The 115343-nt window shown below is 72.7% G+C and carries 99 protein-coding genes, 4 pseudogenes and 1 riboswitch (1 of these 104 running past the window's edge); of the genes and pseudogenes, 51 read left to right on the top strand and 52 right to left on the bottom strand.

Annotated features, from left to right (window positions below):
• From ACWDAK_RS14155 to ACWDAK_RS14145, 3 genes are all read right to left on the bottom strand, one after another.
• Positions 1-612: the 5' portion of a glycosyl hydrolase family 18 protein gene (locus ACWDAK_RS14155; protein WP_427393421.1), read on the bottom strand. Its footprint begins 309 nt before the window's first position; the window shows 612 of its 921 coding nt (coding positions 1-612); its start codon is at positions 610-612; its stop codon lies off the left edge, out of view.
• Between the two features lie 696 nt (positions 613-1308).
• A complete protein-coding gene (locus tag ACWDAK_RS14150; protein WP_344637619.1) occupies positions 1309-2205 on the bottom strand; it encodes a diacylglycerol kinase in 897 nt (298 codons plus the stop codon).
• A 102-nt stretch (positions 2206-2307) separates the two neighbouring features.
• Positions 2308-3936, bottom strand: coding sequence for an FAD-binding oxidoreductase (locus ACWDAK_RS14145; RefSeq protein WP_427393404.1), 1629 nt, complete (start codon positions 3934-3936; stop codon positions 2308-2310).
• 20 nt (positions 3937-3956) lie between these two features.
• On the opposite strand from ACWDAK_RS14145, the gene ACWDAK_RS14140 reads away from it, so the two are divergent.
• The 6 genes from ACWDAK_RS14140 to ACWDAK_RS14115 all read left to right on the top strand — a co-directional run bounded on the left by ACWDAK_RS14140 (position 3957) and on the right by ACWDAK_RS14115 (position 11733).
• Positions 3957-4535, top strand: a complete 579-nt coding sequence (locus ACWDAK_RS14140; protein WP_344637620.1) for a TetR/AcrR family transcriptional regulator — start codon at positions 3957-3959, stop codon at positions 4533-4535.
• Entirely contained in the window at positions 4532-6070 is a 1539-nt protein-coding gene (locus ACWDAK_RS14135; RefSeq protein WP_427393403.1) for a glycerol-3-phosphate dehydrogenase/oxidase, read from the top strand. The genes ACWDAK_RS14140 and ACWDAK_RS14135 overlap by 4 nt, the downstream gene beginning before the upstream one ends.
• A 704-nt stretch (positions 6071-6774) precedes the next feature.
• Positions 6775-7821, top strand: coding sequence for a substrate-binding domain-containing protein (locus ACWDAK_RS14130; protein ID WP_427393402.1), 1047 nt, complete (start codon positions 6775-6777; stop codon positions 7819-7821).
• Positions 7822-7918: 97 nt separating this feature from the next.
• Positions 7919-9499, top strand: coding sequence for a sugar ABC transporter ATP-binding protein (locus tag ACWDAK_RS14125; protein ID WP_427393401.1), 1581 nt, complete (start codon positions 7919-7921; stop codon positions 9497-9499).
• Positions 9496-10536, top strand: coding sequence for an ABC transporter permease (locus ACWDAK_RS14120; RefSeq protein ID WP_427393400.1), 1041 nt, complete (start codon positions 9496-9498; stop codon positions 10534-10536). Before ACWDAK_RS14125 ends, ACWDAK_RS14120 begins: the two co-directional genes overlap by 4 nt.
• A gap of 402 nt (positions 10537-10938) precedes the next feature.
• Positions 10939-11733 (top strand): DeoR/GlpR family DNA-binding transcription regulator, encoded by a 795-nt coding sequence (locus tag ACWDAK_RS14115; protein WP_344637722.1) that lies wholly within the window; start codon positions 10939-10941, stop codon positions 11731-11733.
• Positions 11734-11748: 15 nt separating this feature from the next.
• Here ACWDAK_RS14115 and galK read toward each other — a convergent pair whose 3' ends face one another.
• A complete protein-coding gene (galK, locus tag ACWDAK_RS14110) occupies positions 11749-12894 on the bottom strand; it encodes a galactokinase (RefSeq protein WP_344637625.1) in 1146 nt (381 codons plus the stop codon).
• Positions 12895-13427: 533 nt separating this feature from the next.
• Between galK and ACWDAK_RS14105 the strand changes: the two genes are divergently transcribed.
• On the top strand, positions 13428-13856 hold the full coding sequence (locus tag ACWDAK_RS14105) for an HIT family protein (RefSeq protein ID WP_427393399.1): 429 nt from the start codon (positions 13428-13430) through the stop codon (positions 13854-13856).
• Between the two features lie 192 nt (positions 13857-14048).
• Here the strand turns inward: ACWDAK_RS14105 and ACWDAK_RS14100 are convergent, their stop codons facing one another.
• A complete protein-coding gene (locus ACWDAK_RS14100) occupies positions 14049-14942 on the bottom strand; it encodes a DMT family transporter (RefSeq protein ID WP_344637627.1) in 894 nt (297 codons plus the stop codon).
• A 33-nt stretch (positions 14943-14975) separates the two neighbouring features.
• Between ACWDAK_RS14100 and ACWDAK_RS14095 the strand changes: the two genes are divergently transcribed.
• Positions 14976-16400 carry an aminotransferase-like domain-containing protein gene (locus ACWDAK_RS14095; protein ID WP_344637628.1) on the top strand — a complete coding sequence of 475 codons (1425 nt, stop codon included), beginning with the start codon at positions 14976-14978 and terminating at the stop codon, positions 16398-16400.
• Between the two features lie 251 nt (positions 16401-16651).
• Positions 16652-16816: pseudogene (locus ACWDAK_RS14090) on the top strand (chromate transporter); the annotation flags it as partial.
• Between the two features lie 46 nt (positions 16817-16862).
• On the opposite strand, the gene ACWDAK_RS14085 reads toward ACWDAK_RS14090, so the two are convergent.
• Positions 16863-19271: a ricin-type beta-trefoil lectin domain protein gene (locus tag ACWDAK_RS14085; protein ID WP_427393398.1), complete on the bottom strand. Its 2409-nt coding sequence runs from the start codon at positions 19269-19271 to the stop codon at positions 16863-16865.
• 707 nt (positions 19272-19978) lie between these two features.
• On the opposite strand from ACWDAK_RS14085, the gene ACWDAK_RS14080 reads away from it, so the two are divergent.
• Positions 19979-22072: an NEW3 domain-containing protein gene (locus ACWDAK_RS14080; protein WP_449806464.1), complete on the top strand. Its 2094-nt coding sequence runs from the start codon at positions 19979-19981 to the stop codon at positions 22070-22072.
• 62 nt (positions 22073-22134) lie between these two features.
• Entirely contained in the window at positions 22135-23826 is a 1692-nt protein-coding gene (locus ACWDAK_RS14075) for a glycoside hydrolase family 27 protein (RefSeq protein ID WP_427393397.1), read from the top strand.
• 158 nt (positions 23827-23984) lie between these two features.
• Here the strand turns inward: ACWDAK_RS14075 and cobF are convergent, their stop codons facing one another.
• Positions 23985-24746, bottom strand: a complete 762-nt coding sequence (cobF, locus tag ACWDAK_RS14070; RefSeq protein WP_344637633.1) for a precorrin-6A synthase (deacetylating) — start codon at positions 24744-24746, stop codon at positions 23985-23987.
• A gap of 167 nt (positions 24747-24913) precedes the next feature.
• On the opposite strand from cobF, the gene ACWDAK_RS14065 reads away from it, so the two are divergent.
• The 3 genes from ACWDAK_RS14065 to ACWDAK_RS14055 all read left to right on the top strand — a co-directional run bounded on the left by ACWDAK_RS14065 (position 24914) and on the right by ACWDAK_RS14055 (position 27637).
• A complete protein-coding gene (locus ACWDAK_RS14065; protein ID WP_427393396.1) occupies positions 24914-25396 on the top strand; it encodes a GntR family transcriptional regulator in 483 nt (160 codons plus the stop codon).
• A complete protein-coding gene (locus tag ACWDAK_RS14060; RefSeq protein ID WP_427393395.1) occupies positions 25393-26502 on the top strand; it encodes a DUF1648 domain-containing protein in 1110 nt (369 codons plus the stop codon). The genes ACWDAK_RS14065 and ACWDAK_RS14060 overlap by 4 nt, the downstream gene beginning before the upstream one ends.
• Positions 26503-26563: 61 nt before the next feature.
• The gene (locus ACWDAK_RS14055; protein ID WP_427393394.1) at positions 26564-27637 is read left to right on the top strand and encodes an alpha/beta hydrolase family protein; all 1074 of its coding nucleotides are present in this window, start codon (positions 26564-26566) and stop codon (positions 27635-27637) included.
• Between the two features lie 149 nt (positions 27638-27786).
• On the opposite strand, the gene ACWDAK_RS14050 is transcribed toward ACWDAK_RS14055, so the two are convergent.
• A complete protein-coding gene (locus ACWDAK_RS14050; protein WP_344637637.1) occupies positions 27787-28614 on the bottom strand; it encodes a class I SAM-dependent methyltransferase in 828 nt (275 codons plus the stop codon).
• Positions 28615-28686: 72 nt separating this feature from the next.
• On the opposite strand from ACWDAK_RS14050, the gene ACWDAK_RS14045 reads away from it, so the two are divergent.
• The 5 genes and pseudogenes from ACWDAK_RS14045 to ACWDAK_RS14025 all read left to right on the top strand — a co-directional run.
• Entirely contained in the window at positions 28687-29295 is a 609-nt protein-coding gene (locus ACWDAK_RS14045) for a TetR/AcrR family transcriptional regulator (RefSeq protein WP_344637638.1), read from the top strand.
• Between the two features lie 199 nt (positions 29296-29494).
• Positions 29495-30393, top strand: a pseudogene (locus ACWDAK_RS14040) (aminoglycoside phosphotransferase family protein).
• Positions 30390-30719, top strand: coding sequence for a hypothetical protein (locus tag ACWDAK_RS14035; protein ID WP_344637639.1), 330 nt, complete (start codon positions 30390-30392; stop codon positions 30717-30719). Before ACWDAK_RS14040 ends, ACWDAK_RS14035 begins: the two are co-directional and overlap by 4 nt.
• A gap of 21 nt (positions 30720-30740) precedes the next feature.
• Positions 30741-31208: a thioredoxin gene (gene trxA / locus ACWDAK_RS14030; RefSeq protein WP_344637640.1), complete on the top strand. Its 468-nt coding sequence runs from the start codon at positions 30741-30743 to the stop codon at positions 31206-31208.
• A gap of 19 nt (positions 31209-31227) precedes the next feature.
• Positions 31228-31488 (top strand): annotated as a pseudogene (locus ACWDAK_RS14025) (UBP-type zinc finger domain-containing protein); the annotation flags it as partial.
• Positions 31489-31525: 37 nt separating this feature from the next.
• Here ACWDAK_RS14025 and ACWDAK_RS14020 read toward each other — a convergent pair.
• From ACWDAK_RS14020 to ACWDAK_RS14010, 3 genes are all read right to left on the bottom strand, one after another.
• A complete protein-coding gene (locus tag ACWDAK_RS14020) occupies positions 31526-32575 on the bottom strand; it encodes a TIGR03617 family F420-dependent LLM class oxidoreductase (protein ID WP_427393393.1) in 1050 nt (349 codons plus the stop codon).
• A gap of 248 nt (positions 32576-32823) precedes the next feature.
• On the bottom strand, positions 32824-34929 hold the full coding sequence (locus ACWDAK_RS14015; RefSeq protein WP_427393392.1) for a SpoIIE family protein phosphatase: 2106 nt from the start codon (positions 34927-34929) through the stop codon (positions 32824-32826).
• Positions 34930-35456: 527 nt separating this feature from the next.
• The gene (locus ACWDAK_RS14010) at positions 35457-36098 is read right to left on the bottom strand and encodes a DedA family protein (RefSeq protein WP_344637644.1); all 642 of its coding nucleotides are present in this window, start codon (positions 36096-36098) and stop codon (positions 35457-35459) included.
• 182 nt (positions 36099-36280) lie between these two features.
• Between ACWDAK_RS14010 and ACWDAK_RS14005 the strand changes: the two genes are divergently transcribed.
• The 3 genes from ACWDAK_RS14005 to ACWDAK_RS13995 all read left to right on the top strand — a co-directional run bounded on the left by ACWDAK_RS14005 (position 36281) and on the right by ACWDAK_RS13995 (position 39009).
• Positions 36281-37438, top strand: a complete 1158-nt coding sequence (locus ACWDAK_RS14005) for an SUKH-4 family immunity protein (protein WP_427393391.1) — start codon at positions 36281-36283, stop codon at positions 37436-37438.
• A gap of 367 nt (positions 37439-37805) precedes the next feature.
• The gene (locus tag ACWDAK_RS14000; protein ID WP_427393390.1) at positions 37806-38360 is read left to right on the top strand and encodes a hypothetical protein; all 555 of its coding nucleotides are present in this window, start codon (positions 37806-37808) and stop codon (positions 38358-38360) included.
• A gap of 121 nt (positions 38361-38481) precedes the next feature.
• Positions 38482-39009 (top strand): hypothetical protein, encoded by a 528-nt coding sequence (locus ACWDAK_RS13995; RefSeq protein ID WP_427393389.1) that lies wholly within the window; start codon positions 38482-38484, stop codon positions 39007-39009.
• Between the two features lie 112 nt (positions 39010-39121).
• Here the strand turns inward: ACWDAK_RS13995 and ACWDAK_RS13990 are convergent, their stop codons facing one another.
• The gene (locus tag ACWDAK_RS13990) at positions 39122-39514 is read right to left on the bottom strand and encodes an RNA-binding S4 domain-containing protein (RefSeq protein ID WP_344637648.1); all 393 of its coding nucleotides are present in this window, start codon (positions 39512-39514) and stop codon (positions 39122-39124) included.
• A gap of 197 nt (positions 39515-39711) precedes the next feature.
• Here ACWDAK_RS13990 and ACWDAK_RS13985 point away from each other — a divergent pair.
• Positions 39712-39873 (top strand): annotated as a pseudogene (locus ACWDAK_RS13985) (alpha/beta fold hydrolase); the annotation flags it as partial.
• Between the two features lie 355 nt (positions 39874-40228).
• A complete protein-coding gene (locus ACWDAK_RS13980; protein WP_449806463.1) occupies positions 40229-40603 on the top strand; it encodes a hypothetical protein in 375 nt (124 codons plus the stop codon).
• A gap of 22 nt (positions 40604-40625) precedes the next feature.
• On the opposite strand, the gene ACWDAK_RS13975 is transcribed toward ACWDAK_RS13980, so the two are convergent.
• A complete protein-coding gene (locus tag ACWDAK_RS13975) occupies positions 40626-41429 on the bottom strand; it encodes a TetR/AcrR family transcriptional regulator (protein ID WP_427393388.1) in 804 nt (267 codons plus the stop codon).
• Positions 41430-41589: 160 nt separating this feature from the next.
• On the opposite strand from ACWDAK_RS13975, the gene ACWDAK_RS13970 reads away from it, so the two are divergent.
• The 11 genes from ACWDAK_RS13970 (at position 41590) to ACWDAK_RS13920 (ending at position 51821) form a co-directional block, all read left to right on the top strand.
• Entirely contained in the window at positions 41590-41874 is a 285-nt protein-coding gene (locus ACWDAK_RS13970; RefSeq protein WP_449806462.1) for a hypothetical protein, read from the top strand.
• Between the two features lie 242 nt (positions 41875-42116).
• Positions 42117-43073: an alpha/beta fold hydrolase gene (locus ACWDAK_RS13965; protein ID WP_344637652.1), complete on the top strand. Its 957-nt coding sequence runs from the start codon at positions 42117-42119 to the stop codon at positions 43071-43073.
• An 87-nt stretch (positions 43074-43160) separates the two neighbouring features.
• On the top strand, positions 43161-44423 hold the full coding sequence (locus ACWDAK_RS13960) for a glycosyltransferase (RefSeq protein ID WP_344637653.1): 1263 nt from the start codon (positions 43161-43163) through the stop codon (positions 44421-44423).
• Between the two features lie 115 nt (positions 44424-44538).
• On the top strand, positions 44539-45804 hold the full coding sequence (locus tag ACWDAK_RS13955) for a wax ester/triacylglycerol synthase domain-containing protein (protein WP_427393386.1): 1266 nt from the start codon (positions 44539-44541) through the stop codon (positions 45802-45804).
• A 493-nt stretch (positions 45805-46297) separates the two neighbouring features.
• Entirely contained in the window at positions 46298-46507 is a 210-nt protein-coding gene (locus ACWDAK_RS13950; RefSeq protein ID WP_344637655.1) for a hypothetical protein, read from the top strand.
• A 44-nt stretch (positions 46508-46551) separates the two neighbouring features.
• Positions 46552-47199 (top strand): restriction endonuclease, encoded by a 648-nt coding sequence (locus ACWDAK_RS13945; RefSeq protein WP_344637656.1) that lies wholly within the window; start codon positions 46552-46554, stop codon positions 47197-47199.
• A gap of 213 nt (positions 47200-47412) precedes the next feature.
• A complete protein-coding gene (locus tag ACWDAK_RS13940) occupies positions 47413-47538 on the top strand; it encodes a hypothetical protein (protein ID WP_344637657.1) in 126 nt (41 codons plus the stop codon).
• A 155-nt stretch (positions 47539-47693) separates the two neighbouring features.
• Positions 47694-48329 carry a TetR/AcrR family transcriptional regulator gene (locus ACWDAK_RS13935; RefSeq protein ID WP_344637658.1) on the top strand — a complete coding sequence of 212 codons (636 nt, stop codon included), beginning with the start codon at positions 47694-47696 and terminating at the stop codon, positions 48327-48329.
• Positions 48330-48387: 58 nt separating this feature from the next.
• A complete protein-coding gene (locus ACWDAK_RS13930) occupies positions 48388-49053 on the top strand; it encodes a VC0807 family protein (protein WP_344637659.1) in 666 nt (221 codons plus the stop codon).
• A 40-nt stretch (positions 49054-49093) separates the two neighbouring features.
• The gene (locus ACWDAK_RS13925; RefSeq protein ID WP_427393385.1) at positions 49094-50533 is read left to right on the top strand and encodes an FAD-dependent monooxygenase; all 1440 of its coding nucleotides are present in this window, start codon (positions 49094-49096) and stop codon (positions 50531-50533) included.
• A 283-nt stretch (positions 50534-50816) separates the two neighbouring features.
• On the top strand, positions 50817-51821 hold the full coding sequence (locus ACWDAK_RS13920) for a hypothetical protein (RefSeq protein ID WP_344637661.1): 1005 nt from the start codon (positions 50817-50819) through the stop codon (positions 51819-51821).
• A gap of 383 nt (positions 51822-52204) precedes the next feature.
• Here the strand turns inward: ACWDAK_RS13920 and ACWDAK_RS13915 are convergent, their stop codons facing one another.
• Complete coding sequence (locus ACWDAK_RS13915; RefSeq protein ID WP_427393384.1) at positions 52205-53419, bottom strand: cytochrome P450; 1215 nt, start codon at positions 53417-53419, stop codon at positions 52205-52207.
• Positions 53420-53624: 205 nt separating this feature from the next.
• The gene (locus ACWDAK_RS13910; protein ID WP_344637663.1) at positions 53625-53828 is read right to left on the bottom strand and encodes a ferredoxin; all 204 of its coding nucleotides are present in this window, start codon (positions 53826-53828) and stop codon (positions 53625-53627) included.
• 427 nt (positions 53829-54255) lie between these two features.
• On the opposite strand from ACWDAK_RS13910, the gene ACWDAK_RS13905 reads away from it, so the two are divergent.
• Positions 54256-54693 carry an OsmC family protein gene (locus ACWDAK_RS13905; protein ID WP_344637664.1) on the top strand — a complete coding sequence of 146 codons (438 nt, stop codon included), beginning with the start codon at positions 54256-54258 and terminating at the stop codon, positions 54691-54693.
• Between the two features lie 75 nt (positions 54694-54768).
• On the top strand, positions 54769-55395 hold the full coding sequence (locus ACWDAK_RS13900) for a DUF3592 domain-containing protein (RefSeq protein WP_344637665.1): 627 nt from the start codon (positions 54769-54771) through the stop codon (positions 55393-55395).
• Positions 55396-55619: 224 nt separating this feature from the next.
• Here ACWDAK_RS13900 and ACWDAK_RS13895 read toward each other — a convergent pair whose 3' ends face one another.
• Positions 55620-56135, bottom strand: a complete 516-nt coding sequence (locus ACWDAK_RS13895; protein WP_344637666.1) for a GNAT family N-acetyltransferase — start codon at positions 56133-56135, stop codon at positions 55620-55622.
• Positions 56136-56332: 197 nt separating this feature from the next.
• Between ACWDAK_RS13895 and ACWDAK_RS13890 the strand changes: the two genes are divergently transcribed.
• On the top strand, positions 56333-57346 hold the full coding sequence (locus ACWDAK_RS13890; RefSeq protein ID WP_344637667.1) for a diacylglycerol kinase catalytic domain-containing protein: 1014 nt from the start codon (positions 56333-56335) through the stop codon (positions 57344-57346).
• Positions 57347-57534: 188 nt separating this feature from the next.
• Here ACWDAK_RS13890 and ACWDAK_RS13885 read toward each other — a convergent pair whose 3' ends face one another.
• Positions 57535-58278, bottom strand: coding sequence for an SDR family NAD(P)-dependent oxidoreductase (locus tag ACWDAK_RS13885; RefSeq protein WP_427393383.1), 744 nt, complete (start codon positions 58276-58278; stop codon positions 57535-57537).
• A gap of 265 nt (positions 58279-58543) precedes the next feature.
• Between ACWDAK_RS13885 and ACWDAK_RS13880 the strand changes: the two genes are divergently transcribed.
• Complete coding sequence (locus tag ACWDAK_RS13880) at positions 58544-58741, top strand: DUF4253 domain-containing protein (RefSeq protein WP_344637669.1); 198 nt, start codon at positions 58544-58546, stop codon at positions 58739-58741.
• Positions 58742-59114: 373 nt separating this feature from the next.
• Here ACWDAK_RS13880 and ACWDAK_RS13875 read toward each other — a convergent pair whose 3' ends face one another.
• Complete coding sequence (locus ACWDAK_RS13875) at positions 59115-60242, bottom strand: transglycosylase family protein (RefSeq protein ID WP_344637670.1); 1128 nt, start codon at positions 60240-60242, stop codon at positions 59115-59117.
• A 4-nt stretch (positions 60243-60246) separates the two neighbouring features.
• Positions 60247-60391, bottom strand: a riboswitch (cyclic di-AMP (ydaO/yuaA leader).
• Between the two features lie 505 nt (positions 60392-60896).
• Positions 60897-62024, bottom strand: a complete 1128-nt coding sequence (locus ACWDAK_RS13870; protein ID WP_344637671.1) for a nucleotide disphospho-sugar-binding domain-containing protein — start codon at positions 62022-62024, stop codon at positions 60897-60899.
• Between the two features lie 287 nt (positions 62025-62311).
• Between ACWDAK_RS13870 and ACWDAK_RS13865 the strand changes: the two genes are divergently transcribed.
• A complete protein-coding gene (locus ACWDAK_RS13865) occupies positions 62312-62926 on the top strand; it encodes a TetR/AcrR family transcriptional regulator (RefSeq protein WP_344637672.1) in 615 nt (204 codons plus the stop codon).
• A 49-nt stretch (positions 62927-62975) separates the two neighbouring features.
• Here ACWDAK_RS13865 and hypE read toward each other — a convergent pair whose 3' ends face one another.
• The 20 genes from hypE to ACWDAK_RS13765 form a co-directional block, all read right to left on the bottom strand.
• Entirely contained in the window at positions 62976-63965 is a 990-nt protein-coding gene (gene hypE / locus ACWDAK_RS13860) for a hydrogenase expression/formation protein HypE (RefSeq protein WP_344637724.1), read from the bottom strand.
• Between the two features lie 82 nt (positions 63966-64047).
• On the bottom strand, positions 64048-65241 hold the full coding sequence (gene hypD / locus ACWDAK_RS13855) for a hydrogenase formation protein HypD (protein WP_344637673.1): 1194 nt from the start codon (positions 65239-65241) through the stop codon (positions 64048-64050).
• On the bottom strand, positions 65238-65513 hold the full coding sequence (locus ACWDAK_RS13850; RefSeq protein WP_344637674.1) for a HypC/HybG/HupF family hydrogenase formation chaperone: 276 nt from the start codon (positions 65511-65513) through the stop codon (positions 65238-65240). Before ACWDAK_RS13850 ends, hypD begins: the two co-directional genes overlap by 4 nt.
• Positions 65514-65555: 42 nt before the next feature.
• Positions 65556-67895: a carbamoyltransferase HypF gene (gene hypF, locus ACWDAK_RS13845; RefSeq protein ID WP_344637675.1), complete on the bottom strand. Its 2340-nt coding sequence runs from the start codon at positions 67893-67895 to the stop codon at positions 65556-65558.
• Entirely contained in the window at positions 67892-68659 is a 768-nt protein-coding gene (gene hypB, locus ACWDAK_RS13840; RefSeq protein WP_427393382.1) for a hydrogenase nickel incorporation protein HypB, read from the bottom strand. Before hypB ends, hypF begins: the two co-directional genes overlap by 4 nt.
• Positions 68660-68663: 4 nt before the next feature.
• Positions 68664-69044, bottom strand: coding sequence for a hydrogenase maturation nickel metallochaperone HypA (gene hypA, locus ACWDAK_RS13835; RefSeq protein ID WP_344637677.1), 381 nt, complete (start codon positions 69042-69044; stop codon positions 68664-68666).
• Between the two features lie 339 nt (positions 69045-69383).
• Positions 69384-69494, bottom strand: coding sequence for a DUF6893 family small protein (locus ACWDAK_RS13830; RefSeq protein ID WP_425557667.1), 111 nt, complete (start codon positions 69492-69494; stop codon positions 69384-69386).
• Complete coding sequence (locus ACWDAK_RS13825; RefSeq protein WP_344637725.1) at positions 69494-70036, bottom strand: hydrogenase maturation protease; 543 nt, start codon at positions 70034-70036, stop codon at positions 69494-69496. The genes ACWDAK_RS13830 and ACWDAK_RS13825 overlap by 1 nt, the downstream gene beginning before the upstream one ends.
• An 89-nt stretch (positions 70037-70125) precedes the next feature.
• Entirely contained in the window at positions 70126-71529 is a 1404-nt protein-coding gene (locus tag ACWDAK_RS13820) for a hypothetical protein (protein WP_427393381.1), read from the bottom strand.
• Complete coding sequence (locus ACWDAK_RS13815) at positions 71526-72179, bottom strand: DUF6084 family protein (protein WP_344637679.1); 654 nt, start codon at positions 72177-72179, stop codon at positions 71526-71528. The genes ACWDAK_RS13820 and ACWDAK_RS13815 overlap by 4 nt, the downstream gene beginning before the upstream one ends.
• Positions 72176-72823 (bottom strand): DUF5947 family protein, encoded by a 648-nt coding sequence (locus ACWDAK_RS13810; RefSeq protein ID WP_427393380.1) that lies wholly within the window; start codon positions 72821-72823, stop codon positions 72176-72178. The genes ACWDAK_RS13815 and ACWDAK_RS13810 overlap by 4 nt, the downstream gene beginning before the upstream one ends.
• The gene (locus tag ACWDAK_RS13805; RefSeq protein ID WP_344637681.1) at positions 72820-73290 is read right to left on the bottom strand and encodes a thioredoxin; all 471 of its coding nucleotides are present in this window, start codon (positions 73288-73290) and stop codon (positions 72820-72822) included. The genes ACWDAK_RS13810 and ACWDAK_RS13805 overlap by 4 nt, the downstream gene beginning before the upstream one ends.
• Positions 73287-75071, bottom strand: a complete 1785-nt coding sequence (locus tag ACWDAK_RS13800) for a nickel-dependent hydrogenase large subunit (RefSeq protein WP_427393379.1) — start codon at positions 75069-75071, stop codon at positions 73287-73289. Before ACWDAK_RS13800 ends, ACWDAK_RS13805 begins: the two co-directional genes overlap by 4 nt.
• Before the next feature lie 82 nt (positions 75072-75153).
• A complete protein-coding gene (locus tag ACWDAK_RS13795) occupies positions 75154-76212 on the bottom strand; it encodes an NADH-quinone oxidoreductase subunit B family protein (protein ID WP_344637683.1) in 1059 nt (352 codons plus the stop codon).
• A gap of 140 nt (positions 76213-76352) precedes the next feature.
• Positions 76353-78041 carry a hydrogenase maturation protein gene (locus tag ACWDAK_RS13790; RefSeq protein ID WP_427393378.1) on the bottom strand — a complete coding sequence of 563 codons (1689 nt, stop codon included), beginning with the start codon at positions 78039-78041 and terminating at the stop codon, positions 76353-76355.
• 240 nt (positions 78042-78281) lie between these two features.
• Positions 78282-78647 (bottom strand): hypothetical protein, encoded by a 366-nt coding sequence (locus tag ACWDAK_RS13785; RefSeq protein ID WP_344637685.1) that lies wholly within the window; start codon positions 78645-78647, stop codon positions 78282-78284.
• 283 nt (positions 78648-78930) lie between these two features.
• Entirely contained in the window at positions 78931-80463 is a 1533-nt protein-coding gene (locus ACWDAK_RS13780) for an SDR family oxidoreductase (protein ID WP_344637686.1), read from the bottom strand.
• A gap of 112 nt (positions 80464-80575) precedes the next feature.
• Positions 80576-81541, bottom strand: coding sequence for a ribokinase (locus tag ACWDAK_RS13775; RefSeq protein ID WP_427393377.1), 966 nt, complete (start codon positions 81539-81541; stop codon positions 80576-80578).
• 80 nt (positions 81542-81621) lie between these two features.
• On the bottom strand, positions 81622-82413 hold the full coding sequence (locus ACWDAK_RS13770) for a crotonase/enoyl-CoA hydratase family protein (protein ID WP_427393376.1): 792 nt from the start codon (positions 82411-82413) through the stop codon (positions 81622-81624).
• Between the two features lie 114 nt (positions 82414-82527).
• Positions 82528-82665 carry a hypothetical protein gene (locus ACWDAK_RS13765; RefSeq protein WP_449806461.1) on the bottom strand — a complete coding sequence of 46 codons (138 nt, stop codon included), beginning with the start codon at positions 82663-82665 and terminating at the stop codon, positions 82528-82530.
• An 85-nt stretch (positions 82666-82750) separates the two neighbouring features.
• Here ACWDAK_RS13765 and ACWDAK_RS13760 point away from each other — a divergent pair, with 85 nt between their 5' ends.
• The 3 genes from ACWDAK_RS13760 to ACWDAK_RS13750 all read left to right on the top strand — a co-directional run bounded on the left by ACWDAK_RS13760 (position 82751) and on the right by ACWDAK_RS13750 (position 84880).
• Complete coding sequence (locus ACWDAK_RS13760; RefSeq protein ID WP_427393375.1) at positions 82751-82939, top strand: cupin domain-containing protein; 189 nt, start codon at positions 82751-82753, stop codon at positions 82937-82939.
• A 191-nt stretch (positions 82940-83130) separates the two neighbouring features.
• Positions 83131-83943: a class I SAM-dependent methyltransferase gene (locus ACWDAK_RS13755; RefSeq protein WP_427393374.1), complete on the top strand. Its 813-nt coding sequence runs from the start codon at positions 83131-83133 to the stop codon at positions 83941-83943.
• 172 nt (positions 83944-84115) lie between these two features.
• Positions 84116-84880, top strand: coding sequence for an SDR family NAD(P)-dependent oxidoreductase (locus ACWDAK_RS13750; protein WP_427393373.1), 765 nt, complete (start codon positions 84116-84118; stop codon positions 84878-84880).
• A 212-nt stretch (positions 84881-85092) separates the two neighbouring features.
• Here ACWDAK_RS13750 and ACWDAK_RS13745 read toward each other — a convergent pair whose 3' ends face one another.
• Positions 85093-86643: a S53 family peptidase gene (locus ACWDAK_RS13745; RefSeq protein ID WP_344637691.1), complete on the bottom strand. Its 1551-nt coding sequence runs from the start codon at positions 86641-86643 to the stop codon at positions 85093-85095.
• 466 nt (positions 86644-87109) lie between these two features.
• On the opposite strand from ACWDAK_RS13745, the gene ACWDAK_RS13740 reads away from it, so the two are divergent.
• Positions 87110-87559, top strand: a complete 450-nt coding sequence (locus tag ACWDAK_RS13740) for a hypothetical protein (RefSeq protein ID WP_344637692.1) — start codon at positions 87110-87112, stop codon at positions 87557-87559.
• A 356-nt stretch (positions 87560-87915) separates the two neighbouring features.
• On the top strand, positions 87916-88752 hold the full coding sequence (locus ACWDAK_RS13735; RefSeq protein ID WP_427393372.1) for a polysaccharide lyase family 7 protein: 837 nt from the start codon (positions 87916-87918) through the stop codon (positions 88750-88752).
• A gap of 133 nt (positions 88753-88885) precedes the next feature.
• Here the strand turns inward: ACWDAK_RS13735 and ACWDAK_RS13730 are convergent, their stop codons facing one another.
• From ACWDAK_RS13730 to ACWDAK_RS13685, 10 genes are all read right to left on the bottom strand, one after another.
• Positions 88886-91726 carry a condensation domain-containing protein gene (locus tag ACWDAK_RS13730; protein ID WP_344637694.1) on the bottom strand — a complete coding sequence of 947 codons (2841 nt, stop codon included), beginning with the start codon at positions 91724-91726 and terminating at the stop codon, positions 88886-88888.
• Positions 91723-93522 (bottom strand): amino acid adenylation domain-containing protein, encoded by a 1800-nt coding sequence (locus tag ACWDAK_RS13725; protein ID WP_427393371.1) that lies wholly within the window; start codon positions 93520-93522, stop codon positions 91723-91725. The genes ACWDAK_RS13730 and ACWDAK_RS13725 overlap by 4 nt, the downstream gene beginning before the upstream one ends.
• A gap of 59 nt (positions 93523-93581) precedes the next feature.
• Positions 93582-95420, bottom strand: a complete 1839-nt coding sequence (locus tag ACWDAK_RS13720; protein WP_427393370.1) for a non-ribosomal peptide synthetase — start codon at positions 95418-95420, stop codon at positions 93582-93584.
• A 58-nt stretch (positions 95421-95478) separates the two neighbouring features.
• On the bottom strand, positions 95479-96651 hold the full coding sequence (locus ACWDAK_RS13715; RefSeq protein ID WP_427393369.1) for an acyl-CoA dehydrogenase family protein: 1173 nt from the start codon (positions 96649-96651) through the stop codon (positions 95479-95481).
• Between the two features lie 55 nt (positions 96652-96706).
• Positions 96707-99826: a non-ribosomal peptide synthetase gene (locus ACWDAK_RS13710; RefSeq protein WP_427393368.1), complete on the bottom strand. Its 3120-nt coding sequence runs from the start codon at positions 99824-99826 to the stop codon at positions 96707-96709.
• 330 nt (positions 99827-100156) lie between these two features.
• Positions 100157-101428, bottom strand: a complete 1272-nt coding sequence (locus ACWDAK_RS13705) for a condensation domain-containing protein (protein ID WP_344637699.1) — start codon at positions 101426-101428, stop codon at positions 100157-100159.
• Between the two features lie 157 nt (positions 101429-101585).
• Entirely contained in the window at positions 101586-103073 is a 1488-nt protein-coding gene (locus tag ACWDAK_RS13700; protein ID WP_427393367.1) for an MFS transporter, read from the bottom strand.
• 343 nt (positions 103074-103416) lie between these two features.
• Positions 103417-105648 (bottom strand): ArnT family glycosyltransferase, encoded by a 2232-nt coding sequence (locus ACWDAK_RS13695; protein WP_427393366.1) that lies wholly within the window; start codon positions 105646-105648, stop codon positions 103417-103419.
• A gap of 311 nt (positions 105649-105959) precedes the next feature.
• Positions 105960-106319, bottom strand: a complete 360-nt coding sequence (locus ACWDAK_RS13690; RefSeq protein WP_344637702.1) for a peptidase inhibitor family I36 protein — start codon at positions 106317-106319, stop codon at positions 105960-105962.
• A gap of 85 nt (positions 106320-106404) precedes the next feature.
• On the bottom strand, positions 106405-106800 hold the full coding sequence (locus ACWDAK_RS13685) for a hypothetical protein (protein WP_344637703.1): 396 nt from the start codon (positions 106798-106800) through the stop codon (positions 106405-106407).
• Positions 106801-107167: 367 nt separating this feature from the next.
• Between ACWDAK_RS13685 and ACWDAK_RS13680 the strand changes: the two genes are divergently transcribed.
• The 3 genes from ACWDAK_RS13680 (at position 107168) to ACWDAK_RS13670 (ending at position 110025) form a co-directional block, all read left to right on the top strand.
• Complete coding sequence (locus ACWDAK_RS13680) at positions 107168-107377, top strand: ferredoxin (protein WP_344637704.1); 210 nt, start codon at positions 107168-107170, stop codon at positions 107375-107377.
• Positions 107367-108731, top strand: a complete 1365-nt coding sequence (locus ACWDAK_RS13675; RefSeq protein WP_427393365.1) for an NAD(P)/FAD-dependent oxidoreductase — start codon at positions 107367-107369, stop codon at positions 108729-108731. The genes ACWDAK_RS13680 and ACWDAK_RS13675 overlap by 11 nt, the downstream gene beginning before the upstream one ends.
• A gap of 67 nt (positions 108732-108798) precedes the next feature.
• Positions 108799-110025 carry a cytochrome P450 gene (locus ACWDAK_RS13670; RefSeq protein WP_427393364.1) on the top strand — a complete coding sequence of 409 codons (1227 nt, stop codon included), beginning with the start codon at positions 108799-108801 and terminating at the stop codon, positions 110023-110025.
• 105 nt (positions 110026-110130) lie between these two features.
• Here ACWDAK_RS13670 and ACWDAK_RS13665 read toward each other — a convergent pair whose 3' ends face one another.
• Both ACWDAK_RS13665 and ACWDAK_RS13660 read right to left on the bottom strand, forming a co-directional pair.
• Positions 110131-110790: an ATP-binding protein gene (locus ACWDAK_RS13665; protein WP_344637707.1), complete on the bottom strand. Its 660-nt coding sequence runs from the start codon at positions 110788-110790 to the stop codon at positions 110131-110133.
• Between the two features lie 257 nt (positions 110791-111047).
• The gene (locus tag ACWDAK_RS13660; protein ID WP_344637708.1) at positions 111048-112241 is read right to left on the bottom strand and encodes an FAD-dependent monooxygenase; all 1194 of its coding nucleotides are present in this window, start codon (positions 112239-112241) and stop codon (positions 111048-111050) included.
• Between the two features lie 169 nt (positions 112242-112410).
• Between ACWDAK_RS13660 and ACWDAK_RS13655 the strand changes: the two genes are divergently transcribed.
• From ACWDAK_RS13655 to ACWDAK_RS13645, 3 genes are all read left to right on the top strand, one after another.
• The gene (locus ACWDAK_RS13655) at positions 112411-113403 is read left to right on the top strand and encodes a TetR/AcrR family transcriptional regulator C-terminal domain-containing protein (RefSeq protein ID WP_344637709.1); all 993 of its coding nucleotides are present in this window, start codon (positions 112411-112413) and stop codon (positions 113401-113403) included.
• Between the two features lie 96 nt (positions 113404-113499).
• Positions 113500-113709, top strand: a complete 210-nt coding sequence (locus tag ACWDAK_RS13650) for a hypothetical protein (protein WP_344637710.1) — start codon at positions 113500-113502, stop codon at positions 113707-113709.
• 318 nt (positions 113710-114027) lie between these two features.
• On the top strand, positions 114028-115125 hold the full coding sequence (locus tag ACWDAK_RS13645) for an ADP-ribosylglycohydrolase family protein (protein ID WP_344637711.1): 1098 nt from the start codon (positions 114028-114030) through the stop codon (positions 115123-115125).
• Positions 115126-115343 lie beyond the last annotated feature (218 nt).

The raw sequence follows: 115343 nt of genomic DNA, 5'->3' as shown, positions 1-115343 counted from the left end.
GCTGGGCTTGCCGTAGACGTAGTCCGTTCTCCACTCGGGAGCGGTGCAGGCGTCCTTCAACGGCGGCGGGGTCGGCGGCTGCCGGCCGTCGAGCGCGGCGCGGATGTGCTCGGAGAGGATGGCGGTGCTCTTGTCGTCACCCTCCAGCGAGTAGGACATCGCGCCGGCGCGACCTTGCTCCTTGGCGAACTCGGCCTTCCGGTAGGCCGCCATCGGGTCGTCGAAGGTCCAGAAGATCCTCTTGTCCGGGTTGAACAGCCACGCCACGCCGTTGGCGTCGTCCCGGTGGACCTGGTACCCCTGCTGAGCAAGGGGGGCGAGGGTGCGGTAGTCGTTGACGCCCACCGCGTACTTGGCGCCGTTGGCCTTGGACACCGCTCCGCTCGCCTGCTGGAACAGCCCGTTCTTCGCGGTGCTCTGCACGCCCTCCCAGCCGCGGCCGTAGAACGGCACGCCCACGAGGAGCTTCTTCTTCGGTGCGCCCGCGTCGGTCCAGGCCTTGACGGCCGCCTCCACGGAGAGCCTCCGCGGGCTCGGGTCCTCGGGGACGCTGTGCAGGGCCGACTGATGGTTGGTCACGCAGGCGCCGGGGCAGTCGGAGGGGCCGTGCAGGTCGTATCCTCAGCTGGTTGAAGTTGCCCTTGAGGTGCTTCTCGTCGTTCCACCCGGGGTCGGCCACCCCGTCCACGGACTCGGCGGCGCTGAACGGCCTGATCCAGTCGGCGTCAGCGTCCCCGACATCGATGGAGCCGTCGGCGTGGTCGGGGTTGGTGTTCGGCACGGTCGCCGCGAAGCACCTGTAGCCGCGATACCGTTCGGTGTCCGACGAGATGTTCGCGAAGGCGTAGTTGAGGATCGTCAACTTCTTCGCCGTACCGTTGACGTCCAGGTCCTTGAGGAAGAACCTCCGGTCGTAGATCGACCACTGCGGGAAGTAACCGGCGTATTCGAGTCCGGCCAACGTGAAGCCTCCAGCTTCCAGGCACGCCGCATTCATACGGGTACGTAGGAAGTCGAGCGCGGAGGGTGCTGGGCTCGCAACTTATGGTCACTGTGCGTGACATGCGGCGCTGCTTGAGCCGCTGCGGGCTTCCGCCAGGGATGGATGTCGATCGGCATGCGGACCGCAGTGCGGCGCGATCGGGCTCCGGGAGCCACCAGGGAGCCACCGGCAGGCGTCAGACGGGCACCTGCAGCCGTCAGGGCCACGCAAGCGGTACGTGTGTCGGCAAGGTCCAGCAAGGGAAGGGCCGGCGGAGCCGCGTGCGAGCCCTGACGGCTGCCGGCCGGTCGAGCGCGTGCTCGGGCTCAGGCCGGGACGATGACCCCGAGCGCGCGCGGGGCGATGCTCACCTCGACGGGCAGGCGGGCGATGAACTCCCCGTCGGCGTACGCACTGATCCCGGGGCACTCGATCCGCAGCGTGGCACTCCGAACGGTGTGCACCTCCCCGTGCTCGACGTGGGTGCCCTTGAACACGGTCGGGAAGAACCGCACCAGTTTCAGCCGCGGCATCGCGCCCACCATGGTGACGTCGAACAGGCCGTCGGTGTGGTCCGCGCCCGGGCAGATCAGCATTCCGCCGCCGTAGCTGCGGGTGTTGCCGACCGCGGCGAGGGTGAGCGGACGCTCGATCACCGTGCCGTCGTCCAGCGTGATCCGGAACGGTAGTGGCCGCAGGTTCGCCAACTCGGCGACCATGGCGAGGTTGTAGCGGCTCCGGCCGCGCGGCCACGCCATCCGGTTGGCCCGGTCGGTGACCAGCGAGTCGAAGCCGGCGGCGAGCACCGAGCCGAAGTAGCGGCTGGTGCCGTCCTCGGCGTCGATCCGGCCGAGGTCGACGGTGGCGACGTGCCCCGCGGCTATCACGTCGGCCGCCGACTCCGGGTCGCCGATCGGCACGCCGTACTCGCGGGCCTGGTCGTTGCCCGTGCCAGCCGGGAGCATGCCGAGCGGTACGCCGCTGCCGGCCAGTGCCTGCAGGGCCAGGTGGATCATGCCGTCGCCGCCGACCGCCACCAACGCGTCCACGCCGCGGGCGACCGTCTCGCGGGCGAGGCGGAGCGCGTCCGCCGGGGAGGCGCCGGCGATGTTCAGCACCTCGATGCCGTGCTCCCGGAGCCGGGCGGCGGCCCGTGCCGCCGCCCGCTCGGCATGGCCACCGCCGGCGGCCGGGTTGGACAGCAGTACCACCTGGCGGTTCATGCCCCCGCCCCTCGCTTCGCTCGGCGGTGGCTTCGCCACGCGTCCCTGCCTCTGATTCGCTCGCTCATGCGCACCCCCAAGTCGCGGGCCGACAGCCCGGGTTCACGGAATCAGCTTGCCAGGGTTGAGGATCCCGGCCGGGTCGACGGCGTCCTTGACGGCCCGCAGGATGCGCACACCCACCTCGCCGATCTCCTGGTCCAGCCACGGGCGGTGGTCGGCGCCGACCGCGTGGTGGTGGGTGATGGTGCCGCCGTTCGCCATGATCGCGTCGCAGGCGGCCCGCTTGACGCCGGTCCACTGGGCGATCGCGTCGCCCCGCTGGGCGGCGACCACGGTGAAGTACAGCGAGGCGCCGGTCGGGTAGACGTGCGAGATGTGGCACATCACCATCGACTCGGTGCCGCTCGCCCGCAGCGAGCTCTGCAGGGACTCGGTCACCGCGGACTTGAGCCGGCCGAGGTTGGCCCAGTTGGTCGCAGTCTCCAGCGTCTCGCACAGCGCACCGGCGGCGAGCAGCGAGTCGCGCAGGTACGGTGCGTCGAACCGGCCGTGCTCCCAAGCCTCGGCGGGCTCGGCGCCGAGCGAGGTGCCGCCGGCGGCGAGCAGCGCGGTACGGGTCGCCTCGTGCCGGGCGGCGACCTGCTCGGCGGTGCCCTCGAAGACCGTGACCGCCAGGCAACCGCCGGTGACCTGGCTGCCGCCGATCTTGTCCGTCATGGCCAGGTTGACGAAGGTCTCGGACTCGTCCGAGAGCCGGATCACGGTCGGTCCGGTGCCCTGCTGCTCGACGGCGCGCAGCGCGGCCGCGCCGGTGGCGAAGTCCGGGAAGCTCCAGGCCTCGTGGGCCTTGGCGGCGGGCAACGGGTGGACACGCAGACGGACGGCGGTGATCACGCCGAAGGCGCCCTCGGAGCCGAGGAACAGCTCGCGCAGGTCCGGCCCGGCCGCGGACGCGGGTGCGCGGCCGAGGTCCACGGTGCCGGCCGGGGTGATCGCGCGCAGGCCGCGGACCATCTCGTCGAAGCGGCCGTGACCGGCGGAGTCCTGGCCGGAGGATCGGGTGGCGGCGAAGCCTCCGATGGTCGCGTAGCGGAAGCTCTGCGGGTAGTGGCCGAGTTCGAAGCCGCGGGTGGCGAGCAGCTCCTCGGCCTGCGGGCCGGTCAGGCCGGCGCCGAGCACGGCCTCACCGGAGACCTCGTCCAGTTCGTGCAGTCGGTCGAAGCGGCGCAGGTCGAGCGAGATGACGGCGGTGAAACCGCTGCGGTCCGGGTCGACGCCGCCCACCACGCTGGTGCCGCCGCCGAACGGGACGACCGCGATCCGGCGCTCGGTGCACAGCGCCAGGACGGCCGCGATCTCCTCCTCGCTGCCGGGCAGGACCACGGCGTCCGGCGCGTCCTGCGGCTCACGGCTCTTGCGGCGCAGCAGGTCCAGGGTGGACTTGCCGCCGGAGCGCGGCAGCCGGTCGGCGTCCGCCGTGCTCAGCCACGACTCCCCGACTATCGCGGACAGGGCCCTCTGGTCATCTTCGGCCAACTCCGATGACCGGAGCGCAGTCTGATCCAGCGTCAGCTCATCGGCGCCCTCTCCGGAGACGCCGAGTGCGGCGGCCAGCAGCCCCTTGACGTCGTCCGGCAGCGGCTTGGCGCGGGCCGGGTCACCCCAGGCATCCCACTTCATCGGGGGGAGCGGCAGGGCCGCGGGATTCGACTGCGTTTCAGGTGCCATGCGTTACAGTATTACGCATAATGTCAAGTCGTAACGATGAGCCCCGCAGCACCGACGACGCGATCCTGGACGCCGCCGCCGACCTGATCGTCCAACTCGGTGTCCAGCGCACCCAGCTCGCCGAGATCGCCCGCCGCGCCGGAGTCAGCCGTCCCACCGTGTACCGGCGCTGGGCCGACGTACGTGCGGTGATCGCTGCACTGCTGACCCGCGAGATCGCCGCCACCTACCGCCAGGTCGTGCCCGCCGGGGACGACCGGGAGTCCTTCGTGGCCGGGGTGGTCGAGGTCGCCGTCCGGCTGCGCGACCACCCGGTGCTCGGCGCGCTGCTGCACTCCGACTCGGACACGCTGTTCGAGTACGTCTTCGACCGCCTCGGCACCAGCCAGTACCGGCTGCTCGACGCCCTGCGCACCGGGATCGAGGCCGGTCAGCGGCACGGCTCGATCCGGGCCGGCGAGCCGACCGAACTGGCCGCGATGGTGCTGCTCATCGCCCAGTCCACCGTCCAGTCCCACCGCATGGTTGCGCAGCTGCTCCCCGAGCACGCCTGGCGCCGTGAACTGGCCACCGCCCTGAACGGATACCTCGCACCATGACCGCACCCAGCACCATCCTCGACCCGCGGCGCCGTGCCGCGGACCTGGCCGCGCTCGCCGACGGCGCAGACATCGACGTACTCGTCATCGGCGGCGGCGTCACCGGCGCGGGCGTCGCGCTCGACGCCGCCTCCCGGGGCCTGAAGACCGTCCTGGTCGAGGCACAGGACCTCGCCTTCGGCACCAGCCGCTGGAGCTCCAAGCTGGTGCACGGCGGCCTGCGCTACCTGGCCTCCGGTCGGGTCGGGGTGGCCCGGGAGAGTGCCGTCGAGCGCGGCATCCTGATGACCCGGACGGCACCCCACCTGATCCGGGCGCTGCCCCAACTGGTGCCGCTGTTGCCCTCGGTGAGCCGGGCCCAGGCCGCACTGGTGCACGTCGGGTTCCTGGCCGGCGACGCACTGCGCCTCAGCGCCGGCACGCCCTCGCGGCTGCTGCCGCGGGTACGCCGGATCGGCGCGGCCGAAACCGCCCGGCTGGTGCCCTCGGTTCGCACCGACGGCCTCGGCGGCGCGCTGGTCGCACACGACGGACAGCTGATCGACGACGCCCGCCTGGTGCTCGCCATCGCCCGCACGGCCGCCCAGTACGGCGCCCGGGTGCTCACCCGGGTACGTGCCGAGGACGTCACCGGGACGTCGGCCCGGCTCACCGAGACGCTCGGCGGCGAGTCCTTCACCGTCTCCGCCCGCGCGGTGGTCAACGCCACCGGCGTCTGGGCCGGCGAGGTGGACTCCTCGATCCGGCTGCGGCCCAGCCGCGGCACTCACCTGGTCTTCGACGCCGCGGCGTTCGGCCACCCGACCGCCGCGCTGACCGTCCCGGTGCCCGGCTCCACCAGCCGGTTCGTCTTCGCGCTGCCGCAGCAGCTGGGCCGGGTGGTGCTCGGACTGACCGATGAGGACGCGCCCGGTCCGATCCCGGACGAGCCCCGCCCGACCGAGGGCGAGATCGACTTCCTGCTGCGGACCGTCAACACGGCCCTGAACACCGAGCTGACCCGGGCCGACGTCCGCGGCGCCTTCGCCGGGCTGCGACCGCTGATCGACACCGGTGGCGGCAACACCGCCGACATCTCCCGCCAGCACGCCGTCCTGGAGGCGCCGTCCGGGGTGATCACCGTGGTCGGCGGCAAGCTCACCACCTACCGGCGGATGGCCCAGGACACCATGGACAAGGCGGTGCGCATCCGCGGCCTGGCCGCCGGTCCGTGCCGCACCGACCGGCTGCCGCTGGTCGGAGCCCCCGCGCACCGGGAGAGCCAGCCGACCAACGGTCTGCCCGCCTCCCTGGTGGCCCGGCACGGTGGCGCGGCCCGGGTCGTCGTCGACTCCGCGAGCGTCGACCGCCCGATGGAGCCGATCGCCGAGGGCATCGACGTCACCCGCGCGGAGATCGAGTACGCCATCACCCACGAGGGAGCGCTCGACCTGGCGGACGTCCTCGACCGCCGCACCCGCATCGGCCTCGTCCCGGCGGACGCGGGCCGCGCACGTGAGGCCGTCGAGGAGATCCTCATGGCGCAGGAGCTCTGAGCGGACGTCCGTCGATCGCGCTGTCGTTCCATCGGACGCGGTCGGTGGGACGCGGGAGGTGCCCCGGGGTTGCCGTCAACCCCGGGGCAGTTCTTTTTCACGGCTTCCCGGTGGTGTCCGAGGCGGCCGGCCGGGTGGGGGAGGGGAGCAACCGGAGCGCCGGCGGCCGAAGCGCGCCGACGCCTTCGGCACAGACTGCCGGCCGGATGGGGGAAGTGGCCGGCGATTGCTCGGCTGACTCCGCAGCCCTCCAGGCGCCGGGCGGGAGCGTAGGCCCGACTTCCAACACTAATCAACAGCCTGGCATCAAAACCAACGTCATCGGCCACTGGCGTTGCGGCCTCGGTGCCAGGCATCTCGCAGCGGGTGTCGAGCGCAGGGTCGTGGTGTGGCCGCCGCTGGGCGTGGCGCCAACTCGCCGCATCCCCGGGGTGCCTCCCAGTGCTGTCCCCGGTCCCCAGGGGTTCCGCGCAGGCTCCGCATGAGCGTGTGGACACCAGTTCTATCAACTCCCCTGCCCGCGGAGGATGCTGAGTGGGCGTAACGAGACGGTTTCGAAACCACCCAGTTGGGTTCGAAGGCTTGACTCGGGTCTGAACTGGGCGTTTCCTTTTGCTTCATCGCGTTTGATCGCGATGCTTTCTGATCGGTTGTGTTGCTTCTAGTTCTAGCCGATCGGTCCAACACCCTCAGGAGCCCCCAGCATGCACCCCTCCCTCCGTAGCCGCCTCGCCCCGACTGCCGCGTTGAGCCTGGCCACCGTCCTCGGTCTGACCGCGTGCTCCACCGGACAGACGTCGTCCGGCGCCGATGCGTCGGTGGCGCCGGTGTCCGGCAAGATCTCGATCACCTATCTGCAGAAGCAGGGGGACCAGCAGTACTTCGTGGACGAGGCCGCAGGGGCGAAGGCCAAGGCCGCTGAGCTGGGTGCCGACCTGAAGGTCGTGAACCTCGGTAATGACGCGAACAAGACGGTCAGTGAGGTGCAGTCGGCGATCGCGCAGAAGAGCAACGGTCTGATCATCGTGGTGCCGGACCCGGCGGTCGGCCCGCAGGTGGTCCAGACGGCCCGGGACGCGAAGGCCGCGCTGCTCACCTCCGACGACCAGGTCTGCGCGAGCGGGCCGTCCCCGGCGCAGTGCGCCGCGTCCGACCTGGTGCCCCGGATCGGCTTCTCCGGCCAGCAGATGGGCCAGCAGGTCGGCCAACGCGCTGCGGAGGAGTTCAAGAAGGCCGGCTGGAACCCGGCGGACACCCGGATCATCTCCGGATGGAAGCAGGACGTCACCGTCTGCGGTGACCGGGTGAAGGCCGCGAAGGACGCCTTCGACCAGGCCGTGCCGGGCGTGCAGAACATCGACGTCGCGACCGACAACACCCCGACCGGCGCGCAGGACAAGGTCGCCGCCACCATCACCGCCAACCCGGGCGTCAAGCACTGGGTGGCATGGGGCTGCAACGACGAGAACGTCCAGGGTGCCGTGACCGCCCTGCAGAACGCCGGGGTGAGCCCCAACGACATCGACGGCGTCGGCCTGGGTGCCTACCTGGCGTGCAAGGACTGGGCGTCCGGCAAGCCGTCGGGCATGAAGGCCGCCCTGTTCATCAACGGCAAGGACGTCGGCGCCCTGGCGGTGCAGACCATGTACGACAAGCTCAAGAACGGCAAGGACTTCCCCAAGGAGGCCTTCGCCCCGACCAAGATGGTCGACGCCACCACCTGGCAGTCCGCGGGCGTGTCCTGCAGCTGATGCCGCGTCGAGCCGTCGGTGCGGCGGGCGGGAACCGGCCTGCCGTACCGGCTCGGCTCCCGAAGACCGTACGTGCCGCACCGCCAAAGAGGCCCCGATGACCGCACCTGAACCCTCGCCCGCCCCGCCACCCGGCAGCTCGCCCGGCCTGAGCGCCGAGGGCGTGTCCAAGCGCTTCGGCACCGTCCAGGCACTGAAGGACGTCACCCTCACCTTCCCACCCGGTCAGGTCACCGCCCTGATGGGTGAGAACGGCGCAGGCAAGTCCACCCTGCTGCGCATCCTCACCGGTGACCACCGTCCCACCGAGGGCCGGGTCCTGCTGGACGGCCAGGCCCTCGACCTGAACTCCCCGCAGGACGCCCGCCGCGCCGGGATCCGGATCATCCCGCAGGAACCCGAGATCATCCCCCATGTCTCGGTCGCCGAGAACGTCTACACCGGCTCGCTGCCCCGCACCGGGCTGCGCCGCCTCGACCGCGCCGAACTGCGCCGCCGCATCACCGCCGACCTGAAGCACCTCGGGTTCGACAAGGTCCTCGACCCCGACCTGCTCGGCTCCGAACTCACCGCCGCCCAGCGCCAGCTGGTCGAGATCCTGCGGGCGATGACCGGCCAGGTCCCGCCACGGGCGATCGCCTTCGACGAGCCGACCTCCTCGCTCTCCGAGCACGAGGTCGAGGCCCTGTTCGCGCTGATCGGGCGACTGCGCGCCGAGGGCATCGCCGTCATCTACGTCTCCCACCGGATGAAGGAGATCTTCCAACTCGCCGACGGCATCGCGGTTCTGCGGGACGGCCAGGTCGCGGGGGTCGTCCGGGCCGCGGCCACGGACGAGAGCGCACTCGTGCGGCTCATGGTCGGCCGGGACCTGTCCTCCCTCTTCGTCCGCCAGCAGGTCGCCACCGACCGCGTCGTCCTGGACGTGAAGAACCTCACCACGGACGACGTGAGCGACATCAGCCTGCGGGTCAACGCCGGCGAGGTAGTCGCCCTCGCCGGCCTGATCGGCGCCGGACGCTCCGAACTCGCGCTCGCCCTGGCAGGCGACGCCCCCATCCGCTCCGGCACCGTGGAACTGGGCGGCAAGGCCCTGCGCCTGAGGGACCCCCGCGCCGCCATCACCGCCGGCATCGGCCTGGCCCCCGAGGAACGCAAGGCCCAGGCGCTGTTCCTGCAGCGCACGATCCGCGACAACACCTCCCTCGTCAGCCTGGGCCGGCTACGCCGCTGGCGATTCGTCAGACACCGTCAGGAGAAGGCCCTCGCCCAGGAGTTCGCCGATCGGCTGCGGGTGCGTGCCCCCTCCATCGAAGCAGAGGTCCGCACCCTGTCCGGCGGCAACCAGCAGAAGGTCGTCCTCGCCCGCTGGCTCGCCCGCAAACCCGACCTGCTGATCCTCGACGAGCCGACCCGCGGCGTGGACATCGGCGCCAAGGCCGAGATCTACCAGATCATCGCCGACCTCGCCCGCGAGGGCACCGCCATCCTGGTCATCTCCTCCGAACTGCCCGAAGTCCTGGGCCTCGCCGACCGGATCGTCGTGATGCAGAACGGCCGCACCACCGGCGAACTCACCCGCGACCAGGCGACGGAAGAGGCGATCCTCGCGCTCGCCATGGCTGACGACCTCGCCACCGGCACCACCGCCCACGCCCCGACCGGAGACACCCGATGACCACCACCACCTCCCCGAGCGCCCAGCTGCCGAAGGACCAGCCCCGGCCCGGCCGGCCCGGTGGCCCACGCGGCCTGCTCGCCGCGATCGGCGGGCAGAACCTCAGCCTCGTCGGCGCCCTCATCGCCGTAGTCGCCCTCTTCGGCACGCTCAACCCCAACTTCGTCAGTTGGGACAACATCCAGGTCATCGCCGAAGCCGTCACCATCTCCGGCCTGCTGGCCGTCGTCCAGACCGTCGTCATCATCTGCGGCGGCCTCGACATCTCGGTCGGCTCCCAGGCCGGGCTCGCCTCCGTCACCAGCGCCATGGTGTTCACCTCCACCGGCGCCGACCCCTACCTCGGCATCGGTGCCGCCCTCGCCATCGGTGCCGCCATCGGCCTGTTCAACGGGATCGTCATCATCTACGGCCGGGTCAACCCGACCATCGCCACCCTCGCCGGACTGGCCGCCTACAAGGGCGTCGCCCAACTCGTCTCCGACGGTCGGGCCCAGGGCTACGTGCTGGGCGACCCGGTCTTCGTGTTCCTCAGCCGGGGCAAGATCGCCGGCCTGCCCACCATGGTCTGGCTGCTCATCCTCACCGCCGCCGCCGTCCACGCCCTGCTCACCTACACCGACATCGGCCGCAACATCTACGCCATCGGCGGCAACGACACCGCCGCCCGCCTCGCAGGCATCAACCTGAACAAGTACCTCATCTCCGCCTACGCGCTCTCCGGTACCGTCGCCGCCCTCGCCGGCGTCCTCCTCACCGCTCGCACCGGCAGCGGCCAGCCCGTCTCCGGCAGCGAAGGCCTGGAACTCCAGTCGATCACCGCCGCGGCCCTCGGCGGCTGCGCCCTCAAGGGCGGCAAGGGAAGCATCGGCGGCACGCTGCTCGCCGTCGCGCTGCTCGGCGCCCTGCAGAACGGCCTCACCGTCCAGGGAATCAACGCCTTCTGGCAGAACGTCGCGCAGGGCGCTCTGCTGGTCGCCGCCGTCATCATCCAGCAGCGCCGCAACCGCGAACGCGCGGTCGGACTCCCGGCCTGACCGCAGGCCGCGAGGCCGAGCACACCAGCCTCCCGGCCTCGCGGGATCCGTTCCTTGCGGCACATGCTGCGGGAGGCCGGCCTTCGTATCCCACCTGCGGAACCGCCGACCGCCCCGGACAGGGCGTTCCGGTGGTGCAACACCTCATCGACGTCCGCCCGGTCGGGGCGTGACCGGACCGCCGCAACCTGCGGTGGCTCGGGACTCGACCGAAGACGGAACGGGCGGGCGGCCGCCGAGGGTCGGCCGGACCGCCATCGGACTGCCGGTGCCGCACACCCCGTGGCACCGGCAGTTCCGTTCTCTTTTTCCGGCGGTACTCCAACTTCCCTTCCAGCCAGGACAGTTGCACCTTCGCTGGCCGCCACCCGTTCGATCGAGAGGGCCTTCGTGGCTGATCAGATGTTGCTCGCTCCACAGCGCCAGGCGCTGATCCTGGAGGCGATTCGCCGGGCCGGCGCGGTTCGCGTCGCCGAACTGGTCGAACAGTTCGGTGTGTCGGACATGACCATCCGCCGTGACCTGGATGCGCTGGTGCGCCAGGGCGCCGTGCAGAAGGTGCACGGCGGAGCGATGGCGGCGGGGGCCGCGAGCACGTACGAGCCCGGGTTCGACGCCAAGTCCGGGCTGGAGGAGGCCACCAAGGCAGCACTGGCCGACGCGGCCGCGAAACGGGTGGAACCGGGCAGCGTGGTGGCCCTCTCCGCCGGTACCACGACCTACGCGGTCGCCTCCCGGCTGCTGGAGATCCCGGAACTGACGGTCGTGACCAACTCCCTGCCGATCGCGGACCTGTTGTGGGCGGCGGGCCGCGACGGGGGAGAGGCCGTTCCGTCGCTGCTTCTGACCGGAGGGGCGCCCACCAGGTCGGCGGCTCTGGTGGGCGCTCTGGCCGATCAGACGATCCGCTCGCTCCACGTGGACCTGCTGATCCTGGGCGTGCACGGCGTATGCGAGCAGGCCGGCCTCACCACACCCAACCTGGCCGAGGCGCAGACCAATCGGGCGCTGATCGCATCCGCGCGCCGCACGGTCGTGGTCGCGGACCACACCAAGTGGGGGGTCATCGGGCTGAGCAGCTTCGCGACCCTGGCGGAGATCGACTGTTTCGTCACCGACGACGCTCTGCCGGCGACGGTCCGCAATGTGCTCGCCGACGCGGTCGGCGAGCTCGTCGTCGTCCCGGCCGCCGGCTGAGCGTGCGGTTACGGGTCAGGCCATCCGCCGTGCTCCTGCCGAGGGCACGGCGGTGAACATGAACGGGGACGCGAAGCCCGCCGACCGGAAGGCCGCCCGCACCGCGTCCGAGATCCCCGCAAGGATCGCGGCCTGAGCCAGCGCGATGACGGACCCGCCGAAGCCGCCGCCGGTCATCCGGGCACCCAGCGCCCCGGCGGCCACGGCGGCCTCGACCGCGAGGTCCGTTTCGGGGCAGGAGACCCGGTAGTCGTCGCGCAGCGAGGCATGTCCGGCCGTCAGGACCGGGCCCAGTGCGGCGATCTCACCGCGGACCAGGTGGTCGACGGTCTCGGTGACGCGCCGGTTCTCGGTCACCACGTGCCGGACCAGCGGCCTGAGTTCGCCGGGCAGCCGGTCCAGGGCCGCGGCGAGGCCGTCGGGCGCGAGATCGCGCAGCGCGGGCAGGCCGAGCAGGTGGGCGGCGCGCTCGCAGCCGGCCCGCAGGGCGGCGTAGGCGCCGTCGCCGAGGTCGTGCTTGACCCGGGTGTCGATCACCAGCAGCCGTAGCCCCGCCGCCTCCAGGTCGAGTGGCACGTGCCGCTGCTCCAGGGTCCGGGTGTCGAGGAACAGGGCGGCGCCGCTGGTACAGCAGGCGGAGGCCATCTGGTCCATCGCACCGCACGGAACACCGACGAAGGCGTTCTCGGCCCGTTGGGCGATCAGCGCGAGTTCCGGCGCGGAAAGGCCAAGTCCGTACAGGTCGTTCAGGGCGGCGGCCGTCGCGCACTCCAGGGCGGCGGAGGACGACAGTCCGGCGCCGGACGGCACGTCACTGTCGATGTACAGGTCGGCCCCGCCGACCGGGTGACCCGCCTCGGCGAGTGCCCAGAAGACACCGGCCGGGTAGCCGGCCCAGCTCGCGACGGCGCCGGGTGCCAGACCGTCCAGCGGTAGGTCGGTGATCGTGCCGTCGCCCTGGGCGCTGTACAGGCGCAGCCGTCCGTCCTCCCTGCGGCGGGCGCTCACCCGGGTCGTGTGCGGGAGGGCGATGGGCAGGACGAAGCCGTCGTTGTAGTCGGTGTGCTCGCCGATCAGGTTCACGCGCCCGGGCGCGGTCCACGCGCCGGTCGGCCGTCCGCCGTGGACGGCCTCGAAGTCGGTGGCGGCCTCGTCGATCATCTGCTCAGCTCCAGTGCGTCGGGGAAGGGACGGCACACTCTCTCGGACGGCGTCCCCATCAAGCTACTGGGGGCCGTTCCCCGGGGGCGGCCCGTGGTGCGGCATCGGCGTGCTGCCTCCCGCCGATGGGATCGCCATCAGCAGACGAGTGCCAATTCCGACATAATCAAACATGCTTGGGTCTCGTGGTCAACACCTATGAGAGGTCGGCTTGGTCGGGCTGGGCGAGGCGACGTCAGGGGTTCACTGAGGACCGAAATGCCTGTTGACAAGCGGTAGCATCTGTTTGACTCTGTTGGAGCTCGATACCTGCTGGGACATCGAAGAGCCGTCAGCACAGCCGGTAGGCAAGCAGACGCGTCGCAGACCCCGGACAGTCCGCCCTCACTCAACGTCCTGCGCCGGCTCGGCGATCTCGAAGGCTGACGCAGACCACCGGAAGCGCTTGCCGTGGCGCGGCTCGGTGGTCCGGCTGCAGGGCTGATGCTTTGGTGAGCAAAGGGGTCCGAGATCGAATGGTTGGGAGGGCCGGCGTGGAGTGCAGGTTCTGCGAGATCGTTGCCGAGCCGGCACAGGTCCATCTGGTGCTGGCCGACGACGTCGCAGTGGCGTTCCTTGACCGGCGGCCGCTCTTCCCCGGCCACGTCCTGGTGGTGCCCCGGCAGCATGTCGAGACGCTGACCGACCTGCCGCGATCGGCCGTGGGACCCTTCTTCGCCAGGGTGCAGCGGGTGACGGCGGCCGTGGAGAAGGGCACGGGATCGGCCGGCAGCTTCGTGGCTGCCAACAACCGGATCAGCCAGTCCGTGCCGCACCTGCACGTCCACGTGGTGCCGCGCAACCCGCGTGACGGCCTGCGCGGCTTCTTCTGGCCGCGCACCCGCTACGCGGACGAGACGCAGGCCGAGGAGATGGCCGCCCGGCTGCGCGCCGCCCTCGCCGACGGCGAACCGTCGCGGTGACCGCGGCGGGTCCCGGGCCGGTCGACGCCGTCGGACAGGGGCCGGTGGGGGGTGCTCCACCGGACGCGCCTTGAGTCCCTTCCATCCACCACCGGCGGGGCCGCAGGTGGATGGATCCGACGGCGGCCGTGCCGGGGAGGCATCGGCCTCTGCCTGCGGCTCCGCGGTCGGCGGAGGTCCGGGGCCCGGGGGTCACCGGCGCAGGCGCTGGGTGGCGGCGATGCAGGCGATCACCGCCAGGGCCGTGACCGGCGCGGCCGGCGGCAGCCGCTCGCCGAGCACCAGGACGGCCCAGCCGAGGGTGAGCAGCGGCTGGGCGAGTTGGAGCTGGCTGGCCCGGGGGACGCCGATCGCGGCCATTCCCCGGTACCAGGCCACGAGTCCGCCGAACTGGGAGACGACGGCGAGGTACGCGAGCCCGGCCAGGCCGTGCACGGTCGGGTGGGCCGGTTCGAAGGGCAGGGCGAGGACGCAGGTGAGCGCGGTGGCGGGGAGCGCCGCGACCACGCCCCATGCGATCACCTGCCAGCCGGGCATCCGTCGTGCCAGCCGGCCGCCCTCGGCGTAGCCCGCGGCGCAGAGCAGCAGCGCGCCCAGCAGGTAGCCGTCGGCGAGGCCCGGCCGGCCGGCGCTCTGCTGGAGGGCGAAGACCAGCACCGCCGCCGCGCCCGCCGTCGCCGCCCACCAGAACATCCGGGGCGGGCGGGCGCCGGTGCGCAGTGCGGAGAGCGTGGCCGTGGCGAGCGGCAGCATGCCGATCACCACAGCGGAGTGGGCGGTGGAGGAGGTCTGCAGGGCGAGGGTGGTGAGCAGTGGGAAGCCCACCACGCAGCCGCCGGCCACCACCAGCAGACCGGGCCAGTCCGAGCGCCGGGGCAGCGGGATGCGCAGGGCGGCCAGACACGCGCCGGCCACGGCCGCGGCGAGCACGCCGCGCAGGCCGGTGACCGTCCAGGGGCCGAAGCCCTCGAGTGCCCACACGGTGGCGGGGAAGGTGAACGAGAAGCAGAGTACGCCCAGGGCGGCGAGTGCGGTGCCGTCGACCGCTATCGATCGGGTCGGGATAGCGCTATCGTGTGCTGTCATGCATGAGCGTAGCAGTGAGAGTAGGGTCGTGCCATGGACCGCACCAGCGTTGCAGAGCTTGCCGCTATTCTCCGTCGCGATCTCTTCCGCTACTCTCCAGGAGAGAAGCTGCCGTCCAGTCGGGAGCTGATGCAGCGGTACCAGGTGAGCCCGGTGACGGTCTCCCGGGCGATTGCCGCGCTCGCCGCTGAGGGGCTGGTGGTCTCCCGGCCGGGTGCCGGAGTGTTCCGCGCCGAGGAGCGGCGCCCGGCGAACGCACTCGGGGACACCTCGTGGCAGGAGGTGGCGCTCAGCGCCGAGGCAGGCATCCCGCCGACCCGCAGCGCGGACGCCACCGGCGTCCTCGCGACCCTCGCCCTGGCACCGCCCGAGGTGGTCGACCTCAACAGCGGCTACCTGCACCCCTCCCTCCAGCCCGAACGCGCCCTCGCCGCCGCCCTCGCGAGGGCCGGTCGACGGCCGGGGGCGTGGAGCCGGCCGCCGCTGGAGGGACTGCCCGAGCTGCGGGCCTGGTTCGCCCGCGACATCGCCGACAGCGTCACCGCCTCCGACGTGCTGATCGCCGCCGGCGGCCAGAGCGCGCTCACCACCGCCCTGCGTTCGCTTGCCGCCCCGGGCGCGCCCGTGCTGGTCGAGTCGCCCACCTACCCCGGGATGCTCGCGGTCGCCAGGGCCGCCGGGCTGCGGCCGGTCCCCGTCCCGGTGGACGCGGACGGGGTGCGGACCGACCTGCTCGCCGAGGCATTCGCTGCCAGCGGCGCCCGCCTGTTCCTCTGCCAGCCGCTGTTCCAGAATCCGACCGGTGCCGTGCTCGACCCTGGGCGGCGGCGTGAAGTGCTGCAGATCGCCCGGGCTGCCGGGGCGTTCGTGGTGGAGGACGACTTCGCGCGGCAGCTGGTCCACGCGGACGCGCCGCCCCTGCCGCCGCCGCTGGCCGCCGCCGACCCCGACGGCGTGGTGGTCCACATCCGCTCGCTGACCAAAGCGACCTCGCCCAGCCTGCGGGTCGCGGCACTCGCCGCGCGCGGTCCGGCGCTGGCCCGGCTGCGCGCGGTGCAGGCGGTGGACAGCTTCTTCGTCCCGAGGCCACTGCAGGAGGCCGCGCTGGAGCTGGTCGCCGCGCCCGCGTGGGCGCAGCACCTGCGGGCCTTGGCCGGCGCACTGCGGGAGCGGCGGAACGCGCTGGCCGGCGCGTTGGCACGGCTGCGGCCCGAACTGCTGCCCAAGCGCCTTCCGTACGGCGGCTACCACCTGTGGCTGCGCCTCCCGGAAGGGCGCGACCCGGAGACGCTCGCCGCCGCAGCGCTGCGTGCGGGGGTGGCGGTGACCCCCGGTGAGCCGTACTTCACCGCGGAGCCGCCGGCCCCGTACCTGCGGCTGAGCTATGCGTACGCGGACAGCGTGGATCAGCTGGCGGAAGGAGCCCGCCGGCTGGACCGGGCCATCGGCGAGCCGTAGCCGCGCAGAGGGGTACCCCGCCCCGGGGTGGCCGTCTGGAACCGAACTTCCCTCACCGCAAGGCCTGTTGGCGAGTCACGGGATGGCCGGCGACGTACCGCCCCAGCGGACGCAGCCGATCAGGGAGCGCTCTGAACCGCGGGTCGGCACCAGACGGAGATCGAGAGCGGTGCCCCTTGTTCACGCCGCCCAGGCACCCTCCCCCCCCCGGCCCCGGCGAGGGAGGGTGGGCACGGGAAAGGAACCCTCAAGTGGACGGCGGGCAGGAGCCGCGGCGAGTCGGACTGGGCACGATCGCCCGCGAGTGGGGGCGGATCGGCTGCACCGGCTTCGGTGGGCCGCCCACCCACATCGCGCTGCTGCGCCGCCTGTGCGTGGAACGCCGGGACTGGATCGCGGCGCAGGAGTTCGAGGACGGCATCGAGCCGGCCGACCTGCTGGTGGTCCGGCCGCCGTCGGCCGCTACGGCAGCGTCCACCGCTGGTTGGTGCCGCCGTTGCAGTCCCAGATCTCCAGCCGGGTGCCGTTGGTGGTGGCGTAGGCCGGGTCGTCGAGGCAGCGGCCGGACTGGGTGCTCTTCAGGGCGCCGTCCGGTTGGGGCGTCCACTGCTGGTTGGTGCCGCCGTTGCAGTCCCACAGCTCGACCAGGGTGCCGTTGGCGGTGCTGCCACCGGTGACGTCGAGGCACTTGCCACCCAGGGTGAGGGTGCCGTTGGTCCAGGTCCACGTCTGTGCGGCGCCGCCGTTGCAGTCCCAGAGCTGCACCGCGGTGCCGTTGGCGGTGGAGTTGCCGTCGTCGAGGCACTTGCCGGGCAGGGCGGAGGTGACCGGGCCGGTGTGGGTGGAGGGCGTGCCGGGGGTGAGGGTGAAGTCGTCGAACTGGTCGGTCCGGTAGTCGGTCACGCCGAGGCCGGCCTGGCCGTTGGTGAAGCTGCCGTCGGTGGCGCTGCCGACGACGGTGCCGTCGATGGTGGCCGTGAGGGTGGTGTCCTGGAGGGAGAGGGCGACGGTGTGCCAACTGCGGGTGCCGAGGGCGGTGGTGGAGCCGCTGGCGAGGGTGGTGAAGTTCCAGCCGGTGTCGCTCTTGTCGATGGACCAGGCGCCGGTGTCGCTGACGCGCAGGTGGTAGGCGTTGAGGCCGTTGTTGTTGCGGCCCTGCTGGTTGACCCGGCCGAGGAGCTCGATGGTGCTCGACTGCTCGAAGAGGGTGTCGGCGGTGACGGTGTAGTTGGACCAGCTGCCGTCGCCCATCATCGTGTAGGGCGCGTCGTAGGACTCGTCGGTCCAGCGGATCGGCGTCGTCGGGGCCATCTGGCGCAGGCAGGTACCGGTGCGGCCGCCGCCGCACGGGACGGTCTGGAAGGCGCCGTTCATGTCCGTGAAGTACTTCGGGGACGTCGTGGTGGCCGTCGTCTCGAAGTCGTCCGCGTAGGGCAGTTCGAGCGGCGCGGCGGTGGGCGGGGTGGCGGTGCCCTTGCCCTGACCGGTGGTGGTGGTGACGGTGTAGACGTGGCCGGGCTGGAGGGTGAGCGTGTAGCTGCCGTGGGCCGGAGCGATGTCCTGGGTACGGACGAACCAGTCGGCCGGGTCGGCGGAGTTGAGGTTGGTGGCCCAGACGTGGACCTTGCCGGTGGACAGGCCCCCGGTGACGGTGAACTTCGCGCTCTGGGCGGTGGTGGCGTCCATGGTCTCGATGACGGTGCTGTAGTCCCTGTCGTTCGGGGACTTCAGGGTCACGTAGCTGCCGTTGGTGCGATCTCCGCCGAGGTAGCCGCCGGCGGAGTCGATGTAGTGCCAGCCGGGCTCGGCGAACTGGGCGGTGTGCGCGGTGACCCAGGTGGTCTTGCCGATGGTGTAGCTGCCGGACCAGGGCTGGTCGGCGATCGACATGCCGTCGGTGGAGAAGTGGAGGTTGGGGTAGAGCGCGGCGATGACGGGCCAGTTGATGAACGAGGTCATCTTCCCGTCGAGGTAGTCCCGGTTGATCGCGCGCGCCACCGAGGTGGCGCCCTCGTTGGCGTCCTCGGAGCCGTTCTCGCTCGCCCACAGCGGCTTGCCCAGCGCCTTGGCGTTCGCGGTGCTGGGGCAGGAGTTGAAGGAGCCGAGGTAGCCGCAGGGGTAGTGGACGCCGACGATGTCGACCGCGTTCCTGAACGCCGGGACCTTGGCCATGTCGTCGGCCACGGCCCAGGTGTCGTCCGCGGCGACCACCTTGGTGCCGTAACCGCGAGAGGTCAGCGCGGCCTTGAGGTTCTCGTACCAGGTCTTGTCGTAGCCGCGCTCGTTCCACCCGCCGAGGTAGTCGACGGTCAGGTGGTGCTTGGCGGCGCACCCCATCCAGGACATCAGGTAGTCGATGGTGTCCTGGGACCAGAAGTTGCCGCCGCCGATCCAGCCGGGGGCACCCCAGGACAGGCCGTAGAACTTGATGCCGGGGTTGCGGGCCTTGGCCTGCTCGGCCAGCCACCACTCGTAGCCCTGGTCGCAGTCGACGGTGCCGGCGGTGTGCTCGATGCTGGGCTCGGCACCGTCGGTGGAGTTGGTGTCGCCCCCGACCTCCAGCTTCAGCACCTGCAGCGAGGCGCCGTAACCGGGCTTGAACAGGTAGTCGAGCAGCTGGCTGCGCTGCGGCTCCGGATAGTCGACCAGCAGGCGTGAGTTGCCGCCGCCACCGGAGATCGCGCCGACGCCGTCGAAGGTGAGGCCCGGCTCGGTGCCGTCGACGGCGATGGCGGTGGAGGTGGCGGCCGTCGCGGAGGCGGGGGCGGCCTGGGCGACCGGTGACGTGGCCGCGCCGCTGAGCGTGCCCAGGAGCAGTAGGGCTGCGCCGAGGGCGGCGCGGCATGTCGAAGACAGGCGGCTGCGACCCATGGGTGGTCTCCAGGATGGTGGTGAGGGTGGGAAGTTGAGGTCGAGTGGTGCTCAATATGAAGGCCAGATGAGCAATAGTCAACAAGTTCTAACAGAAACGCACGATGGGCGGTACATTGACACGCACCCTCCCGAGCATGGGCGCGTGCGGGGGTGCGGCGCCGGCCCGCTCCTGCAGCCGGACGGAACCGGTTCGGAATGTCCGGCGATTCGTCGGCTGCGGCCTGTGGTGGAGCAGGGGGCGCGAGCGCGGACTTCGTGCTCCGCCGGGGTCTCGTGGACGGGCCCATCCGCCTGGTCGGCGTGATCGGCCGAACTTCCGCTCCGTGCTGATCACTTGTGTGCGCGCCACGCAACACGATCCGAGGCTCAGGTCCCATCGCGAGGTGACTCCTACCGGCTCACTCCGTAATCGTGCCGGTCGGAGGGCGGCCCGTTCACGGCTGCACGCCCAGCGCAACCCGTGCGGTGCGACACCGGTCGGCTCATGGGGCGTCAGCCGAGGCGCCATTGCGGCGAGTCGGGAGGGAGCCGGCTCCAGAAGTAGCGCCGCCGTCCAAAAACGCCCTGCTCGGTCATGTCAACGTGCCGCGCTGTTGCGTTGAGTATTGACGGTTTCTGTTGACTTTGGTTCGCTTGGCCACGCCCTGCGCAAGGCAACAGCTCCGCCGTATACCGTCCGCCACCCTTCGGACTCAGGAGAACCGATGCGCAAGACGTGGGCTGCGCTGGTCGCGGCCACGCTGGCGGCCGCACCCCTCGCGGCCGTCCCCCTCACCGCCACACCCGCCGCCGCGATCGACAACGGCCTGGCGCTCACCCCGCCGATGGGCTGGAACGACTGGAACGCGTTCGGCTGCGACGTCAGCGCGAAGCTGGTCGAGCAGACCGCCGACCGGCTCGTCTCCAGCGGGCTCAAGGCCGCCGGATACCAGTACGTCAACATCGACGACTGCTGGCTCACCAAGTCCCGGGACGTGAGCGGCAATCTGGTGCCGGACCCGGTCAAGTTCCCCGACGGCATCAAGGGCGTCGCCGACTACGTGCACAGCAAGGGCCTCAAGCTCGGCATCTACCAGAGTGCCGGCACGATGACCTGCGCCGGCTACCCCGGGAGCCTCGGACACGAGCAGCAGGACGCAAACTCCTTCGCCTCCTGGGGAGTCGACTATCTGAAGTACGACAACTGCTACAACATGGGCCTGCCCGGCAAACAGCGCTACCAGGCGATGGGCGACGCGCTGGCCAGGACCGGCCGGCAGATCGTCTACAGCCTCTGCAACTGGGGCGAGGAGTCCGTCGCGTCCTGGGGCGGCTCCGTCGGCAACCTCTGGCGCACCACCGGCGACATCGACGCCTCCTACGGCCGGATGCTGTCCATCGTCCACCAGAACATGCCGCTCGCCGCCTCGGCGAAGCCGGGTGCCTGGAACGACCCGGACATGCTGGAGGTCGGCAACGGCATGACGCCGACCGAGGACCGCACCGAGTTCTCGCTCTGGGCCGAGATGGCCGCGCCGCTGATCGCGGGCACCGATCTGCGCACCGCCAGCCCGGCCACCCTGGCGATATACGGCAACCGCGAGGTCATCGCCGTCGACCAGGACCGGCTCGGCAGGCAGGGCGTGCCGGTGAGCACCACCGGTGGGCTCGACGTCCTGGCCAAGCCGCTCGCCGACGGCAGCGTCGCGGTGACCCTGTTCAACGAGAACACCGCGCCCGCCGTCATGTCCACCACCGCCGCCGCCATCGGGCTGCCGCGCGCCAAGGGCTACACGCTGCGCGACCTCTGGGCGCACCGCACCACCGAGACGGCCGGCACGATCAGCGCCAACGTACCGGGACACGGCACAGTGATGTACCGGGTCGCGCCCACCCGGACGCCCGAGCGGTACGCCCCCGACCTGGTGCTGCGGACCAGCACGCCGGAGTGGTCCGCGGGCAGCACGGCCACCGTGACCGCGACCCTCGTCAACAACGGCGTCGGCGCCGCGCGCCACGTGGCCGTCGGGCTCGACGCGCCGAACGGATGGACCGTCAAACCGACCACCGGTACCGGGTTCCCGCGGTTCACCGGCGGCGAGCAGGCCACCGTCCGGTTCCAGGTCACCGCGCCCGCCGTGCTGCCGGCGCCGATCACCCACGCCAGCGTGACCGGCACGGTGACCGCCGACACCCCCGCCGGGGTCGAGAGGACCGGCTCGCCGCAGCAGGTGGAGCTCTCCGCACCCGTCCAGGCGCCGCTGCGGACCTTCACCGACAACACGGCGGTCTTCGGCGCCCAGAACGGCAGCTTCGCGATCGACGGCGCCGGCGCCGACCTGTACTACGGCGTCGACCAGTACAGCGCCATCTACCGGCCCGGCGCCGAACACGACGGCTCCACCACGGTGGTCAAGCTCACTGCCCAGGCCTACACCAGCGACTGGGCGAAGGCCGGGATCATGGTCCGCGACGACATCACCAAGCCGAACAGCTCCCCGGGCTACGTGATCCTCGCCGAGGCGCCCGGCAAGGGCTACGTGCTGCAGTGGGACAGCACCGGCAGCGGCCAGCTCGACTCCAACAGCGCCCCCGCCAACCAGGGCAGCGGCAAGGCCGCGTACCCGAGCTGGCTCAAGCTGGTCCGCTCCGGGTCCACGTACACCGGCTACTACTCCACCGACGGAACCAGCTGGACCCAGGTCGGCAGCGCGACCCTGCCCGGGGTGGCCGCCACCCAGGACGTCGGCCTGTTCACCAGCTCGCACAGCGAAGGCACCCGCGGCGAGGCCGACTTCACCGGTTTCAGCCAGACCTGACACCCCCTGGGCGGAGCGGCCCCCAACCGCTCCGCCCTTCCTCCGACCCTCCTGGAGCCCCCATGCGCGTGCTCTCGCGCCTCCTGCTCTCCGCCTGCCTCTCGCTGTCCGCGCTCGCACTCCCGCTGCTCGCCGCCGAGCCGGCCCATGCGCTGGACAACGGCCTCGCCCGCACCCCGCCGATGGGTTGGAACAGCTGGGACACCTTCGGCTGCAACGCGACCGAACAGATCGTCAAGGACACCGCCGACTTCATGGCTGCGAGCGGGCTGCGCGACGCCGGCTACCAGTACCTCACCATCGACGACTGCTGGATGAGCCGTACCCGGGACAGCAGCGGCAACCTGCTGCCCGACCCGCAGAAGTACCCCGACGGCCTGGCAACGCTCGCCGCGTACGTGCACGGCAAGGGGCTGAAGTTCGGCGTCTACGAGAGCCCGACCTACCACACCTGCCAGGGCTTCCCCGGCAGCCTTGGCCACGAGCAGCAGGACGCCCGGACCATCGCCGGCTGGGGCGTCGACTTCCTCAAGTACGACAACTGCCTCGCCAGCGACCCGAACCAGCGGGTCGGTGACGAGAAGCTGCCGTTGCAGACCCGGGACGGCTGGATGCGCGACGCACTCGCCGCAACCGGGCGGCCGGTCGTGCTCAGCCTCTCGCTCCAGCCCGCCGCGCAGGGCGAGACGCCGTGGGTGTGGGGGAAGAGCGTCGCCAACATGTGGCGGATCGACGGCGACCGGGACGCCTCCTTCGCCGGCCTGACCAGGCTGATCCACACCGACCTGGACAAGTCGCAGTACGCCGGGCCCGGTGGCTGGAACGACATCGACATGCTGGAGACCGGCAACTACTCCTCCGCCGCCAACAACCCCGTCCAGCGCCTCAGTTACGACCAGGAGAAGACCGAACTCTCCGCCGCCGCCGTGCTGGCCGCCCCGCTGATCTCCGGAGCCGACCTGCGCGCGGCCGCGGCCGCCGGCAGTTCGGGCTACCCGATCAGCCAGCAGGACCTGAGCGTCTACCTGAACCGGGACGTCATCGCCGTCGACCAGGACAGCCTCGGACAGCAGGGCACGGCCCTCTCCACCGCGGGCGGCCTGGACGTGCTGCGCCGCCCGCTGGCGGGCGGCGACGTGGCGGTGGCCCTGATCAACGAGACCTCCGCACCGGCCGTGGTCTCCACCACCGCGAGCGCGGTCGGCCTGCCCGCCAGCAGCTCGGGGTACGCGCTCAACGACCTCTGGGCGCACAGCACTTCGGTCAGTGCTGACGGCGCGATCAGCGCCGCCGTGCCGGCCGGCGGCACGGTGCTGTACCGGGTCGCCGCCCGCCCGGTCACCTCCGGCACGGCGACCAAGCTGGTCTCCGCCTCCTCCGGCCGCTGCCTGGACGCCTGGAACAACCAGACCGCGCCCGGCACCAAGATCGAGATCTGGGACTGCGCCGGCGGTGCCAACCAGACCTGGTCCTTCACTTCCAACGGTGACCTTCGCACCTACAACGGCACCCAGTGCCTCGGCGGCGCGGGCGGCAGCCTGGCCTGGGGCACGTCGGTGGTGATCCAGCCCTGTGACGGCAGCGCCGCCCAGAAGTGGCGGCTCAACGCCGACGGCTCCATCACCACCCCCAGCCAGTACGGCCTCTGCCTGGACGTCACCGGCGGCAACCTCCCGTCCGGCAACGTCAACGGCACCACGGTCGAGGTCTACGGCTGCAACGGCGGCGCCAACCAGCGCTGGACGGCTCAGTAGCGGTTGCCCCGGTCACCTCGGGGGCAGGCAAGGTCGCATCGGCGGCGGTCCGGAATGCCGGGCCGCCGCCGACGGCTGTCAGGCGACGGGTGGCCGTCGAACGCGGTGCGGGTGGGGCCGCCCGATTGGCCATGGGCCGTGGCGACGGCCGGCGGACGTCAGTCGGTGGAACGGCGCAGCAGGTAGGTGTCCATGATCCAGCCCTTGCGCGCGCGGGCCTGCCTGCGGAGCTCGGCGATGCGCGGGGCGGTTTCTTCCAGGGGGCCGGCGACCAGGATCTCGTCGGGGGTGCCGAGGTAGGCGCCGTAGTGGATGTCCAGACCGCTCGGGTCGATGCCGGTGAAGGCGGCCCGGCCGTCCAGCATGACCACCACGTCGTCCACACCGTCGGGGATGCCTTCGGCGGCCAGGCGGCGGCCCGTGGTGATCTGGAGCGGCCGGCCCACGCTGGTGAGGGTGGTGCGGTGCCGGGCGGCCAGTGCGGACACGCTGCTGATGCCCGGCACCACCTCGTACTCGAACGTGACCCGGCCCCGGGCCAGGACCTCCGCGACGACGGCGATGACGCTGTCGTACAGGCTCGGGTCGCCCCAGACCAGCAGGGCTCCCGTCTCGTCCGGGCCGACGTGCTCGGTGATCAGCCGCTCCACCAGGTCGGCGCGCCGGTGCCGCCAGTCGTCCACGGCCTCCCGGTAACCGGGTGCGGTGCGATCGCGTTCGGCGTCAGGAGCGGCGACGAGCCGGTGGCCGGGCCGGGCGTGCTCGTCGAGCAGCTGCCTGCGGAGCCGGATCAGATCCTGGCGCTCCTCGCTCTTGTCGAGGATGAGGAAGACGTCGGTGCGGGCGATGGCCTTGACCGCCTGCAGGGTGAGGTGGTCGGGGTCGCCCGCCCCGATGCCGATGACGATGATCTGCCGCATGCGGTGATTCTGCCCGAAGGCGGCACGGGCGGGCACGGGTGGTCAGGGGTGCGGCCTGCGCGGCCCTGGTTCGGGCCCCCGGCGGGTCTGCCGTAGGTGTGGAGCACTTGCTGACGCCTGCCTGTCTGTTCTATAAGTACTAGAGCAGATAGTCAGGCGGAGGCAGTGTGATCCTGAGCATCGATCTGAGCAGCGGCGTCCCGATCTACCAGCAGATCAGGGACCGGGTCGTCGAGGCGATCGCGGCGGGGGACCTGGCCGAGGGGAGCGCGCTGCCGTCGACCCGGCAGTTGGCGGGCGATCTCGGCATCAACTTCCACACCGTCAACAAGGCCTACGACTTGCTGCGTCAGGAGGGCCTGCTGAGGCTGAACCGCAAGAGCGGTGCGGTCGTTCAGCGCGACCCGGGCTCCGGTCCGCCGCCGCCCGGGTTCACCGAGGAATGGTCGGGCCGGCTGCGGACGCTGCTCGCCGAAGCGGTCGCACAGGGGATGGACGGGACGGCCGTGCTGGAGGCCTGCGGGCGGGTGGTCGGCTCGTTCGGCACGGGGGCGGACATGGCACCGGGTACGGGGCCGGGTGCGGGACACGGCGTGGGACCGGATGTGAAGTCCGGTATGGGGCGAGGAAGTCAAGGAGAGCCGGCATGACGACCGGAACAGTTGTGGTTCAAGAGGTCATACCTTCCGTCTTGCTGCTGACGGCGTGGCTGATGCCCTCGCTCACCGGGCCGACCTTGCCCTTCGGTGTACGGACACCGCCCGCCCGAGCGCACGCCCCGGTGATCGCCGAACAGCGTCGCGCGTACCGCTGGCTGGTGGGCGGAGTGGGCGGGGTGCTGGTTGCGGCCGGGCTGGTGCTCGCGTTCGCCGATCCGCGCACGCCGCTGGCCGGCTTCACGTCCATCGGCGTTCTCGTGGTGTCCGGGATCGGGTACCTCCGCGCCCGGCGCGCGATCCTGGCCGTCAAGCAGCGCGAGGACTGGTATGCCGGACTGCGCCAGGCCGTGGTCGCGGACACCTCGCTGAGGACCCGTCCCGAGCGGTTCCCCTGGCTGTGGGCCGTCCCGTCACTGGTCGTTCTCGCGGTCACCGCGGTGGCGGCGGTCGTGCGCTACCCGTCGATGCCGGACCAGTTGCCGATGCACTACGGCGACAGTGGGACGGTCGACCGGTACGCCGCGAAGTCGGTCGGCAGCGCGTTCTCGCCGGTCTTCGTACAGCTCGCGGTCACCACTCTGCTGCTGGTGGTGATCTGGTACGCCTTCCGCTCCCGGGCGGAGCTGGATCCGGCCCGGCCGGCCGCGAGCGCGTCCCAGCACCGCCGGTACATCGTGCGGATGTCGGCGGCGCTGCTGGTGCTGACCGCCTGCGTCGACATTACGGTCCTGTGCGCGGGCTGGCAGATCTGGGACGGCGATCGAAGCCTCGCGGTGCTGCCCGTACTGGCACCGGCCGGGGCCGGCATGGTCGCCGTCGTCGCCGTCGCGATCCGCACCGGCCGGAACGGCAGTCGGCTGCCGGTGCCGGAGGGCGAGGACGGCACGGAGCCCGCCCGGACCGATGCGGTCCACCGGGACGACGACCGGTACTGGCGGTTCGGCGGCGTGGTCTACGTCAACCGCCAGGACCCGGCGATCTTCGTCGGCAAGCGGTTCGGCATCGGCTGGAGCCTCAACTTCGGCAACCCGCGGGCCCTGCTGCCGATCGGCGTGTTCCTCGGATTCCTCCTCGTGATGCAGCTGATCGGCCACTGACCGCCGGCTCCTGATCCGGATCCGGACCCGGAAGTCAAACCCCAACTCGAAGGAGACAGAGATGCGTTGGCGTACCCGGATGACCGCTGTGCTGGTGGCCTCAGCCGCCGTGGCGGGGTTAGCCGCCCCGGCGGCGAGCGCGGTCGAGCACGACGCGGCTCTCGTCCCCGCGGCCGATCGTGAGGTGCGGTTCACCGCGGACGGCACCACTGCGTACGGCACCCTGCACGTGCCCGCCCACCACGCCGGCCAACGGCTGGCGGCGGCCCTGCTGCTGCCGGGCAGCGGCAGCACGGACCGTGACGGCAACCAGCCGCCGGAGCTCATGCCGGGAACGCTCGCGCTGGCCGCGGGAACTCTCGGCGGAGACGGCGTCATGACACTGCGCTTCGACAAGTACTTCACCGGCCGGACGGGGTCCGGTGCCTACCAGGGCGATCCCGGCCGGATCGATCTGGCGGCCTTCACCCGCCAGGCCGCGGCCGCCTACGCCACCCTTCGCGCGCAGCCGGAGGCGGACCCGCACGCCCTGCTGGTCGTCGGCCACAGCGAGGGCGGCATGCAGGCGCTACTGCTCGCCCGGACCGTACGGCCCGCGCCCGCCGGGCTGGCCCTGCTCGCGCCGCAGGACGAACACTTCCTCGACGTGCTCGACTTCCAACTCGACGCCCAACTCGACCAGGGGGCGGCGGCCGGGCAGTTCAGCGCAGCGGTGGCCCAGGCCAACAAGGCGGGCGTCGCCGCCGCCATCGCGGACTTCCGGGCCGGCCGCCCCGCCGACACCAGCACCCTGTTGCCGCCGCTCGCCGCACTGCTGAACGCGCTGTTCGGCCCGGACAACGCCCGCTTCGTGCGCAGCGACGACGCCGTCTACCCGCCGGACGTCGCCCGTGGTCTGCACCGCGGCACCCGGGTCACCGTCACCTGCGGCGCCGCCGACGCCAACGTGCCCTGCACGACCACGCCGCCGCTGCTCGCCGCGCTGACCCAGGCACACACCACCGGTCCCGGGCTGCGCACCCTCGACGGTGTGGACCACTTCCTCCACCCGGCCGGTACCTCCGTCAACGACCGGATGCTCGCCCCGGCCGCCCTGGCGGCGCTGCACGAGTTCGCCCGGCCCTGGAAGCGGTAGCCAGGGTGGCCCGGTCGCCTGCCGGGTGGCACGCCCAAGCCGATCGGGCGAGTCACCCGGCAGCGCGTCCTCCGGTTGCCCGCGGGGCAACGGGCCGGGGTGCGGGACGAGTCGGCGAATCCGCCGGCGGACGGACCTGTAGATCCGGGTCAGCCGGAGCCGGTTCGCGCAGCGGTGACCACAACGGCGGTGTAGCGCATCGCGAAGCTGCCTCCCACCGAGTCGATAGCGGCCCCGATGCCCGCCAGCACCTCCTCGGACTTGGCCGGCGGGAGCAGGGTGTGGCCGCCGGTGGTGGGCAGTTGGTCCAGCCATTCGTCGCGGGTGTAGGACCGTTCCCAGTCGAACCGCCACTGCTCCGGCTCGCCGAATGCGACCGTCTCCCGGATACCGTCGGCCGCCCTGGTGGACAGCGGCGCGTATCCGTCGGAGCCGGTCGTGGTCCAGCGGCGGGAGGCGAGCGAGTCGGGCAGCACCCGGCGGTAGACGGCGGCGAAGGCTTCCCCGAGTTCGGGCGGCGGTTGGTCCACGTTCCAGAACACGGCCAGCCGACCGCCGGGGCGCAGTGCCTGGGCCGCTTTCGCCGCGCCCGCGACCGGGTCCACCCAGTGCCAGGTCTGCCCGGCGACGACGGCATCGAACGTCCGGCCGGCCGGGTCCCAGGCTTCAAAAGCCGCCACGTCGACCTCGAGTCCGCGCTGCCGCGCCCACGCGGCCATCCGCGGGTCGACCTCGACCCCGAGGACCGTGCAGCCGGCCGCCTGGAACTGCCGGGCCGCGATGCCGGTGCCGGTACCGACGTCCACCACGTCGGGCCCGGGGGCGGCGGCGACGATCGCCTCCACCATCGCGTCCGGGTAGCGGGGCCTGGCCCGGTCATAGCGTTCCGGGTCCGTGCCGAACGACTCGGCCAGTCCCCGGACTTGGTGAGGCTCGTAGCTGGAGAGCGGAGTCCGCTCCGGAGGTAAAGTGGGCATGCGCCCACTATGAGTGGGCATCTGCCCACTCGTCAACCAGGTGGGATCGATCGAGGCAAGAAGGGGTACACCGTGCCGACAGGGGTGGCCATCCACGACGTACGGCGGCAGCTGTTCGACGCCGCCGAGCGCATCCTGCTCCGGGATGGGCCGAACGCGCTGACCAGTCGGGCGGTCACCACGGAGGCGGGCTGCGCCAAGGGCGTGCTGCACCGGCACTTCGCCGACTTCGACGCCTTCCTGGCCGAGCTCGTGCAGGACCGCATCGGCCGGATCGACGGCCAGGCCGCAGTCCTGCGCGACCTGGCAGGGACCGGCACCGTCGCCGCCCACCTCGTCCGCGTGCTGACGGAGCTCTTCGAGTCGGTCGCCGTGGCCATCGTCGCCCTGATCACCTTCCGGGACGATCTGCGCGCCCGGCTGCGCAGGACCAGGCCGGCCGGAGTCCCGATCCTGACGGAGGCCGCGGCCGCGATCGCCTCCTACCTCGCGGCCGAGCGCGAACTGGGCCGCATCGCGGCCGAAGCCGATGTCGACACGCTCGCTCCCACGCTGATCGGGGCCGCGCACCTGCTGTTCGCCGACCGGAAGGGCACCCCGCCGGAGGCCGAAGCAGTCCACCGGGTCGTGACCGCCGTCATTGCCGGTGTCGTGCAGGACCCGCCCGGGCGCCCGGCGTGAACCCGCGGCCGCTCCGGGGGTTCCTGCCGCAAGGAGGCCGTGGCTCGGTGTCCGACTCGCCTTCGTGGTAAATGGGTTGACCAGCACCGCACTGGAACGGTCCCATTGCCGTCGGCCCGACAACGGTCGGCCCGATCCGGCCGCGCCGCCAACGTCCTTGGCGCGTAGTGGTAGTGGCCGACACTCCAGGAAGGTGCTCATGCCCGCCGGCAAGATGCATGCCAACGAGTCGGACATCGACGCACCGCTCGTGCACCGGCTGATCGCCACGCAGTTTCCGCAGTGGGCGGGGCTTCCCGTGGAGCCGGTCGACTCCGCCGGCACCTCCAACGCCATGTACCGGCTGGGCGAGGACATGGTCGTGCGGCTTCCCGTATCCCGGGAGCCGCCGACGACGTCGAGAAGGAGCACCAGTGGCTGCCACGGCTTGCCCCGCCGCTTCCGGTCGCCATCCCCGCGCCGCTGGGCAAGGGGACTCCCGCCGAGGGCTATCCCTGGCGCTGGTCCGTCTACCGGTGGCTCGACGGCGCGAATCCGGTCGTCGGGCGGATCGCCGAACCCGGCCTACTGGCAGCGGATCTGGCGTCCTTCGTCACGGCGCTGCATCGGATCGATCAGGCGGGCGGGCCTGCCTCCTACCGCAGTGAGCACCTGGGGGCGCGGGATGCCGTCACCCGTGCCGCGATCGCGGAACTGGGCGGAATCGTCGGCACCGGGGCGGTGTCCGCCGCGTGGGAGGAGGCCCTGCGGGCCCCCGAGCGGCCCGGCCCGGCGGTCTGGATCCACGCGGATCTGCAGCCGGGCAACCTGCTGGTGGCCCGGGGGCGGCTCAGCGCAGTCATCGACTTCGGCTGCTTGGGCCTGGGTGATCCCGCGGTGGACCTGATCGTGGCGTGGTACGTGCTGCCGGCCGAGGCGCGGGGTGCGTTCCGGGCCGCGGTGGAGGCCGATGACGCGGCCTGGGCGCGAGGTCGCGGCTGGGCGCTGTCGATCGCGCTCCTCGAACTGCGGTACTACCGCGAGACGAACCCGGTCATGGCGACGATCGCACGGCACGTCATCGAGCAGGTCCTGGCCGATCACGATTACGCCGTATGAGGCCGTGCCGAGGCGTCGCTCCACGCACTCGTGAGATCGGCTCGGGGTGCGGGGGAGTCGACGACCTGCGCGGGCGGCCCGCCGAGCAGCGGACTACCCTGGAGCTCACCGAGGAGGGCCGCCGCCTCATCGCCGAGGATGGCTTCGGCCCGGTCTTCGGCGCCAGGCCGCTGCGCCGCTTCATCTCGCACGAGGTGGCGACCGAGATCGGCCGCGCACTCATCCGGGGCGACATCCGGGAGGGCACGACCATCCGGATCACCGCCAGGGACGGCGAGTTGGCGGTCGAGATGCCCGAGCACCCGCAACCGGTCGAGGCCACCTGAGGCCAGCCCGAGGGAGGAGCCGTGGACAAGCCGGAAACCGCCGCGACGAACGACCCGACCACCGTGCGCTGCCCCGAGTGCGGCAGGACCAACCGGCTTCCGGCCGCCTCCCGGGGCAGCCCCCGCTGCGGTGGCTGCAAGGCCGCCCTGCCGTGGATCACGGATGCCGGCGACCGGACCTTCGCCGAGATCGCCGAACTCGCCACCCTGCCCGTCCTGGTGGACCTGTGGGCCGCCTGGTGCGGACCGTGCCGCCTGGTCAGTCCCGAACTGGAGCAGGTGGCACGGGACTTGGCGGGCCGGATCAAGCTGGTGAAGGTGGACGTGGACGCGTCCCCCGAAGTCGCGCGGCGCTTCGATGTGCAGGCCGTCCCCACCCTGCTGGTCCTCGACCTGGGGCAGGTGGTGGCGCGCCAGACGGGCGCGGCCCCCGCCGGTGTGCTGCGCGACTGGGTGGAGCGGGCCATCGCCGGTCGCCGGCCCGGCTGATCACTCCAGGAGGCCCACGATGACCGCCGTACCGGATCCGCACCTCGCCCTCGTCCGTGACGTGGTGCCGCACACCCCGCAGGGCTGCGAGGAGTGCCTGCGCCTGGGAACGGACTGGGTGCAGCTGCGGCTGTGCCTGAGCTGCGGACACGTCGGCTGCTGCGACTCCTCCCCGGGCCGCCGCGCCAGGCACCACGCGGGGACGGCGGGCCACCCGATCATCCGGTCGACGGAGCCGGGGGAGGACTGGCGCTGGTGCTACGTCGACGAGGCGTATGTGTGGACACCTCCGAGTGAACGGCTCCGGCGCGGCCGGCTCAGTCCAGTGCGCGGACGGCGTCCAGGACGTCCAGGCCGAGTGCCGGGTCGGCGCCGTCCGGCAGGCTGACGGAGAGCCGGGTGACCAGACCGGCGTAGCGGCGGTGGATCTCCCGGGCGACGTCCTCGACCGGGCCGGCGACCGCGAAGGTGTCGAACACCTCGTCGTCGATCAGCTCGGCCATCTCCTGCCAGCGTCCGCGTACCGAGAGCCGGTGCAGCTCCTCCTGGAGGTCCTCCCAGCCGTGCTGGGCGAGGACCGGGCGGTAGGCGGGTGTGGAGGCGTAGAAGGCCAGCCGCTCGCGTACGCCGGCCAGGTTGGCGCGCAGTTCCTCCTCGGTCCGGCCGGTGGCGGTGAGCACGCTGCCGGCGATCTCGAAGGGCCGGGCGGTCCAGGCGGCGCCGTCGGCCTCGGCCCGGGCACGGGCCTCGGTCAGGCCGGGCAGCACCTGCCCGGTCAGGTAGGCGACCGAGGTGAAGGGGTGGCTGAGGAAGCCGTCGGCGACCGCGCCGGCGGTGCGGGTCATCAGCGGCCCGACACCGGCCAGCAGGATCCGGGGCACGCCGGTGGGGACCGGGTCGGGGGAGAAGACCGGGGTCATCAGCGTGTGGGCGTAGAAGTCACCGCGGAACCGCAGCCGTTCGCCGGTCTGCCAGCTGTGCCAGATCGCCCGCACCGCGTGGACGTACTCGCGCATCCGCGCGGCCGGCCGGTCCCAGGGCATCCCGAAACGCTTCTCGATGTGCGGCTTGACCTGCGAGCCGAGGCCGATGACGGCCCGTCCGCCGGAGGCGGCGTGCAGCCCCCAGGCCTGGTAGGCGAGGGTCATCGGAGTGCGGGCGAAGGCGACGGCGACGCCGGTGGCCAGTTCGATCGTGCTGGTCCGGTCGGCCGCGCGGGCCAGCTGGAGGAACGGGTCGTACGCGGTCTCGGAGACCATCAGCCGGTCCATGCCCCGGCGTTCGGCCTGCTCGGCGGCGTCGAGGATGCCCGTCGGGTGCCCGGAGGCGAGCGCGTCGAGTCGGAAGGTGGCGCGCGGGCGGTGCATGGAGCGGCTCCTGGGTGCGTGAGCGGAAGCGGTGCCCCCGTAGCCTCCCACGCCGGTCGGTACGGGTAGCGGCCTGCCCCGCCACCGCGCAGCTCCCTGCGGCAGGCCGGCCGACGTGCTCCCGGCGATCTCCGCGGCCGTGAAGGTCCGGTCGCCGGGCCCGGGCACCCGCAGTGTCTCGTACGAGAGCCTGGAAACCGTGGTCAGCGTCCCGGGGAAGCCTCGTGATCCACGGGCGGTTCAAGGCTTCAGGTGCGTTCCGGTCCCGTGTCGGGGGCAAGGGGCCGGGCGCGGGCGATGAGCAGTGCCACGTCGTCGGGCTCGTCCGGGTTGTGCAGGCTGTCCAGGAGCAGGTCGCAGGTCTCCTCCGGCGAGCCGGGCCGGTCGCCGAGCAGGTTGAGGAGCACCTGGAGCCGGGCGTCGATGTCCTGGTCCCGGGTCTCGACCAACCCGTCGGTGTAGAGGGCGAGTTGGTGGCCGACGGAGAAGTCGACGATGACGGCCCGGAAGTCGCCCTTGCCGACGCCGAGCGGGGATCCGGTGGGCAGGTTGACCAGCTCCGGTGCCCGGTCGACGGGGATGAGCACGGGCGGCAGGTGCCCCGCACCGGCGATGCAGTACCGGGCGAGATGGGGGTCGTGGACGGCGTAGACGCAGGTGGCAATGGTGTCGTCCAGGCCGGCGGTGATGCGGTCGAGGTGGTACAGCACCTCGTCGGGAGCGAGGTCGAGATCGGCCAACGTGCGGGTGGCGGTACGCAGTTGGCCCATGGTGGCGGCGGCGTTGATGCCCCGGCCCATGACGTCGCCGATGACGAGGGCGGTCTTGTCACCGGCCAGCGGGATGACGTCGAACCAGTCGCCGCCGATGTCCACCGCCGCTCCGGCGGGCCGGTAGCGGGAGGCGATCTCCAGGCCCGGCCGCAGGGACGGATGGTGCGGCAACAGGTGGCGCTGGAGGGCGCGGGCTGCGTGGCGCTGGCTCTGGTACCAGCGGGCGTTGTCGATGGAGACCGCCGCGCGGGCGGCGAGTTCGCTGGCGAGGACGACGTCGTCGTGGTCGAAGGGGCGCGGGGTGTCGGTGCGCTTGAGGTCGAGGACGCCGATGACCTCGCTGCGGGCGATCAGCGGCACCGCGAGATAGGAGCGCAGTCCGGCCTCCGCCAGCAGCCGGGCGGCCTGGCCGTCCCGGGCGATGCGGGGCAGGTCCTCCGGCCGCACCCGGGCCACCAGGACGGGTCTGCCGGTGGCCACGCACCGGGTGACCAGCCGGTCCGCACCGTAGGCCGCCGGCTCGCCGACCGGGTCGGCCGCGAGGCCGGCCGGTGTGGGCCGGGCGGCCTTGACCGCGAGCGCCCGGACCGCCAGCCCGCCGGGCGGCGCGTCGGTGCCGCGCCCGACGCCCACGATGTCCAGGACGGATTCGAGGACGTCGACCGCCGCGATGTCGGCGAGTTCGGGCACGGCGATGTCGGCCAGCTCGAGAGCGGTGGTGTCCAGGTCGAGAGTGGTGCCGACACGTACGGAGGCGTCGGCGATCAGGGCGAGCCGGGAGCGGGCCTGGGCGGCCTCGATGGCGACCTGGTGCTGCTCGGTGACGTCCAGGACGGAGACCGCCAGGCCGATCACCCGGCCACTGAGATCCTCCAGCCGGAAGTACGACGCCCGCCAGGCGTGCTCGGTCTCCGGATCACTCGGCGGGTAGCCGACCGAGCGCCGGTTCACCAGCGGGATCCCGTCGGCCAGGACCCGGCGCATCACGGACTCGACGGCATCGGTGTCCAGGAAGGGCAGCATCTCGCCCGCCCTCCGGCCGAGGTGCTCCTCGGCGGGCAGGCCGTCGATGCGTTCGAGCGCGGGATTGACCAGGACGTAGCGCAGGTCGGTGTCCAGCACCGCCAGGCCGACCGGGGAGTGCGAGACCAACCGCTCGGAGAGCGCCAGATCGCGTTCGACCCGCCGTACCGTTTCCCGGTCGGAGGCGAGCCCGAGGGCGTAGACGCGGCCGTGTTCGTCCTGCAGCCGCACGTTGCGGAATTCGGTCAGCAGCCGGTGACCGTCCTTGTGCCGCACCGGGAAGGTGCCTACGTAGGGCCCCTCGCCCGCCATCACCCGGGCGAACAGGGTGAGAACGCGCTCGAATTCCTGGTCATCCACCAGCAGCTTCGCCGCGGGCCGGCCGAGTGCCTCCTCTGCGGTGTACCCGAACAGGTCCTCGGCCTGCGGGCTCCAGAACACGATCCGCCCTTGCGCGTCGAGCACCGCCGCCGCGATCGCGAGCACGTCCAGCAGACCGCCAGGCGCCAGTGGGCCGGCGCCGTCGAGGCCGGCCCCGGGCGGATCGCTCCTGCTCATCCCGGCCGCTCCTTCCCATCCGGCGTTCTGCCGCTGCTCCCTCCGCCGCACGCGTCAACCGGCCATTCCATGATCTCCCCCGAGCTGTCGAAGGGCAGAGCGACGCCGGACGGAGAGGCCGTCCGGGGTGACGGTGACGCCCGGGTGAAGGATCGTTCACCCGGGCGAAGGGCGCCTGCCGTGGACACTCCGTCCCGGTGCTGTGGCCGCCTGGCTCCGCCCTCGCGGACGGCGGATGTCGGACGACGGGCGCCGGGCGCCGGAATGAGCCGGCGGCTCCATCGGCGGTAGCCGCGTGTGCCGCCTGCTGACCCGTACCGTGACCCCGATGGTGCCGGCCCGGGTGGACTACGAACTGACCGTGCTGGATCCTGCTGCCGCTGATCGTCGCCCTCAAGCACTGGGCCGAGGAACGGATCGGAGAGATCCACGCGACCCGCCGGGCGTAGGACGTCCGGTCGGACGCGGCGACCGCCTGACCGCCGCATCGTGCGGTCGCCCCGGGAGCCGCCCGTACCGGCCGCGCTTCAGTGCCTGCCGTCACGGTCGTCGTCCCGGTGTCGGTGCCCGATGACGCCGCGGCGGCGCAGCTGCCAGACGGTGAGGACGGCGATCGCCACGACGGCGAGCAGAACGGCGGTGGTGCGCCCGACGGCTCCCTCGACGCGGCTGTAGGCGGAGCCGGCGAAGTAGCCCAGCAGTGGGAAGCCGGTGCCCCAGGTCACGCCGCCGAGTGCGTTGAACAGCAGGAACCGGCGGTAGGGCATGTGCGAGCTGCCGGCCAGGGCGGGCATCGTCGCCCGGAAGAACGCGACGAAGCGGCCGGCGAAGACCGCCACCGGGCCGCGTCGGCGGATCAGGGCCTGGGCGTCGGCGAGCCGGTCGCGGTGCCGCCGCAGCGGCCGGGAGTCGAGGATCCTCGGACCGGCGCGGCGGCCGACCTCGTAACCGACCGAGTCGCCGACGATGGCCGCGCCGACCACGGCCAGGATCAGCCAGCCGATGGAGACCCTGCCCTGGTGGGCGAGGACACCGCCGAGGACGGCCGCGGTCTCGCCGGGCAGTACGAAGCCGAAGAAGAGCGCGTCCTCCGCGAAGACCAGTGCGGCGACGACGGCGTAGACCACCGGGCCGGAAAGGCCGCGCAGCCAGTCGGTGATCGAGTGCATCGGCCGCCTCCGTGCCGGGGCCCGCCGGTCCTGTCCTGCTCAATGTAACCCGGCTGGTCCGGGCCGGTCGGCGGCCCGGGGCGGGGCGAACCGGAGCCGTCCCGGCTGACCGGCGGGACGTCAGTGGTGCCCGATACGATCGGCGCTCCGGTGAAGGCGGCGGCAGGGGGAGGCGGCAGGCCGTGGACGGTGGACGGCGAACGGACGAGCACGGGCTGGTCCGGCTTGCGGAGCAGGCGCTGCCGGACGGGCTGACGCACGGCCCGACGCGGCGCTTCCTGGCCGAGCAGGGCCTGCCCGCGGCGGGAGCGGACTTGGTGTTCAACGGCCTGGGCGCAGAAAGGCTGCAGCAACTCGGCCCCGGGGAGGCGGCCGATGACGGGCGATGGCTGGTCCTCGGCGAGACCGACTACTGCGGCACCGCTGTGGTGCTGGACGGAGCGACGGGCGAGGTCCACCTCGCCGACCGGGCCGGCGGCGAGCTCCTGCGAGACCTGATCGCCTCCGACCTGCCGGCGCTCGCCGGGCTGATCCGCGAGGTCGAGTCGGTCGAACCGGCCGCCCGGCAGACCGACTCGCACGGCGGGCGCCGGGGGCCGGCCGTGGTCGGGGAGGTGATCGCGGCCGCCGAGCAGCGGTTCCGGGCCATCGACCCCAGGCTGTTCGAGGCCGACACACCACCCGCGCACTGGCCCACCGCACTGCTGGTCCGCGCCCTGCACTGGGGCGCCCGCCCCGGTGAACCGGGCACTCTCGCCTACGAGTTCGAGCCCGAGCTGGTCGCGGAGCTCGCCGCCGTCGACGGGAGCGGCGAGGTGCGCCGGTACCAGCCGCAGGAGCTCCCGGCCGGGCTCACCCACGAGCCCACCCGGCGCCTGCTCACCGAGGTCGGGCTCCCGCTCGACGGCGAGCTGTTCGGCGTCGGCGCGAAACCGCTCCGGACGATGGCCGAGGCCCACCCCGGCGCCGCCACCCAACGTGCCCACCAGCGCGACTACATAGCCATCGGCTGGTGGCCGCACGATCTCGTGGTCGCCCTCGACGGCGCCACCGGACGACTGGAGCTGCCGGACTGGTACGACGACGGCGGCCCCGCCGCCTACCTCCACCGGGACTTGTCCGCCCTGCTCTACGCCTGCTGGACGTACGGGCGGCTGCGGGACGAGTGGGCCCGCTGGGACCGCGGCGCCGGCGACTGGGAGCTGTTCGACCCCCGGGCACTGCTGGGCAGCCACGTCGACGCGATGGTCGAGGCCGTCGACCCTCAGGCGTTCGAGACCTCCGGCCACTCCTGGCGGATGCTCGCCGAGGACCCGTACACCGGCGGGCTGCTCGCCTGACACCGACCGGGCCGCCCGCACTCCGGACGGACGCGCGGCCGCGGCCGTGCCGGTGCCCGACCGTGGAGCGGGTCCGACCTGCCGCGCGGGCCGCCGCGCCACGGATCGGGCCGGGCCACGAAGTTGCCGACCCCACGGGCGGAAGGCCGTGCATCCGCAGGGAGTTGACGACCGCTCGCCGTACTCCGGCCCGGACGCCCCAAGACCTCCTGCCCGCTACCGGACCCGACTGTGGCGGTGGTGAGCCGAGCTGGCATGATGCGTGCCCGGCGCGGCCAGAGCTGGCCCGCGGCAAAGGGGGAGTGGGACTGTGCCGAGAACAGCGCGGGCATCCGGTGAGCGAAAGCCGGGCGTCGGCTGGGGGGTTGTGGCGGTACTGCTGCTGGTCGCGACGGGACTGCTCGTCGGCTGCGGCCACGTGGTCGAGAGCCGGGCAGGGGATCTTCGGTACGCGATGCGCGAAGCCGGTGTCGTCGGCCGGTTCACGGTGGCTTCGCATGCTCCCGTCCAGGTCACCCGGGGGCGCGTGATCTGCCACGGCCCGGTCACCGCCACTGACGGCCGGCTCCTGGAAGCCGACGCCACACTGAACTTCGACGAGCCGGTCGGCGCCCGGATCCAGGTCCAGTACGCGACCGACGGCAGCATCCACCGCGTCGGCCTCTCACCCGTCACCGAGGACCTCTCCACCATCTGCATCTGCATCTGCATCTGCATCTGCCTGGCCGGCGCGGTCGCCGGTGCCGTGGCGGCAGGCGCCGCGCTCGGACACGCCGCTCCGGTACTCGCCGACCGGCTGGAGACCCGCGGGTGGGAGCGCCGGCTGACCGTGGGCGCCATGGCACTCGGCCTCAGCCTGGCGGCCTGCTCGGTCGTGCTGATCGCGATCTCACCGGTGGCCCGGATGGTGTCGCCGGACTGAGGAGCCCGCACCGAGAGTGATGTAACCGTTGGGAGCTGTGCGGTTGCGAGGCGTAATGGGCCGGGTGAGGCTGGCCGTCGCCGCCCATTGCGGCCTCAGTTCACACAGCAAAGGTTGTTTCATGCGCAACAAGCGGATCATCGCGGCACTCGCCGGTGTCGCGCTCACCGGAGCCCTTGCCACCACCGTCGAGGCGAGTGCGGCCACCGTGCCGATTTCGCAGACCGCCACCACCCAGGCGGGACAGACGGAGCAGATGCAGTCGCTCCAGCAGATCCACCAGCTCGGCCTGCTCGGCGACCTCTCCACCAAGGTGGACGCCGTCGCGGCCTCCGTCAAGGCCAGCCCCCAGGCGGACAAGGCCACCCTCCAGGCCCGGGTGGATGCTGCGAAGGCGGCGGCCACCGCCCTGCAGAAGCAGGCCGAGAAGGCCGCCACCAGGGAGGGTGTCGAAACCCGCAGTCTGACGTCCGACCTCGCCAAGCTGAATGCCGACCTCGCCAAGCTGCTCACCGACGTCATGGCCGGCAACGCCGCGGCCGTCCCCGGCGACCTGGCGGCGATCGCCGCAGACCTGATCGCGATCCTCAACGACGTCCTGGGTGTCATGGACGCCCCGGCGGATGCCCAGGCCACAGCCGGGCACTGAGCTAGCTCGTCCCGCGCCCGCCCCGCCACCGCGGCGAGGCGGGCGTCGGCGTACCGGAGCGCCGCCGGCCCGCCACCGTGCCCGGGTACCGGACCGCCCGGGCCCGATCGCGTCACCGACCGCGCAGTTGCTCCAGGTCGCGCAGTCGGTCCAGGTCGCGACGGTCGCGCTTGGTCGGCCGCCCGGTGCCCCGGTCGCGCATACCGACCGAGGCGACCTCCTCGCGGGCGGGCGGCGGCGGGCTGTTGTCGACGTAGCACTCGGCGGCGACGCTCGCACCGACCCGCTTGCTGATCACCCGCGAGACAACCACGATCCGCTCCCGGCCCTCGTGCTGCAGCCGCACCTCGTCCCCGGGACGCACCAGCTGCGCCGGCTTGACGCGCGTGCCGTTGACCCGGACGTGTCCCGCCCGACAGGCGGTCGCCGCCAGCGAACGGGTCTTGGTCAGCCGGACCGACCAGATCCAGCTGTCGACGCGCACGGTTCCCTCGTCCGAACTCATACCTCAGACCTTAGGCCCTGTGCGCTGCGGTCAGGACGGCGGTCCCGGCATCCTGTCAGCGGCCGAGGGCGCTGTCGCCCTGCCGACCGATGCCGCGCAGCAGGGTGTCGACCACCAGCGTCGCCGACTCGTCCGCCTCGTCGGCGCCGTCTGCGTGCTCCAGGCGGTTCTGGGCGGCCTCGTGGATCAGGGCGTAGTACGTCAAGTGCCTGCTGGACGGCGCCGAGCCGAGCCCGCAGGTGGCCGAGCTGCTGACCGGCGAGCACTGGCGGCTGGTGGAGATGGATACCGGCCACTGGCCGATGTTCTCCCAGCCGCTCGAGCTGGCGCGCATTCTCCTCGGCGCGGCCGCGAGGTGACCGCAGCCGTACGCGGCAAGCTCCGGCCGGGCAAACGTCGACACGCGGTGCCGGCGTGTCCAGAGTCCGATGACCCATCAACATGCGTAACCAGACAAACCGTTGGTGCTTCCTCGGGACAGGTACGGGTCCGGTTCGGTCGGCTGCCGATCTGCAGCACCAGGCTGCGCCGACTGATCCTGGCCTGGTGCCTGGTGCCTGGTGCCTGGTGCCTGGTGCCCGGTGCCCGGTGGAGGCGGGCTGACGTGCCTCGGCTGCGGTGAGGAACCGCTCGAGGTGGCCGCAGGGCGGTTCCTTCCCGGATGTGCGGGCGAGCCCCCGGAGCAGTGGGCGCGATGGCCGTTACCGTTCCATCGTGATGAACCACCAACCGGACGAGGATCCGGACGCCACCGTGGCCCGCGAGGCCATCGACGAGTACCTCACCGCGCGCTCCGAGCACTGGCGGCAGCTCGCCATTGCGACCCGCGACAGCGACCGGCAGGCCACCTACCACGCTGCCGAGAACCGGCTGACCCGCTGGCGAGAGCAGGGCACCCTGGACAGCTGGGTCGCCAACGACGTGCTCGAGGCCGTGAAGCAGAACGCGGCGCGCGAGCGTCTCGAGGCGATGGCGACGCCGGTGGGGGGTGCCGTGATCGAGGCCGCCACCCAGCGGGTGCAGGCGATCCGGCGCTGGTGCCGCACCCAGGGGTTCGTCCTCGCCGACGACGTGGCCGAAGGGGAGTAGGACCGGCCGAAGCCCGGCCGGGTCAGCGCGTTGTCTCCCAGACGCCCGTGAAGATCCCGCCCAGTTCCTCCTGTGCGGTGGGCGGACCGGGGAGCGGCCGGGGTGGACCGGAGCGGAACGAGTCGAGGACGATGGCGAGGTAGCGCCGCCAGGCGTCCGGGTGGACGGTACTGAAGGCGGGTACCGCCCGGCAGATCGGGCCCATCACGACCAGCAGGTCGATGGGCGTGACGTCGGTGCGCAGGGTGCCCTGCTCCTGGGCGCGGGTGACCAGGGTGGCGACGGTCCGAGTGTTGCGCTCGATGGTGCCGGCGAGCGCTTGGATGTCCGGGTTGCTCATGGTGACCAGGTCGTTGATCCCCCGGTCGGCGGCGACCAGGGCGAAGACCCGCTCGAAGTAGCGGGTCAGCGCGGTCCAGCCGTCCTCGATCGCCAGTACTTCCTCGGCGGCCGCCGCGAGCCCGGCCAGTGCCTCGGCGAACACCTCCTCGATCAGCGCGTCCCGGGTGGGGAAGCGCCGGTAGAGGGTCGCGTTGCCGACACCGGCCCGGCGCGCGATCAGGTCGAGCGGCGCGGCGAGGCCCTGTTCGGCGAACACCTCGCGGGCGGCGGCCAGCAGCAGCTCCCGGTTGCGCTGGGCGTCCCGCCGTAGGCCGAGGGCCGCGGCGGCTCCGGTGCCCGTCGCCGTCCCTGTCGCGCCCGCCCCGGACCCCCCGTGCGCCGAGGCGCCTTTGGTGGTCGCGGCGGACGCGGTGGCCCGGGTGCGCCTCCTGGTCGCCCCCGGGGTCTTCGGGCGGTCCGCCTGCTGGTCGGTGTGCTGTGCCATGCCCCGACCCTAACAGCATTCGGGGAGTGCTCCCCGGTTGCGCTACAGTCGATCTGCTCACCGCCGCCGACGGCACACCGCTCACCGCACCGACCTGGGTGGTGTCGGACGGCGCGGCGCTCGGGATCTGGGTCCCACCGCCAGCCGGGCCGTCCGGCAAGTGCTGCGGCGCTCGCCGGTGTTCGTCGTCCCGTGCGACGGCCACGGCAGGCCGACCGGTGCCCCGGTGCTCGCCCGCGCCGCCGTCTGCAACCCGGAAACCACGGCGCGCTACCGGACTTCGCTCATCAACAAGTACGGTTTCACCGCCCTGCTCCGGCTGGCCCGGGCCCGCCTGCGCGGCGGTCTGGAGGGCACCGTCGGCCTCCGGCTCACCCTGGTCGACTGGGAGCGCCTGCTGGCCGGCGAACCCTGGCGGCCGTCGGGCTGGTACTGCCTCAACTAGGTACCGTCCGTTCGAATTGCGGACAGGGGAACCGCGTGACCGGCACCGCGCCGCCGGCCACGCGGTTCCCACTCGCCGCCGCTCCCCGGAGGAATTCACCATTTGGTGGTAAGCACCCGCCGTTGTGCGCGCCACGAGCCCGGGCGACCCTAGGCTCTGATAGTCAGTCAGTCGCTGCGCCCCGGGTGGCCCGGTCATCTCCGGTGCAGCCCGCACCCCTTGGCGATAGAAACGAGGACTTCGTGTCGCTGGCAGCCCCGCCCCGCGCCGCCGCGCGTTCCACCGCCTTTCCGGCCGAGGTGTCGCGCCACCGCTGGCAGGGCTACCACTGCGAGTCGCGGCTGGTGCGGACGAGCGCGCCGCGCATCGCGCCGGTGCTGCTGATCGGCGGCGCGTTCCAGACCAAGGAGACCTGGGGCCGGTTCGAGCGCGAGTTCCTGGCCCACGGGGACGTGCTGACGGTCGATCCACCGGGCTGGGGCGCGGGCGGCATCCTCCCGGACCGGTACGGTGCCGACTTCCTCGCCGACGCGCTCAGCCACATGCTCGACGAGACCGGGCTGGCGTCCGTCAACATCGTCAGCGGCTCGTACGGCACCGCCATCGCCTACCGGCTGGCCCAGCGCCACCCCGAACGCGTGCGGCGGGTAGTACTCATCGGCACCATGACGTCCATCCCCGAGCACGCCCGGATCGCGATGCGCCGGACCATGGACCTGCTCGCCGAGCGGCGGATGCAGGAGTTCGCCGAGGCCTCGGTCGAGATGCTGATGAACGCCGACGGCGGTGCGTCCGTCACCGCCGGGGCCAAGGTGCGTCGGTTCCTGCTGCGCCGGCTGCTCAACCTGGGCGCCGACGAGGCCGAGCAGGCCTTCGCCAACACCCACCGCCTGCTCAGGCACGAGATGGTGGACCCGAGCCGGGCCCCGGCCGCGCCCGTCCTGGTCACCACCGGCGAACACGACACCTTCACCACACCGGACCTGTGCCGGGCGCTGGCCGCCACCTGCCGGGACAGCTGGTTCGCGGAGGTGGCCGACGCCGACCACATGCTGCACCTGGAGCGGACCAGCGAAGTCGCCGACCTGGCGACCAGGTTCCTCGCGGCGGAGCCGCTGGCCGGGCTCGCCTACTGCCGCAGCGTCGAGCGGATCTCCGGGCCCGCCGCGTTCCGCCGCGCCGGGGCCGTGACCGGCTAGGGCAGCCGCTCGTTGGCAGGTGACGGTGCGTCGGTCGGTGGCCGTCGCGTCCGGCACTGCGGATCGTCAGCGGGAGGCCTCACGGGCATGCGTATCCAGCTCATCACGGTGGGCACGATGGGCTCGGTCGCGCCCTACACCGGTCTCGGCCACCGGCTCGCGGCCGAGGGCCATGACGTGGAGATCGTCACCCACGCCAAGTACACCGGTACGGTGGCGTGTTGCGGCCTGCGGATGCGCCCGCTGGCGGCGGACCCGTTCGAGGCGCTGCTCGGTGCGCACGGCCGCTTGCAGGGCGCGGCAGGATCATCGCGCGCCGTCCGGAGACTCCACGCGCTGCGCTCGCTCCGGCGGGCCACCGAACTGGCCACCCTCGGACTGGTGGACGGCATCGTCGACACCCTGGACCACGGGGCCGACCTGATCCTGCTCTCCACCCTCGCCGCACCGATCGGCCTTCCGCTCGCCGAGTACCACCGCATTCCCAGCATGGGCGTCTTCCTCCAACCCGAGGTGCCCACCCGGGAGTTCTCCCCGTGCGCCACGGCCTGGCGGGCCCCGGGACCGGCCAACCTGCTGCGCGGCCGGGCGGCCAACGCGCTGGTCGACGGCCTCTACGGCGCGGCCCGGCGCCGCCTGTTCACCCGGCTCGGAGCGCCCCACCGCAGCGGCCGGCAGCTGCGCCGGGAGCGCGAGCGGACCAGGTGGCCGATCTGGCACGGGTACAGCCCCTCGATCGTCCCCCGGCCGGCGGACTGGCGGCCGGGGCTGCACGTAGCCGGGTACTGGTGGCCGCACGAGTGCCCTGACTGGCAACCACCACAGCTGGTGGCCGATTTCCTCGCAGCCGGGCCGCCCCCGGTGCTGATCGGGTTCGGCAGCATGATGCCCGGCGAGCCGGAACGGCTCGGCGAGACCGCCGCCCGGGCACTGCGCCAGGCCGGGCTGCGCGGGATCGTCCAGTCCGGCTGGGCCGGGCTGTCCGTGGTCGACGACGACGTGATCACCGTCGGGGCCCTCCCGCACGGCTGGCTGATGCCGCGCACCGCCGCCGTGGTCCACCACGCGGGGGCCGGGACGACGGCCGCGTCCCTGCGCGCGGGCGTGCCGACCGTCCCCGTTCCGGTGATGACCGACCAGCCCTGGTGGGCGGCGAGACTGGTCCGCCTGGGCGTCAGCCCGGAAGTCCTGCCCTGCGCCGGACTCACCGCGGGCCGTCTGGCCCAGGCCCTGACCCGGGCGACCGATGACACCGGATTCGCCCGGCGCGCGGGTGCTCTCGCCACCCGGCTGGCGGAGGAGGACGGGGCCGGGGCCCTGGCCCGCGCCATCGCCGACCTCGGCGGCTGAGCCCGCCGCCCGAGCACGGGCCGGACCGCGCCGGGACCGCACGCGCCGGTCATTGCAGGGCCCGCCACCGCCGTGCGGTCCCGACCACCGGCCCCACAACGACCGAGGACACCCCGTGACCCCACCCGCGCCCCCGCTCCCAGCCGCTTCCCGGACGGCGGCCGGCACCCCGATGCCGTCGCAGGACGCCTGGTTCCACCGGCAGCAGAGCAGCGGCACCGCCTGCATGACGGTCGCCGTCCTCGGCTGGTTCGACGGCCCGCCGCCCACCCTCGCCGCCTTGCGCGAACTGGCGGGCGTACGCCTGCGGCCGTACCGGCGCCTGTGCCTGCGCGCCGCCCGGACCTCCCCGGCCGACTGGCCACTGTGGCTTCCCGAGCCGGAGTTCGACCCTTCCTTCCACATCCGCGCGGAACCCCCGGCGACCAGCCCTGAGGAGCTGGCCGCCGACCCGCTCGACCCCGACCGGCCCCCGTGGCGGCTGCACCTGTTGCCCGGGCCCACCGGCGACGGCTTCGCCCTGCTGCTCCGCGCCCACCACGCGCTGCTGGACGGATGCTCCCTGACCACGGTCCTCCGCGCCGTGCTCGACGGTCCGACCGTGCGACTGCCCGAGCCTCCCGCCAGGCCGCGGACCCCGGCCGGACGAGGACGCGAACTCGCCTGGTCCGTGGCCGACCTGCTGCCGAGGGCCCGCCCACTGCCGTTCCACGGCCCGGTCGGCCCCCGGCGGGCACTGGCCTTCAGCCGGATCCCGAGAGCCGAACTCGACGCCGCCCGAGCCGCGTTGTCGCCGCTCCGGGCCTCCGGTAACGCGGTGTTCCTGGCCGCGACCGCAGGCGCCCTGCGGAGTCTGGGTCTTACCGGCCGCCTGCCGCTGCTCCCGGGTGTCTGCGCGCTGGTCCCGGTCGACGTGCGCACCGCCGACCAGGCCTCGCTGCTGGGCAACCACTACGCAACCGTCCGGGTACCGCTCCCGGCCCGGCGCCACCCGGAGCGGAGGCTGGCCGTCGCGCACAGCCGGAGCAGGCGCGAGGTGCTCAAGCAAAAGGCCGGCGCCCAAGCCGAGTTGGTAAACGGCCGGCCGCTCCGCCGCACCCCGCTCGATGACCTCCTGGGCCGCTACGTCGACTCGCCCCGCTACTTCTCCGTCCTGTGCTCCAGCATCGCGACCCACGGGGGGCACCTCACCCTCGGCCCCGCGACCTTCACCGCACTCTCGCTCATCCCCCCGCTGGGACCCGGCCATCCGCTGGCGGTGACCATGGTCCACCACGACACGACCACCGTGGTGACCGCCATCGCCGACCTCCGCCACCGCCAGCTGGCAGAACCACTGGCCGACTTGATCCACGAGGAGATCCGCGTGCTCGCCCGCTGACCCGGCACCGCCGGACACCCGGCAATACCACTCGTGAGTGCGGGCGGCCCACCAGCCGTCCCGCGACCCTGGACTCCACGTGGCACCTGCCCGCACGACGCCGACCACCGGTACTCGAGTCGTGCCCGATCCGGGAGTGCGGCCGCGCCCGCAGCTCTTCGCGCGGAAGCCCCGCGCGCCCGATGAGCAGGCGTACGCCGATGCGAACGCGCCATCTACGGCGATGAGCGATCCACCGGTCGCGGAAGGCCAGCTACGGGCTCCGCCCTTGAGGCATGCCTTTACCGCTCCTGGACGGAGGCCCGTCCGTGCTGGTCAGGCGGGCGGCCGGAGGCAGACAGTGCTTGAGGCACGGACGTCCGGCAGATGGCCGATAAACACCGCAGACACTGCCGGTTGTTGATGGCCGATCAGGAATTGTCGGAGCACGCTGCTACACCAATCTCCGGGACGGACCGCGCCGAGCGGTCCGCCAAGCAGGGAGGGGAGACCCATGGCACGTGAAGGGTTCCACTACGTCCGCGGTCACTACCGGCGCAACCCGAGGCCGCGCGTCAAGAAGACCAGTGGCTGGCTGGTGGCCGCGCTGCTCGTCGGAGGGCTGTGGCTGTGGGGCCACAGCGGTGACTCCGGTGCTGCGAACACCGGCAGTACCACCCCGGGCAGCACGGCGTCGGCCTCCGCTCCGGCGGCGGGCCGCTGATGCGCCGCCGGCCGTCACGGGCGCGACGGCGCATGCCGCTGCGGATGCCGCGCACACCCGCGGAGCGGGTCGCCGCCGGTGTCATCGTGCTCGTGGTCGCCTCCTGGGTCGCCGACGGCCTCCAGTGGCTGACCTCCGACGGGCTTCCCGTGCTCGTCGCCGCAGCGGTGCTCGTGGCGGCGGGTCTCGGTGCGCGGTGGTGGCTGCGGCGGGTCGAGCAGGCCGCCCGGCGGGAGCGGCTGGCCATGCTGCGACTGAGCCTCGACCAGCTCGACGCCATGGGCGACCGGCAGTTCGAGTTCGCGCTCAGGGATCTGATGATCCGCGACGGCATCCGGGCCAGGCAGGTCGGCCGGCAGGGCGACCAGGCCGCCGACGTGATCGGTGAGGATCCGCGGCGCGGCCGGATCGTCGTCCAGGCCAAGCACACCCGGGTCGGCGGCAAGGTGGGCTCCCAGGTGATGTACCAGGTCAAGGGAACCGCCGGCCCGGTGCACCGCGCGGACATCTCGGTGGTCGTCACCAACGGCTCGTTCACCCGGGATGCCAAGACCTGGGGTGACCGGCACCAGGTCCACTGGGTCGACCGGGACCGGTTGCGGATCTGGGCCGAGCACGGGATCGCGCTGCACGACCTGCTGCGCCTGCCGGCCCGCCCGGCACGGCGCACGCTCGGCGGTACGACCGGGTGAGCCGGTCCGCCGTGCGGGTGCGACGCGTCGGCCGGCGGATCCGTGAGGCTGGACGGTGCGATCGTCCAGTCCGGTACGCGTCATCCGGGGATCACTGCCACCCGGCTCACAGCGGGTAGGGGGCAGTCCGGCGGCACAGGGTCGGGTGATCACGACATGCACGGGGCGGCCCGGAACCGGCCTGCCGCGGAGGGAAGTTCAGGAGCCAGAGGAGTGCGCGAGGAGAGTGGCAACGCGGCGGCTTCCGAGCGCTTCCTCACCGCCTTCAAGGCCCGGGACGAGCAGGCGCTCCGCGTACTGGTGGCCGAGGACATCGCCTGGTCGAGCGCTCGCCGTTGAACTCGCGCAGCTCCGTCTTGAGGGCCGCTCACCTCCCGGGTGGGCGGCCCTCGGCGTGCCCGGGAGGGCCGGGAGGGTGGGTCTCGACGGGCCCCGGGGGGGCGGGCGCGGTCAATCTCTTGCTCAGCCGAGCAAGAGGCTCTATGGTTTTGCTCATGCGAGCAAAGAACAGTTCGAGCGAGCAACGGGCGAGCGGCAGGACGTTCACCGAGTCGGCGCGGCGGGCGCAGATCGTGCAGGCCGCCATCGAGGTGATCGCGGAGGCCGGATACGCCAAGACCTCGTTCGCGAAGATCGCCAAGCAGGCGGGCCTGAGCAGCACGGGGATGATCTCGTACCACTTCAAGGGCAAGGATGACCTGATGCACGAGGTCATCGCCGAGGTGATGCGGGTGGCCCAGGCGTACCTGGTGCCCCGGATCGAGGCGGCCGAGGGCTACCGGGGTCGCCTGCGGGCCTTCATCGAGTCGAACGTCGAGCTGCTGACGGTCTATCCGAAGTACCTGCCCGCGCTCATCGAGGTGCTCACCAACCTCAAGGGTGACGACCCGCACCGGATCGGCTACGCGGGTGCGCTGAAAGCGATGATGGACGTCCAGGAGCAGCGCATGCGAGAGGCCCAGGCGGCCGGCGAGTTCAGGGACTTCGACGCCCAGGTGATGGTCACGGCGATGCGCGGCGCCATCGACGGCGTGATCACGCGTTCGGTGCACGATCCGGACCTCGACATCACGGCCTGCGGACGCGAGTTGGCGGACATCTTCGACCGGGCCACCCGCCGCACGCCGTAGCAGTCGGCAGCAACAGCGGCAAGCAGTTCAACACAGAGACGGATCACAGGGGGAGACCATGAGCGAGACTTCGACACCGACCGCCGAACCCGCGCAGAAGCAGAAGACCGCCCGCGCACGCCGGCATCTGATCCGATCGCTCGTCTTCGAGCTCGGCATTCCGGTCGGCGGCTACTACCTGCTGCACGGCCTGGGCCTGGGCCAGTGGGCCGCGCTCACGATCAGCAGCCTGCTGGTACTGCCCTGGCTGCTCTACGGGATGATCAGGAACCGCCGGGTCGAGCTGATGCCGGTGTTCGCACTGGTGCTCATGACCGTCGGCGCGCTGATGTCGCTGGTCACCGGGAGCCCCAGGACCTTGCTGATCAGGGACAGCTGGCTGATCGGCGTGCTGGGAGTGTGGGTGCTCGGCACGCTGCCGACCCGGCGGCCGTTCATGCTCACCGCCTCCCGTTCGGTCGTCGCGGCGAAGATCGGCGAGGACGGTGCGCAGGAGTGGCTGCGCAACTGGGACCGCGATCCCGCGTTCCGGCGGCACATCCGGCTGCTCACCGCCTTCTGGGGCTGCGGCTTCACCGTGGACGCCGGCGTCCGGGTGGTGCTCGCCTGCACGCTCCCGGTCGACTCGGTGCCGCTGGTGAGCACGCTGCAGTGGCTGGTGGTGCTCGGCGGCATGCTGGGCTACCACAACTGGTACGTCACCCGGCACGGGCTCAAGGTCTGACGGACCACCACGGGAAGCCAGACGACACCAAGGAGCGAACATGGATGCCGACGTTCTCGTGGCCGGAGCCGGCCCCACCGGTCTGCTGCTCGCCAACGAGCTGCAACTGGCCGGAGCCCGGGTCCTGGTACTGGAGCGGATGCCGCAACGTACCGGTCAGTCCAAGGCGTTGAACCTCCAGCCGCGCACCGCCGAGATGCTCCAGCTGCGCGGCTGGCTGGACGCGGCGCTCGGCCGGGCGATGGCGACCCTCCCGGCCGGACACTTCGCCGGACTGCCGCTGGACTACACGGTGTTCGACACCCCCTTCCCCTACCAGGTCGGCATCCCGCAGGCCCGGGTGGAGGAGTTCCTGGAGGACCGGCTGACCGGGCACGGCGTCCCGGTGCTGCGCGGACACGAGCTGCTGGACCTCGCCCAGGACGACCAGGGCGTGACGGCCACGGTGGCCGGTCCGGACGGACGGCGGACCCTGCGGGCCCGCTACCTGGTCGGCGCGGACGGCGGGCACAGTACGGTCCGCAAGCGGCTGGGGGCCGCCTTCCCCGGCCGGGACGGCCGCGTCTCGGCGGTCGTCGCCGATGCGGTGCTCGAGGGTGAAGCCGGCACCGAGTGGCGGCTGCCGGAGCTGGAGCCGGACGAGAACGGCGTCTGCTTCCTGCTCCCGCTGGGCGACGGCCTGTACCGGCTGGTCCTCGGCGGCCCGGCGCAGCAGGGAGCCGAACGGACCGCCCCCGTCACCGAGGAGGAGATCCGCGCCGGGCTCCGGCTGCACCACGGCGACACCGTCCGGCTGCGCGAGCTTCGCTGGGCCTCCCGGTTCACCGACGCCTCCCGGCAGGTCGAACGCTACCGCCACGGCCGGGTGCTGCTGGCGGGCGACGCCGCCCACATCCACAACCCGTCGGGTGGCCAGGGGCTCAACCTCGGAATGCAAGACGCGTTCAACCTCGGCTGGAAACTGGCCGCCGACCTGGCCGGCTGGGCGTCGCCGGGACTGCTGGACACCTACCACGACGAACGCCACCCGGTGGGCGCGATGGTGCTGGAGAACGCCAGGGCCCAGGGCGTGCTCGGCGTGCCCGACCCGGATGTGCGGGTGCTGCGCGGTGTCTTCGCCGAGCTGCTCGCCACACCGGAGGCCAACCGGCGGATCGCCGGGATGATCTCCGGCCTGGACATCCGGTACCCAATCGCGGGGGAGCCCGAGCATCCGCTGCTGGGCGGGCGGCTGCCGAGGATCGAACTCCGAAGCGGACGCGGTCTGTTGCTGTGGTCCGCCGGGCGTGCCGACCTTGCGGGGGCGGTGGCGCCGTGGGCCGACCGGGTCGACTGCGCGGTCGGTGCCGCGACACGCGACGGGGCGGATCTGAGCGTCCTGGTCCGGCCGGACGGCTACGTCTGCTGGGTCGCCGAGGGTGCCGCTGGGCAGCCGAAGGACGCGCTGCACCGGTGGTTCGGCGAGCCCGCGCGGGCGTAGCCGGGGTCGGGGCCCACGACGGACCGGGCCGGTAGACGGCTTCTGGCCGGTGGAATCGTCGTTCGGTCAACCGTCCGCGATGACAGTTGTCATGCCGATCCGGGCATGCGGGTCACTGACGGAGGATCGGCTCTCCGAGGGAGGCTGGACGCAGAGCAGGTGGCGGCGAAGCGTCCAGCGGTGGAGGCCGGACCGTGATCAGCGCCAGTACCCCGTCGACCGACCCGTCGGTGGTCAGGAAACCCGATCACCGACGGGCCGCGGCAGAACAGGAGCAACCACCATGCGCGGCAAGGGAATCAACTACGACACCGGTTTCAGCCCGGTCGGCGGCAGCTCGCGGCCGGACTTCTCCGTCGAGACGGTCAGGGCGGAGATGCGGGTCATCGCCGAGGAGCTGAACTGCACGGCGGTCCGGATCACCGGTGGCGAACCCGAGCGGCTGAGTGTGGCCGCCGAGTGCGCGGCCGAGCAGGGTCTTGAGGTCTGGTTCGCCCCGTTCCCCTGCAACATGACGACCGAGCAGATGATCCCGTGGTTCGAGGACTGCGCCCGCCGAGCGGAGACGGTCCGGATGACCGGTGCCGAGGTGGTCCTGGTCCTCGGCTGCGAACTCTCGCTGTTCGCCCGGGGGTTCATCCCCGGTGACACCTTCCCCGACCGGCTGGCCAACATCGGCGCCCCCGATCCGGCGCTCTTCGCGCCGTACGGTGACATACCCGGGCGGCTCAACGCCTTCCTGGCCGAATCCGCCGCCGCCGTCCGGCCGCACTTCGGCGGCCGGCTGAGCTACGCCTCCGGCCCGTGGGAGAAGATCGACTGGACCCCGTTCGACCTGGTCGGGATCGACGCCTACCGCGACGCGCAGAACGCCGCCGGCTACCGCGACTACTTGCGGGCCCAGTTCGCGCACGGCAAGCCGGTGGTGGCCACCGAGTTCGGCTGCTGCCCGTACCAGGGCGCCGCGGACCGGGGCGGCATGGGCTGGGCGATCGTCGACAACGACGCCGAACCGCCCCGGGTGGTCGGCGAGTTCGTCCGCGACGAGCAGGAGCAGGTGCGCTACCTTCGGGAGCTGCTGGCGGTCCTGGAGGAGGAGGGCCTGGACAGCGCCTTCTGGTTCACCTTCGCCAACTACCACGCGCCGCACAGCTTTGATCCGGAGTACGACCTCGACCTGGGCTCGTACGGGGTGGTCGCCGTGCTGGGCGAGGGAGGCCGCCCGGGGCTTGGCTGGCGGCCCAAGGCGGTGTTCGACGCCCTGGCCGAGGCCTACCGGTCCCGGTAGCCGAAGACTCCTCGAAGCGGCGGTCGGTGAAGGACCGGGCAGCGGCGAAGGCCGGGTGGTGCGGGGGAGGCCGCGTCCCCGGCGGCCAACCGGCGGCCAACCGGCGGCCAACCGGCGGGCACACGGCTGCCCGGCAGCCGCCCGGCGGCGGAAGGCCGCGAGCCCAGCCGGACCACCGCTGCATCACGCGCCCGACTCAGGACGGCGAGCGATAGCTGCAGCCGCACCGGCCCGGGGGAGCCACGCGATCGGCCACCACGGTTGTGTGGACGGTCGCGCGGCGGCCCCGCACCCCGGCCGGTGCGATGCGTTGGCGGCGGATCGAGGCCCGCCGTGGTGCGCCGGCCGCACCGCTGCCCGAGTCCCCGGGCAGCGGCACGGTTTCACCAGGTGACGGGCAGCTCGTGGACCCCGTACACCGCCATGTCGGTCCGGTACCGGATCTCCTCGAAGGGCACGGCGAGCCGCAGACCGGGCAGGCGGTCCAGCAGTGTCTGCAGGGCGATCTGGAGTTCGGCGCGGGCCAGCGGCTGGCCGAGGCACTGGTGGATGCCGAAGCCGAAGGCGAGGTGGTGGCGGGCGTCCCGGGCCACGTCCAGCCGTTCGGCCCCGGTGAACACCGCCTCGTCCCGGTTGGCGGTGGAGACCATGCACAGCACTCCGTCGCCGGCCCTGATCAGCGTGCCGTCGATCTCCACGTCCTCCAGCGCGACCCGGGGGACGCCGAGGTGGACGATCGTCAGATAGCGCAGCAGTTCCTCGACCGCGCCCTTGATCAGCGAGGGGTCGGAGCGCAACCGCTCGGCCTGCTGGGGGTTGCGCAGCAGGGCCAGCGTGCCGAGCGCGGTCATGTTGGCGGTGGTCTCGTGGCCCGCGATGAGCAGCAGTACGCCCAGCGCGGCGGCCTCCTCCAGGGTGACATCGTCCCTGACGACCAGGCGGCCGAGCAGGCTGTCGTCGGGTTCCCGCTGCTTGCGCCCGGCCAACTCGGCCAGATAGGAGTTCAGTTGCTGCTGTGCCACCTCGACCTCGGCCGCCGTCGCGCTGAGGCTGAGCAGCGCCTGGCTCTGCTCCTGGAAGAACTCGTGGTCCCGGTAGGGGACGCCGAGCAGCAGGCAGATCACCAGCGAGGGCACCGGCAGGGCGTACTCGCGGACCAGGTCGGCCGGCCCGCCGTGGGCGACCATGCGGTCGAGCGCCTGGTCCACGATCTGCTGGATCTGCGGTCGCATCGCCTCCACCCGCTTGATGATGAAGTCTCCGGTCAGCAGTCGGCGCTGGCGGGCGTGCGCCGGGTCGTCCATGCGGAGGAAGGTGGGAGTGGTGCGGAGCACCAGCTCGCGGCGGCCGGGCAGGAGGAAGGGGAAGCCGGGGAGACGGGCGTCGGCGCTGAAGCGGCGGTCGCCGAGCGCGAATCTGGCCTGCCGATGGCCGGTCAGCAGCCAGCACGGGCTGCCGTCCCAGAGGCTGACCCGGCTGATCGGACCGGCGGTGCGGTGGACCTGCTCGTAGGTGGGCGGGGGAGCGAAGGGGCAGGTGCCCCGGTCGGCGGGGACGGCCGGCGGGCTGTCGGTCGTACCGTTGACGGCGGTGGTCATGCGACTCCTTCCACGTGCGGGCTTCCCGTTGCTGGGGGAGCGGGTGCCCGGCTGTCGGTGTGTCAGGAAGACGGGGGGATGACGTCCGGCAGTGCTGTGACGTTACTGCTGCGGTGCCCGACGTCTCGGGTGCCTCGAGGGCGGTCCTCGCGTGGCGTGGTCGCGGTGCGGCAGGACGAGAGGCTTCCGTGGCCTCGGCGGCCGTTCAGTCGCCGCTCTCGTGCACGGTGATCACATTGGCGGGGCAGAGGGTGGCCGCCAGCCGGACGTCGGCCTGCTCCGAGGGAGCGGGGCGGTCCGTGAGGAGCTGGACGAGTCCGTCGTCCTCGCTCTGGTCGAACACCGCGGGGGCGGTCAGTACGCACTGCCCCGCGCCGCAGCAGCGGTCGCGATCTACGGTCACCTGCATCTCGGGCACCTCGAGTGGAAGGGATTAAACGGTTGCCTTAGGCAACTGATTGTAATCTAGCTCACACCCGTGTCGCATACGAATAGCCGTCGGCGATTCTCCGGCGATTGGCTGGAAATCGCCCGTTGAATGCCCTGAGTGTCGGTGCCGGTCGGTCTGGCGGTGGGAAGGGATGGGGGTGGCGGCCCAGGTGGCGGCTGGCGCGGGTGGCGGCCTGGGGGCGGTGTGTGGTGAGTTGACGGAGAATCTGGAAAGCTCGGTGGTGCCCGGACGAGTCTTGTGGTCTCATACAACTAGTTGAATGACGAACCTTGCGCCTTCCTGGGCCCGTGGCCGAGGCCAACTGCCCAATAGCCGGCGGAAGTTGTTCGGAGCGGCCGGCCGCAGGCGGCGAGGCCGGATTGACGACACCTTGGAGCGGCCCGAGATGGACCTGGTGAGCGCCAGCGACGCCGATACCTTCACCCGCAGCGCCGCAGTGGTCGCCACCGGCACCGCCACCGACTACCGGGTCGAGATCCGGGCCGGCAAACACCCGGTGGCCGCCGACGAGCCGGAGTCCTCGGGCGGCCAGGACACCGCCCCGACACCGATCGGCCTGCTGCTGTCCGCCGTCGGCTCGTGCACCGCGATCACCCTGCGGATGTACGCCCAGCGCAAGGGCTGGCCGCTGGACCAGGTCCGGGTCCACATCGCGTACGAGAAGGGCGAGCACGGCGACCGCCTCACCCGGCGGATCGACCTCACCGGCGACCTCGACGAGGCCCAGCGCGCACGGCTGCTGGACATCGCCGAGCGCACACCCGTCACCCGCGCCGTGCGCGACGGACTGCCCATCGTCCCCGCCGGGGGCGCCCGCCACTGACGACGGACCGGCACCGGACCCGCCGACCGGGGGGCGGCATGGGGGCGACAGACGACAGACCAGGGGGAAGCTGTGATGTCGAACGGCCAGAACACGACCCGTCGCGCGTACATCGGCTACGGCAGGGGGAGGGTCCGACCGGCCTTCGCCGGCCACCCGGCCGCCGCGGCCCCTGCGGTCTTCGCGGCCGCGGCTGCCGAACCGGCTTGTGAGTGGCCCGAGTTCATACTGGAGGGAGCCAGCCGCACCGGGGTGCGCAGGCGAGCCCTGCGGACCCTGGTGAACCTCGTCGGCGCCGTCGCCTTCATGGTCACCGGACTCGTCTTCGACTGCACCCAGGTCCACCTGTGGGTGAACTTCGCCGACGCCGAGGAGGTCCCCGCGGTCGTCACCGACGCCGAGTACGTCAGGACCGGTACCAGGGAGAGCCCCGCCGTGATCCGGGTGGCCATCGACACCGACGACGGCCCGGTCGAGGCGACGGCCGACGACCCGGCCGGGGGGCCGAACGGCCTGACCGCCGGTGACCGCGTACGGGTCCTCTTCGACCCGGCCAGGCCCGGCCACGCGGCCTTCCCGGGCCAACTCGACTGGAACGCGGTCACCTTCCCCGGCGGGGGGTTCACCATGATCGGCCTCGCACTGGCCGGACAGGAGGCCTTCCTCGCCGCCCGGCGGCTCAGGCACCGCCGCATCTGCTGATCGGACCGGACCGGACTGGCCAGGCTCGGCCGTTGGGCCCGGCCCGACTCGGTGCGCACAGCAGATGCGTGGCGCGACGGGTTCGCAGGACCGGTCATCTGCGATGCCGCCCGTACGCCGTCTGCGCGTTGGGGGTCCGTACCACCGGCTCGATCCGGCCTGGCACGGCCACCCGGCTCCCTCCGCGTCGCGGTGCCCCCGGGTGGCCGCACCGGGCCGGGGTGTCACGGGAGGCGCAGCGGGCGGATCATGCACACCCGGGGCCAGTGGTCGAGGCCGTGTTCGGCCTCCAGGCGGCGGATCTCCCGCAGGCCCGGGGGCAGCGTGGCCGGGTCCATCGTGCGGAATCCACAGCGCTCGTAGTACGGCGCGTTCCAGGGCACCCGGAGGAACGTGGTCAGGGTGAGCGCGGGCATCCGGTGGGCGGCCGCGTGGCCCGCGAGGTGCTCCAGCAACTCCCGGCCGATGCCCCTGCGGCCGTGCTCCGGGTGGACCGACACCTGTTCGACGTGGAGGTTCCCGTCCACGGGTTCGGCGATCAGATACGCCACCGGATGGTCGTCCGCGTCCGCCGAGACCCAGGCGAGCCCGGCACGCTGGTAGCGGGCGAGCTCCTCGATCGACGGCGGTTCGTCCTCGGCGATCTCGGGCATCCCGACCGAGTGGAAGGGCTCGCCGGCCGCCCGCTCGATGTCCTGGAGCAGCGGGAGGTCATCGATTCGAGCCAGTCTGATGATCATTGTCCCATTCTGGGCACAGCGTGCTGTACCGGCCAGCGGTTATTCGGAGGTGGTTCGCCGACCGCCCTGGCCGACCGGTGCTCCCGAGGTGAACTGCCCACCGGACCACGGCGAGCTGACCACCGGCTGGCCGACCGGCTCGCCATAGTGACGGGATGACACCAGACCAGTCCGGGAGACCGAGTTGTCCCGCGCCCTTGCGGCCCTCCCGTCGCAGCATCCTGGCCGGCGCGCTCGGCACGGTCGCACTGGCCGGCGGCTGCGGCGAGCACCCCACGAAGTCGACCGGTTCCTCCGCCACTACCTCGGCCCCGGCCGCCGGCCCGGCCACCGCTCCCACCGGCCCGGCCGGTGCGTCCCCTTCCGCACCGCCTGCGCTCCCGCAGACCTCGCCGTGGACACCGGGCGCCGGCGAGATCCAGCCGGACGTCAAACTGCGCGCCGTCCAACTCGTCGAGGCGCTCGGAACCTGGCCGGACGGCGGACAGGGAACCGTTCGGGCCGGCAGCCGGATCGCGCCGCTCGGCCTCGACCCCGCCCTCGCCGACCAGGCCGGCCCACTGCTCGGGAGCGTGGACCGCGCCGCCCTCCAGGTGATCGTCGCCCAGTACGGCGGCATCCTCGCCGACTCGGCCAGCGTGCTGGTGGTCTGCGAGCAGTGGACCCAGACGGCAGCCGGCCCGGTCGTGCCCGGCGGCACCACGGTGGACGTACGCCTGAGCGCCGCGACGCCCCGTTGGACCGTCACCGCCCTGCACCCGGCAGCCCCGGGACTACCGGCATCCGCCCTCTCGCCGGCCGCCGTACAGGTACTGGCGAACCGTCGGATCATCCTGCCCCCGGCGGCGGTGGCCGACATCCGCAGCGGATCCGTCCATGAGAGCGTGCTGACCGCCATGCTGACCCTGGCAGCCGCGCACACCTTGGCGGTGAGCGTGGTCAGATCCGGCCATCCGCTCAACGTCTTCGGTACCGACCGCCCGAGCGACCACCCCCGCGGCCGGGCCTTCGACGTCTGGCAGATCGACGGCCATGCCGTGGTGGACCCGGCCACCCCGCACGCCCTGGTGGACGGTTTCATGCGCGCGGCCGCGGCCGCCGGCTCGTACAACGTGGGTGGCCCCCGCCAACTCTCCGGTGGATCGACGCCGAACCAGTTCTTCAGTGACGCCACCCACCACGACCACGTGCACATCGGCTTCGAGACCTGAGCCCTCCAACCGTCCTGAGCCCTCCAGTTGTTCTGAACCCTCCACCCGTCGCGGCACGGACGCCGGGCGGCAAGGCCAACCAGGATGGCCTCCTGCGTCAGGCGGCCGCGCGGAGGCGGCGGTTCAGAGCCGAGCGATCAGGGCGTAGCGCTCGTCATGGACCGCACCTGCCCACAACTCGACGGCGATCAGACCTGGTTGAGGCCGCCGTCGACGAAGAGCTCTGCTCCGGTGGTGAAGGAACTCTGGTCCGAGGCAAGGAAGACGGCTGCAGCGGCGACTTCCTCGGGACGTCCGATCCGACCGAGCGGAAGCATGGCCGCGAGGGAGTCCGCCAGTTGCCGGTCACCCTGCGCCGAGAGGCCGCGGATGCCGGGGGTCTCGATCGGGCCGGGACTGAGGGCGTTGACCCGGATGCCGCGGCCGGCGAGCTCGGCGGCCCAGGTGCGCGCGAAGTTGCGGTTGGCGGCTTTGGTGGCGCTGTAGGTGGTCATCCCCTCGATGCCCATCGAGGCGTTGGTGGAGGAGAGCACGATCACCGAGGCGCCGTCCGGCATCAGGGGCAGTGCCTTCTGGACGGTGAAGATCGCCCCCTTGACGTTGATGTCGAACGTCTTGTCGTAGTGCTCTTCGGTGATCTCCCCCAGTCGGGCGATCTCAGCGAATCCCGCATTGGCGACGACGACGTCCAGCCGTCCCCTTCGCTCCTCGATCGTTGCGAAGAGCCGGTCGAGATCGTCCAGATTCGACACATCACTCTGGATGCCGATGCCCCGTTCGCCGACGACCTGCACGGCCGCGTCCAGGGTGGCCTTGCGCCGTCCGGTGAGGTAGACGGTGGCGCCTTCGGCAGCGAACCGCCGGGCGATGGCCAGACCGATCCCGGTCGAGCCACCGGTCACCAGCGCTACCTTCTCATCCAGCTGTCCCATGCTCGTATCCACTCCCTTGACATCCTCCTCCGGCTGAAGCCGGACGGCTCCAACCCCCGCGGGTCGGGCTTCCCACTTCACGACCGGTTGCCGATCTGGATTGCCGGCAGGGGCGGTGTGCCGCCCATCGGTCCTACATCGGCGCCACAGACCTGACTTACCGTCAGCCCAGCAGTAGGCCGGCCCGAAGCCCGGCCATCGCCCAGCCCAAGCGTGATCAAGCTATCACGTTAAGTGACCATTCGAGGCTGGAGCGTGGTCTGCCTTGGTAGCGGAATGCCGATTTCTGGAGGATCGCTTCGGCACACGGCTGATCGCCCTCCGCTTCGACCAGGGAATCGTCTCCGTCGCCGCACCGCCGCGCATGATCGAGGACGCGCTCGCCGTCGCCGCCGAGCACTTCGCCTTCTGCCCGGACAACATCCGGCAGGGGCACGGAGCGATACGCGAGTACGCGGAGTAGGGCGCATGGAGCCGCCGCCACTGGATGTTCTGGTGGGACTGAGCGGGGCCGAGCCTCCGCAGGCCGGGGGCCGCCGGGACGAGCAACTCCCGTGCGGGGAGTGGTGGCTGCAGGCGAGCGGTGCCCTGGTGGCGGCTCGGCCGGTGAGACGGCCGCGCCGGACGGCCACGGGCGTCATCAGCACAGGGTGCCACCAGCGCTCGGCGCTATCCCGAGGACGGCGAGTCCGTCCACCGGCGATGAGTTGGAGAGTGACCTCATCGGCCGGATCGGGTGCCTCCTTCGGGCAGCCCGCCGACCCGGACGACCGGAGCGCCCCGCAGTGGAGCCGACGTCCTGAGCCGTCAACTCCGGTGCGGGGCGCTCCGGGGGGTCAGTGCTGCTGCAGGTGCAGCGACTGGCCGGGGAGGATCAGATCGGGGTTGGCGCCGATGAGCGCCTTGTTCTCCTCGTAGAGGTGCTGCCATCCGGTGAGCTTGTGCGACTCGGCGATAGCGGAGAGGGTGTCGCCACGCTCGACGGTGTAGGTCTGCGGGGCGGCCGGGGTGTTCGCAGTCGAGGGGGCCGACGGCTGGGCGGGCGCGGCGGGGGAGGCCGGCGTCACGGGCGCGGCGGCGGCGCCGGAACCCGCGGTGGGTGTGCCCGGAAGCTGCGGGGTACCGGTCGCGGAGCCGGGGGCGGGGGTGCCGGTCGCCGGCATCGAGGGGGTGGCCCCCGTCGTCGGGACGCCCGGCTGCGCCGGCTGCGAGGTGCCCGGAGCCGCCGGGCTCGGCGAGGTGGTGTCGGTGCCGGCGCTCGGCTGGGCGGTGGCCGCCGCGCTGTCCATGTGCTTGATGTAGATGTCGTGCTGGACGGTCCAGTGCCAGACGCCGTTGTCCTGGTACCAGTACACGCCGGCGGCCGGGTCGTAGCCCGCGCGGCCGGGGAAGGTCGGAGCTGGGGTGCCGGGCGGAGTGGTGTCGGCGGAAGGCACGCTCGGAGTGGGGGCGGCCGCCGGGGCGTCAGGCGCGGGGGCCGGCGTGGGCGTGGCCGAAGCCTGCGAACCGGGCGCGGTACCGGCCTTGTCGCCGTCATCGTTCTGACGGCCCTTGTCACCGTCATCGTGCCGGCCGCCCTTGCCGCCCTGATCGGTCAGACCGGCCTGCGCGGCGCAGTTGGGCCAGAGGCCGGTGCCGGAGTCTTCGAGGACCCGCTCGGCCACGGCTATCTGCTGGCTCCTGGTGGCGTGGTCGGGCTCGGCGGCGTACTTGTCGCCACCGTGCGAGACCCAGGCGCGCTGCGTCAGACCGAGGCCGCCGTAGTGGCCCTGGCCGTCGTCAGCGCTCCAGTTGCCGCCGGTTTCGCACTGGGCCACGGCGTCCCAGGTCTTGACGGGCGCGGCGTGTGCCCCGGAAGCGGTGAGCAGCGGGAGCGCCAGACCCACGCTCGCCACGCCGGCGGCGGCGATGGCGCGGTCGGCCTGGGTGGGACGGCGGTGGCGGCCAGAGCCGGAAAAGACCACGGAACATTCCTCTCCGTACGCCTACGAGGTGAGCTGTCGGGTTCGGACCGGGAGGTGGCCCGGCCGCGTGGGTACGCGGCTTCACCCCAAGCCGTGGGGGACGGCGACTGACCTGGTTCCCCCGCTCCTGCCCAGGGTGTGCTCGATGTCCCGGAGCGCGAATGGGCAGGACTCGGCGTACTGCGTCCGGGAGTCCGCAACGGCGAACTGCAGGGAGATTAGAGGGATCATCACCTGGATAACAAGCCCGCATCCGGTGCATCACACAAAAATCACGACATTCGTTCAGCCTTCCACTGGACTCCGGCTCTGCTGCTGCCCACGAGCCCGGGGCCGGCTCCGCATGGACACTCAGAGCGGGGAGCGGAGTTGGGTGTGCCGCTGCTGTACCGGGGCCGCCGTTCGACCGCGCCCGCCCGCCCGCGCCCCGAGATCGTGCACCTCCCGATCACCGGTGTCGCCCCGCACCAGGTCCGCCTCGCCTGGTGCGGGACGCGTGCCTCGCCGCTGACCGAGGAGTTCGCCGAGCCCACTGTCGGGTGCAGGAACACCGCTGAGCGGCGCGCGGACCAGCGTGGGCGACCACGCACCTCGGAGATGTGCGGTCATGCTGGTTCCCGCGCCCCTCGGCGGACGTGACGGATCGGGCGGTGCTCAGCGGGTCTCGCGGTACAGCCGCTCGAAGTCGCCGACCAGGGCTGCCGGCGACGGCAGTTCGTCGATCTCGTCCTGCAGGGCGGCAGCCGCGTCGCGCAGGGTCTTGTCGTCGAGCAGCCGGGTGAGCAGCGTGGCGTCCACCGAGTCGCTGTCCGAACGCAGCCCGTACCCCTTGGCCACGGCGGCGTCCACGTTGATGAAGTGGTCGGCGCCCTGCGGCAGGATCAGCTGCGGCACGCCGGCGACGGCGGCGGTGAGCATGGTCCCGGAACCGCCGTGGTGGATCACGGCGTCGCTGACGTCGAGGAGCTCGGCCAGCGGCGTCCACGGGAGCGGACGGATGTTGTCGGGCAGGGTGCCCAGCGGGCTCAGGTCGGCGCTGCCGACGGCGAGCAGGAAGTCCGCGTCGACCTCGGCGGCCTGCTCGGTGAGCCAGGCGATCGGGTTGACACCGGCGTACTCGGTGAGCACCGTGCCCAGGGTGACCGCGATCCGGCGCCGCTCACTGCGGCCGACGAGATCGGAGGGAACGACACCGCCGCCGTTGAAGGGGACGTAGCGGACCCGCCAGCCGCCGCCGTCACCGCCGAGCGAGGCCGGTACCACGTCGATCACGGTGCGCTCGCCGGGACCGGCCACCGAGTGGGCCTGGTACTCGGCGGAGAGGATCTCGGCGAGCCGGTCGAGCATCGGAAGGCCGGGCATCACGCCGAAGTTGTGGACCAGGGTCGGTATGCCCAGCTTGGCCGCGACCAGTGGGGCGGCGGATGCGAAGGGCTCCATGACCATGATGTCCGGGCGCCACTCGGTGGCGACCCGCAGCAGTCCGTCGATGGCGACCCGGCCGTGCTCGGCGAAGCCGAGGGCGGCGAGTTCGAGTATCTCCTCCTGGGTGCGGTCCTTGGCGACGTACCTCGGCTCGTCCTTGGTGATCCGCTGGAAGGCCTCGCCGATGCCGGTGCCGTCGCCGATCTCGACCACCGGCAGTCCGGTGTTGCACAGCGTCTCCAGCGGGGCCGAGCCGGCGAACAGGACCTGGTGCCCGGCCGAGCGCAGGGCCTGCGCGGTCGGAACCATCGGGAAGATGTGCCCGGCCGCAGCCGGAGCGGTGAACAGGACGCGCATGGGATGACTCCTTGCGTTTGCATGGAAGTTCAGATCCGACGTTACGTCAAACGAGTGATCTGAGTGTCCGATTTTCGGACATAGGGAACCCGGAAAACCCCGAGGGCTCTCGACGGGCAGGGGAGGGCCCGGCGCCGGCCGTGAACCACGGCCGAGGGCAGCTCGGACTCCCGCTCAACCACCATGCGCCGCAGTGCGCTTGGCCGCATCGCGCCCCTCCCCCGATTTTCACTGGACAGCCTGTCTTTCATCGGACTGACTGTCAAGGGATTGTAGGATCAGCGCCCATGGCTACTCGTAAATACGACCAACGCCTGAGAGCCGAAGCCTCGGAGGAGACCCGGCGCCGCATCCTCGACGCGGTGTACACCTGCCTCCGCGAGGCCCCGGCCGAGCCGGTCGCTCTGGACAAGGTCGCCCGACTCGCCCGTGTCTCCCGCTCGACCGTCTACCTGGTGTTCGGCTCGCGCGGAGGCCTGTTCGCCGCTTTCGCCGAAGACCTCCTGGAGCGCGGCGGGTTCTCCCGGATGCTGGAGGCGACGGCCCACCCGAACGCCCGCGAGGGCCTGCGCGGTGGAATCCACGGCGTGATGACGATGTACGCCGCCCACCGGGACGTGCTGCGCGCGCTGTACTCGATGGCGATGCTCAGCGCGGACGCGGTCGGCGGCGCCGTCCAGCGCATCGAGCAGGGGCGGGCGGCGGGGGCCTACTACCGCGCGATGCGGCTGGCGGACCAGGGCCAGCTGCGCCCCGACGTCACCACTGAGGAGGCTGCGGACCTGCTCTGGATGCTGACCGGCTTCGACAGCTTCGACCTGCTGTACACCGGCCGCTCCCTCCCGGTCGACCGCGTCGCCGAGCGGATCGCCACGACGGCCGAGCGCACCCTGTGCCGGTGAACGGACACCCGCGCGGCTGCTCGGCGAGCGAGCAACCGCGCGGCAACCCTCAGCAGATCCGCGGCAGTTGCTCCCCCACGGGCAGGTCCACCACTCTGGTGCCGCCCAGGCCGGTGCGGGACACCACCATCCCGGGGTGATCGGCCACGCACTCGCCGATGACGGCGGCCCGCGCACCCAGCGGGTGCGCCAGCATCGCGTCCAGCACCGCATCCGCGTGCTCACGCGGCACGAACGCCACCAGCTTGCCCTCATTGGCGACATACAGCGGGTCGAGGCCGAGGAGGGCACAGGCGCTCGCCACCGGCGCCGGCACCGGAATCGCGCGCTCCTGGATCACCACTCCCACGCCGGCCGCCGCGGCGATCTCGTTGAGCGCCGCCCCGAGCCCGCCCCGGGTGGGATCGCGCAGCACGTGCAGCTCGGGCGTGACCGCGAGCATCGTCTCGACCAGCCCGCCGAGCGCGGCGCAGTCGCTCTCGATCTCCACGTCGAACTCCAAGCCCTCGCGCACGCTCATCACCGCGATCCCGTGCACCCCGAGGTCGCCGCTGACGATCACCACGTCGCCCGGTACCGCTCGTTGTGGCCGGATGTCGACCCCGGCCGGGATCTGCCCGATCCCGGCGGTGTTGAGGTAGACGCCGTCGCCGTGCCCGGCCTCCACCACCTTGGTGTCACCGGTCACAACCTCGACCCCGGCCGCGCGGGCCGCCGCCCCGAGTGCCTGCGCCACCCGGGCGACCACCGCCGTCTCCACGCCCTCCTCCAGGATGAACCCGCAAGACAGATAAGCCGCCTTGGCCCCGCTCATGGCAAGGTCGTTGACCGTCCCGTTGACCGCCAGGTCCCCGATGCTGCCGCCGGGGAAGAACAGCGGGCGGACCACGAAGGAGTCGGTGGAGAAGGCGATCCGGGCCCCGCCCAAGGTCACCGCGGCCGAGTCGCCGAGCCCGGCCAGCACCGGCCCGCCGAAGGCCGGGGCGAAGACGTGCTGCACCAGCTCGGCGGAGAGCGCACCGCCACCGCCGTGCCCCATCACCACCCGCGGATGGTCGCGCAGCGGCAGTGGACAGCTCCAGCCGGAGAAGTCCGGCGCACTCCCGACCGCACCGGTCGCCTCACGCAACGGTGCTCACCTCCTGCGAGCCGGAGACCGACCCCGAGACCGAGCCCGAGGCCGGACCGGAAACGGAGCCGGAGGCCGGACCGGAGACGGAGGCCGGACCGCTGAGCCTGCGGTACAGGTAGTACGCGGCGCACGCCCCCTCGCTGGAGACCATCGTCGCCCCGAGCGGGGTGCGCGGCGTGCACACCGTGCCGAACGCCTCGCACTCGCTGGGCTTCAGTTGCCCCTGCAGCACCTCGCCGCTCCGGCACTGCGCGGGCTCGCACGGGGTGATGTCCGACACCGGGAAGCGGTGCTCGGCATCCTGGTCGCGGTAGCGCGGCGACAGCCGCCACCCGCTGGCCGGAATGACCCCGATGCCGCGCCACGCCCGGTCGGTGACCTCGAAGACGTCCGCGAGCATCGCCTTCGCGGCCGGATTGCCCTCGGGCCGAACGGCACGCGGGTAGGCGTTGTCCACCACGTGCTCGCCGCGCTCCAACTGCCGCACCGTGCGCCGGATGCCCTCCAGGATGTCCAGTGGCTCGAACCCGGTGACCACGATCGGCACCCGGTGGCGGGCAGCCAGTTCCGGGTACTCGTCGATCCCCATCACGCTGCACACATGGCCCGCGGCGAGGAAGCCCTGCACCCGGCAGTCCGGTGATCGCATGATCGCCTCGATGGCCGGTGGCACCCGGACGTGCGAGACCAGCAGGCTGAAGTTGCGGATGCCGAGCTTCTTCGCCTGGTAGACCGTCATCGCGTTCGGCGGAGCGGTGGTCTCGAAGCCGATCCCGAAGAAGACCACCTCGCGCTGGGGGTTCTCCTGCGCGATCCGCAGCGCGTCCAACGGCGAGTAGACCACCCGGACGTCCCCGCCCTCGCCGCGCACCCGGAACAGGTCCCGCTCGGAGCCCGGCACCCGCAGCATGTCGCCGAAGGAGCAGAAGATCACCTCTGGCCGGGCGGCGATCGCCAGCGCCCGGTCGATCATCTCCAGCGGGGTGACGCACACCGGACAGCCCGGACCGTGGATCAACTCCACCTCTTCGGGCAGCAGTTGGTCGATCCCGTGCCGGATGATGCTGTGGGTCTGCCCGCCGCACACCTCCATCAGCGCCCACGGCCGGGTCACGGTGGCGCGGATGTCCGCGAGCAGGCGCCCCGCCAGCTCCGGATTCTGGAACTCCTCCAGGTACTTCATTGCCGCCTCTCCTCCGCCGCTTCCCAGGCATCCCCGAACTCCTCCTGCAGCAGGCCGAGTTCGGCGAACAGGTCGAGCGTCCTGCGTGCCGACTCCTCGTCCAGCCGCTGCAACGCGAAGCCCACGTGGACGATCGCGTACTCACCCTCCCGGAGGTCAGGCAGGTACTCCAGGCACACGTCCTTGACCACACCGCCGAAGTCGACCCGGGCCATCCGGGTTCCCTCCCGCTCCTCGATCTCCATCACCCTTCCGGGCACTGCCAGACACATCCGCCTCTCCTCGCCTCGAGCCGCCCTGTTCCGCCGACCCGGCTACCGGGGCCGTGCGGCCACCATCAGCTGGCCCAGCGCCAGCCCGCCGTCGTTCGGTGGCACCTGCCGGTGGACCAGCACGGTGAAGCCGTCCCGGCGCAGCGCCGTGGCGCAGTCGGTGAGCAGCAGGGTGTTGGCGAACACCCCGCCGCTCAGCGCCACCGTCTCCAGCGCGTGCGACCGGCGGGCGCGGACGCACAGCGCGTGCACCAGCCCGGCCACCGCCCGGTGGAACCGCAGTCCGATCACCTCCGGGCCGACTCCCGCCCGCAGATCGGCGACGGCGGCCGCCAGTACCGGGCGCGGATCGGCCACCCAGTCGGCCGCGCCCGACTCCGCGTCCCCGGCGGTCAGTTCGAAGCCGTAGCCCTCGCCCACCTCGTTCACCGAGGCCGCCGCCGCCTCCAACTCCATCGCCGCCTGCGCCTCGTAGCCCGAGCGGTGGCAGACTCCGGCCAGCGAGGAGACCGCGTCGAACAGCCGGCCCATGCTGGAGGTCGGCACGCAGTTCAGGTTCCGGTCCAACTGGCGCTTCAGCAGGAGGAGTTCACGCTCCGGGCAGACCGCCACGCACGGCAGCTCCGCCGACCACGGCAGCCCGGCGGCATGCAGATGCGCCAGCGCCATCCGGTACGGGCGCTCCACCGCGGCGTCCCCGCCGGGCAGCTCCACATAGGCCAGGTGCGCGAAGCGCCGGTAGGAGTCGTAGTCGGCCAGCAGCACCTCGCCGCCCCACACCGCGCCGTCGTCGCCGTAACCGGTCCCGTCGAAGGCCACTCCGATCACCGGACGGCTCCCGTCCAGGCCGTGCTCGGCCATCACCGAGGCGATGTGCGCATGGTGGTGCTGCACCCGTACCGTACCCGGCTCGCCGGCGCGGGCCCGGCGCAGGGCCCACTGCACCGAGCGGTACCCGGGGTGGCGGTCGGTCGCCACCAGCTCGGGCCGCACCCCGGTCAGTTCCCGTACATGGGTCACCGCCCGCTCGAAGGCCCGCAGCGTGGAGAGATCGTCCATGTCGCCGACATGGGCGGACAGCCAGGCACTGCGGCCCTCGGCCAGGGCGAAGGCGTTCTTGAGGTCGCCTCCCGTCGCCAGCACCGGCGTCACGGGCAGCGGTAGCGCAATGGGCAGCGGCGCGTAGCCGCGCGAACGCCGTACCGGCAGTTCCCCGCCTTGCCAGACCCGTACCACCGAGTCGTCGCACGGGACATGGATCGGACGGTCGTGCAGCAGCCAGGCATCGGCCAGCGGCGCCAGCCGCTGAAGCGCCTCGCCGTCGTCGGTGACGATGGGCTCACCGGAGAGATTGCCACTGGTCATCACCAGCAGCCGGGGTCCCGGCGGATCTCCGGGCAGCCCGAACAGCAGCTGGTGCAGCGGTGTGTAGGGCAGCATCACGCCCAGGTCCGCACTGCCCGGGGCGACCGCCTCCGCCACCGGTCCGCCGGCCCTGCGGCGCAGCAGTACGATCGGCCGCACCGCGCCGGTGAGCAGGCGCCGTTCCGTCTCGCCCAGCTCCACCAGCCCATCCAGGTCCGAGATCCGGCCGGCCATCACGGCGAACGGCTTGTCGCCCCTGGCCTTCCGGCGGCGCAGCAGCGCGACGGCTGCCGGATCGGTGGCGTCGCAGGCCAGGTGGTAGCCGCCGATGCCCTTCACCGCCAGGATCGCCCCGTCCGCCAGCAGCCGCCGGGCCGCCGTCATCGGGTCCTCACCGAAAGCGCGGTTGCGGCCCCTGGTCCCGATCAGGTTGAGCCGGGGGCCGCAGGCGTGGCAGGCGATCGGCTGGGCGTGGAACCGCCGGTCGGCGGGATCGGCGTACTCGCGCGCGCAGTCCGCGCACATCGGGAACCGGGCCATGCTGGTCCTGGACCGGTCGTACGGCAGCCCGGTGACGATGGTGTAGCGCGGGCCGCAGTTGGTGCAGGTGATGAACGGGTGCCGGTAGCGTCGGTCGGCGGGGTCGGCGAGCTCGACCAGGCAGTCCGCGCAGGTGGCGGTGTCGGGTGGGATGACGGCCCGTCGGGTTCCGGTGTCCTGCGAGGCGACGATCGCGAATCCGGGAGCGCCGGTGGCGGCCACCACCTCCTGGGCCAGCGTGTGCACCTCGGCCAGCGGCGGGGCGTCGGAACGGATCCGGCGGCAGAACGCCCGCACCGCCTCGGCGCTGCCCTCGACCTCCGCGAGTACCCCTGCACCGGTGTTGGTGACGTGCCCGGCCAGCCCCAGCTCGGTGGCCAGCCCGAAGACGAACGGCCGGAAGCCCACCCCCTGGACCACCCCCTCGACCGCGATCCGCCTGCGCTGCACGGCGCCGGTCTCCGCCGGCACGGTCACCGTCCCTCCAGTACCATGCCGTGGTCGCCGTGGTCGCCGTGGTCGCCGTGGTCGCCGTGGCCGTGCGAGTGGGCGGGCCGGGCCGCCAGCACCGGCCGGTGCACCGGGGCGCCGTCCAGTACCGCGAGCGCGCGGTCGAGCAGCGCGCCCGTCCCCGCGCCGGTCCGCGCTGCGGTGAGCAGGATCTCCACGCCCGGGTTCACCCGGGCCACATTGGCGCGGAATGCGGCCTCGTCGAAGCCCACCGCCTCGGCCAGATCGGTCTTGGTCACCACCACCAGGCTCGCCAGGCCGAACGCCGTGGGGTACTTCAGCGGCTTGTCCTCGCCCTCCGTCACCGAGGCCAGTGCGACCCGCAGCGACTCTCCGAGGTCGTAGGAGGCCGGGCAGACCAAGTTCCCCACGTTCTCCACGAACAGCAGCCGGGTGCCCTCCGGAAGCCAGCCCTCCAGATGCCCGCGCAGCATCGCGGCCTCCAGATGGCACAGCCCGTCGGTCAGCACCTGCTTCACCGGCACCCCCGAGCGGGCGAGCCGCACCGCGTCGTTCTCGGTGGCCAGGTCGGCGGTCAGCGCCGCGACCGGCACCCCGCGCTCGCGGGCGAGCGCGAGCTCGGCCTCCAGCAGGGCGGTCTTGCCGCTGCCGGGGCTGGACAGCAGGTTGACGGCGACCGTGCCGCGCGCGGCCAGGTCGGCGCGCAGCTCCCGCGCCTGCTCGTCATTGCGGGCGAGTACCGCCTGTTGGAGATCGACGACACGGCACACGGGTTCAACCCTCCTGGTGGGTCGGGGCGGGCGCGGGACCATCGGCCCAGCACACGCTCAGAATCTGCAGTTCCCGACCGGCCAGCAGCTCGGCCTGCGCGCCGCCGCAACCGGGGCAGCACAGGTCGGGCGGCATGCCGACGGGCCATTCGGTGGCGCACCCACCGCAGCGGGCGCGGGCCGCGACCGGTTCGGTCAGCAGCTTCGCGCCCCGCACCACGGTGTCCGCGCAGGCGAGTTCGAAGCAGAAGTCCAGAGCCTCGGGCACCACCCCGGCCAGCTCGCCGACCTGGATCCGGACGGACTCGACCGTCCGGGCGCCGTGCCGTTGCGCGGCCCGGGCCACCTGCTCCACCACGGCCAACGCGATCGACATCTCGTGCATCGGCCTCTCCCCGTCGCCCGGTCGCGGGCCTGCCGCCCCTCGCTCCGGTGACCCATTACAGGGCGGCCCGACCATCCGCCCGGGCCGCCGCGCCGTGGCCGCGCACCCGACTACGCCATTCGCCCCACACCGCCCGACCCGGTGGCGCCCGCCCGGGCGGAGCGCATCCGTGCCCTACCCGAGCCCGGCAAGCGCGGTGTGCGGCAGTGAGGGGCGCGGATGGCCGCGCGGTCCGCCGCACCCCGAGGTGCGTCCGGCTTCGCGCGCGGTGCCCCGCGCCCCTCGACAGTGCGAGATCGGGAATGGCCCGGCACCACGGTGCGGGTGCCCGGCCGCCGGTCACATCCTCCTGATCTGCAGGTAGCGCTTGATGTCGGGTAGGTTCTGGGCGACGGCCAGCGCCAGCCCGGCTCCTGCCAGGACCATGCACGCGACAACGATCTTCCGCATCAGGGCACCTTCCTCTCTACACGGCCCGCCACCGGGCCGCCGACACCGGTCGGGCGTCCGAGGCCCCGGGCCTCGCCGTCCCGTACCACCTGCAGGACCAGCTCGACCGCCCGGTCGACGGCGGCCGCCACCACCGGGCTGAGGCCGAGGCGTTCGTCCACCGACTCCGGTTCGCAGCCGACCACCAGGACCCGTTCGGGCGGGCTGGTCCCGGTTCCGGCGCTGAGCGTCGTCATCAGCGCCAGCACCGCGTCCGGCCCCATCCGATGCCCGTCCAGCAGGGAGTACCCGGGCTCGACCGGATGCGCCCCGGTCGCCTCGATCAGATAGAGCGTCCCCGGCCGGTCCCCCCGCTCGGTCGCATCCACCAGAACCAACGTCCGGTAGCCGTCGAGGAGTTGGTAGGCCAGGTGGACCCCGCGCACACCGAAGTCGACGGCTTCCACCCCCTCGGGCAGGGGCTGGGCGGCGAGCCGGCGCACCGTCTCGACGCCGAAGCCGTCATCCCCGAGGAAGATGTTGCCGACACCCGCGACCAGCACCCGGCACCGCTCGCCCGCTGTTGACGGCGCGGTCGTGGCGGCAGGCGCGGCCGACGCATCTGCCGTCGTCCCAGGCGCGTGCGGGCCGCTCACAGGTCCTCCACCGGGGTGACTTCGTCGGGCTGGAAGTACCGGAAGCGGCCCTGCGCCCGCCAGAGGTCCGCGCCGGGGTCACCGTCGATGGTCACGGCCAGGTGGACCGCGCCGTCCACGTCCCGCAGGACCGCCTCCACCAGCGCCGTCCGCCCGTGCAGGAACAGGTCCTGCGCATCGGTGCGCCGCCGCCCGGGCTTGAGGACGACCCGGCTGCCGGCCCCGACCGACCGGCCGTCGACCACCACCCGGTCGAGGGCCGGATCGACACTCCGGTCGGCCCCGGGATCCCACCAGGGGGTGTCGGGCGAAGGCCCGGGGAAGCCGTCCCCGTCCGGCCCCGCGGAGGTCACCCCGGCCGAGGTGACCTCCCGCAGACCGCGCACCGCCCCGTGCAACCGCTCCAGTACCTCGGGAGGCAGCGAGTCCGCGAGGTCGATCACGGCACCGGCCAGCTCGTCGGTACCGCGGGCCTCCCGCTTCTCCTGCTCGGTCAGGGCTGCCGTGCGCAGGGTGAGGATCTCGTCGATCTCGGTGGCGTCGTAGAGCGCTCCCGGGCTCTCGGGCGCGATCTCCGGATGGTCGGAGAGGATGATCGGGGAGGAGAGCACCACGTCCGCCGCTCCCGCCGCCCCGGCCAGTACCGGCCAAGTGTGCTCGTTGCGGCACTGCGTGACGGCGGGCGCGGCCCACTGCGGCGGATCGGTCATCGACACGAAGGCACCCGCATCGAGCCCCAGCAGCAGGTGCGCCGCCACCAGCGAACGCCGCAGCGCCGACTCGCGGTCGGCGCCGTCGGGCGGGGTCCAGACGCTGCTGTTCTCCACCACGGCGGTCAGCCGCAACGCACCGTAAGGGCCGGGGAGTTCCGCCGCCGACAGGTTCAGCACGCCGTCGAGCCGCTCCCGCCGCCGGGTCAGACGGCCCACCGGCCGTTCGTTCTCGTACACGACCTCCTGCACCTCGCAGGCCGGCAGGTCGAACGGGACCGAGACCCGCTCGACGGTCAACTCATCTACCGGGAACGAGACTTCGAGCCGTTCCGGGACTCCCTCGTCCCACGGCACCAGCACCCGGTCGGACAGGGCGAGTTCGTCCACCTCCTCGAACCCCCGGTCGGCCCGCTGCCGTTGCACCGTCCGCCGCTGGACGTGCAGGAAGCGCAGCTCGACCGTCAGCCGCGCACCTCGGCGTGGTTCCATCAGGCACTCGGTGCGCTGGTGGGAGTGTTCGGAGCCGGCTGCCGCGAAGGACGGCGGGACGAGCACCCCGAACTGCCAGCGCATGCGGTTCTTGGCCGCCGACGCCCGGTAGGGGTAGAGCACATAGCCCTCGAACAGGACGGCGTCCGCGATCCGGTGGGCGGCCTCGAAGCCCGATGGAGGGGTGGGCCCGTTCACCGCAGGCTCCCTTCGGCCCTGGCCGCGGCCGCGCCCGCCAGCAGCGCGTCCACCGTGGCCTCCCAGGACGGCAGCCCGTGGCGGGAGCGGTACTCCAGCAACGCGTCCATGCTGGTGCGAGGCAGCCGGATCCAGCCGCACCCCGGGAAGTGCTGCTCCATCATGTCCCGCCAGACCCGCACCGGCAGCCGGCAGGACGCCTCCCGGTCCCAGGGCACGGGCTGCACCTGGAAGCCGCCGGGGCCGGCGAACGCGGTACCGGAGAACAGCAGCAGCAGCGGTGCCTCGCCGTCCGCCAGGGCGTCGAAGTAGCGGGCGGCGGCGACGTCCATGTCGTAGGTGCACGGCACCACCAGGTCCGCCTCGGTCTCCCCGGTGAACCCGGGGACGGTGAGCGAAACCTGGGCCAGCTGGACCGGGTTGACCGAGCCGGGCCAGCGGCTGCGCTCACCGAACAGCACCTTCAGCCGCTCGGCCTCGCCCGGCCCGTACGAGCGGCGGGCGGGTTCGATCCGCAACTGGCAGTGCAGCACCAGGGCGTGCACCCGGACGCCCTCGCCGGCCGCGATCCGCAGCCGGAACACCAGGGTCGGGCCGGCTGCGTACGGATCGGCGCGGACGCCGGTGCAGCTGAAGGCCAGGCCGGTCACGACGCCACCTCCTGGGCCAGGACCCGGGCGCGCTGCTCGACCCGGGCGAAGAACGAGTCGAGTTCGGCCCGTGCCCGGGATCCGCCGTCGAAGCCCTGCCAGTGCAGTCGCATCCGGCCGACCAGCTCGTAGCAGACGTCGATCGGCACCAGGAAGTACTGCAGGCCCTCCGTCGTCCGGCGCAGCAGCAGCGCCTCCACATCCGGTTCGAGGAGGCCGGCCAGCCTGGTGCGGCCGAGGGTGAACTCCCAGGTCTGCGGGTCGAGTTCGCTCTCGGTGGGACCGGCCGGGCTGGGGTAGAGCGCGATCAGCCGGCGCAGCGCCGTGTTGCGGAAGAAGAAGGCGGTGGACACCGGGATCTGCAGCGACTCCCAGTCGGACCGGCCCAACTCGTGTGCGGGGTCCATGAGATAGCGGTCGGGGACCTTCCGGTAGCGGCCCTCGGCGGCACCGGGAGTCTCGAACAGCATGGCGCAGGCCGGGCAGGTGCAGGCGAGGGCACGGTCGTCGGTGTCCACCACATGCCGGTGGCCGGACGGGAGCCGGACCCCGCAGAATCCGCACCGCTCGGGTTGCGGCGGCGCTGGCTCGCGCAGCCGGCGCAGCAGCGCCGAGCCCGGCCGGGAGATCGGACGCGCGTTCACCGGACCTCCGCCGCGGCGGGCGGGCGGGCGCCGATCTGCAGCAGCGGCGCCGGGGGCCGCTCCAGCTCCACGGCGGTCACCTCGGGAGCGTGGCAGGAGAGCGCGCTCTCGACGTCCTCCATCGCCGATGAGCCGCAGCCGCAGCCGGAGACCTTGCGAAGTGCCAGAACACCGCTGTCGCGGTCGAATCCGACCACCTCCACCGCGAAGTCGGCCACCGCCCGGGCGATCCGGGCGGTGACGTCCTCGGGGTGCAGGTCGTGCAGCGCCAGCAGCCCGGCCACCAGGCGGTCGTCCAGCAGCGGGGTCAGCACGCCGGGTGGTAGCAGCTCCACCAGCCGGGCGAGTCCGGCGCTGTAGAAGGCCATCAGCTCGCGAACCAGCACCTCGCCGGCCTCCGCCTGCCCCGACGCGGTGAGCGAGTCCAGCACCTCCTTGACCCGCAGCCCGGTCAGCTCCGCGCTCATCCGCCAAGCCCGCTCAGGCCGGTGGGGACGTGCATCTTCTGCACCGTGCGCCCGCCGCCCAGGTACATGTGCACCCCGCAGGGCAGACAGGGGTCGAAACTGCGCACGGCGCGCATGATGTCGATGCCCTTGAAGTTCTCGGGGCTGTTCTCCTCGAAGATGGGGGTGTTCTGCACCGCGTCCTCGTACGGTCCCGGGGTGCCGAAGCTGTCGCGCACGCTGGCGTTCCACGGGGTCGGCGGGTAGGGGTGGTAGTTGGCGATCTTGCCGTCGCGGATCACCAGGTGGTGCGAGAGCACGCCGCGGACCGCCTCGGTGAAGCCGCAGCCGATGCTCTCGTCCGGCACCTCGAACTTCTCCCAGGTCTGGGTGCGTCCGGCGCGGACCTCGTCCAGCGCCTTCTCGGTGAAGTACAGCGCGGCGGCGGCGCTGTAGGCCTGGAAGTAGGTGCGCGCCCGGTTGCGTTCGAGTGCGTTGCTCCACTTGGGGATCTTCCACTCGAAGGTGACCTCCGGCTTGGTCATGGTGCGCGGCAGGTTGACCTGCACGCTGTGGCCGGTGGCCTTGATGTAGCCGATGTCGACCAGACCGGACAGGGCGGTGGACCAGAGCCGGGCGATCGGGCCGCCGCCGGTGTCCAGGGCCAGGTACTCCTTGCCGTCGAACCAGCGCGGCGACATCACCCAGCTGTACTTGTCGTCGAAGTTCCGCTTCTGCGGCGCCGGGATGGTGTGCTGGTTCCACGGGTGCCTGGGGTCGATCGGGTTGCCCAGCGGGTCGTGGGTGACGAACTGCTCCTGGCCCTCCCAGTCCTGGTAGTAGGAGCTGCCGAGCAGGATCCGGATGCCGAGGTTGATCTCGGTGAGGTCGTTGGTGACCAGCTTGCCGTCGACGATGATGCCCGGGGTGACGAACATCTTCCGGCCCCAGTCGGTCATGTTGCGGTAGGTGAAGTCACAGTGGTCGGGGTCGTTGAGCGCGCCCCAGCAGCCGAGCATGACCCGGCGCCGGCCGACCTCCTCGTAGCCGGGCAGCGCCTGGTAGAAGAAGTCGAAGAGGTCGTCGTGGAGCGGGACCACCCGCTTCATGAACTCGACGTAGCGGGTCAGCCGGGTGAGGTAGTCGGTGAACAGCTGGACGGTGGCCACCGTGCCGACCCCGCCGGCGTAGAGCGTGGAGGGGTGCACATGGCGACCCTCCATCAGGCAGAACATCTCCCGGGTGTAGCGGCTGACCTGGAGCGCCTCGCGGTAGAACTCGCCCTCGATCGGGTTGAGCGAGCGCATGATGTCGGCGATGGTCCGGTAGCCGTGGTCGCCGGCGTGCGGCGCCTCGGTGCGCTCGGCGAGCTCCAGCACGCCCGGATTGGTCTCACGGACCATCTTCTCGCAGTAGTCGACCCCGACCAGGTTCTCCTGGAAGATGTTGTGGTCGAACATGTACTCGGCTGACTCGCCCAGGTTGATGATCCACTCGCCCAGGTGCGGCGGCTTCACCCCGTACGCCATGTTCTGCGTGTACACCGAGCAGGTCGCGTGGTTGTCGCCGCAGATGCCGCAGATACGGCTGGTGATGAAGTGCGCGTCGCGCGGGTCCTTGCCGCGCATGAACAGGCTGTACCCGCGGAAGACCGACGAGGTGCTGTAGCACTCGGCGACCCGCTTCTGCTTGAAGTCGATCTTCGTGTGGATGCCCAGGCTGCCCACGATCCGGGTGATCGGGTCCCAGGACATCTCCACCAGGCCGCTGCCGTCGCCGGCCGTCCTCGTCGTCTCTGCCATCGTCCTCGTCGTGCCTTCCTTCGGATTCTGCCAACAGGAGAGGGCGCCGCACACGTCACCCCGTGTGCGGCGCCGCGGGTTGTCACCAGGGCGCGCGGTAGCCGGTCGTCAGCTTGCGGCCGGTGCGGCGCCACTTCGGCTCCTTGTCCACGGTCGCGGCCGTGATCGAGCGCAGCCAGCGGATCGTGCCGCCGTAGGTGCTGCTCACGCCGGCGGACACCTTGCTACCGGGCGGCTCGTCCATGAACGGCATGAACTTGTCGGGGAAGCCCGGCATGGTGCAGGCGATGCAGATGCCGCCGACGTTGGGGCAGCCGCCGATGCCGTTGGTCCACCCGCGTTTGGGAACATTGCACTTGACCACCGGACCCCAGCAGCCGAGCTTCACCAGGCACTCCGGTGAGCCGTACTCGGTGGCGAACTGACCCTGCTCGTAGTAGCCGCCGCGGTCGCAGCCCTCGTGTACGGTCGCGCCGAACAGCCAGGTGGGGCGCAGCTTGTCGTCCAGCGGGATCATCGGTGCGGCGCCGGCCAGCTGGTAGAGCAGGTAGGTCAGCGTCTCGGCGAAGTTGTCCGGCTGGATCGGGCAGCCCGGGACACAGACGATCGGCAGCCCGGCCTTGGACTTCCAGTTCCAGCCCAGGTAGTCGGGCACGCCCATCGCCCCGGTCGGGTTCCCCGCCATCGCGTGGATGCCGCCGTAGGTGGCGCAGGTGCCGATCGCGACCACGGCCGTGGCTTTGTTCGCGAGCCGGTCCAGCCACTCGCTCGTGGTAACGGGCTGCCCGGTGGCGGGGTCGTCACCGAAGCCGCACCAGTAGCCCTCCTTCTTGATCGACTCGTTCGGGATGGACCCCTCGACGACCAGCACGAACGGCTCCAGCTCGCCGCGGTCCGCCTTGAAGAACCACTCGATGAAGGTGTCGGCACCCTGCGCGGGGCCGCACTCGAAGTCGATCAGCGGCCAGTGCACCTCGATCTTCGGCAGGCCGGGCAGGGCGCCGGTGACGATCTCCTCGATGCTCGGCTGCATCGCGGCGGTCAGCGAGACGGAGTCACCGTCGCAGCTGAGGCCCGCGTTGATCCACAGAATGTGCACCGGGGGCGCTTCGGTGCGCTCCGGCGTTGCTGTAGCACCCATGAGGATGCCTCCTCGGAAACGGGATGAGCCCGGCATAACGGACCCATTGACTTACTAGCAGCTGATCCGCCGGTACGAGCGCTGGGCGGGCCGAACCGGTGACGGCCGCCCGCGCGCCCCGTCGCGTCCGGACGGGTGAGTCAGCGCAGCTGGGGCGGTGCACCCGAGACGGGCTGCTTGCGGACGAAGGCCGAGCGCAGCGCGTGGTACGGCTCGCCGGGCCCGAAGAAGTTCCGGCGCATCCGCTCCAGCTCCGCCGCCCGGTAGGCCGCCAGCGGCCGCCGCGCCTCGTCGCGCTCCCGGGCGGCCTTCTTGGCGGCGATCCGCTCCTGCAGACGCCCCGAAGTGGCCAGCGAGACGGCGAGGCCGCCGACGGCGGCACCGAAGTCCCCCGGCGTGCTCGGGACCACCCGGTCCACCAGGCCCAGCCGCAGAGCCGCCTCGGCGGTCACCGGCAGCGCCTGCTCGGTGAGCCGACGGGCGGCGGCCTCGCCGACCCGGCGCGGCAGGGTGTACGTCCAGTACTCCGAGCCGTACAGACCCATCAGGCGGTAGTGCGGGTTGAGCAGCACGCCGGCGCGGCACCAGACATCGTCCGCCGCCAGGGCCAGCATCACGCCGCCCGCCGCCGCGTTGCCGCCGAGCGCGGCCACCACCAGGCGGTCGGTGGTGGTCAGCACGGCCGCCACCAGGTCGTCGATGGCGTTGATGTTCCGCCAGGACTCCTCGGCGGGGTCGGCGGCGGCCTCGATCACGTTCAGATGGATGCCGTTGGAGAAGAAGTCCCGCCCGCCGCCCAGGACCAGTACCGAGGTCGGACGGTCGCAGGCAGAGCGGTACGCGTCCAGCAGGCGGCGGCAGTGCGAGGTGCTCATCGCCCCGCCGGGGAAGGAGAAGCGCAGAAAGCCGACCGGGCCCTGCTCTCGGTAGGCGAGGTCGGTCCAGGTCCGGCGGCCGGGCGGCAGGGTGGGCGGGGCCGGAACCTCCGGCAGCCGGGGGAGGAGGCCGCCCAGTGCCAGGACGGCCGGGAGCTTGAAGGTCGCCGGGCCGCCGGGGCGCCGGCGCGGCCGGAGTTCGGGGATCCACACCGCGCCGTCCACCGTGGCCCGGCAGACCGCCCCGGCCCGGGTGGCCAGCAGCTCACCCGGCACCCCGCGCAGCCCGTCCTCCGGGTGACCGCCGTGCAGATACCATTCGCCGCCGAGCAGTTCGTCCAGCACACCGGGCTGCGAGTGGGCCGCCCGCAGCTTGCGGACCACGGTGGCGGTCGGGTCCGCCGCCCAGTCGACGCGGCGCAGGGACTGGTCGAAGTACGGGCGGGTGTGGTCGGGTACCCGCCAGCCCCGGCCGTACTGCGGTTGCGGGACGTACGTGCGGGAGGCGAAGCGCTCCACGGCGAGCAGTACCGCCTCCAGCGCGGCGTCGGCCACCTCGTTGCGGTACAGATCGCTCTTGCCCACCGGCGGCACCGGGCAGCGGGCGCTCGTCCAGACCGGGCCGCCGTCCATCACCTCGTCCGCTTGGAGCACCGTCACGCCCCAGTGCTCCGCGCCCTCGTGGATCGCCCAGTCCAGCGCGGAAGGCCCCCGGTCGCCGGGCGGACCCGGGTGGACCACCAAGCAGGTGTGGGCGGACCAGACGTCGGGAGGGATGACGGACTTCAGCATCGGGGCCAGCAGCAGGTCCGGGGCATGCGCGCGGACGGCCGCGCGCAGCTCCTCCGGGTCGGGCCCCAGATGGACCGCCATGGTGTGCCCGCGCTCGCGCAGTTCGGCGAAGACACGCTGGCTGAGACTGTTGAACGCGCTCGCGACGAGCAGAATCCGCATCCCGACCTCCGGGGTGGCCCGACCTCTAGGGATCGTGAACCACGGCACCGCACGTGCGTCCGAGCCCCGGCGGCGAGGTCACCCGATCGGCGGGGACCGGGACGGCCCGCGAGCGGCGCGTCGGCGGAGGCGGTGCGACCGGTGTCGACCGGTTGGATCGCCGAACCCGACCGGATTCGAGCGATTCGGACTTGGCTGGGACGGCGGCTGCCCGGTCCGGTGGGACCGGGCAGCCCGGGGTCAGGAGACGCGCTTGAGCTGCCAGGCGTTGTTGTTGAAGCTGGGCACGGGCGAGTAGCCGCAGCCGCTGCTGAAGAAGGTGCTCACCTGGACCCAGCCGGCCGGCGGGTAGGTCGAGGCGCAGGCGTTCACCACGGTGCCGACCGGGAGGCCGGTGAGCTGCTTGATCTGCTTCATGTTCGGTGAGGTGGTCGAGCCGCAGCCGGCGCTGGTCCACCACTGGACGTCGACGAATCCGCTCGGGGTGAGCGTGCTCGCGCAGACGTTGGTGACATCGCCGGGGGCGGCCTGGGCGGGGGATGTGGTCAGGGCGAACGTGGCGGTGGCGAAACCGACGGCCAACAGGCCGGCTCGAAGACGCGTCATGGGTGATGACTCCCTGTGTGAGCGTGAACTGCCGTTTGCATATGCATTACTAACGCTTCATAAGCGGAATCGGCAGTAGCTTTTCGGCAGATATCGAGAGCGCGGGCCGAAAAGCGCCCTCCGCGCACGGATTGCCAGTCGGCGCGCGTCCTGCGGACGTCGGTTCTCCGGGCGGTGCGAGAGTGGCGCAGGCGTCGTTTCCGGCGGCCGGGGCGGTGGCGGCGCGCCGAGCCCGGCGGGCGTGGCTGCCGTGCTCTGCCGGGTGCGGCACCCCTCGCCGCCCTCATCGCCCAGGGTGCGACCGGTCGGACGGCGACTGGGCTCGGGCCGAGTCGCAGGCGCGGCGGGCGATGTTGCGGGCCATGCCTCCGAAGACGGCCGCGTGGAACGGGGCGACCGCCCACCAGTAGGCGTGGCCGGCCAGGCCGTGCGGGTGGAACAGGGCCCGTTGGCGGTAGCGGGCGCCGCCGTCGCCGTACGGGCCGACGGACAGCTCCAGCCAGGCCAGGCCGGGCAGTCGCATTTCCGCGCGCAGCCGCAGGAGCCGGCCCGGCTCGATCTCCTCCACCCGCCAGAAGTCCAGTGAGTCGCCCACCCGGAGCCGGTCCGGGTCGCGGCGGCCGCGCCGCAGGCCGACCCCGCCGACCAGCCGGTCCAGCAGGCCGCGCGCGGCCCAGCCGAGTGGGAAGGAGTACCAGCCGTTCTCGCCGCCGATGCCCTCGACCACCCGCCACAGCGCCGCCGGGGAGGCGGCGACCGGTCGCTCCCGGATGTCCTGGTACAGGCTGCCGCCGGCCCAGTCGGGGTCGGTGGGCAGCGGGTCGCTGGGAGCGCCGGGCAGGGACGCGGAGGACCAGCGGGTGGCCACCTCGGCGTCCCTGATCCGCTTGAGCGCGAGCCGGACGGACTCGTCGAAGCCGATCGGGGCGCCCGGTGGGTCGGGCAGGTACCGGGCGAGGTCGTGCTCGGTGCAGACCACCTCATGCCGCAGTGACTCCACCAGCGGCCGGGCCAGCGATCCCGGCACCGGCGTCACCAGGCCCACCCAGTGGCTGGACAGCCGGGGAGTGAGCACCGGAACCGGTACGATCACCCGGCGGCGCAGCCCGGCCACCCGGGCGTACCGGTCCATCATCTGTCGGTAGGTCAGGATCTCGGGCCCACCGATGTCGAACGTCCGGTTGACGTCCCCCGGCAGCCGGGCGGCGCCGGTCAGCAGGCGCAGCACGTCCCGGACCGCGATCGGCTGGATCCGGGTGTCCACCCAGCTCGGGGTGACCATCACCGGGAGCCGCTCGGTCAGGTAGCGGAGCATCTCGAAGGAGGCCGAGCCCGAACCGATGATCACCGCCGCCCGCAGTTCGGCGGTCGGAACCCCGCTCTCCCGCAGGATCCGGCCGACTTCGGCGCGGGAGCGCAGGTGCGGTGAGAGCCGTTCGGCGGGCACGTCCGAGGGCTGGAGGCCGCCGAGATAGACGATCCTCCGTACCCCGGCCCGCTCGGCTGCCGCACCGAACGCCTGGGCCGCCGCGCGGTCGCGGGCCTCGAATCCCGGCCCGGTGCCGAGCGAGTGGACCAGGTAGTAGGCGAGGTCCACGCCTTCGAAGGCGCCCGCCAGGGTGTCGGGACGGGTGACATCCCCGGTGGCGGTCTCGACCTGGGCCCGCCAGGGGTGGTCGCGCAGCCTGCCGGGGTCGCGGACCAGACAGCGCACGGTGTACCCGGCGGCCAGCAGTTCGGGCACCAGCCGCCCGCCGAGGTAGCCGGTGGCACCGGTGACCAGGCAGCGCAGGGGAATGGTTGTCGGTACGGGCATCGGGGGCTCCCGGGTCTCGCAGGCGGATCACCGATACGTCTACCGGACCAGCGGCCGGCCCGCACGCGGCTCGATCTGCCCGGGGACCGGTGGGTGGCGTGTGATCGTGAGGTCAGTCCGGTGTGGATGCGGCGAGGAGGGCCACCTCGGTGCGGGTGGGGAGGGAGGTCTGGGCGCCAGGGCGGGTGGTGGCCAGGGAACCGGCGGCGCAGGCGTGCCGCAGGGCGGTGGTGAGCGGGGTATGGGCGGCGAGGGCGAGAGTGAGGGCGGCGGAGAAGGCGTCGCCGGCGCCGACGGTGTCGACGACGTCGACCGGGTAGCCCGGATGCGAGAGGTGGCCGTCGGCGGTCGCCGCGACGGCGCCGTCGGCGCCGAGGGTGATGACGACCAGGTCGGGGCCGAGTTGACGCAGTGCGGCGGCGAGTCGGGGCCAGGCCCCGGTCGGTGGAGCGGTGGCGATCAGGCCCGCGGCGGTGAGGAGGTCGGTGGCTTCGGTCCGGTTGAGGACCAGGACATCGGTGTGGGCGAGGAGTTGGCGGAGCTGGTCGTCGAACGGCGGCATCGGGGCGGCGTTGAGGACGGTGCGGACTTTGGCCGTGCGGGCCGCGCGGGCGGCGGCGAGTGCGGTGGCCACCGGTACCTCCAGCTGGAGCAGGAGGACGTCGGTCCCGGTCACGAGGCGGGCCGGGTCGCCGCCGGTCAGCCGGACGAGGGCTGCTTGGTCGAGGTGGCGGTTGGCACCGGGGGCGAGCGTGATGGAGTTCTCCCCGTCCTCCTGGACGACGATCAGGGCCAGGCCGGTGGCGGTGCCGGGCAGGGTGCCCACCGCGGTGTCGTCGACGCCCTCCGTGCGCAGGCCGGCCCGGAGTGCCGCGCCGAACTCGTCGTCACCGAGGAGTCCGACCAGGCGGACCCGGCCACCGAGTCGGGCCGCCGCCACGGCCTGGTTGGCCCCCTTCCCGCCGGCGCCGCGGACGGCGTCCTGCCCGGAGACGGTTTCGCCGGGAGCCGGAAGTCGAGGGACCCGTACGGTGAGGTCCATGTTGAGGCTGCCGATGACGAGCACGTGGTCGTTCATGTTGCCACTGTTCCAGAGAGGTTGAAGCCGGCGGAGTGCGCGGTTGCCGGTTCACGGAGGTGTCGGCGGAGGCCCGGGGCTCAGTCGCGATGGTGTTCGAAGGAGCCGTGGCGTCCGGCACCGGCGGTGAAGCGGGCTGCTCCGGCGGCGGTGTCGGCGGCCAGCGAGACCAGGCCGTGCTGCCATTCGTTGGCGATGGCCCCGGTCTCGGTGAGGCCGCCCTGTTCGAGCAGGGACAGGCGGTCGTGGCGCAGGCAGGTCTGGGGGAAGCGGGCGAGCTCGGCGGCCAGTGCCTCGGCGGCGGCGCGCTCCTCACCGATGGGGACGATCCGGTCGGCCAGGCCGATCCGGTGGGCCTCGGCGGCGTCGACCGGGCGGCCGGTGAGGATCAGGTCCATGGCCCGGCCGGTGCCGATCAGCCGGGGCAGCCGTACCGTGCCGCCGTCGATCAGGGGTACGCCCCAGCGGCGGCAGAACACCCCGAAGACCGCGTCCTCGGCCGCGACCCGGAGGTCGCACCAGAGGGCGAGCTCCAGGCCCCCGGCGACGGCGTGTCCCGCGATGGCCGCGATCACCGGCTTGCTCAGGCGCATCCTGGTCGGGCCCATCGGCCCGGGGCCGTCGGGGGAGAGGCGGTTGGCGCGCTCCGTGCCGACGGCCTTGAGGTCCGCTCCGGCGCAGAAGGTTCCGCCCTCGCCCCACAGCACCGCGACCGAGGCGGTGTCATCGGCCTCGAAGTCCTCGAAGGCGGCGGTCAGCAGGTCCGCGGTGGCGCCGTCCACCGCGTTGCGTGCGGCGGGCCGGGACAGGATCACCGTCCAGACCTGACCCGTCTGCTCGACCCTGACCGCCGACTCGGACTCGATTGCCACCGTGCGCGCTCCTCTCCCGGGGGGCCTGACGGAACGGCAGCGGCCGTCCACGACCGCCATCTTGCCGTCCGGACCGGCGTGCGGGACAGGGGACAGTCGCGTCCCGGGAGGAGTTCAGCGGACCAGGTGGTCGCGCGGGCCCATGACGATCGCCGGGCGGGCGGCCGGATCGAGCGCCTTGAGCAGTGTCACCAGGTCGGGCTGGGCCAGGCTGACACAGCCGTGGGTGGGGCCGCCGTGGTCCACATGCAACCATATGCCGCCGCCGCGTGAACTCCCCATCGGCTGCCGGGAGTCCAGCGGGCTCCGGCCCGGCACTCGGTTGTAGTTGCTGCGGATGAGCGAGCTGCCGCTGGAACCGGAGCGGCACGAGGACGCCGAGGCGCTGCTGGTGCTGGACGGCCGGCTCGAACTGGAGGTGGAGCAGATCGTGGTGTCGGTCGGTGCCGGAGAGCTGTACCCGGTGCCGGCGGGGTGCGGTGCACGCCGTCCGCCCCGGGAGCTCGGGGACGCTGGTGGTCCTTGAACGGGAGAGCAGTTGAGCGAGCCCCTCCCGGACAGGTTCGGGCTCATGTTGCCGGGGCGGCCGTGGCCCCGCCGGCCACGGTGGGCCCGGCCCGCCGGCATGCCCTCCCCGGGGCCGCGAAGAGCTGACCGGCGGGGCCGACCGCCGGGGCCGCCGAGGGGCGCCGGCGCGGCGTGCGGCAGGATGACGGTATGGCAATCGACGGCAGGACGACGGAATCCGGATACCTTCTCGACAACCGGCAGCGTGAGGCCGGCAGGCGGTTCGAGGCGCTGGCCGAGATCTTCGACGGCTGGACCTTCGACCACCTGGACCGGATCGGGCTGACCGAGGGGTGGCGCTGCTGGGAGGTCGGCGCCGGCGGCCCCGGTGTCCCGGCCGGGCTCGCCCGGCGGGTCGGGCCGGCCGGGCGGGTGCTGGCCACCGACCTCGACACCTCCTGGCTGTCGGAGCCGCTCCCTGCGCAGGTCGAGGTGGTCAGGCACGACGTGGTCCGGGACGCGCCGCCCGCCGGGCCGTTCGACCTGGTGCACGCCCGTCTGGTGTTGGTGCACCTCGCCGACCGGGCGGAGGTGCTGCGGCGGCTGGTCGGGGCGCTGCGTCCTGGCGGCTGGCTGGTGATCGAGGACGCCGACCCGGCCCTCCAGCCGCTCGCCTGCCCGGACCAGCGCGGTCCGGCCGAAGAACTGGCCAACCGGATCCGGGCGGCCTTCCGCACCCTGCTCGCCCAGCGTGGCGTGGACCTCGGCTACGGCCGCACCCTGCCCAGGGTGCTGCGGGAGGCGGGCCTGGTGGACGTGCAGGCGGAGGGCTACTTCCCGGTCACCTCGCCGGTCGGCCGGGAACTGGAGGCGGCGACGGTCCGCCAGATCCGCGGCCAGCTGATCGAGCAGTGCCTCGTCGAGGAGCACGAGATCGACACCCATCTGGCCAACCTGCAGGGGGACGGGCTGGACGTCACCACCGCCCCGCTGATCACCGCGTGGGGCCGCCGACCGGTCTGACGGCTCCGGACGGCTCCCCGCGTGGGCCGGCCGCGCGGCCCGGACCCGCTTCGGCCGGCCGGCGGGCCGGGACGTTAGGCTGCTGACGAAGATCGCGCAGTGGATGGGCCATAGGTCCGGGACGTTAGGCTGCTGACGAAGATCGCGCAGTGGACGGGCCATAGGGGGGACCGTGCTGGAACGGCTTGCGGTGGTGTCGGGTGGCGGTACGGGCATCGGCAAGGCCATCTCCCGGGAACTCGCGGCGGACGGCTGCCGGGTGGTCATCGTCGGCCGGCGGGCGGAGGTGCTGGAGCGCGCCCGGGAGGAGATCGACCGGGCGGTCGGAGCAGCGAGGGTCGTGCCGCTGAAGGCCGATCTGACGGACTCTCACCAGGTCTCGGCGGCGGCCGAATCGATAGCGGAGCTGGGCCCGGTCGACGTCCTGGTGAACAACGCCGGTGCGGTGATCACCGAGCCCGCGGACGACTCGCTGGCCGCGCTGGCCGACGCCTGGCGGCGGGACCTGGACACCAACCTGCTGACGGCGGTGCTGCTGACCACCGCCCTGCTGGACCGGCTGCGCCGCCCCGACGGCCGGCTGATCGTGATCAGTTCGGCGGCGGCCCAGCGCGGCGGTGCCGGACCGCACTCGGCGGGCTCGTACGCGGCAGCGAAGGCGGCCCTGCACGGCTGGGCCTTCGGCCTCGCGCGCCAGCTCGGCCCCGACGGGATCACGGTGAACGTGCTCGCGCCCGGCTACGTCGCCGACACCGAGATCTTCGGTGAGCGGTGGACCCCCGAGTTCCACGCCGCGAAGGTGGCCGACACCCTGGTCGGCCGGGCCGGCACCCCTGATGACGTCGCTGCGGCCGTCCGCTACCTGGCCTCCCCTGCGGCGGGCTACCTCACCGGTCAGGTCATCGGCCTCAACGGCGGTGCGGTGCTGGGGCGTTAGTGCTGCGTACCGGTCGGCTGGGATGCGGGCACCTGGGGCCGGAGTCGCGAAGGGCGGGCGCGCACGGCGGCGGCAGGCCTCCCGCCGCTCGTACGGATGCGCACCCCGCGAGCTGTCAGGAGACCTGCCGCCAGGGCCCGGCCGCCGGAGGATCACCCGGCCGGGACCCGGGACCGGCCGTCAGGCGACGGGACCGGTACGGCGACGGCGTACTAGCGCAGTGCGTCCAGCAGCGCCGTGCCGACGGGTACGCCCCAGCCGGTGACGGCGTCGTACCCGGCCAGGACCGGGTAGCCCACCGCCGGCGGATGAGAGCCGTTGTCGTGGCCGACCTTGATGTCCTGGCAGGCGGTCTGTCCGAGCCGCTGACCGTTGGTGCCGTGCTGGTAGAGCAGCGGGGTCAGGAAGCGCTGGCGCTTGCCGTCCGGCAGGAGGGCGTTGATGCGGGCGATGAGGGCCGCCCACAGGGGGGTGGAGGCGCTGGTGCCGCCGTTGGGCGAGGGCCGGCCCACGAGCGTCAGATCGTAGAGCGGCGAACCGGCCAGCGCGGCGACATCCGGTACCACCCGCCCGTCCCTGCTGTGCTTGTTCAGGGACCTCACCTGCACGTCCTGCCAATCAGGCCGGTCGAAGAGGATGCTCACACCGCCACCGCTCGCCCCGCCGCCCTTCCTGGTCCGGTGACCGGGCGACTCCCACCAGGCCTGCTCCTCGCCGGATCCGTTGATCATGGTGCCGCCCACACTGAGCACGGACGGACTGGCCGCGGGGAAGTCGACGTGGAAGGCGCCGTCCGCGACCTGGTCACCGGCTCCGTCGTCACCGGAGGCGACACAGACGGTGATGCCCAGGGTCGCCGCGGCCTGGAGCCGCTTGTCGATCTCGGTGAGCGCGGCCTGCGACCAGTCGGGGGCGTCCTCGGCGAGGCCCCAGCTGACCGACAGCGTCACCGGCTTGTCCTGGATGGTCTGGTCGAGCAGGTCGATCCAGCCCTTCTGGTCGAACGGTGCGAAGTAGAGCGAGATCGTCGCCCTCGGACAGAGCCCGGCGACGATCTGCACGTCCATCATGACTTCGGGGGTGGCCTCGGAGGCGTCGAGCTGGTCCTGGGGCGGCAGCTGCCGGAGTTCCTCGATGGAGAGCGGCGGGGTGTAGCCCAGGGGCACCACGGCGACCTGCGCCGTCTCCACCCCGTGCTGCGTGCAGAAGGCGTGCAGGTCGTCGGCGAAGTAGCCGCCGCCGAACTCGGCGATGCCGATCTTCTGGCCCTGCCCGTCGCCCTGCGGGAAGGTGTAGCGCTTCTCGAGGTCGGCCGGTGTGAGGGATCCCATGGCCCCGGACCCGGGAGCCGCTGCACGCCGGGCCACCCGCCGCTGGTCGAGCCCGAAGACACCGGTCACGATGCCCTCCAGCTCGGCCGGAATCCTCACCGCACCCTCGCGGCCGCGGAACTCCCCCTGCTCGGTGCTGTGGTAGATCCCCAGGTTCGCCTGGAAGGCGGCGTTCATGGCCGCCACCGGGCCGCTCACCTCGATGCTGCCCGGCTCCAGCTTGGTCCTGTCGACCTTGAGGCCGTAGCGCTCCAGGACGGTCTTCGTCTTCTCGGCGTCCGCCCGCCGCTGATCCATGTCGGCACCGGTCGCCGGTCCACGTAGGGAGAGGGTCACCGAGACCGGCGCCTGGGCGTCGGCATCCCGTACGCGTGTCGCGTCGCCCTTGGCGGGCCGCTTGCTTCCTTCCAGCAGTGTGTGCTGCTCGGACATTCGAATCCCCTTCGGATGGATGTGGTTGTGCGGTGCGGGAGTGCTGGGAGATCTCCTCCGGGGCCGCCGGGGCGGTTGCGCCGAGGACGTTCCCGGCGGGTGGCCGGAACCTGCAGGTTGTATCCGAACGATGGCAAGATCACGCGCCGCCGGGAGTCCCAGTCGCCCGGATGGGCCAGGGGTGCGCCGGAGCGGTCGCGCTGCTTCCGGTGTGCGAACGGCCGGAGCGGTCCCGTCGGGCTCGGTGTGCGTACGGTCGGCCCGGATGAGGGCCGGGGCGGTTGCGGCTGCTTCCAGGGCGGTCCGTTCGGCGGCCTGCGGCCCCGCCCTCCCGGCGATCGGGCGGAGGATCCGGTGTCTCGTGAGGAAATTGCCAGTGGTGAGTGACCAAACGTTACCGAGCGGTCATCCGGAGTTAAGCCGGCGGGGGACCGCCGAAGGGGAGGCGGCTGCGAGGCTGCCGGCCATGGAGAGCGAATCGCTGAACGCCGAAGATCACGTGTCGGTGCATCGGGCCGTACGGGAGCTGTCCGATCGCTACCCGCATGTTCTGACGCTGAGCGCTCGGTTGGGGGCGTGGGCGGACCTCGTCGTGGATGTCGAGGAGGGCCTGGATGCCGTGTGGGCCTGGGACTTCGAGCAGGACGTCGTGGACCGCGACTGGCTCCATGACGCCTGGCCGATCCTGACCGAGCGGGTCCGCCGGCTCTGTCAGCCCGAGCTCGACGCCCTGGACGACCGGTTCCGGGCCGCCACGGCGCCGATCGGCTCGCCGGGTGCGCCGGGTGTGCCGGGTGCGCCGGAGGGGGCGGAGGAGGAGCGGTGGTGGCAGTCCCGGTACCCGCTGCGGGTGACGGGCGACCCGCTGACCCGGCTGCCACCGACCTGGTCGCCGGCCCCCACGTACGTCGGGTGACCCGGGCCGGCTTCGGCGATCGTCTCCGGGGTCCGGGCGGACGGCCCGGGAGCGGGCGGGCGGATCGGAGTGGGGTGGGCGATGGCGGCGTTCGGAGTGACGTGTTCGCGACAGCAGAGCTGGGTAGGCATGCGGGACCGCCGGCCCGAGGCGACGTCCTCGGCTGACGCGGGCGGGTGCTGGACGGCTGGGGAGGTCAAGGCGGAACGGCGGGCTCTCATGGACAACCAGGGCAGCCGCCATGGCGGTTGGCCGGGTGCGGTACGTGGCGATGGCTCGGCCGGCGTTTCCGCAGCTCTCCGTGTCGGTGTCCGGCGCTCGGCTCCGATGCTCCTCCGTGCCGAAGGGAACGCCTGATGCCGTCCGACCACTTCCCAGACCCGAAGCCGTCCACGAGCGCCGGCCGGGCCGCTCGCCGCGCGTCCCGCAGGCTGCGGACGACCGGTGCGCTCGTCCTCGTCGGAGCGCTCACGGTGTGCACCACGTCCGCTGCCGCCGCCGTGAGCGCGGGCGAGCGATCGGCGGGAGCAGCCGCGGCGGTCCCGCTGGACGGCTGGGACCTGATCCTGCCGGTCGACGCCGCCGGCGGGACCTCGGGCGACCATGCCGCGATCCTGCGCCCCGCCGCTCCCGCGTCCCCCTACCTGACCAGGGAGCCGGACGGCAGCCTCAACTTCTGGGCGCCGTCGGTAGGTGCGACCACCGCCTCGTCCCGGCACCCGCGCACCGAGCTGGTCGGGCGCGACAGTTGGACCGTCGGGACGAGGAAGCGGACGCTCGCCGCGACCGTGCGGATCGGCCAGGTGCCCGGCTCCACCCGTGACGTGATCGTCGGCCAGATCCACGGGGCGGGCGAGGACGGCTCCGTCCCGCTGGTGATGCTGCACTACGACGACGGCGTCGTCCGGGTCACCGTCAAGGACGCCGCCGACCGGTCCACCGTCCACCAACTGCTCACCGGGGTCGGGCTCGACACCGCCTTCAGCTACACGCTCGCCGACAACGGCAACGGCACACTCACCTTCACCGCCCGGGTGGGCGCGGGGAACGCGGTCAGGAAGACCGTCCCCGTGCCCGCGGCCTACCGGGGCACGCGGGTCAGGTTCGCGGCCGGCGACTACGAGCAGGCGAGCGAGGCGCTGCCGTACGGTGACGGCGGCCGGGTGGTCGTGAGCAGGCTGGCGGCCGGATAGTGCGTCGGGGCCGCGGCTGCGGGGGGAGTCATGGGACGTCCCCGCACCCGCAGCCCCTTCGAGTCGGCGCGTGGCCCCGGAACGGACCGGGACCACGCATCGGCCCGGAATCGGAATCCGGACGGCCGGAGCGCTAGCGGACCATCAGGGCCAGCACGCTCCGCCAGTCCTCGCCCGGCTCGGCGCGGAGCAGCCCCGCCAGTGCGTCGGCGCGGTACCGCCAGGGGCGCAGCAGTTCGGCGTCGGCCTCGGGGTCGGTGTGTGAGCGCAGCTCGACGGCGCTGGACGAGCCGAGCAACCGGGCCAGTTCCCCGGCCAGTTCGACCCAGGAGACATGTCCGGAGACGGCATTGACCACCTGCCCGTCCGCCCGGCCGGTGCCGTCGGCACAGCCGATCACCGCCCGGGCCAGGGCGGCGGAGTGGACCCAGCAGGCGCCGTACCAGGAGGCGCCGTACACCGCGGGGTCGGGAAGCAGCAACGGCTGCCCGGCCTGCGCGGCCTGGAAGAGCGCCCCGGTCGAACCCCAGCGCAGCTGGTCGCGCAGCCGTCGGTGCGGACCCCAGACGATCGGGGAGCGGACCACCGAAGCGGCGCCGCGCCCCTGTGTACCGGCGGCCTCCAGCAGGATCCGCTCGCAGTCCAACTTGCCCTGCCCGTAAGGAGACACGGGCAGTTCGGCCGGTGCCCCCTCGGTGACCTCGGCACCGGCCGGACGGCCGTAGGCGTCGATGCTGCTGACGAAGACGAAGCTGCCGCCCCGCCAGGAGTCCACCATGGCGCGCATGGCCGCGACGTCCACCTCGGGCGAGGTGAAGGTGCAGGCCGCGTGGATGACCGCGTCGACCCCCCTCACCGCGGCTCGCAGGCTGTCGAGGTCGGCGAGGTCGCCCTCCACCACCTCGACCCCGTCCAGCGCCACCAGGTGGGCCGACTCCGGCCTGGCCAGCGCGCGCACCGGGCGGCCCTGCGCCATCAGCTCCTGCAGCAGGGCGGCGCCGACACCGCCCGTCCCACCGGTGAGCAGCACCGTGCCCTCGCGGACCACGCCGCGTGCCGGGCGGCCCGGCTGCCGGGACGCGGCCGCGCGCCGGTCGGCCTCCCGAACGTCGAGCAGGGCCGCCACGGCACGCGGGGTGCGCTGCTCCAGGACGTCCAGACCGGTGAGCGGCAGTCCGGTGCGCCCGCGCAGCCGCTCGGCGAGCTGGACGGCGACCAGGGAGTGACCGCCCAGCACGAAGAAGTCGGCCTCGGGGTCGGGGCGGGAGCCGAGCAGCTCGCCGAAGGCGGTGCGGACGGTCTCCAGCCTGCCCGGTCCGGCCGGGGTGCCGCTGGCGCCCGGAAGGCGCCCGGGGTCGACCGTGCCGTCGGCCCGGCGGGGCAGCGCGTCCAGCAGGGTGACGGCGGCCGGGACGTCTCCGGCCGCCAGCCGGGAGCGCAGCCGCATCCGCAGCTCGGTTCCACCGGGCGCACCGGCTCCGGAGACCACCGCGTACGCCAGCGGGGGCAGGCCGTCGCGCTCCACCACCAGGGCCTCGGCGACGCGGGGTTCGGCGAGCAGCGCGGTCTCGGCCGGATGGGCCGGGGTGAGCAGTGGTTCCCCGGGCAGCAGCGCGAGCCGCCGGCCGCCGTCCTCGGCCACCGCCGCCAGCAGCGCGCCGAACGCGGTGAGCAGCTGCCGGGCGGCCGGCTCGCCGAGCACATCGGTGTCGTACTGCACCAGGCAGCGCGGCTGCGGGCCCTCCTCGACGAACAGCCCGAGGTCGAACTTGGCCAACCCGAGGTCGACCTCCAGCGCCTCGGCCGCCAGGCCGGGCAGCCGCAGCGGGTCCGGCGGCCGGACCACGTCGCAGGTGACCGAGAGCAGCGCGGTGCCGTCCGCGCCCCGGGCCGCCGCGCCCAGGCGCTCGACCACCAGATCGAACGGGACCTGGTGGTGCTGCTGCGCGGTGAGCAGTGCGGTGTGGACCCGGTCGAGCACCTCGGTGAAGGCTGGGTCGCCGCCGAGGTCGGTCCGCACCGGCAGGGTGTTGACACACAGGCCGATCAGCCGGCGCAGCTCGGGCCGGGAGCGGTGGCCGCTGACGCAGCCCAGGGTGAGGTCGCTCTGGCCGGTGGCGCGGTGCAGGGTGGCGAAGGCTGCCGCCAGCACTACGGCGAACAGGGTGGCGCCCTGCTCGCGGCCGAGCCGGCGCAGCCCGGCCAGGGTCTCGGCGGGCAGCGGCTCGGTGTGCAGTCCCGCGGTCCGCGTCCGCGGCCCGCCGTGGGCGCGGCGGGGTAGCGGCACCGGGCGCGCCTCGGCCAGGCGGTCGGCCCAGGCGTCCACCTCGGCGGCGAGCGGGTCCGCGCGGGAGTGCTCCCAGCGGGCGAAGTCGGCGTACTGGAGCGGGGGTTCGGGCAGCTCGGCGGGTTTCCGGTCGAGTGCCGCCGAGTACAGTGCGGCGAGTTCGGCGGTGAGGGCGGGCAGCGAGCCGCCGTCCACGGCGATGTGGTGCAGGGTGAGGAGCAGGGTGTGGTCGTCCGGGGCGTGCCGCAGGGCCAGGGCGCGCAGCACCGGACCGGTGGCCAGGTCGAAGGGGCGGCCCGCCTCGGCGCTCAGCAGGGCGGGGGCCTCCTCCGGCGCGGCCGGTACCACGGGGACGGGCACCGGCGCGGTGGGCAGCGGCTCCTGGTAGGGCTCGTCGCCGCTGCGTCCGTAGCGGGTGCGCAGGATCTGGTGACGGGCAGTCAGGGCGGTGAGCGCGTCGGCGAGCGCCCCGAGGTCGAGCGGGCCGTGCAACCGGGTGGCCAACGGGACGTTGTAGAGCGCGCCGCCCTGGCCGAGGCGGTCCATCAGCCACATCCGCCGCTGGGCGTGCGAGAGCGGCGCCGGGCCGCTTCCGCCGCTGCGGGGGATGGGCTCGGGACGGGTGCCGCCCGCCCGCTGCCTGGCCAGCCGCAGAAGGGCGGCCTGGGCCTGGTCGGTGTGGGTCATCGGGTGCCCTCCGGACGCGGGGCGGCGTGGGCGGCGAGCAGGGCACGCTCGACCAGGGCCGCCTGGTCGGCCACGGTGGGGTGGGCGAAGAACTCGGCCAGCGTCAGCTCCACGCCCAGGTCCTCGCGGAGGTCGTCGACCACCCACATGGCCATCAGCGAGTGCCCACCCTCGCCGAGGAAGTCGGCGTCCGGCCGGGCGACCTGGTGGCCGAGCGAGCGGGACCAGGCCTCGGCGACGGCCTGCTGCAGCGGGGTCAGCTCGGCGGCCGGGGCCTGTTCGGCGGCGGCCGGTCCGGTCTCGGCCAGGGCACGGCGGTCGATCTTGCCGGCGCCGGTGAGCGGCAGGGCGTCCAGGAAGGTCCAGGCGGTGGGGACCAGGTGCTCGGGAAGCCGGTCCGCCAGCCGGGCGCGCAGGCCGTCCGCGGTCGGCAGGCAGCCCTCGGCGGGGACCACGCAGGCGGTGAGCGCGGTGTCCGGCTGCCCGGCCCCGCGTACCACGACCGCCGCCTGCGCGACCTCGGGGAGCAGCCGCAGGGCGTGCTCGACCTCGCCCGGCTCGATCCGGAAGCCGCGTACCTTGACCTGGTCGTCGGCCCGTCCGTGGAAGTCCAGGACGCCGTCGGGGCGGGTCGAGGCCAGATCGCCGCTGCGGTACATCAGGCCATGGCCGGGGATCTCCCGGAACCGGTCGGCGGTCAGCTCGGGCTGCCCCCGGTAGCCCAGCGCGAGCCGGGCGCCACCGATCCACAACTCGCCCTGAACGCCCGGGAGTACGGGGCGCAGCTGGTCGTCAAGCACGGCGGTGGTTGCGCCGCCGAACGGCCGTCCGATCGGCAGCCGGTCGGCGCAGTCGGCCGGGCTGACCCGGTGCAGGGTGGTGAAGGTGGTGGCCTCGGTCGGCCCGTAGCCGTTCACCAGCCGCAGCCACGGGAAGGCCCGCAGCACGGCGGCGGCGTGCTGCGCGGACATCGCCTCGCCGCCGGCGACCAGGGTGCGCAGTACACCGAAGATCCGGGACTGCCGGACGGCCAGCTCGTGGCAGAGCGCGGTGGTCAGGAAGGCCGTGGTGACGCCGAACCGCTCGATGTCGCGGGCCAGTTCCTCGGCGGTCGGGCGCTCGGCGGGGGAGACCATCACGGCGGCGCCGCGCGCCAGCGGTGCCCAGATCTCGAAGGTCGAGGCGTCGAAGCTGGTGGAGGAGTGGAACAGCACCCGGTCGTCCGGGCCCAGCGCGATCCCGTCCGCTGCCGTCACCAGGTCGGTGATCGCGCGGTGCGGGATCTCCACGCCCTTGGGGCGGCCGGTGGACCCGGAGGTGTACATCACCAGGGCGATCGCCCCGGGGTCGTCCAGGGCGGGGTGCGGCGGGGTGACGGCGGTCTCGTCCTGGAGTCCGGTGTCCGGGAGCTCCAGGGCCAGGGTGTGCTCGTCCGGCAGTCCGGCCCCGGCCAGCAGGGCCTTGTCGCCGAGCGTGAAGCGGACCCCGGCGTCCTCCAGCATCGCGGCGGTGCGCGGGCGCGGATACGCCGGGTCGAGCGGCACGGCGTGCGCGCCCGCCCACCAGACGGCGAGCTGGGCCACGACCAGGCGGGTGGAGCGGGCGGCGAGCAGGCCGATCGCGCTGCCGGGGCCCACCCCGTGCGCGCCGAGATCGGCGGAGAGTTGTCCTGCGGCGAGAACTAGTTGACGGTACGTCAGGACGGTCGTGCCGTCGGAGACGGCCAGTGCGTCCGGGTGCAGCTCGGCGTGCCGGGCGATCAGGCCGGGGACGCCGCCGGGTACGGGGGAGGTCAAGGTGGTTCCCTTCCGGGTGCCCCGGGGGTGTGGCCGGGGCACCCTGGTGCGACGTGCGGTCAGGAGGCGGCGACGGCGCTCGGGCGCCGGGCCTCGACCAGCTCCGCGAGCCGGCGCAGATCGGGCTGGCGCAGCAGCTGCGGAGCGCGCAGCCGTACGCCGCACTCCTGCTCCAGCGCGACCAGCAGGCGGGCGGCGATCAGCGAATTGCCGCCCGCTTCGGTGAAGTTGTCGAGCGGACCGAGCTCGGGCCGGCCGAGCAGCTCGCGGGTCAGCCGCAACACGGTGTGCTCGGTGGGCGAGGCGGCCTCGGCCTCCGGGGAGTCGGCGGTGTCGGGTTCGGCGGCGAGCAGCACGGCCCGGTCCACCTTGCCGTTGACGTCCAGCGGGAAGGTGTCGACCAGTCGGACCAGTGTGGGTACGGCCTGCTCGGGCAGCCACTCCCGCACCTGCGGCAGCAGCTCGGCGCCCGCGCGCAGGGCGGGCTCGGCGGGCTGGACGAAGGCGACCAGCTGCACCCCGCCCGCCGCGCCCGCCCGGGCGGCCACGGCGGCGCGCCGCACCCGCGGATCGCGCTCGAAGGCCGCCTCGACCTCGGCGGGCTCGATCCGCACCCCGCTGACCTTCACCTGGTCGTCCAGTCGGCCCTGGAACTCCAGGACCCCGTCGGGCCGCATCAGCACGCGGTCGCCGGTGCGGTAGACCCGGTCGACCCCCGGGGCGTCCTGCGGCGCGGCGACGAAGCGCCGGGAGGTGAGCTCCTCGTCGAGGTAGCCGAGCGCCAGGCAGCGCCCGCCGATGCGCAGTTCACCGGGGGTGCCGCGGGGTACCGGGTGTCCGTCCTCGTCCGTGACGGCGACGAAGACCCCGGGCAGCGGGCGGCCGATCGGCGGGGTGTCCGCGCCGTCCGGGGCCGCACCGGGCGCCATGGTGTGCACGGTGGTCGCCACCGTGGCCTCGGCCGGGCCGTAGGCGTTGTGCAGGTGCGCGGTGACCCCGGGTCCGGGGTAGCGGCGCAACCGGTCTCCGCCGACGATGAGATGACGAAGCGTCAGGTCATCGCGCCACGGCAGGTCGAGCACCGGCTCGGCCAGCGGGGTCGGCAGCACGCACACCGTGATCCCGGCCCGGTGCCACCAGTCGGTGAGCGCGCCCGGGTCCCAGCGCACCTCCTCGGGAGCCACGCTCAGTGCGGCACCGGAGGTCAGCGCCGCCCACAGCTCCATCAGGTGAGGGTCGAAGGCGACCCCGATCATGAGGCTGTGCCGGTCACCGGGGCCGAGACCGGTCAGCTCGCGGTACCAGTGCAGCAGCGCGCCGAGCGACTCCTCGCCGACGGCCACCGCCTTCGGGGTGCCGGTCGAACCGGAGGTCAGCACCGAGTAGAAGGTCCCGGCCGGCGCGCCCACGGCGCCCTCGGCCGCCGGGGCGAAGGCCGCGACCACGGTGGCGGAGGCGTCCGCGCCCTCGGCGGGCAGCGGCAGCACCAACTGCTCCGCCGTACCGGTCCGGTGGGAGGGCGGCAGCAGCTCGGTTGCGCCTATCAGGCAGCCCAGCCGCAGGTTCCCCGCCACCGCCTGGAGGCGGCGCTCACCCGGGCGCGGGCCGAGCGGCAGGTAGCCGGCGCCCAGCCGGGCCGCCGCCACCGCGACGGCGACCAGCGCCACCGAGTGGTCCAGGCAGACGCCGACCAGCTCGCCCGGGCGCACCCGGTCGCGCAGCGCGTCGGCCACCGAGTCGGCCAGGGCGTCGAGTTCGGCGTAGCTCCAGCTGCGCTCGCCGTCGATCAGCGCGGGCGCTTCGGGGGTGCGGCGCACCCAGTCGAGGTAGCCCTCCAGTACGGCGGCGTCCTCGTGCGGACGGCCGTGGTCGATGCTGGGAGCGGATGTGTCGGTCATGGTTCTGGTCTCCGAGTCTGTGGGCGGGACGGGCGGCCTGGATCGGCGGTTCAAGGCCTCAGCCCAGACCCATGGCCCTGGCGACGATCACCTTCTGGACCTCGGAGGTCCCCTCGATGATGGTCATCATCCGGACGTAGCGGTACAGGAATTCCAGCGGATGCCCGCGCACCCAGCCGGTGGCCCCGTGCACCTGCAGCGAGCGGTCCACCACCCGCACCGCCGTCTCGGAGGCGGTCAGCTTGGCCAGCGCCGCGTTCTCCGGCGCCTCGGTGCCCTCGTCGACCAGCCGGGCACAGGCCAGGGTGAGCAGCTTGGACGCCTCCACCTCGGCCCGGCTGCGCACCAGGTGCTCCTGGACGTGCTGGTAGTTGCCGATCCGCTCGCCGAAGGCCTCGCGCTCCCGGGCGTACTCCACACCCAGGCGCAGCGCGTACTCGGCGACGCCGTTGGACATCGCGGCGACCACCAGCCGTCCACGCGAGAGGCTGTCCATGGCCAGCGCCATCGCGGCGCCGACGCCCTGCTCGCCGCCGATCACGGCGTCCATCGGCACCCTGACCTGCTCCAGCACCAGCTCGAACAGCGGCTCGCCCGACATGCCCTCGTAGCGCTGCCCGATCCGCAGCCCCGGCTGGTCCATCGGCAGGACGAACGCCGTCGCGCCGCCGGTCGGCCCCTCACCGAGGTCGGTCGCGGTGACCACCAGGGCGAAGTCGGCCCGGTCGGCGTTGCTGACGAAGGTCTTGCGGCCGCTGATGACCCAGCCGTCGCCGTCCCGCCGCGCGGTGCAGGTCAGCCGGAAGGCGTCGGAGCCGGCCTGCGGCTCGGTCAGCGCCAGGCAGCGCGCCGCCTCACCGCGCACCAGCGGCGCCAGATACCGCTCGATCTGCTCCGGCGTGCCGTGCCGCAGCAGCGGGGACGGCCCGTCGGAACCGGCCAGCGCGTACGGGGCCAGCGAGCAGCCGCTGCGCCCGGCCGCGTGGTGCAGCAGTACCACGGCGGTGAAAGGCATCCCGGAGCCGCCGAGCTCCTCGGGGTAGTCCCCGGCGTAGAAGCCGAGCGCGGCCGAGCGCTTGCGGACGTAGGCGCGCAGATCGGCGGGCGGCTGGTCGGCGGTCTCGGGCAGCTCGGCGGCCAGCGGCACCAGCTCGCGGCGGACGAAGCTCTCGAAGGCCTCGACCAGTTCGCGGTGGCCGTCCTCGAGAACGGAGGAGGGAGTGGAGTTCACAGTGCGGCTCCGGTCGGGACCTGGGAGGGGCTGGCGGTGGTTACGCGGACGGCGCTCACGAGCGGCCGCCCGTCAGGGCGCGGGCCTGGTCGGCCAGCACGGGGTGCTGGAACAAGGCGCGCAGCGGCGGGCGGTGGCCCAGACGCGGCTCCAGCCAGGCGGCCAGCTGGGCGGCGAGCAACGAGTGCCCGCCGATCTCGAAGAAGTGCGAGTCGGGCCCGAAACGGTCGTGGCCCAGGACCTCACGCCACGCTTCGGCGACCAGCGCCTGCGCGGGATCGGTGAAGACCACCTGCTCCTCGGGCGACTCGGCCCCGGGCGCCGGGAGTTCGGCGAGCCGGCGGACCAGCGCCGCCCGGTCGGGCTTGCCACCCGGTAGCGTCGGCATCTGCTCCAGCGCCACCCAGGTGCCGGGGACCAGCGCTCCGGGCAGCCGGCGGGCCAGCGCGGAGTGCAGCGCGGCCTGGTCGGGCTGCTCGGCGCCCTCCAGGAAGCCCACCAGCCGGGGGTCGGCGGCCGTGTCCCGGTCCAGCACCACCGCACAGGAGCGGCCGCCGAGTTCGGCGGAGGCCGCCGCCTCGATCTCCTCGAGCTCGATCCGGAAGCCGCGCAGCTTCACCTGGTTGTCCTGGCGGCCGAGGAACCACAGCCGGCCGTCCAGGTCGCGGTAGCCGCGGTCGCCGGTCAGGTACACCCGCTCACCGCCCAGCGTGGCGGGCGCGACGAACCGGGCCGCGGTGACCTCGTCCCGTCCGAGGTAGCGATCGGCCAATGCCGGTCCGGAGACAGCGAGTTCACCGATAGCGCCGGCGGGCAGCGGGTGGTGGCCCAGGTCCAGCACGTGCACCCGGGTCCCGGCCAGCTCGGCCCCGAGCGGGATCTCCTCGATGCCCTCCGCCAGATCGGCCGCGGTGACCTCGTGCACGGTCGAGGTGACGGTGGCCTCGGTGACGCCGTAGGCGTTCAGCACCGTCGCCGAGGTGTCCTGCGCCAGCGGGCGCAGCGCGGCGGCGGGCAGCCGCTCGCCGCCCAGCACGATCAGCCGCGGTGACCAGCGCCCGTCCCGCAGCGCCTCGCGCAGCTCCTCCCGCACGGCCAGGAGGTAGCTGGTCGGCAGGTTGGCCACGGTGACCCCGCGCGCGGCGAGAACCGCGACCAGTTCGGGACCGGTCGGCACCTCGCGCTGCGGCAGCACCAGCGCCGCCCCGGCAGCCAGCGAGGGCAGCACCTCCTCCAGCGCCACGTCGAAGGACGGCCGGGCGAACAGCAGCACCCGGTCCGCCGTGCTCAGCCCGTACCGCTGCGCCAGCGCGCCGGTGTAGCCAGCCAGCGCGGTGCGGCTCACCAGCACCGGCTTGGGTACACCGGTCGACCCGGAGGTGTGGATGACGTACGCGGCGCCGTCGAGCACCGCCGCCGGCTCGGCCTTCGGGAACGCGGGGCCGTCCAGCAGGGCGGGGACGCGCCCGTCGGAGGGCATGGCGAGCGCGCTCTGCCGGGTGGCCAGCACCAGCGCGGGCTCCAGCCGCTCCAGCAGCAGGCCGAGGCGGGCCGCCGGGTCCTCCGGCGAGAGCGGCGCGTACACCGCCCCGAGGCGCAGACAGGCCAGCAGGGAGACCACGCTGTCCACTCCCCGGGGCAGCAGCACGGCGATCGGCTGACCCGGCGTCACCCCGGCCGTCCGCAGCCGCTCGACCAGCTCACCGACCCTGCGGTCCAGATCTCCGTAGGTCAGCCGCTCGGCGCCCGCGATCACCGCCAGGCCGCTCGGGTCCTGCGTGGCCGCCGGGTCGAGCAGGGCGGGGTCCGGGTCGGTCGGTCGGCCGGCCGGTGCCGTCGCCGGCGCGCCCAGCGCGGACAGCGGGGCCTGCGGCTCGTCCAGGTAGGCGCGCAGCAGGTCCAGCAGGCGCTCGGCCAGCAGCTGCGCCACCGGCTCGCCGAACAGGTCGGCGTCGTAGTCCCAGATCAGGGTCATCCCGGCGGCGCCGTGCCGCTCGCCGACCACCCGGCGGTCGTCGGGCAGCAGCACCACGTCCAGGTCGAACCGGGTGGTGCCGGTGTTGAACCCCTCGTAGAGCGAGATCTCCAGGCCCGGTGCCTGCACCTCGGGCAGCACGGCGTCGTGCGCGCTGAACATCACGTCGAACAGCGGGTTGTCCGCACCACCGGTGTGCAGGCCCAGCGAACGGGTCAACTCCTGGACGGGAACGTCCTGGTGGGGCAGCGCCCGCAGCAGCGTGTCGGTGACCTCGTCCACCGCGTCGGTACCGGGCGCGACCGCGTCGAGGCGGATCCGCAGCGGCACGGTGTTGACGAACATGCCGACCGTGCCCTCGAAGCCCACCGGACGGTTGCCCACCGCCGTGCCCACCACCAGCTCGTGGTGGCCGCTGTGCCTGCGCAGCAACTCGGCGAAGAGCGTGAGCAGCGTGCTGAACGGGGTGTGGCCGTCGCTCTTGCTGCGCTCGCGCAGCCGCTCGGCGAGGTCGGCGCCGATCGACTGGCGCAGCTGGCCGCCCCGGTGGCGGCGCACCGCACCCGGACGCTTCAGGCCGGGCAGGACCAAGTCGAACGACGCGTCCTGCAACTCCCGCTGCCAGTACGCCAGGCTGAGCTCCCGGGCCTGCGCCTTGCTGCCGTCGGTGTCGGTGCGCACGTGCTCCTCGTAGGAGCGGGCGGGCGGGAGCTCGGCCTGCTCGCCGAGGGTGTGCGCGCGGTACGCCGTGAACAGGTCGCGCAGCAGGACGGCGAAGGAGTGGCCGTCGTGGATCAGGTGGTGCTCCACGTGGACCAGGCGGTGGTGCTGCTCGCCGAGCCTGACCAGGTGCCAGCGCAGCAGCGGCGCTTCCCCGGTGTCCAGCGGCTCCTCGGCCTCGGCGGACAGCAGGCGGCGGAACGCCTCCTCCTGGTCGTCCTCGGTGCTGAGGTCGCTGCTGCGCAGGCGCGGCTCCGCCCCTTCCCGCACCCGCTGGGCGGGGAGTCCGCCGGGCTGGGGCACCAACTCCAGGCGCAGACCCGGATGATGGGCGATCACGGCGGCCAGGCCGGCGCGCAGGGCGTCGGTGTCGAGCGAGCCCCAGAGGTCGAGGGCGGCGGTGAAGTTGTAGGCGCGGCTGCCGGGGAGCATCTGCTCGTGCAGCCAGACGATCTCCTGGGAGGAGGAGAGAGTGAACATGGACGGATCCCTTTGCTTGTGGCGGGAGTTCCCGGCGCCGCGGCAGGCGCCCGGTCGGGGCGTGTCGCGGCTCGGGAGGTGACGGGTCATCGGGTCTTCGGACAGCCGGGCGGCGCCTCGGGGGTGGGGGCGGCGTGCCTGGCCGACCACGGTGGTGCCTGGCCGACCACGGTGGTGCGGGGGCGGCGGCGGTGGCGCGGGGTCGTTCACGTGCTACCGCGCGCTTCGGGGAGCCGGATTCGTGGACGGCTTTCGCCGGGCGGGCTCGGCTGTGGGGTATGCCGCGCGGTTCGCCGTGCTTCCGAGGCGGTGCGGGTCTCGGTCGGCGCGCTAGCCGTGCAGGGAGTCGAGCAGGGCGTCGAAGGCGGTGCGGACCGCTTCGTCGGTGAAGTGGGCACGGTCCCAGGCGAGGCGGACCAGTAGGTCGTCGCCGTGGGAGACGGACACCGCGAACGGGGCCGTGAGTGGACGGCCGGCCAGATGCGTCTCCCGGCCTTCCGCGCCGCCGAGCACCAGTGGTGGGCGTCGCTGCAGGTCCTCGAAGGTGAGCAGGCCGTCCAGCGCCCCGCTCCACTGCGCCCCGGCCGACCGCGCGGCGTGGACCACCTCGTCGAACGGCATGTCGGCGTGGTCGAGGTCGTCCCACCACGAGGCGCTGAGCTCGTCGAGGTCGGCCGGGCCGGGGGCCGCCGGGTGCACCAGGGTGTTCAGGAAGCAGCCCAGCACCTGCTGCGCGGCGGCGGGCCGACCGCCCCACGGGTAGCCGAGCGCGAGCGCCCGCCCGGTCCCGAACAGCCGGTAGGCGGCCGTCGCGACGGCCGCCAGCAGAGCGGGGAACGCGATCCGGTGCGCGGGGCCGTCGCCCACCGGCAGCCGGAGGCTCAGCATTCCGGTCGGCTGGTCGCCGCCGGCGGACGCCGGAGCGGCGCCGAGGCCGGAGAGCCGGGCGGCCCAGTGGGCGTGCGCGGTGGGCGAGGTGGCCTTGGCCTCGGCGGCGAGCTGGAGTTCGACCGCCTCGCGGTAGGCGTCCACGGCCGCGGCGAGCTCGCGCGGATCCGGGCCGGCCGGGGCGCCGTCCTGGTAGGCCAGGGCGAGGTCGGCGGTGACGATGCCGAGTGACTGTTCGTCACAGGCCGCGTGGTCCAGGGCGACGGCCAGCACCTCCTCGTCCTGCTCGGGGCCGCGCGCCAGCAGCAGCCGCAGCGCGGGCCCGTCCACCGGCCACTCCAGCAACGCCCGGCGCAGTGCCTCGTCGGCGGTACCGCCGGGCGGCACCGGGACTTCCCGCACCTCGGCGGCCGGAGCGCCGAGCCGCAGCACAGGCGTGCCGCGCAGGGCGGTGAAGGTGCCGCGCAGCGCCGGGTGGCGGGCCGCGACCCGGAGCGCGGCGCGGTGCAGGCGGAGCGGGTCGACCGTTCCGCGCGGGTAGGCGAAGAACAGCGGTACGACGTCGGGACGGCCCTGCGGGTCGAGCCGGCGGGCGAGCAGGAACCGGCGCTGGGCGCCGGTCACCGGGAGCAGCGTGGCCGTGGCCGGGTCGGCGGCGGAGGACAGGGCGGACCGGTAGCGCGTGAGATAGGCGTCGGTGAGGCTGGCGGGCACGGGAGGATCTCCGCTTCGGCTCTGGTGGTTCGGGGCAGTCCCGGGAGTGGTTCCGGGGTGCCGGGTCCAGCGGACGTTGTGGCGTGGGGCGGGCCCGGTGGTGGTTCCCGGGCGCCCGGTTCAGGACGGGCGGGACGGCACCGGGGCGGCGGTGCCCTCAGCGGGCGGGTGGGACGGAAGCGGGTTCCACGTCCGGCTCCCCGGTGCGGCCGTCTACTCTTTGCCCGGAGTTGACCCCGGGGTTGTCGGCGACAGAGCCGCCTGTGCCCACGGACCTGGTCTCGGTCAGGTGCCCGGCTTCGGTCGCGTACGCGCTCTCGGCCACGCGCCCGGTTACGGACGTGGACGCGATCTCGGACGCGTACGCGCCCTCGGCGGCAGACTCGCTCTCGGTCGCGTCCCCGGTCGGCAGGTCCCGCATCCGCCGCAGCGGCGACAGCAGTACCGGTACCGGCACGGCGAGGAACCCCGCGGCGCACACCCACAGCGCCGTCCTGGGCCCGGCCGCGGCGGCGATGGCGCCGCCGGCCAGTGCGCCCAGCGGCATGGTGCCCCAGACCAGGAAGCGCATGGTGGCATTCATCCGGCCCAGCAGCGCGGGCGGGCAGATGGTCTGACGGAAGCTCACCTGGGCGACGTTGTAGACCACGGCGCCGAACAGTGCCACGGCCGACCCGGCGCCGAACAGCACCGCGCCGGTGCTCCCGGCGGACAGTGGCCACAGCACCGCGAACGGTGAACTGACCGCGATCGACAGCCAGATCAGCCTGCCCTGCCCCACCTTCGCGGCCAGCGGCCCGGCGCAGAGCGCCCCGGCCAGACCGCCGACGGCCGACACCGACAGCAGCAGGCCGATGGTGCCGGGCGAGAGCGAGAGCACCCTGACCCAGAAGACGGTCTGCACCGCGGCCAGCAGGGCGGAGAAGAAGTTGGATCCGGCGGTGGTGACCGCGATGATCCGCAGCAGCGGGTGCCGCAGGACGAACGAGACGCCCTCGGCGATGTCCGCCCGCAACGACCGGTCGGGCGCCGGTTCGGGGCGCGACTCCTGGACGCGGATCCGCAGGAGCAGCAGGGCCGAGGTGAGGTAGCCGATCGCGTCGGCCACGATGGCCAGCGGGGCGCCGAGCAGCTGGACCAGTCCGCCGCCGAGCCCGGGACCGGCGACCTGGGCGGTGGATCGCACCGTCTCCAGCGCGCCGTTGCCCTCGACCAGTTGCCGCTGCGGCAGCAGCCGAGGTAGGAAGGACTGGTGTGCGACGTCGAAGAACACCGTGGCCACACCGGTGACCAGGGCCACCACGTACAGCTGGACCATCGTCAGCACACCCGCGGCCGCGGCCGCCGGGACCGAGCCCACCGCCAGGCAGCGCACCACGTCGGCGCGGATCAGTACCGGAAGCTTGCGCATCCGGTCCACCCAGGCACCTGCGGGCAGGCCGACCAACAGGAAGGCCGCGGTCTCGGCTGCGGTGAGCAGGCCGACTTGGAGCGGTGAGGCGTTCAGGACCAGCACGGCGGCCAACGGCAGGGCCACCAGGGTCACCTGGCTGCCGAGTTGGCTCGCGGCAGCTCCGGACAGCAGGAACCGGAAATCACGGTGTCGTAAGGCCTCACCTGCCAAGAGGCGCTGAAAGGCGTTCACCTGTGCGACTTTCGACGAAAAACCCTACGAAGGCCAACCAGTGGGAATGAATCCGGACTTCTGCCGACCCGGCCACGCACCGCCCGCCGTGCGGGGGACGGACGGTCGCGGCGCGGTGGTGCGGACGGTCGGGTCGCCGGTGAGTCGCCGAGAACCCGTGGCCTGACTGGTTCGGCGACGATCTAGCCGGTGTCCAGATTCCTGTCCGCTATCCGGGCGGTCCCTGTCCAGTCATCGGACGGACGCTTTCAGATATGGCCGGATCGGATGGACTGTTGTTGACTATTCATCTCCTTGTGAAGGTGATGTGATAGATGCAGGTCCAGTCGGGAACGGAAACGGATCAGCGGGTCGGGGCACAGGCGTAGAGCCGCTGCTGGGTCGCGAAGTCGTCGTCGAGCGTCCGGGAGTCGCCCAGTGCGGTGGACGGTGCGCCGACGCCGTACTCTCCGGCCGGAACCTCGGCGCAGCTGGACCGGACCCAGGACCGGATCTGCGACGCGGCGGAACCGTCCGGGCCGCCGGTGGGTGCGGAGCCGGGCGTGAGGCTGTTGCCGAGCAGGACGTAGCGCACCGCTCCGGTGTCCACCAGCCGCCGGAACTCCGGCATCGTCGGCGAGGGTGCCAGGCCCGTGAAGCCGCCCATCGGTAGGACCTTCTCCCCGGTGGCCAGGATGAACGGTGAGGCGCCGCCCCAGCTGGAGGCCGCGAACAGGTAGGCGGAGCCGTTCCGGTGTGCGCGCAGATACCCGAGCAGAGCCTGCTGCGAGGCGGTCAGCCGCCCGGTGGAGTTGCCGCTCGTGCTGCTGTCGACCCGGCGCCGCGGCTGCTCGGCGGCCGCCGGCGGGGTGTCCGACGGGCCGACGGCGCCCATGCTGGAGCCGCCGTGCTTCGCGGTCAGCACCGAGGAGGCCCAGGCGCCCGGTGCGACCAGACCCGCCGCGATGGCCGCCGCCAGCCCGCCCGCTAGGACCAGCCGGTGACCGGCCGGGCGATCCGGGTGCCCCGGCTGCCCGGGCTGGTCCGCCACCTCGCCGAGCCGGGCCAGCCCGAGCAGGCCCAGCGCCAGCCCGCCGAGCGAGAGCACGGTGGTCGCCAGCCACGGCAGGAAGTCCGGGAACCGGGTGGCCAGGAAGACGTGCCACAGGACGGTGCCGGTGATCGCGGCAGGCAGCGCCCACGCCCGCCTGCTCTCGGAGCGGAACTCCCGCCACATCAGCACCGCACCCGCGCCACTCAGCGCCGCCAGTGCGACGGCGACCACGCCCATGTAGTAGCTGTGCCTGCCCACACTGCCCGCGCTGAACACCAGGAAGAACAGCCCCAGCCACGTCCCCCACAGGACCATGCCCGACCGCAGCGCGTCCGTACGCGGTTCGCGCCGCCGCCAGAGCAGGCCGCAGAGCAGCGCCAGCGCGGCCCACGGGTAGAACCAGCCGGTCTGCGGCGCGAACTGACGGCCGAACATCTTGGTCCAGCCGCCGTCCTGCGAGCCGCCGCTCGTACCGGCGGCCGCGGTGGCGCCGGTCGGCGTCGCGGTGGGAGCCGTGGCCGGAGCCGAGGTCGTACCCGCAGGCCGAGCGGGAGCCGTAGCCGGAGCCGACCCCGTACCGGCAGCCGAGGAGGGGGACGCCGTGGGCGAGGTGCCCGTCGCGGACGGACGCGGCCCACCACGGACCGCCACCACGCTCCCGGTGTCCGCCGCGTTCAGTCCCACGGCGGAGAACCGGTTCAGGAAGTTGTAGCCGACCACCATGCTGATCGCCGAGTTGTCCGTGCTGCCGTCAACGAACGGACGGTGCCCGGCCGGGACGGCGGTGACCACGGCCATCCAGGAGACCGACACGGCCAGCGCCAGCAGCCCGGCCAGCACCAGGTGCCCCAGCCGCCGCCAGAGCGAGACCGGCGCCGCGAGCAGGTACACGGCGGCCAGCGCCGGCAGCACCGTCCACGCCTCCAGCATCTTCGCCTGGAACGCCAGCCCGAGCCACACCGCGCACAGCAGCAGTGAACGCAGCCGGGCCGAGAGCGCCGCCCGCTGCGCCGCGTCCGCCGCCAGCACCAGCAGCAGCGTGAAGGCGGGATCCTCGACCGAGGTGCGGAACAGCCCGACGGTCACCGGCGTGAGGCTGAAGGCGGCGGCCGCGAGCAGACCCGCGTCGACCCCCGCCCAGCGGCGGACCGTGCGGAAGAGCACCAGTACGGTCAGCACTCCCTCGGCCACCTGGGGCAGCGTCAGCACCCAGGGATGGAAGCCCAGCAGGCGCGCGGCCAGCGCCTGCGGCCAGAGGAAGCCGGGCAGCTTGTCCAGGGTGATGGTGTTCGCGGGATCGAACGAGCCGAAGAAGAACGCCTTCCAGCTCTCCGTCATGCTGCGTACGGCGCCGGCGTAGAAGCCGTGGTACTGACTGTGGTTGATGCGCCAGGCGAACAGCACGGCCGCGACACCGGCGATGCCCAGCAGCACCGGGCGGGCGTATCCGGGCTGTCCATCGGGGGACTTCCACGGAGCTCTGCGGAGGTGGGGGGAGAGGGGATCGGGAGTCCGGGGCTCGGTGAGCGTATCTGTGGCCATGAGCCGCACCATCGGCCGCGCCCGTGCGGAACAGCGGCCGCAGCGCGCAGGTTTGGGTGATTTTATACCTTCCGCACGCCGATCGGCCTACGGAGTCCGCTGCTCAGGATGAGGACCAGCTGCCTCAGGTAGTGGCGCGGGGTGGCCCTGACCGAGCGGTGGTACGCGGCGATCAGAGCACCGGCCACCACGTCGCCGACCGTGCCCGGGCGACCTGCGACAACGGCCCGCGTCCAGACCCCGATCCGGTCCGCCGGGGCCCGCCGCCTCCACGGCAGGACGAGGCGCGGGCCCCGGGGGCGGGGCGGAGATCAGCAGTTGCCCCCGTTGACGCCGTCGATCCGGCCGCCGATGTCGTCCTCGTAGGAGCGGCGCCAGTCGCCGCTGCGCACCTGCCGGGTCTCCTTCGGATTCCAGTTGATGAAGCAGGCGTCGGTGTCCGCCACGAACGAGCCCACGTTGTCGTGGAGTTCGGACGGCAGATCGCGGTAGCCGCTGCCGGCCGTCCACTCCCAGCCGTAGCCGCGGAAGTCCACACCGTTCCAGAAGCAGACCGAGCCGCCGGGGCACCCGGGCGGGCCGTCGGTCGGAGCCGCCACGGCATTCGCCGCGGGCAGCAGGACGGCGGTGACGGAAAGGACCGCGGTGGCGGCCCAGGAACGCAGCTTCACGGGGACTCCTTCGTGGTGGTGATCGTCGAGGGGCGGGGGAGCGGGGACCGCGAGGGCCGCGGTCCCCGCCGTCAGCGCTGAGTGGTCAGCACTCGCGCAGGCCGGGCGCCGGGTCGACGGAGGTGTAGATGTCCACCGCGGGGACGTTGCCCCACGGGCCGTCATCGGTCTGGGTCCAGTACCAGATGTCGTTCCCGCCCGGGTGGCGGTCCCCGTGGCCCCAGCAGGCGAACCAGCTGTACGTGGTGAGCAGGCGCCCGCGCACCGCGGAGCCGTACGAGCGGTCCGCGTACGCGTTCGCCCCGGCCTTGTTGCCGCACCACAGCTTGCCGTCGCTGTGGACGCTGCAGTCGGCGGTGGTCCGCACCCCGGCGGCGGCCGGAACGGGGGCGGCAGCGGTGGCCCCGGGCGCGGCGGCGCCGAGTCCCGCGGTGAGTGCGGCGGCGGCCAGGGCCACCGCGAACTTCCTTCCCACAGCCATGTCTTCCTCCTGTGCTCAGGTACTTCGCTTCGCGGCGATCCGGGCGGATCGTCCGCTGTCAGCAGCGTCGGCGCCGGCTTGGGGCCGGTCCATGGGTTTCCCGTTTCCCCTCGCCACGGACGACAGGGAAACCCCCGGTGAGCACCGGTGCCGAGGCCGCTGCCCCGACCCTTGGCCGGCACCGCGCAGGGTCCAAGCCGCGGGTAGCCGCACGGCCGGTAGGGCCCGGTCGAAACGGGTCGGCCGCGCGGTCCCCGCGTTCGGACCCCACTCTCCGTGAACCCTCGCGCGGAGCAGCACCGGCCGCGCTGGCGGCCGGGCGGCGGTAGGACGGACGCAGACGCCGTGCTGGGAGGAGAGACCCGGGATGAAGATCGTCGTCGACCTCAACCGCTGTCAGGGCTATGCGCAGTGTGCGTTCCTCGCGCCGCAGGTGTTCGAGCTGCATGGCGAGGAGGCCCTGCTGTACACCCCACTGGCACCCGAGAACGAGCGCGAGCGGGTCCGTCGGGCCGCCGCGGCCTGCCCGGTGCAGGCCATCCTGGTCGAGGAGGAGGCGGGCCCCGATGCCCGATGACCTGAAGAGCGGCCGGATCGTCATCGTCGGAGCTTCGCTGGCGGGCCTGCGCGCCGCCGAGACGCTGCGCGACGAGGGCTTCACCGGCGAGCTGACCATGGTCGGCGATGAGCGCCGACTCCCGTACGACCGGCCGCCGTTGTCCAAGCAGGTGCTGCTCGGGCGGGTGCGCGCCGAGGAGACCACGCTGCCCCGGCGCCGCGAGGTGGACGCCAAGTGGAAGCTCGGTGTGCGCGCCACCGGGGTGGACCCGATCGCCAGGCACCTCCTGCTCGCCGACGGCGAGCAACTGCCCTACGACCGGCTGCTGATCGCCACCGGGACCCGGGCCAGGCCCTGGCCGAACGCCGAAGAGGGAGCGCTCGACGGGGTGTTCACCCTCCGCACCACCGAGGACGCGGCCGGCCTGGCCGAACGCCTCGACGCCGGGCCCAGACGGGTGCTGGTGATCGGTGCCGGATTCACCGGCTCGGAGATCGCCTCGGCCTGCCGGGAGCGCGGCCTCGAGGTGACCGTAGCCGAGCGCGGCCCGGCGCCCCTGGTCGGCGCCCTCGGCAAGTCCTTCGCGACCCTCGCCGCCAAACTCCAGCTCGCCCACGGGGTCGACCTGCGCTGCGGGGTGACCGTCACCGCGCTGAACGGCAGCGACGGCAGGCTGACCGGCGCCGAACTCTCCGACGGCACCCGGATCGAGGCGGACGTCGCCGTGGTCGCCCTGGGCGCGGTCCGCAACACCGAATGGCTGGCCGAGACCGGGCTCGCCGCCGGCCCGCGCGGTGTGGCCTGCGACGCGGGCTGCCGCGCCTTCAACATGTACGGGATCGTCACCGACGACGTCTTCGTCGCCGGCGACGTCGCCCGCTTCCCGCACCCCCTGTTCGAGTACCAGTTGATCTCCCTCGAACACTGGGGCAACGCGGTCGCGCAGGCCGAGGTGGCGGCCCACAACATGGTCAACCCCGGACCGCTGCGGCGCCCCCACCTGGCCGTGCCGGCCTTCTGGTCCAGCCAGTTCGGCCTCAACATCAAGTCCGTCGGCGTGCCCACCTTCTCCGACCAGGTGGTCCTCGCCCAGGGCTCGCTGGAGGAACGCCGGTTCGTCGCGGTGTACGGCTACCGGGGCCGGGTGACGGCCGCCGTCAGCGTGAACCGCGCCAAGTGGCTGCCCTACTACGAGCGGCTGATCCAGACCGCCGCACCGTTCCCGCCCGAGCCGGCCACCGTCGAGCCCTCCACGCACACGCCCGTCCCCTCCGACGTGCCCGACCCGAAGGTGCTCTCGCACGGCCCGACCGTCGCGCTCACCGGCCACCTGCCCGATCTCCGCCTGACCCTGAGGCACTGGGGCGGCTGAGCCCCGCGACACCGCGGCCGAGCCCCGCGACACCCGAGACCGACGCCACCGCCGAGGAGCCCCGCGCATGGCCGCCGCCGACACCCTGTTCCGCCGGATCACCGACTACGCCAACCGTGCCGACCCGTACCCGCTCTACGCCGAGCTCCGCGAAGCAGGCGTGGTCCGCCAGGACGACGGCAGCTACCTGGTCGGCACCTACCACGAGATCGCCGGGCTGCTGCACGACCCGAGGATCAGCTCGGACCGCCGCAACCGCACCGTCCCGGACCTGCTCGCGTCCCGGGAGGCCGACGTGCAGGTCTCCTTCATCGGCCGCGACGACCCCGAGCACGAGCGGCTGCGCAACATCGCCATGCGGCCCTTCGGGCCGCCCCACTCGCCCGGCCGGGTCGACGCCATGCACGATGAGATCACCGACATCACCACCCGGCTGATCGACGCGCTGCGGGGGCGCGACCGGATCGACCTGGTCGAGGACTTCGCCTACCCGCTCCCGGTCACCGTCATCTGTCGCATGCTGGGCGTGCCGCGAGAAGACGAACCGAAGTTCCACGCCTGGACGGAGACGGTGATCGCGGGCTTCGACCCCAGCCCCGACAGCAACGCGGAGGAACGCCAGCGCGCGGGCCTGGCAGCCCGCAAGGCCATGGGCGAGTACCTCGGCGCACTCGCCGAGAGCCGCCGGGGCAAGCCCTCCGACGACCTGCTCTCCGCGTTCGTCAACGACCCCGGACCCGAGGGCGGTTTCACCCGCCCGGAGCTGATGGCCACCGCCGTCCTGCTGCTGCTCGCCGGACACGAGACCACCGTCAACCTGATCACCAACGGCGTACTCACCCTGCTGCGCCACCCCGAGGCACTGGAACTGCTGCGCGGTGAACCCGAGTTGATGCCGAGTGCGGTGGAGGAGCTGCTGCGCTACGAACCTCCGGTCCATCTGCTGCCGCAGCGCACCGCGCTCACCGACGTCGAGGTGGCCGGGGTCACCATCCCCAAGGGCGTGCCGGTCATCCTGGTGCTCGCCTCCGGCAGCCGTGACCCGCGGCGCTTCCACGAACCCGACCGTTTCGACCCGACCCGCAAGGACAACCAGCACCTCGGCTTCGGCAGCGGCGTTCACAGCTGCTTCGGCGCGCCGCTCGCCCGGATCGAGACCCAGATCGCGCTCACCGAGCTCGTCCGCCGCCTGGACGGCCCGCGACTGCTCCAGGACCCGCCCCCGTTCCGGCGCAGCCCGGTCCTGCGCGGCCCCCGCCATCTGCCACTCGAACTCGCCGGCCTGAAGGACTGAGCGGCGGACGCTTCAGGGCGCAGCGGACCGGCCGGGTTCGGTCCGGGCGCGGCCGACCAGGTGACCGGCGGGAGCCGTACCCGGGCGCACATTGCCCCCGGTCGGCTACGCCCGGGCAGGTTGAGCCCCAGCCGGGAACTCCACGGCCGCCATCCGTTCCCGGGACACCCGGTCGAGCAGCACCACCGAGGCCGCTTCCGGGACGGTACGCATACCGTCCCGGGAGAGCCCGTGCAGCAGCCGGCCGAGTCCGCGCCGGTGCCCGGCGAAGACGCGGCGGGACGCCCACCGGTCCCGCGCCCGCTGGCCGGCGATGGCCTCGGCGGTGCCGACGTCCAGCACCACGAGGTGCAGCTCACGCCCACTGCGCCCGACGGTCAGCGACAGCCAGCGCCGCATCCAGGACCGGCTGCCGCAGTCGTGGACCAGCAGCGGATCCCCGCCCCGGGCGCGCGCGTTCAGCCGCAGGAAGTAGTCGAGCCGCGCCCCGGGACGGTACACCGGGTACGGGAGCCATCCGGGCATGACGGCCTGCCAGGCGACGTGGGCGGCACGCGGGTCGACCACCGCCGCGCTGCGGGACCAGCGCCGCAGCAGAGTGCTCTTGCCGGCCCCGGGCAGGCCCGAGACCACCACCACGGAACCGGGCTGGTACGACAGCGTCACCGGATCGCCGGCCCGCCCCCGCAGATCCACCAACCCGCGCGGACGGACCACCACCCCCGGCCGCTCCCGTACCGCGGCCTGCTCGTTCAGTGCTTCCATCCCCAACCCGTCCATCGCGTCCACGCACTCGATCCGGGCCCAATCATCGGCGATGGCCGGCTCAACCGCGGACGGCGGGTCCCGGCCGGGGATCCGACGATCGCCGCCCCGCCTCGGCACCGCCTCCGCCTCGCAGGAGCAACCGGTCGGCGGTTGCCGGGCGTGGACGCCGACTCCTGCCAAAGGCGCTGGGCGGGCGAGCCGCTCAGCGATCGCCCGCCACCACCTGGTGACCGGTACGGACGGCGAAGCACGGGCTACGCGTACTCGGGCAGGGTGATGTTCCCGGCCTTGGCGAACTGCGCGGCCATCAGGTTCCGCATCGGCCAGCGGGTCATCGAGCGCATCGAAGCGGCCCGCAGGCGGATGGCCAGCGCGCTGGACGGTGCGAACCCCTTGGCGCCGCCGGGCGGCAGTTCCTGCGCCTGGTCGACATACGGGCGCATGATCCGGTCGTAGTTGCGGAAGGCGACGCGGTGGTCGCCGTCGGCCGCGGCCAGCTCGCCGGCCAGTACGTAGGCGCCGACCAGGGCCAGGCTGGTGCCCAGACCGGTGAGCGGCGTCGCGCAGTATCCGGCGTCGCCGAGGAGTACCGCGCGGCCGCGTGACCAGGTGTCGAGGTGTACCTGGCCCATCGAGTCGAAGTGGAAGTCGGGTGCGGTGCGCATGGCCCGCAGCAACCTCGGGACCTCCCATCCGGCGCCGGCGAACCGCCGGGCCAGCAACTCCCGCTGGGCGTCGGTGTCGCGGCGGTCGTAGGCGATCGGGGCGGAGCGGAAACTGAGCCCGGCCTTGACCTCGCCGGGGAGGCGGCCCGGCCGAGCCGCCGCGACGAGTCCGCCGGGGGCGTTGTACATCTGGTACCAGCCGTCGAGCTCCATGGCCTCGGTGGCGGTGAACCAGGCGTGGTGGACGCCGAGCGGGCGGACGTACTCCGACTCCGGGCCGAAGGCGAGAGCGCGCACCACCGAGTGCAGTCCGTCCGCGCCGACCACCAGTCCGAAGCGGCGCGGGGCGGACTTCTCGAAGGTGACGGTGATTCCGTCCGCATCCTGGTCAAGCCCGGTGATGGTGTCGTCGAAGAGGTACTCGACGTCGTGGCGGGTCGTCTGGTGGAGCAGGTCGGCCAGGTCGCCGCGGAGGATCTCGATCTCGGAGACGATGCCCTCGCCGCCGAAGCTGTCCTCCGGCATCCGGGCGGTGAACCGGCCGGCGGCGTCGACCAGGGCCAGGCCGCGCTGGTCGACGCTCAGCGCCCGGGCCTGGTCCATCAGCCCCATCCGGGTGATCACGGTACGGCCGGCGCCCCGCAGGTCCACGGTCTGGCCGCCCGGCCTGGGAGCCGGTGCCCGTTCGACCACGGTCACGGTGAAGCCTGCCTTGCGTAGCCAGTACGCCAGCGCGGGTCCGGCGATGCCGCCGCCGGAGACAAGGATCTCGGTGTTCTGCATAGAGCAGAATGTATGGCGTACGCAGTGCACTATGCAAGCCCTAAAACCGTTTCTGACTAGGGAAGTTGGCAATCCAGTGCACTAGTGCGGATGGCTCTTCTTGGTGCCGTTCGGTGCTGCGGCTAAGCTGGCGTTGCCATCCGAGGTGCACTAGTGCGGAGAGGGAGACGTGGAGAAACAGGACATGCCGCGCTACAGCCGGATCGTCGCGGAGCTGCGCGGGCGCATCGAGTCGGGTGAGCTGGCGCCGGGTGACCGGGTGCCCTCGACCCGTGAGATCACCCGGCAGTGGGGAGTCGCGATGGCGACCGCCACCCGGGTCCTCACCGAACTCCGGCAGGCGGGTCTGGTCCGTGCCGTGCCGGGTGTCGGCACCGTCGTCGCGGTCTGCGCCGCGGCTCCCGGCCCGGTTCCTGGCGCGGTTTGTGCCGAGGCCCCTGTCCGGCCTGCTGCCGGGGCCGGGGAGCGGGCGGCGCGTAGCCGGCGAAGGGGCGGACCGGAAGGCGCGCTCGCATCCGAGCGGATCGTCGCCGCGGCCGTCGAGGTCGCCGACCGGGAAGGGCTCGCCGCGGTCTCGATGCGCCGGGTGGCGGCCGAGCTGGGGGTGGCGACCATGTCGCTGTACCGGCACGTGGCCGACAAGGACGACCTGCTGACGCAGATGATGGACCGGGTCTTCGCCGAGTCGCCGCTGCCCGAGGAGCCGCCGGAGGGCTGGCGGGAACGGCTCGAACTCACCGCCGGGATGCTGTGGGCGATGTTCCGCAGGCACCCCTGGCTGGCGCCGGCCCTCTCGGTGACCCGTCCGCAGCCGATCGCCGGCGCGATTCCGTACACCGAATGGGCACTCGCCGCCCTGGACGGCCACGGTCTCGACCTGTCGACGGTCTTCACCGCGCACCTCATGCTCTTCAACTACGTCCGGGGCACCGCGGTCAATCTGGAGCTGGAGATGGACGCGGAGGCGCTCACCGGCCTCGACGGCGAGGAGTGGCTGGACAGTCAGGAGCCCGCGCTCGACGTGATCCTGGCCGCCGGTGACTTCCCGAACATGCGACGGCTCATCGAGGTCGGGTACGACTTCGACCTCGACGGCCTGTTCGAGTTCGGCCTGCAGCGCATTCTGGACGGCATCGCGGTGCTCCTCGAGCGGCAGCGTTGACGCCGCTTTCCGCGAGCCGCACTTAATCCCAGCGATCAAGGAGGAATGGGGCGTATCGTCATGAACTCGCCCGTAGTGAGCGGAGGTTAACCAGAGATGGGACTGTTCAGGGACGCCCCGCCCCGTGAGCATCCGGAGTACGCCCAACTGCGTTTCATGGCAGCCGGATCACCGTCGTGGTGGAAGCAGAACCGGCACAAGGTACTGGCGGTCGCGGGCCTCCTGGTCGGCTTCTGGCTGGCCGGCCACCACGACGCCGCACCCAAGACCTGCGCCCCGGCCATCACTTCGACCGGCGCCAACTGATCCCACCGGCAGGCCCGTCCCCGTCGGCCGACGGGGACGGGCACCTCGCGCACAGTGCCCGCCCCGGCCCGGCGGAGGCGGGTACTCCTGCCTGCCCGGAGACGCTTGTGACCCCGCACCGGCGGATGGTGGAGCTGCCACAGTGCTGCTGGTGGACCGTGCACGCCGTGCTGCGGTCACGACACGGCCGGGGCCGGCCCCGACACGGTCAACCGTCCCCTGAGCAACGGGGTCGGCGAGGGCCGGTGGCGAGACCGCCGACCTCTAGCATGTGGCAGGCGCAAGCGTGATGACCAGTGGATTACGGGGGTTTCGAGGATGTACCAGTCATGGGACGAGTTGGTGGCGTACCGCTCCAGGATCCGGGGCTGTGTGCTCGGCGGGGCCATCGGGGACGCCCTCGGGTATCCGATCGAGTTCCTCTCCCTGGGGGCGATCCGGGAGAGATTCGGAGCCGCCGGGGTCACCGGTCTCGTTCCGGACCACGAAGGTGTGACCGGACGGATCAGCGATGACACCCAGATGACCCTCTTCACCGCCGAAGGGGTCCTGGGCGCCTACCGCCGAGCCGCAGCGAAGGGCATCGGCGGGGCGGAGACGGCGATGGTCATGGACGCCTACCTGCGCTGGCTGGACACCCAGAACCACCCCGCCCCGCCGCCCCGGGACGGCAGCCTGCGGCACCACTCGGGATGGCTGCGCGAGCAGACCTGGCTGTACGCGCGGCGGGCTCCCGGCAACGCGTGCCTCTCCGGTCTCAGGGAGGCCCACACCCCGAAGCCGTGGGGCGGGCTCGACGGAACGCCCGGGCCGGTGAACCCCGACTCCAAGGGCTGCGGCACCGTCATGCGCTCCGCACCCTTCGGTTTCACCGGAGCCGGCGCGCAGTCCTCCTTCGAGCTCGCCGCCCGCTGCGCCCAGATCACCCACGGCCACCCCACCGGTCACTACGCCGCCGGTGCCCTCGCCGCCATGATCAGCCGCCTGGTCAACGGAGACAGCCTGGAGGGCGCCGCGCTGCGGGCGATGCAGGTCCTCGCCCGCTATCCGGGCCACGAGGAGACAACCGCCGCGCTGCGCAAGGCGATCGACCTCGCAGCCGAGGGCGATCCGACCCCTTCGATGGTGGAGAGCCTGGGTGCGGGCTGGATCGCGGAGGAGGCGCTGGCCATCGCGCTCTACGCGGCGCTGGCCGGGCGCACCGTCGAGGCCGCGCTGCTGCTCTCCGTCAACCACTCCGGCGACAGCGATTCCACCGGGGCCATCTGCGGCAACCTGCTCGGCGCACGCCACGGGGACGTGCGCCTTCCGCACGACTGGCTGACCCGGATCGAGGGCCGCGCCGTGCTGACGCTGCTCGCGGACGACTTCGCCGCCGAGGTCAACCCGGGCAGCGGGCGGGTCTGGAACTACTGACCGGACACCAGCTTCTCCGGGGCCGGGCCGACACCATCCGACGGGTTCTCGTCGGGTGGTACCGGCACGCCACCCGTCGGCAGTGGCTTCGGTGGTACGGCCCGGCTGACACCTGGCGTGGATGGCCCGTTAACCGAACTAACTTTGGCATATTCGCAGGTCAGAGGCATGATCTGTTAGCTTCCCTGGGTGTTCGAAACTGATCGTCCCGAGCGGGA

The sequence above is a fragment of the Kitasatospora sp. NPDC001175 genome (assembly GCF_053598215.1).
Note: the sequence above shows the minus strand (reverse complement) of the source record. Positions and strands in the feature narration are given on the sequence as shown.

Coding starts and splice junctions, on each gene's coding strand:
- ACWDAK_RS14050 (WP_344637637.1), bottom strand. CDS start 28,614: ATGCCCACTTTACCTCCGGAGCGGACTCCGCTCTCCAGCTACGAGCCT.
- ACWDAK_RS13920 (WP_344637661.1), top strand. CDS start 50,817: ATGCGCGGCAAGGGAATCAACTACGACACCGGTTTCAGCCCGGTCGGC.
- ACWDAK_RS14080 (WP_449806464.1), top strand. CDS start 19,979: ATGCGCAAGACGTGGGCTGCGCTGGTCGCGGCCACGCTGGCGGCCGCA.
- ACWDAK_RS14085 (WP_427393398.1), bottom strand. CDS start 19,271: ATGGGTCGCAGCCGCCTGTCTTCGACATGCCGCGCCGCCCTCGGCGCA.
- ACWDAK_RS14095 (WP_344637628.1), top strand. CDS start 14,976: ATGGACCGCACCAGCGTTGCAGAGCTTGCCGCTATTCTCCGTCGCGAT.
- ACWDAK_RS13805 (WP_344637681.1), bottom strand. CDS start 73,290: ATGAGCGCGGAGCTGACCGGGCTGCGGGTCAAGGAGGTGCTGGACTCG.
- hypD (WP_344637673.1), bottom strand. CDS start 65,241: ATGAAGTACCTGGAGGAGTTCCAGAATCCGGAGCTGGCGGGGCGCCTG.
- ACWDAK_RS13735 (WP_427393372.1), top strand. CDS start 87,916: ATGCCGTCCGACCACTTCCCAGACCCGAAGCCGTCCACGAGCGCCGGC.
- ACWDAK_RS13645 (WP_344637711.1), top strand. CDS start 114,028: ATGTACCAGTCATGGGACGAGTTGGTGGCGTACCGCTCCAGGATCCGG.
- ACWDAK_RS13745 (WP_344637691.1), bottom strand. CDS start 86,643: ATGTCCGAGCAGCACACACTGCTGGAAGGAAGCAAGCGGCCCGCCAAG.
- ACWDAK_RS13930 (WP_344637659.1), top strand. CDS start 48,388: ATGAGCGAGACTTCGACACCGACCGCCGAACCCGCGCAGAAGCAGAAG.
- ACWDAK_RS13710 (WP_427393368.1), bottom strand. CDS start 99,826: ATGTTCACTCTCTCCTCCTCCCAGGAGATCGTCTGGCTGCACGAGCAG.
- ACWDAK_RS13945 (WP_344637656.1), top strand. CDS start 46,552: ATGCCGCGCACACCCGCGGAGCGGGTCGCCGCCGGTGTCATCGTGCTC.
- ACWDAK_RS13850 (WP_344637674.1), bottom strand. CDS start 65,513: ATGTGTCTGGCAGTGCCCGGAAGGGTGATGGAGATCGAGGAGCGGGAG.
- ACWDAK_RS13900 (WP_344637665.1), top strand. CDS start 54,769: ATGTCGAACGGCCAGAACACGACCCGTCGCGCGTACATCGGCTACGGC.
- ACWDAK_RS14145 (WP_427393404.1), bottom strand. CDS start 3,936: ATGGCACCTGAAACGCAGTCGAATCCCGCGGCCCTGCCGCTCCCCCCG.
- ACWDAK_RS13905 (WP_344637664.1), top strand. CDS start 54,256: ATGGACCTGGTGAGCGCCAGCGACGCCGATACCTTCACCCGCAGCGCC.
- ACWDAK_RS14010 (WP_344637644.1), bottom strand. CDS start 36,098: ATGCACTCGATCACCGACTGGCTGCGCGGCCTTTCCGGCCCGGTGGTC.
- ACWDAK_RS13780 (WP_344637686.1), bottom strand. CDS start 80,463: ATGCCCGTACCGACAACCATTCCCCTGCGCTGCCTGGTCACCGGTGCC.
- ACWDAK_RS13675 (WP_427393365.1), top strand. CDS start 107,367: ATGCCCGATGACCTGAAGAGCGGCCGGATCGTCATCGTCGGAGCTTCG.
- ACWDAK_RS14055 (WP_427393394.1), top strand. CDS start 26,564: ATGCGTTGGCGTACCCGGATGACCGCTGTGCTGGTGGCCTCAGCCGCC.
- ACWDAK_RS13870 (WP_344637671.1), bottom strand. CDS start 62,024: ATGCGCGTCCTGTTCACCGCTCCGGCTGCGGCCGGGCACATCTTCCCG.
- ACWDAK_RS13755 (WP_427393374.1), top strand. CDS start 83,131: ATGGCAATCGACGGCAGGACGACGGAATCCGGATACCTTCTCGACAAC.
- ACWDAK_RS13695 (WP_427393366.1), bottom strand. CDS start 105,648: ATGGCCACAGATACGCTCACCGAGCCCCGGACTCCCGATCCCCTCTCC.
- ACWDAK_RS13800 (WP_427393379.1), bottom strand. CDS start 75,071: ATGGCAGAGACGACGAGGACGGCCGGCGACGGCAGCGGCCTGGTGGAG.
- ACWDAK_RS13795 (WP_344637683.1), bottom strand. CDS start 76,212: ATGGGTGCTACAGCAACGCCGGAGCGCACCGAAGCGCCCCCGGTGCAC.
- ACWDAK_RS13935 (WP_344637658.1), top strand. CDS start 47,694: ATGCGAGCAAAGAACAGTTCGAGCGAGCAACGGGCGAGCGGCAGGACG.
- ACWDAK_RS14120 (WP_427393400.1), top strand. CDS start 9,496: ATGACCACCACCACCTCCCCGAGCGCCCAGCTGCCGAAGGACCAGCCC.
- ACWDAK_RS13685 (WP_344637703.1), bottom strand. CDS start 106,800: ATGGCTGTGGGAAGGAAGTTCGCGGTGGCCCTGGCCGCCGCCGCACTC.
- ACWDAK_RS14115 (WP_344637722.1), top strand. CDS start 10,939: ATGTTGCTCGCTCCACAGCGCCAGGCGCTGATCCTGGAGGCGATTCGC.
- ACWDAK_RS13895 (WP_344637666.1), bottom strand. CDS start 56,135: ATGATCATCAGACTGGCTCGAATCGATGACCTCCCGCTGCTCCAGGAC.
- ACWDAK_RS13650 (WP_344637710.1), top strand. CDS start 113,500: ATGGGACTGTTCAGGGACGCCCCGCCCCGTGAGCATCCGGAGTACGCC.
- ACWDAK_RS13665 (WP_344637707.1), bottom strand. CDS start 110,790: ATGGAAGCACTGAACGAGCAGGCCGCGGTACGGGAGCGGCCGGGGGTG.
- ACWDAK_RS13790 (WP_427393378.1), bottom strand. CDS start 78,041: ATGCGGATTCTGCTCGTCGCGAGCGCGTTCAACAGTCTCAGCCAGCGT.
- ACWDAK_RS14150 (WP_344637619.1), bottom strand. CDS start 2,205: ATGAACCGCCAGGTGGTACTGCTGTCCAACCCGGCCGCCGGCGGTGGC.
- ACWDAK_RS13975 (WP_427393388.1), bottom strand. CDS start 41,429: ATGGCACAGCACACCGACCAGCAGGCGGACCGCCCGAAGACCCCGGGG.
- ACWDAK_RS13995 (WP_427393389.1), top strand. CDS start 38,482: ATGCGCAACAAGCGGATCATCGCGGCACTCGCCGGTGTCGCGCTCACC.
- ACWDAK_RS13915 (WP_427393384.1), bottom strand. CDS start 53,419: ATGACCACCGCCGTCAACGGTACGACCGACAGCCCGCCGGCCGTCCCC.
- ACWDAK_RS13885 (WP_427393383.1), bottom strand. CDS start 58,278: ATGGGACAGCTGGATGAGAAGGTAGCGCTGGTGACCGGTGGCTCGACC.
- ACWDAK_RS13990 (WP_344637648.1), bottom strand. CDS start 39,514: ATGAGTTCGGACGAGGGAACCGTGCGCGTCGACAGCTGGATCTGGTCG.
- ACWDAK_RS14135 (WP_427393403.1), top strand. CDS start 4,532: ATGACCGCACCCAGCACCATCCTCGACCCGCGGCGCCGTGCCGCGGAC.
- ACWDAK_RS13960 (WP_344637653.1), top strand. CDS start 43,161: ATGCGTATCCAGCTCATCACGGTGGGCACGATGGGCTCGGTCGCGCCC.
- ACWDAK_RS13680 (WP_344637704.1), top strand. CDS start 107,168: ATGAAGATCGTCGTCGACCTCAACCGCTGTCAGGGCTATGCGCAGTGT.
- ACWDAK_RS13785 (WP_344637685.1), bottom strand. CDS start 78,647: ATGACGCGTCTTCGAGCCGGCCTGTTGGCCGTCGGTTTCGCCACCGCC.
- ACWDAK_RS14100 (WP_344637627.1), bottom strand. CDS start 14,942: ATGACAGCACACGATAGCGCTATCCCGACCCGATCGATAGCGGTCGAC.
- ACWDAK_RS13950 (WP_344637655.1), top strand. CDS start 46,298: ATGGCACGTGAAGGGTTCCACTACGTCCGCGGTCACTACCGGCGCAAC.
- cobF (WP_344637633.1), bottom strand. CDS start 24,746: ATGCGGCAGATCATCGTCATCGGCATCGGGGCGGGCGACCCCGACCAC.
- ACWDAK_RS13760 (WP_427393375.1), top strand. CDS start 82,751: ATGAGCGAGCTGCCGCTGGAACCGGAGCGGCACGAGGACGCCGAGGCG.
- hypE (WP_344637724.1), bottom strand. CDS start 63,965: ATGGGGCACGGCGGTGGCGGTGCGCTCTCCGCCGAGCTGGTGCAGCAC.
- ACWDAK_RS14125 (WP_427393401.1), top strand. CDS start 7,919: ATGACCGCACCTGAACCCTCGCCCGCCCCGCCACCCGGCAGCTCGCCC.
- ACWDAK_RS13720 (WP_427393370.1), bottom strand. CDS start 95,420: ATGACCGACACATCCGCTCCCAGCATCGACCACGGCCGTCCGCACGAG.
- ACWDAK_RS13730 (WP_344637694.1), bottom strand. CDS start 91,726: ATGACCCACACCGACCAGGCCCAGGCCGCCCTTCTGCGGCTGGCCAGG.
- ACWDAK_RS14130 (WP_427393402.1), top strand. CDS start 6,775: ATGCACCCCTCCCTCCGTAGCCGCCTCGCCCCGACTGCCGCGTTGAGC.
- ACWDAK_RS13660 (WP_344637708.1), bottom strand. CDS start 112,241: ATGCAGAACACCGAGATCCTTGTCTCCGGCGGCGGCATCGCCGGACCC.
- ACWDAK_RS14035 (WP_344637639.1), top strand. CDS start 30,390: ATGAGGCCGTGCCGAGGCGTCGCTCCACGCACTCGTGAGATCGGCTCG.
- ACWDAK_RS14140 (WP_344637620.1), top strand. CDS start 3,957: ATGTCAAGTCGTAACGATGAGCCCCGCAGCACCGACGACGCGATCCTG.
- ACWDAK_RS14020 (WP_427393393.1), bottom strand. CDS start 32,575: ATGCACCGCCCGCGCGCCACCTTCCGACTCGACGCGCTCGCCTCCGGG.
- ACWDAK_RS13740 (WP_344637692.1), top strand. CDS start 87,110: ATGGAGAGCGAATCGCTGAACGCCGAAGATCACGTGTCGGTGCATCGG.
- ACWDAK_RS13830 (WP_425557667.1), bottom strand. CDS start 69,494: ATGCGGAAGATCGTTGTCGCGTGCATGGTCCTGGCAGGAGCCGGGCTG.
- ACWDAK_RS13670 (WP_427393364.1), top strand. CDS start 108,799: ATGGCCGCCGCCGACACCCTGTTCCGCCGGATCACCGACTACGCCAAC.
- ACWDAK_RS13865 (WP_344637672.1), top strand. CDS start 62,312: ATGGCTACTCGTAAATACGACCAACGCCTGAGAGCCGAAGCCTCGGAG.
- ACWDAK_RS13775 (WP_427393377.1), bottom strand. CDS start 81,541: ATGAACGACCACGTGCTCGTCATCGGCAGCCTCAACATGGACCTCACC.
- ACWDAK_RS14060 (WP_427393395.1), top strand. CDS start 25,393: ATGACGACCGGAACAGTTGTGGTTCAAGAGGTCATACCTTCCGTCTTG.
- galK (WP_344637625.1), bottom strand. CDS start 12,894: ATGATCGACGAGGCCGCCACCGACTTCGAGGCCGTCCACGGCGGACGG.
- hypA (WP_344637677.1), bottom strand. CDS start 69,044: ATGCACGAGATGTCGATCGCGTTGGCCGTGGTGGAGCAGGTGGCCCGG.
- ACWDAK_RS13910 (WP_344637663.1), bottom strand. CDS start 53,828: ATGCAGGTGACCGTAGATCGCGACCGCTGCTGCGGCGCGGGGCAGTGC.
- ACWDAK_RS14015 (WP_427393392.1), bottom strand. CDS start 34,929: ATGAGCAGGAGCGATCCGCCCGGGGCCGGCCTCGACGGCGCCGGCCCA.
- ACWDAK_RS14075 (WP_427393397.1), top strand. CDS start 22,135: ATGCGCGTGCTCTCGCGCCTCCTGCTCTCCGCCTGCCTCTCGCTGTCC.
- ACWDAK_RS13925 (WP_427393385.1), top strand. CDS start 49,094: ATGGATGCCGACGTTCTCGTGGCCGGAGCCGGCCCCACCGGTCTGCTG.